We start from the raw sequence: 111,724 nt of genomic DNA, 5'->3' as shown, positions 1-111,724 counted from the left end.
GTCCAGCGGGCCTCGACCGAAGCACAGGACCGCTTCACGCTCGGCGCGACGCCCGTGACCGACACGTACGAGGCAGGCGCACGCCTGGCCGGCATCCAGGCGCAGGTACTGGCGGCCGAGACCGAGGTGCGGCTCAAGCGCGAGCTGCTCGCCGACAGCACCGGCATGCCGCCCGCGGCGCTGTCGGCCCGCCTGCCGGCCGGCCGCTCGACCGACGCCCGGCCGCGGCCGCTGGATGCGTGGCTGCTCGAGGCACAGGCCGGCAATCCGGACATCCGGGCGCGGCAGATCGCCACCGAGGCCGCCAGGCAGGAGGCCTCGAAATTCAGCCTGCAGTCTTCCGTCACGGTCGACCTCGTCGCCCAGGCCTCGCGCGACCGGCTCAGCGGCAGCGGCGATTTCGGGTCGGCCGCCAACCGCGGCACCGACCGCATGATCGGCGTCCAGATCTCGGTGCCCCTGTACACGGGCGGCATGCGCAGCGCCAGGCAGGAGGAGGCCCTGCGCCTGGCCGACAAGGCCGCCGCGGAAGCGGATCGCAGCCGCCAGCAGACCGCGCAGCAGGTTCGCTCCGCCTGGCTCGGGCTGAGCGTCGGTGCCGAGCGCGTGCAGTCCCTGGCGCAAGGCGTGAAGGCGAGCGAGGCACGGCGCGATGCGACGCACCTGGGGCACGAGGTGGGCGAGCGCACCACCCTGGACGTGCTGAACGCCGAGAACGACGCCGCCGCCGCCCGCCTGGCGCTGGTGCAGGCCCGTGCCGGGCTGCTGATGGACAGGCTTCGCCTCGCGGCGCTCGCCGGGCAGCTGGACGACACCATGCTGCGCGCCGTCGACGAGGACCTCGAGCCGGCAACCCCGAACTGAATTCCTGCATCACGTCATCGAGGAGACATCCATGGCCCACATCGTCATTCTTGGCGCCGGCACCGGCGGCATGCCCGCCGCCTACGAGCTGCGCGCGGCACTGGACACGTCGCACCGCATCACGGTGGTGAACGCCGTCGACTACTTCCAGTTCGTGCCTTCCAACCCGTGGCTCGCGGTGGGCTGGAGAAAGCGCAATGCGATCACCTTCCCGATCCGCCCGCACCTGGAGAAGAAGGGCATCGAGTTCGTCGCCCAGCGCGTGACGCGCATCGACGCGGCGGGCAATGCGCTGGAGCTGCTGGACGGCAGCGCCCTCCCCTACGACTACCTCGTCATCACCACCGGTCCCAAGCTGGCCTTCGACGAGGTGCCGGGCGCCGGCCCGGACGGCCACACGCAGTCGATCTGCGTCGTCGACCACGCCGAGAAGACCTGGGCGCAGTACCAGGAGTTCCTGAAAGACCCCGGTCCGGCCGTCATCGGCGCGATGCCCGGTGCGTCGTGCTTCGGCCCGGCCTACGAGTTCGCGTTCATCTTCAACACGGATCTCAAGCGCCGCAAGCTGCGCCACAAGGTGCCGATCACCTACGTGACCAGCGAGCCCTACATCGGCCACCTGGGACTGGGCGGCGTGGGCGACTCGAAGTCGATGCTGGAGAGCGAGTTCCGCAACAACGACATCAAGTGGATCACCAACGCCAAGGTGACGCGGGTCGAGCCCGGCAGGATGCTCGTCACCGAGATGGACGAACACGGCCAGCCGAAGAAGGAGCACGAGCTGCCCTTCAAGTTCAGCATGATGCTGCCGGCGTTCAAGGGCGTCGATGCGGTCGCGGCGGTCGAGGGCCTGTGCAACCCGCGCGGCTTCGTGCTGATCGACGAATATCAGCGCAGCAGGAAGTACCGCAACATCTTCTCGGCCGGCGTCTGCGTGGCCATCCCGCCCGTCGAGGCGACGCCGGTGCCCACCGGCGCGCCGAAGACCGGCTACATGATCGAGACCATGATCACGGCCATCGTGCACAACATCGCGGCCGAACTCGCCGGCCGTCCGGCCGATGCCAAGGGCACGTGGAACGCCATCTGCCTGGCCGACATGGGCGACACCGGCGCCGCCTTCGTGGCGCTGCCGCAGATTCCGCCGCGCAACGTGAACTGGTTCAAGAAGGGCAAGTGGGTCCATCTGGCCAAGATCGCCTTCGAGAAGTATTTCATGCACAAGATGAAGAACGGCACGTCGGAACCGATCTACGAGAAGTACGTGCTCAAGGCGCTCGGCATCGAGCGGCTCGAACGCTGACGTCGGTCGATCGAGTGGCCTGCTCGGTGTCTCGCCGGAAGCGGCGCGGCCATCTGGGCGTCGGGCTTGCTGTCAGCCGGACATGCGCCAGCTGCCGCCGTCCTGGCGGCAGGCGCTGCCGAGCGCGGTGTCGGCACGGCCGCCGACCACGGCTTACACGGTGAACTCACGGCAGAGGGTGCCGAGCTGCTCGAAAGTGCGCGTGGGCGTGAGCACGAAGCTGTCGCCCGTCTCGCGGTTGCGCCAGTTCGCGGATTGGCCCAATGGCAGCGATTCGAGCGCGCGCGCTGCCTGGCGGCGATCGGTCTCGTCCATGGCGCGGGCGGCCACGCTGCCGAGGCCCGCGCCCGCAAACGCGCCGACGAGCGTGGCGTCCCGATCGCGCGCATGCATGCCGGCGCAGCCACCCAGCAAGAAAGCCAGCAAGGGAACGGCAAGGGTCGCTGCGCGCTTCATTCGCATCTCCAGGTGGCGCCTCGATCGGCCGCGAAGGACGGGCCTCATGGCCGGCCTGGCCGGGCAAGCCGCGTCGGTCCCGCGGCGGATGGCGCTGGCACCGGGAACTCCAGCGCACCCGTCGTGCTCCTCGGCGCGAAGCCGTAGAAGCGCTCATTGAGATGGCGGGCGACCTCCAGGACATCCTCATCGCTCCATCCGAGCGAGGCGGCCTGCTGCCAGTGCCGCACCTGCGCTTCGAGGCTGGCCCAGTCGTTGACCAGCTTCCCGCTGCGCCAGTGCATCTTCTCGCTGTGGCAGGCGATGCAGTTCGTGTCGTAGAGCAGCTCGCCGCGGGATTGGGCCCGGGCCGGGCTGCCGTGCAGGAACACGAGGGCCATGGCAATCGCTGCCAATGTCCGCAAGCGCTGCGCAAGGCAGCCATCCGCGGGAACGAGCATGGGGCGCATCGGGGACTCCTCTGTCTATCTGTTCGACCGTCAGCAGCGAGACGCCATCCTCCGCGCCGCCGAGGATCGCCGCTTGATCCAGCGCAACCGAAGCCCGCGATCGGGTGCCTAGAGTGGAAATTCCTCGAACCCGCTTCTGGAGCACTCCCCATGAACGCCGCACCGGCCCGCCTGGATCGCATCACTTCACCGAGAATCCCATGACCCACCACACCCTACCCCTCTTTCCCACGGATCGCGTCGTTCGCGCCCTGATCGCACCGGTCGCGATCGCCATGGGGGCCGCGGCGTTCGCCCCCGCCGCGCTTGCCCAGGACTACACCGCCCCAGCCCAGCTGAGCCCGCCGGAAGGCGGCGCCCAAAAGGCTCGCGATGCCGCCGCCCGGACCGCGCACGATGCGGAGAAGGCGGCCCGCAAGGCGGCCGATGCCGCCGAGGCCGCAGCGCAAAGGAGCAAGGTCGCTGCGGGCAAGGTGTCGAAGGCGCTGGCCGAAGGCATCCGCCGCGCCGCGCAGAAGGCGGCCGAAGCGGCCAGGCGGCTGGAAGAAAAGACCGCGGCATCCAGCGGCAAGGCGCTCGAGGAAACCAGGGATGCCGCGCGCGCCGCCCAGGAGGAAAGCGCCAAGGCGGCGGCGGCCACCAGGGAGGCAGTCGCCAGGGCCGAGGAATCGGTCCAGCGCGCCGCGCAGTCGGGCAAGGAAGAGGCCGAGAAGGCCGCACAGGCGACGCGCGAAGCACTCGACAAGGCGGAAGAAGCAACCCGCAACGCAGCTCGCGCCGCAGCGGACCTGTCCCGGCGCACTGCCGAAGCCATGAAGCGCGCCACCCGCCCCGCAGACACCGGAAAGAAGTGATCCCGCCCTCCGTGGGGCCTTCGAAGGAGGCCGCCATCGAGCGGCCTGCGTCCAAGGCACACGGGCGGCCGGTCTTCTACCGATGCCAGCCAACGTGGCTGGCGCGGACCGCCTCCGCAAACAGCGGCACCGCCGACACGACCCTCAGCTTCTCCCTGGACGGTCCCTGCTCCGGCAGCCGGAACGGCGTCATGCTGTCGCTGACGACCAGCCTCGAAATCGCATCGTCCGCCAGCGTCTGCGGCGCGTTTCCCACGAAAAGCCCATGGGCGGCAAAGGCCGTGACGCTCTTGGCGCCCGAGAGGCGCAGCGCCCGGGCGCCGCGCAGCAGGGTCTCGCCGCTGGCGACCAGGTCGTCCAGCAGCAGCACGTTCGTGCCCGCCACTTCGCCTGCGACCAGCTCCCCTCCACTCAGGATTCCAGCGCTGCGGCGCTTGTCGATCATCGCGAAACGCACCGGCTCGCGCAGGTGCTCCTCGAGCGCCTCGCGCCACAGCAGGGCACGCTTGACGCCGCCCGGATCGGGAGACGCGACCGCGATCGGGCTGCCGCCGCCGGCGATTTCCTCCGCCAGGTGTCGGAACGCATGGTGCACCGACAGGTGGATGAAGGGACAGCGGAACGCGTTCTGGAAGGCGGCGACGTTGTGCACCTCCAGCACGATGAGCTGCGCCATGCCCGCCGACTCCAGCCACTGCGCCAGGCAACGCAGGCCCAGCGGATCGAACGGCTTGGTCTGCCGGTCCTTGCGCGCATAGGCCAGGTAGGGAACGACCGCGGTCACGCGCGCGGCGCCATGGTCCTTGAGCGTCGCAATGAACATGAGAAGCCGGCAGATCTTGTCGTGCGGGCTTTCCACCGGGCCACCGTGCAGGCTCTGCACCACATAGGCATCGGCGCCGCGCGGGTCGACCAGCGGGCGCAGCTTGCGCTCGCCATCGGGAAACGCTCTTTCCTCCAGTGGCGACAGCGGGACGTCGAGCGCATCCGCGAGCGCCCGCCCGAGCGGCTCGTCGGGTTCGAGCGAGAACACCAGCATCGATCGCGCCTCGGCGACGTCGCGCCGCAGGGCGGCCTCGGCCTTCGTGCTGCAGGTCACGCGTCGCTCCCCGGCGTCCGATCGATCGCCTGGCGGAACACGTCGGCGCCCGTGTGGACCGTGGTCCACAGGCCGGCAGCCTCGTCGGCATCCGGGAGGTCCACGATCAGGTGCCACAGGGTTTTCAGCTCCGGAACGCCATCGTTGTCGACCACCTGCCCGACCCAGGACGTGATCGATCGCATGTGCGCGGGCCAGAGCACCGCGAATGCGACAATGTCTGCGCGCACGAAGCCGCTGATGGGTCCGCTCAAGACGCCGGCGTCGTCGCCCACCGCCGACGTGTAGGTGCCCAGGACGCGGTCGCCGTCGACCGCGATGTCGGCCACCGACCCGTACTCGTTGGTCCAGCGCCCGGTCACCAGGCCCTGCGGGGATTGGGGGTTGTCCGCCATCGCTCCCCCGGCCCATTGGGCCAGCACTCGTTCCAGTCTCATGGCTGCCATCCTTCCATTCGTGCCGCCCGCCAGCCGCGAGCAGACGGTCAGGAACCACTTCCAACCGTGCCGCGACTCTAGGCCGGCCCGGGGTCGCAGTCCTTGCGCCAGCGCAAGCGCATGCGGCCATGCCGCTTGCCTTTCAGGGCGTTGCAGGACCCGCCACCGGCGGTCTCCGAGGGGCCCTGCCCGACCTCTTCCGAGGAGAGGCCTGATGCGGCTTCGTTGTCGATCGCCGTCTCTTGCGCCATGTCAAGGTGCAGCGCCGCATCTTCCCGATACTGGCCATCTCTTGGCCTGCATCCGAAGGGCACCGCGCCGAAAGCGCAGGCACGGCAACACAATGCAAGGAGATGCCCATGGCCTCGCAAGCGAGCTATATCCGCTGGTTCCGCGAACTCGGTGCAGACGACGTGCCAACCGTCGGCGGCAAGAACGCATCGCTCGGCGAGATGTACCGCGCGCTCAGTCCACTTGGCGTGCGCGTGCCCAACGGGTTCGCGATCACCGCCGAGGCGTATCGGCGAACGCTGGAACGCGCCGACGCGCTGCCGCGCCTGAGGGAAGCGCTGGCTGGGCTGGACGTCCAGGACGTCGATGACCTGGCCCGGCGCGCACAGCGCGCTCGCGAGATCGTCTACGCCGCCGCGCTCCCCGACCAACTGACGAGCCAGATCCGCACGGCCTATGCGCAGCTGCAGGCGGAATACGGCACCGAGATGACCGTGGCGGTGCGAAGCTCCGCCACCGCGGAAGACCTGCCGACCGCGAGTTTCGCCGGCCAGCACGAAACCTTCCTGAACATCTCCGGCGAGGCACGGCTGATGGACGCCGTACGGCTGTGTTTTGCGAGCCTCTTCAAGGACCGCGCGATCGCCTACCGCGTCGACAACGGCTTCGACCACTTCCAGATCATGCAGTCGGTGTGCGTGATGCAGATGGTGCGCTCCGACCGTGCCGCCAGCGGCGTCATGTTCACGCTCGATACCGACAGCGGCTTCCGCGACGTCGTCTTCATCACCGGCGCCTACGGCCTGGGCGAGAACGTCGTCCAGGGAACGGTGGATCCCGACGAGTTCTACGTCTTCAAGCCCACCCTGAAGCTGGGCCACCGCACCGTGCTGCGGCGCAAGCTCGGCGGCAAGGATGTCCGGCTGGTGTATTCGAAGGGCGCCGGACGCGAATCCACCTGCAACCTGCCGACCTCGCCGGAGGACCGGGCACGCTACTGCATCGGCGACGCCGACGTGCTGGCGCTCGCCGATGCGGCGGTGGCGATCGAAGACCACTACAGCCGCCGCGCGGGATGCCCGACGCCCATGGACATCGAGTGGGCCAAGGACGGGCTGGACGGCCACGTCTACATCGTGCAGGCGAGACCGGAGACCGTGGCGTCCCGCAAGCCGCTCCACCGGATCGACGAATACCGCCTGCACGCGCCGGCCCCGCCCCTGCTCACCGGCCGCGCCGTGGGCTCGTCGGTCGCGTCGGGCAAGGCACGCGTCGTCACGGACGTGCTGGCGCTCGGCGAGTTCCGGCCGGGGGAGGTGCTGGTCGCGGAGACCACGATGCCCGACTGGGGCACCGTGATGAAGAGCGCGGCGGCTGTGGTCACCAACCGCGGCGGGCGTACCTGCCATGCGGCCATCGTGGCGCGCGAACTCGGCATTCCCGCGGTCGTCGGCTGTGACGACGCGACCGCCAGGATCCGCACCGGCGACGAGATCACCGTGTCCTGTGCCGAGGGCGCCGAGGGGCGCGTCTATGCGGGCGCGGTGCCGTTCGAGAAGACCAGCGTGGAGCTCTCGGCGCTCGCCCGGCCGCGGACGCACCTGATGGTCAACCTGGGCAACCCCGACAGCGCGTTCCAGACGGCCCTGCTGCCCAACGACGGCGTGGGTCTCGCGCGGATGGAGTTCATCGTTGCCGAACACATCAAGGTGCATCCGATGGCGCTGGTCCATCCCGAAAAGGTCGCCGACCCTGCGGTGCGTGCCGAGATCGCGCGCCTGACGCGTTCCTACGAACGGCCGGCCGACTACTTCGTGCGCGAACTGGCCGAAGGCGTCGGCACGATCGCGGCAGCCTTCTACCCGAAACCGGTGATCGTGCGCATGTCCGACTTCAAGACCAACGAGTACGCCAGCCTGCTCGGCGGCAGCGGGTTCGAGGCGAAGGAAGAAAACCCGATGATCGGCTTCCGGGGTGCGTCGCGCTACACGCATCCGGCCTATGCGGAGGGCTTCGCGCTCGAATGCGCGGCCATGAAGCGGGTGCGCGAGGACATGGGCCTCGCGAACGTCAAGCTCATGATCCCGTTCTGCCGCCGCATCCAGGAAGCCGAGCGCGTGCTCGAAGCGATGGCTGCGCACGGCCTGCGGCGCGGCGTCGACGGACTCGAGATCTACGTCATGTGCGAGATCCCGAACAACGTGATCCAGATCGACGCCTTCGCCAGGCTCTTCGATGGATTCTCGATCGGCTCGAACGACCTGACGCAACTCGTGCTGGGCGTGGACCGCGACTCGCGCATCGTGGCCTTCGATTTTGACGAGCGCGACGATGGCGTGAAGGCGATGATCCGCCAGACCATCGAAGGCGGCCGGCGCAACGGCCGCCACGTGGGAATCTGCGGCCAGGCGCCTTCGGACTATCCGGAGATGGCCGCCTACCTGGTCGAACTCGGCATCGATTCGATGAGCGTGACGCCGGACACGCTGCTCAAGATCACGCGCGACGTTCTCGCCGTCGAGCAGCGCCTCGCGCAGACGCCGCGCCAGCCAACAGAAGGAGCCATGCCATGAATCCAACCATCTCCACCCTGATGCGACGCCCGGTGCACAGCGCCGGCATGGACGACAGCGTGGCCGACGTGGAAGCCCTGCTCGCGGACAAGCACCTGACGTGGGTGCCGGTGGTGGAGCCGGGCCGGGGCGAGGTCGTGGGCGTCGTCAGCGCCTCGGACCTTGTCGCCTTCCACGCCCAGGGGCGCGATGCGGCGGCCACCCGCGCCTGGCAGATGTGCTCCTACAAGCCGATCGTCGTCGACGCGGCAATGCCGGTGAGCATGGTGGCCGCGCTCATGGTCGAGCGCGGGATCCACCATGTCGTCGTCACCGACAGGAACGGCATCGCCGGCGTGGTGTCGTCGCTGGATTTCGTGCGCACCTTCATGCCCTCTCACTAAGCCCTGGGTGGGCAGCGCAGGAACTATCCAAGGCGTTCCTCGTCCTTGGCGATGCCGCGGTCCGCGCAGGCGCTTCTCATGCGGGCCCGTTCGTGCTTCAGGATGAGACCGGCGTAGCGATCGCGCTCCTCGTCCGACATGTCGAGCGCGTCGCCGTCGGAACAGCCGACGACGAATCGCGACTCCTCGACAGTCAATCCATGAAGAACCTCCTGGCCCTTCGCGTTGATGGCCATGGCGTTCTGGCTCGCAAGGCGACGGCGCAGTGCCGTCGACATCCTCAGCATCTTCATACGCTACTCCTTCTTGCCTTGACTGAAATGTCCGGGGCGGCCGCGTGACCAGGCGAGTGCCATTGCGCTCAGCCGGCATCGGCAGGTGCGGGCATCCGATCCGTGACCGGACGCCGATCGGCGGCGGGACGGCCGGTCGACGCCTCGGCCGTGGCAGCCAACGCCAGCAGCTGCGACTCGTCCAGGGTCTCCTTGGCCATCAGCGCCTGCACGCACCGGTCGAGCGCCGCGCGCCGGGCGCGCAGCAGCCCGGTCGCGCGCTGCAGTGCCTGCTCGAGCAGGTCGCGCACCGCATCGTCGACGCGCTGCGCAGTCTGCTCGCCGGCCATGCCGGAGATCGCCGCCGATCTCGCGTCGGCCGAGGGCTCGGCGAACGGCGATGGCCGCTCGCCGTAGACCGCCAGCCCCAGGCCCGTGTCCATCCCATAGCGCAGCACCATGTCGCGCGCGAGGTTCGTGGCCTTCACCAGGTCGTCGGCCGCCCCGGTGGAGGGCTCGGCAAACACCAGCATCTCGGCGGCCCGGCCGCCGAGCAGCACCGTCAGCTTGTCGAGCAGTTCCGGGCGACGGAGCAAATGGCGGTCCTCGGTGGGCCGCTGCAACGTGTAGCCGAGCGCGCCGATGCCGTGCGGCACGATGGACACCTTGTGCACGCGATCCGCGCCGGGCAGCGCCAGTGCCGTCAATGCATGGCCGAGTTCGTGCGTGGCCACCAGTTCGCGCTCGCGCGGTCCGAGGATGCGGTTCTTCTTCTCGATGCCGGCAACGATACGCTCGATGGCCTGCGTGAAGTCGGACATCGTCACGGCTTCGCCGTTGCGCCGTGTCGCGACCAGTGCCGCTTCATTGACCACATTCGCGAGGTCCGCGCCCGCGAACCCGACCGTGATGGCTGCGACCTGGTCGAGGTCCACGCCGGCGGCGAGTCTGATCTTCTTCGCATGGACCTCGAGGATCGCGACACGCCCGACGCGATCCGGCCGATCGACCAGCACCTGGCGGTCGAAACGCCCGGCCCGCAGAAGCGCAGGGTCCAGTGTTTCCGGCCGATTGGTGGCCGCCAGCAGCACCACCCCGACGCTCGGGTCGAAGCCGTCGAGCTCCACCAGGAGCTGGTTGAGCGTTTGCTCGCGCTCGTCCTGCCCGCCTGCGACCGACAGCGCGACGCGGGCCTTGCCCAGCGCATCGAGTTCGTCGATGAAGATGATGGCAGGCGCGTTCGCGCGCGCCTGGTCGAAGAGGTCGCGCACACGCGCCGCGCCCACGCCGACGAACATCTCGATGAACTCGGAGCCGCTGATCGAGAAGAAGGGGACGCCGGCCTCGCCCGCCACCGCGCGTGCGAGCAAGGTCTTGCCGGTGCCCGTCGGTCCCATCAGCAGAATGCCCTTGGGCATGCGCGCGCCCAGGCGCCCGTGCTCCTTCGGGTTCTTGAGGAAGTCGATGATCTCCTGCAGCTCGGCCTTGGCTTCGTCGACGCCGGCGACATCGTCGAAGCGCACGCCCGTGCTCTTCTCCATGTAGATCTTGGCCCTGCTCTTGCCGATGCCCAGCAGACCGCCGCCAAGTCCGCCGCCTGCCCGGCCTGCCATCATGCGCCACACCCCGAAAAGCAGCAGGGCCGGGACGATCCACGAGAACAGGCTCTGCACCCAGGTCGGGCTTCGCACGCGCTGGTAGGGCACGCCGAACGATGCGAGACGCTCGGCAACCTGCGGCTCGACCATCGTCGAGACCACGGTCTGCCGGCCACCGGGCTCGGGCGCCTTGAGCCGGCCGGTGATCACCGCGTCCCCTACCGTGACTTCGGCGATCTTGCCCTCCCGCAGCTGCTGCTCGAAGGCACTGTAGGGGAGTACCTCGACCTCCCGGCGCTGTTCCCAGTAGTCCCATGCGAGCATGCCCAGCGCCAGCGCGAGCAGCACCGGCCCCAGGTTCAGATGATCCGTCCACTTCTTCATATCGGCCTCTGCCTCTGTGAGATTCGAAGCATTGAGGCACGAATGTCGCCCGGCAGGCTTGATCCACGGCAAGTCCTGCGTCGCGCGCGCCCCGCGCTCCTTGATCCGGCTCAGTGCAGGAAATCCCCCCGGCCGCATGATGTATCAAGGCCATCTTGGCGACCCCGGCCACCGGGCCGCATTCTCGAGACGTCGGAGGCGATCATGCACAACAGCGAAACCAAGCCGCTCCGGCGCCCGGTCGTGATCGCGATGCCCGGAAACGAGCAGCTCGCCAACGAGCTGGCCACCCTGCTTTCGCTGGAGCGCGGCGCCGCCACGGTGCGGCGCTTTCCCGACGCAGAATCCTATGTCCGCATCGAGTCGCCGGTCGACGCGCGCGCGGCACTCATCGTCTGCACGCTCGACCGGCCCGACGACAAGCTCGTGCCGCTGCTCCTGCTGGCCGCGGCGCTCCGGGAGGCCGGCGCGCGTTCGGTTGGCCTGGTCGCGCCGTACCTGCCCTACATGCGGCAGGACCAGCGCTTTCGGCCCGGCGAAACGATCAGCGCCCACCATGTGGGGGCATGGATCTCGCAATGCGTCGACTGGCTCGTGACGGTCGATCCCCATCTGCACCGGATAACCGACCTGTCCCAGGTCTACAGCGTTCCGTCGCGCGTCGTCCATGCGGCGGGGAGCGTGGCGCAGTGGATTCAGGCGCATGTGCGCGACGCCCTGCTGGTCGGCCCGGACGAGGAAAGCGCCCAATGGGTCGGCGCGGTGGCGCAGGACGCCCATGCACCCTTCGTCGTGCTGCGCAAGACGCGCCGCGGCGATCGCGATGTCGAGGTCTCGCTGCCGGGCATCGAGCGCTGGCGCTCGCACACGCCGGTGCTGGTGGACGACATCGTCTCGACCGCCCGCACCATGATCGAAACGGTCGGCCATCTGCGCCGGGCCGGGCTCGCCGCGCCTGTCTGCGTGGCGATCCATCCTGTGTTCGCGCAGACGGCCTTCGAGGACCTGCGCGCTGCCGGCGCAGGCGAAATCGTCAGCTGCGACACCATCCGCCACCCGTCCAACCGGATCCCGCTCGCTGCGGCCATTGCCGCGAGCCTGCGCACGCTGCTGCCCGACCGCACCGCTCGCATCGGCCGGCGCGCCCGGATTCCTTGATCTGCCGCAACACCCGCCGGACTTGCACCGCACAAGATGCTCTCCAACCCTGCTAGGAGAAACGCATGTCCTACCTGTCGAAAAACATCGGCCCCCTCGACCGCACGCTGCGTGTCAGCGGCGGCGTGCTGCTCGTCGTGCTCGCCGCCACGGAAATCATCGGCCGCTGGGGCTACATCGGCGTGGTGCCGCTGCTGACCGGGGTGATCGGCACCTGCCCGCTCTATTCGCTCTTCGGCTTCAGCACCTGCCCTCGCGCCAGGCGCTGAACGCACGGCAAGGCCGCCATGTCCGCGCTTCAGTGGCTCGCCATCGTGCTGGTCGCGGTGCTGCTTGCTGCGGGGGCCTGGCTCGCGCTGAACATGTTCGTCTTCTGGATCACGCTCGACTGAGGCCGCGAGGCCCTGATACAGGCGATTGACACAGTGTTTCCGTCTGATGCGCAGCATTGATGATGTGGTGAAGTGCGAGTTCTAAATTGACATGGCGCGATTCGTCTTCCGAGTGCAATGACAAACGGAAACGCAGGCGCACAAGGAGATCAAGATGGACACACCCAACGCATCCAGTGGCTACGAACTGCGGTTTCATCCCTTGTTCGCCAATCACCGCGCCTTCGCCTTTCCGTGTGACGCGGTCGGCCACGTCGACATGGACTCGCTCAGCGAACCCATGTTCAACAACTACCTGTATGCACGTGCGGTGATGGGGCTGGAGCTTTCCTGGCCCGAAGTTCGCCTGAGCCGGCCGCACTGACGGGTTGAAACCGACGGCGGCGGCCGATGTCCGCGCCGGACACGGCCTGGGCCCTCGGCGCTGCGCCGCTCAGAGCGTCTCGATGGCCAGTGCGATTCCCTGGCCGCCGCCGATGCACAGCGTGACAAGCCCGCGCTTGAGACCGTCGCGCCGCATGGAATGGATCAGGCGAGTGGCCAGAACCGCACCCGTGGCGCCAATGGGATGCCCGTGCGCAATGGCACCGCCTTCGACATTGACAATATCTTCCGCAAACGCGAGTTCCCGCAGGCAGGCCAGGGTGATGGCCGCAAACGCCTCGTTGATCTCCACCCGCTCGACCTGGCTGGCCGACCAGCCCGCCCGCGCCAGCGCCTGATTCACCGCGGGAATGGGGCCAAGCCCGAAGAGGGCGGGCTCCACGGCCCCCACGCCATAGGACACGAGCCGTGCCATCGGCTTCAAGAGGTTCCTCTCGGCCCAGCGGGCGTCGGCCACCAGCATGGCGGCCGCGCCCGAATTCAGGCCAGGGGAATTGCCGGCGGTGATGGAGCCGTCCTTGCGGAAGACCGGCTTGAGCAGCGCCAGCGATGCTGCCGAGGTCTCGGGCCGGTTGTGCTCATCCTTTGTGAACTGCGTCGAGCCCTTGCGGCCGGACAGTTCGACGGCGGCGATCTCCGCCTCGAAATGGCCTGCGGCCTGGGCTGCCGCGAATCGTTGCTGCGAGCGCAGGGCCCATCGGTCCTGGTCCGCACGCGAGACGGCATTTCTCGTGGCCAGGTCTTCGGTATGCCAGCCGGAATGATGCCCGCTGAAGGCATCGTTCAATCCGTCATGGAGCATGCTGTCGAACAGCGTCACATCGCCCATGCGGGCGCCCCATCGTCCCTGCGGATGAAGATACGGTGCCTGGTCCATGTTCTCCATGCCGCCGGCGATGGCGCAGTCGATCATGCCGGACCAGATTTCCAGCGCGGCACTCACGATGCCCTGCGCACCGGAGCCGCATACGCGGTTGACCGTGAGCGCGGGGAGTTCGACGGGCAGGCCCGCGTTGATTCCAGCCTGGCGCGCAGGGTTCATTTTCGCGCCCGCCTGGATGACGTTGCCCATCACAAGGGCCTGCACCTTGTCCGCCGGCAGCCCCGAGCGCCTCAGCGTCTCGCGCACGGCCACCGCGCCAAGTTCGGGCGCAGACACATCCTTGAGGCTGCCGCCATAAGTCCCTATGGCGGTACGGACCGGATGGCACAGAACGATGTTCCTCGAATTCATGGGGTACTCCTGGTGTGTTGAATCGCCGGACAGACTAGGCCTGCCGCCATGCGGCAGCCTTGACATCGATCAGCTGAGCGGCCCCTGGGCTTCCCCGTTGCCTGCACGGCAGGTCCGGTCAGCCGCGGCATCTGCGCCGGACCTTGAGCCAGCGCAAGTGCTGCGCGGGGGATTGTTCCTAGTCTTGTTCGGTCTCGACAACCCATGGAGTAATCATGAAGCCAGGCTCTCTCGGATTCCGCTGGATCGCTGCCGCGATCGTCCTTGCCGCGCTCACCGCTTGCGGAGGCACACCGACACGCGAAAGTACCGGTGAGTACATTGACGACACCGCGATCACGGCGCGCGTGAAGGCGAAGCTGGCGACCGACGCCAAGGCCCGGGCAAGGGAAGTGAATGTCGAGACGTTCAAGGGCCGGGTTCAGCTGAGCGGGTTCGCCTCGACCGTGGAAGAGCGGCGCGAAGCCGCCGCCATCGCCCGCTCTGTCAAGGGGGTGACGGAAGTCGTCAACGACATCCGCATCAAGTAGCGTTCCATCCCGCCAGCACGATGGTCGGCAGCACGCGCTCCGGCCGTTGTGCTCTTTGAGCTCACCGGGGATCAGAGGCCGGCTTCGCGAAGCCGCTGCACCAGATCGAACTCTTCGTCGTGCCGGGGTGCGGGCACCCGCCGACCGAGGATGCGCAGGCAAAGCGAAATTAGTTTCTTCATGGTGATTTCTCGCAGTGGAACGGGGTGGACGGATGGGCGGCTGCATTTCATCCGCACGCACGCAGGATGCCGCGCTCGCAAGCCGCAGGCCTTGATCGCCATCAAGGCCGCTGCTGTTGCCGTGCCGTGCACGCGCTCTTGACGCAGCGCAAGCCACGGCCTCCGATTCTTCCTAGCATTCGCAGAATGGCCCGGAAGCCGCCGGCATCCGTTCCGGAAAGCCTTCATCCGAGGAGCGACATGAGACATTCGCAGAAGCACAGAGGCAGGACGATCGTCGTTCAGGCACGGCATCGCGAGCACCATCATGGCTACACTTGGACCTATTCGGTCGAAGAACTGCCTGCCGTTGCAGGCTGCGGAATCACGGGGGACGACCCTGGCGCACGGGAGATCGCGCTGCGCCAGGCGATGTGCGCCGCTCGGCGGGCCATCGATCAGTTGGACGAAGCCCGGATCCCGCCCGGCGCCGGCACGCCGGGTCCTGCCACGGGATGAACCCCACCTTTCTCATATGGACGCAATTTGGCCTGTGTGTCTCGGCCATCGGCTTGGCTGGCTTTCGCCTGGTCCGCTACGGAGACGCCATCGCGGCGCTGACCGGCGTGTCGCGCAACTGGATCGGCATGATCCTCATTGCCACGGTCACTTCGCTGCCGGAACTCGTCACGGGCTTCAGCGCGGTCATGCTCGTGGGCGCCCCGGACATTGCGGTCGGGGATGTCCTCGGGAGCTGCGTGTTTAACCTGGCGATCCTCGCCCTGGTCGACCTGCTGCACCGCGACGGCTCCGTCTATTCGCGAGCCGGATCGGCGCACGTTCTGTCCGCGGCCTTCGGTGTGGTCCTGCTCTGCGCGGTCGGCCTGGCCGTGCTGCTGTCGCGCCAGGGCACCATGCCTGCCATCGGACACGTGAGCGCTTCCAGCCTCGTCCTGCTGGTGCTCTACCTGGTGGCCATGCGCACGATCTATCGCCTGGAGCAACGCGAGACGACCGTACCGGTGCAGGGGCACCCGGCGATGACGTTCAGGCATGCGCTGACAGGCTACGCCGTCGCCGCGGCGGTGATCATCGCTGCGGGCATCTGGCTGCCCTTTGTCGGTGTCGACCTGGCCCGGACCATGGGATGGTCGAACTCCTTCGTCGGCACGCTCTTCATCGCGTTCGCCACATCCGTGCCGGAACTCGCCACCACGCTCGGCGCGCTGCGCATCGGCGCCATCGACATGGCCCTGGGCAACCTGCTGGGCAGCAACCTGTTCGACGTGCTCATCCTGGTGCTGGACGACCTGGCCTACCTGCCCGGATCCATCTATCGCAACGTGGCGCAGGTGCATGCGGCAACGGCGATCACCGCTGCCATGATGAGCGGCGCCGTCATCGTGGCGCTGGTCTACCGCCCGACCGCGCGTGTGCTTCGGTCGATGAGCTGGGCGAGCATCTCGCTCGTGGTGCTGTACATGATCAACGCGGCGGTGCAGTTCCGCCACGTCCAGTAGGCCGCGCTCGCGAACAAGGGCGACGTCCTGCAGTTCGGCCCCGTCAGCGGCGCACGACGAGCACCGGCACCCTGCACTGCGCCAGCACCTGCGAGGTGACCGAGCCCAGCAGCAGCGCCCCGAGCGCCGAGTGGCCGTGCGATCCCATGACGATGAGATCGAAGCCCTCTTCCACGGCCATGTCCGCGATCACCCTGCCGGGCTGCCCGACCCGGTGAACGATGGTCGGCTGCCACGAGTGCCGTGCCGCGAATTCAACGACCCGCTGCAACGCCCCTGCAGCTTCGTTGCGGTAGAAGGCCTGCGCCTCGGCTTCGTCCATGAACCCGCGCGCACGGGGCGGCAGAGGCGGCACCACGGCCAAGAAAGTGACCTCGTGCGGCGTGTTGCCGAGCCAGCCGCCCTGCGCGGCCGCGTAGTCGAGCATGTAGCGCGTGTATTCGCTGCCGTCCACCGGCATCAGTATCTTCACGGTCGTCCTCCTTCGAATGAAACGTGCGGCCGGCCGCAGTCAGACGACAACCGCCAGGCGGAGCGGGCCGCGGGCCGAGTGGCGGCGAATCCATTTCTCGGCCTCCACCGCGAAAAAGACCCCCACCGCGCATGCCAGGCACAGCGCCAGTTCGCCGGCCGTCAGCGCCTCGGTGCGGAACACCGACTGCAAGGCCGGAACGTAGATCACCGCGAGCTGGAGCGCAAAGGTCGACAGGACCGCGCCGGCCAGCGGCAGGTTGCTTCGCAGCCCCTGGGTGAACAACGAATCGGTCTCTGAGCGGATGGCCAGCACGTGCCCCATCTGGGACAGCGTGAGCACCGTGAACACCATGGTCTGCCAGTGCATGTCCATCTTCAGGGCCCAGGCCTGGATGCCAAGGCACAGCGCCGCGATCAGCAGGCCGACCCACAACGTGTGCTGCCAGAGACCGCCCGCGAACACGCTTTCGCCCGGCGCTCGCGGCGGGCGCTGCATGACGCCCCGTTCCGCAGGCTCGGCGGCAAGGGCAAGGCCGGGCAACCCGTCGGTCACCAGGTTCACCCAGAGGATGTGCAGCGGCAGCAGCGGAATCGGCATGCCCATCAGGGGCGCGAGGAACAGGGTCCAGATCTCGCCGGAATTCCCGGTCATCGCGTAGCGGATGAACTTGCGGATGTTGTCGAAGATGCGCCGGCCTTCGCGGACGGCCGCCACGATGCTCGCGAAGTTGTCGTCGAGCAGCACGAGGCTCGCCGCCTCGCGTGCGACATCGGTGCCGCCCAGCCCCATCGCGATGCCGATGTCCGCCTGCTTGAGCGCGGGCGCATCGTTGACGCCGTCGCCGGTCATTGCCACGAACTGGCCCTGGGCCTGCAGCGCCTGCACGATCCGGATCTTCTGGGCCGGATCGACCCGCGCATACACGCGCACGTCGCGGGCCGCACGCTGCAGCGCGGCATCGTCCATCGCACCGAGGTCCGCGCCGGTGAGCACCGGCCCGCTGCCTTCGGCAATGCCGAGTTCGCGCGCGATGGCCAATGCCGTTGCCGGATGATCGCCCGTGATCATCACCGGCGTGATGCCCGCGCTGCGGCAGTCGGCCACGGCGGCCTTGGCTTGCGGCCGCGGCGGATCGGCCAGGCCGACAAGGCCGAGCAGGACCATGCCGGATTCGACGGCCTCGGCGGACCGGCCCACGGGGTTCTGCGCGAAGGAGCGCCGTGCCACCGCCAGCACGCGCAGGCCCTGGGCTGCCATGGTCTGCGCGGCGGACAAGGCCTCGGTGCCGTCCAGCACGAGATCTCCCTGCCCCGATGCCACGTGCGTGCAGCACGGCAACACGGTTTCGGGTGCGCCCTTGGTGACGACGACCCAGCCTTCCTGCTCACGGTGCAGCGTGCTCATGCGTTTGCGTCCGGCGTCGAAGGGCCACTCCTCCAAACGTGCATGGGCCGCACGCACGGCGCCGGGTTCGAACCCGGCCGCCTGGGCGGCCTCGACCAGCGCAGTCTCGGTGGGGTCGCCCACCCACTCTCCGCGGGCACCGAGGCTGGCGTCGGTGCACAGCAGCACCGCACGCCACAAGGGATCCCGGGAACCGCCGGCGAGGAGATCCACCACCTGCACCCGCATGCGGTTCTGCGTCAGGGTGCCGGTCTTGTCGGAACAAATCACGCTGACGGAACCGAGCGTCTCCACGGAGGGCAAGCGGCGCACGAGCGCGTTCACCTTCACCATGCGGCGCGCGCCCAGCGCGAGCAGCACGGTGACCACGGCCGGCAGCGCCTCCGGAATGGCCGCCACCGCCAGGCTGATGGCGGTCAGCGCCATGAGCAGCACCGGCTCGCCCCGCATCACGCCGATGCCGAAGATCAGCGTGCAGAGGCACAGCACCACCAGCGACAGCCGCCTGCCGAACGAGGCCAGGCGCAGCTGCAACGGCGTGCTTCGCGCTTGCGTGTCGCGCAGCAGGCCGGCCACCCGGCCCAGTTCCGTCCGGGAGCCGGTGGCGACCACCAGCCCTTCGGCACGGCCATGCGTGACCAGCGTGCCCTTGAAGGCCATGTTGAGCCGATCCCCCACCCCGTGGACGCCGTCGGGCAGATGCGCCGTGTGCTTCTCCACCGTGACGGATTCCCCGGTCAACGTCGATTCGTCCACCCGCAACTGCGCCGCCTGGTGCAGGCGAAGATCGGCCGGCACGAGATTGCCCGCCTCGAGCAGCACCACGTCACCCGGCACCAGCTCGCTCGTCTCCAGGACCTGGGAACTGCCCTCGCGCCGCACGGTCGCGTGCGGGCTGGCCAGCCGCTTGAGCGCGTCGAGCGCGCGCTCCGCGCGCCACTCCTGGGCCAGGCCGATGGCGGCGTTGAGCACCACGATCACGGCGATGGCCACGGTGTCCGCCACATCGCCGATGAATCCGGACAGCAGCGCCGCCGCAATCAGCACCAGCACCATGAAGTCGCGGAATTGGTCGAGCACCCGCTGCATCAGGCTGCGGGGCGGCGACTGCGGCAGGCTGTTGGGTCCATGGAACTCCTGCCGCTTCAGCGCCTCTTCGGCGCTCAGGCCTTCGCCGGGGTCCACGCCCAGGCGAACGGCGAGAGCGGCGGCGGGATGCAGGTGCGCATCGCGGGCCAGCGTGCTGGCATCTTGCGGGTCGTTCATCCGCCCATCGTGCACGCCGTGCGCGACCGGACCTTGAGCAAGCGCAAGGAAGCAGCCGCATGCGGTCACTACATTCGGGCCAACCGGAGGCGCCATGCGCAATGTTCGAAATGATTGTTTTCTCTTGTCCGGGCGGGCACTGCCGTGAATGAAGAGCCCGACGAACTGGACAGAACCCTGCACGCCTTCTGGGGACAGCTGGGCGGAGGCATGTCGCCCGCCGCCCAGATGCTGGCGTGGTCCGATTGGGCCATTCACCTCGCGACCCAACCCGGGCGCGCGGCGCGGGTGGCCATCGACGCAGCCGCCGTCGACGCACCCGGCCAGGTGCATGAGCCGCGCCTGTCGGGAAAGGAATGGGATGCATGGCCCTTCAGCCTGTACCGGCAGGCCCACGAGGCCGCCGCCCACCGCCTGCGCACCTTCATCCGCGGTGTGCCCGGCGTGGACCGGCATCATGAACATCTGGTCGCCTTCATGGCGCGGCAATGGCTGGAGTTGCTGTCGCCCGCCAATTGCGCGGTCACCAATCCGCAGGTGCTGCAGAAGATCGCGGCCACCGGCGGCAGCAGCCTGGCGAGCGGCGCCATGCACTGGATCGAGGACGCGGGCCGCGCGGCCTTGGGCCGGTCGTCCGCTGAGGCCGGATCGTTCCGGCCCGGGCGCGAAGTCGCCCTCACGCCGGGAAAGGTCATCCTGCGCAACGAACTGATCGAACTCATCCAGTACGCCCCGGCCACGCCGACGGTGCATGCCGAACCGGTCCTCGTCGTCAGCGCCTGGATCATGAAGTACTACGTGCTCGACCTCTCGCCCCACAACTCGCTGATCCGCCATCTCGTGGCCAAGGGGCACACGGTCTTCGCCATTTCCTGGAAAAACCCCGAGGCGGCGGATGCGAAGCTCGGCATGGCCGCGTACCTGCGCCTGGGCGTCATGGCCAGCCTCGACGCGGTCGAGGCCGTGGCGCCCCAGCGCCGCATCCATGCCGTGGGCTACTGTCTCGGCGGGACCCTGATGGCCATCGCCGCGGCCGCCATGGCGCGGGACAGGGACGACCGCCTGGCCACGCTCACCCTGCTGGCCGCGCAAACGGACTTCACCGAGCCCGGCGAACTGGGCCTCTTCATCGACGAAAGCCAACTGGCGTTCCTGGAAGACATCATGTCGCGCCAGGGCTATCTGGGTGCGGAACAGATGGCGGCGGCTTTCCAGGCGCTGCGCCCCGGCGACCTGGTCTGGGCACCGATGGTGCGCAACTACCTGCTGGGCGAGCGCGTGCCGATGACCGACCTGATGGCCTGGAACGCGGACGGCACGCGCATGCCCTGCCGCATGCATTCGGACTACCTGCGCGGCCTGTTCCTCGAGAACACGCTGGCCGAGGGTCACTACCTGGTCGACGGAAGGCCGGTATCGCTGAACGACATCGACGTGCCCGTGTTCGCGCTCGGCACCCGCACCGACCACGTGGCGCCATGGCGATCGGTGTACAAGATCCATCTGCTGTGCGACGCCGAACTCACCTTCGTGCTGACGGAGGGCGGCCACAACGCGGGCATCCTGAGCGAACCGGGCCATCCGCACCGCAGCCACCGGTTGCTCAAGCGAAAGAGGAACGCACCCTACGTGGCGCCGGACGAATTTCTCGAGCGTTCGCAGGAGATGGCGGGTTCCTGGTGGCCCTGTTTCGAACAGTGGCTGGCCGGGCATTCGGGGCCGAAGCGGCGGCCGCCGGGCATGGGTTCGCCGCAGCGCGGCTATCCAACGCTCGGCGACGCGCCGGGCACCTACGTTCTTGCGCGCTGAGTTCGCCGGTCGGTGCGCCGCCCTCAATGCGCCGTCAGGACGGGCACGGTCATTTGCGCGAGGATCTGCCGCGTGACACCGCCAAGGACCAATTCGCGCAGCCGCGAATGGCCGTAGCCGCCCATCACGAGCAGGTCGGCGCCCAGGTCCGCGACGCGCGACAGCAGCGCGTCGGCGACGTCGATGTCGGTGACATTCCGCTCGAACGTCGCCTGGATGCCGTGCCGCGACAGGAATCGGAGCATGTCCGCGGCGGAGGGTTGCCGGTCGTCGTCTTCTTCATCCTTCGGGTGGCGGAACGAAACGAGCGTCACGCGGGATGCGCGCCGCAGCGCCGGCAGCGCGGCATGAAGGGCGACGGCGGCCTCGCGCGAACCGTTCCAGGCAACCACCGCGTTCCTAGCGACGCTCTCGAACTGCCCGGTGGAAGGCACGATCAGCACGGGCTGCCCCACTTCCATCAGCACATGCGCCGCGAGGCCATGCACCGAGATGTCCATCGCGTTCGACCCGTCGTCCTGCCCCAGCACGACCAGATCGCTCGCGCGGCCATGCTGCACCACGGCATCGATGGTCGCACCCTCCACCAGGCGAACCTCGTACGGAAGGGTGCCCGTCGCCACGATGCTCTCCCTGAACTCCCGGCTGATGGCTTCGGCACGCCGGCGCAGGTAGTCGGCCGATTCCGCGATGAAGTCGGTCATGCCCGTGGCAATGGCATCGGCGGGAATCACGCCGTCGCGCAGCCCGGTCGGCACGAGGCCGACAAGATGGCCTTCGTGCGCCCTGGCCCACCGGGCCGCCAGCGCCGCACGCGCCGGACTGCGCTGCGAATGGTCGAGATGGACAAGGATGGTCTTGAAATTCATGGGACGGTCCCCCGGTCGGATTGGACGGCGCCTCGGGCGCGGAAGTGTTGAGCGACAGCCGGATCTTCGGCGCCTGGCGACCGGAACCTTTGATCACGATCAATTCAGCGCCGCAGCACGCACTTGTCGTACAGATGCGGCGCGCGGCGCCCGGCGTCGTAGCGGCGCTTCAGTGCCTCATAGGCGGCCATGCCGTAGGCGCCATCGAACTCCTCTCGGGTGAAGAAGCTGTCCGAATAGAGCGACTTGATGCCGCCCAGGCGCAGCACCTCCCTTTCCACCAGGCGATTGAAGTGTCCCGCCTCATGGGGAAGGCGGCTCTCGACCACATCCCAGAAACCGAAGTTGATGTAGAGCGTGCCCGCGTCGAGCGGGTACAGCGTGAATCGGGCCGTCTCGACGGGCGCGTGCACCGGGCAGATCCAGACCGGAAGAATCCCTGTTTCGCGCTGGAGGAATTCAAGGAAGGCAGGCGCAGCCGAGAGCGGAATGTCCACGTCCTGGATCACCGACTCGGTGTGCACGCCGCGCCATCGCGCCAGGCGCTCCGTCAGGCCCCAGCGGGCGTTCAACCGCATGAGCCGCGTGTAGGTGCGCGAGTTCAGGTGCGAGCGGCCGAACAGCCGGCGCACGAGCGGATTCTGCGCGCCGAAATTCCGGGAACACCAGAACCAGTCGGTGTCCCAGCGCCACAGGTAGTCATGCACGCTCAGGTGATCGACCGGCGTGTCCAGCAGCGAACGGTAGTAGATGCGCTCGTACCCGTAGTTGCTGAGCGAAGGCGCGCCGTCTTCGAAGCGCGCCACATTCAGTACCAGGGAATGCGGGCCGAACACCACGCCGTCCAGGAAATCGGCATCGCCTGTGCATGCCTCGGCAAGCGCGGCGAAGAAGTCTTCGGCGCGCTCGAATGCAACGTGTTCCACCCGAACGCAGGGTTTCACCGGCAGCGTTCGCAGCACCAGGCGCAGCGCATAGCCGAGCGTGCCATACGAGTTGGGAAAACCGAAGAACAGGTCGCTGTGCGCATTGTGCGGAGCGCAGGTCACGATGCTGCCATCGGGCAGCAGGACGTCGATCTCCAGCACCGTGTGATGCACGAGGCCCTGCCGAAACGAGGTGGCCTCGATGCCCACCCCGGCCACCGCGCCGCCGACGGTGATCGTCCTGAGCTGCGGCACGACCGCCGGCATCACGCGGTGCGGCAGGGTTGCAGCCACCAACTGCTCGTAGCTCACCATGCCCTCGGCCTGCAGCGTGCCGGCCGCGGCGTCGATGTCGATCACGTGGTCGAAGCCGCCCAGGTCGATCCGGTGCCGCGGCCCCGTGCCGGGGTCCCTGAAGAGGTTCGAAGTGCGCTTGGCCAGCGCCAGCGGAGCGTCCCCCTGAAAGCGGCCGGTGCGCGCCGCCGCAAGAAGCTCGCGCTTGCGCATCTCGTAGCTGGCGGATTCAGGGGGCATACAGATGTGCCCGGGTCATCGGGTAGCTCGCCGCGGTCGCGTTGCCCTTGCTGAACACGATCTGGAACAAGTGCGTGTAGCCGGCGGGCGAACGGAACATCTCCGCACAACCGACCAGGTAGGTGCGCCAGATGCGCCGAAAGCGCTCGTCGAAGCGCTTCGGATCGATGGCCTGTATGTCGCTCCACCGGCGATCGAAGCGCTCGGCCCAGGCGTCCAGCGTGGGGGCATAGTGCCGGCGCAGGTTCTCGATGTCGAGCACCTCGAGGCCATTGCGCTCCATCTCGACGAGCACGTCGGCCAGGCTCGGAATCCAGCCGCCCGGGAATACATGCTTGCGGATGAAGAGCTCGGTGTCGAAGCGGCCCACATGGGCGATGAAGTGGAGAATGCCAAGTCCTCCGGGCTTGAGGAATTCCGCATGCGCACGGACCACCTGCGGCAGCTGGTCCCGCCCCGCATGCTCGAGCGTGCCGATCGAGACGACCTTGTCGTACTGGGCATCCACCTCGCGGAAATCGGCTTCCCGCACCTGCAGCGAGGCTTCCAGGCCGCGCCGCTCGATCTCGCCGCGCAGCCACTCGACCTGTTCGGTGGTGGTGTTGAGGCCGACGCCCGTGGCGCCGATCTTTTCCTGCGCCCTGAACATGAAGCCGCCGAAACCGCACCCGATGTCGATGAAGCTGTCGCCGGCGCTCAGCCGGATCTTGCGGCACACGTGGTCGATCTTGCGCCGCTGCGCTTCCTCCAGGGTCTTCGTGCCCTCGGGCCAGTAGCCGCAGGTGTACATCATCAGCGGATCGTCGAGCCAGAGCCGGTAGAAATGGGTGTCGAGCCCGTAGTGCGCACGGGCATTGGCCTTTGCCTGCAGGAAGTCGCGATTGGAATGGCGCAGCTCGTGCAGGCTGTTCTCGATGCCGTTGAGCGTGCCACCGTGCTGGTCGAAGCCAGCCGCCATGCCGGCCGCGAGCGCGGCGCCGAAGTCGCCTTCGACATCCACCTCCTGGTCGAAATAGGCTTCCATCAACCCGATGTGAGCGCGCGTTGCGGTCGCGAGCAGCGCCGCATCGGTGTGGAAGACGATGGTGAATACCGGCGCCTCGCTGCCGATGGACAGGCGTCCGCCGTCGGGCATGACGACGGCGAAGGACGTCGCGGCACGCCGGCCGATGCCTTCGAGCACGTCGCGCAGGGAGAGCGGAAGCTTCATGGAGAGGAGGAGGAATCGCGGGCCAAGGTGATCTCCAAACGGGAGATCATGCGGGTGCCGACGCATGCGAAGCTTGACGAAGATCAAGCTCGGGCGCCGCACCGAGGGAGACCGGCCGCGCGCACTTGATCAAGCGCAATCTCCGATCTGTCTAGCCGACCTAAGCTTGGCCGTCACTTTCTACGAGACTGCCATGAAATCCCAATGGATCGTTGTCACCAATGCGGCGCTGGCACGCATCTTCAGCCGGAAATCCGCCATCGAGCCGCTGGTGCCGGTCGCGACCCTGACCCACTCGGAAAGCCGTCTGCGCACCGGCGCGCTCGCGGCCGACCGCGCCGGTCGCCAGGCCGCCGACAACAGCCATGGCGTCAACCAGTTCGAGCCGCGCAGCGACGCGCACCGGAAAGAGCATCGGCGCTTCGCCAGGGAGATCGCGCAGCGGCTGGACGAAGCGCTGGCCGCGGGCAAGTTCGGCTCGCTCATGATCTTTTCATCCAATCCCTTCATCGGCGAGCTCAGGGCCCAACTGAGCAATGCAGTGAGCGAGCGAGTCCAGACCTTGCTCGACTGCGACCTGTCCCATGTGGGAATCACCGAGCTCGAACGGCGCATCGCCGTACCCTCGGACGGAAAGCCGTGAACGCCATGCTCCGCGCCGCCACCGCCCCATGCGAAGACGCGACAGCGGACTTCGCGCAGTCGGAGCTGTTCCAGTCGAACGGCTGGCGCTGCGAGCTGGGCGTGCGTCCTGCCGGTGCCTTGTTCCAGCCCGTTGCGATCTGCCGGCGCGGGGCTGCAGAGGCGGTGCACCTGCCCGAGGACGCGGCACCGTACGCCACGGCCGCCGAGGCACTGCGCCATGCACGGGCGCAAGCCATGCGGTACGCGAGCCATCACTGAAGGGCGAGCACCCGGGGATGCCCCCTTCGTTCATTGCGCTGGCGCAAGGCGCCTTGCCCAGGGCCGGCGCAGCATGGCAGCCATGAACACGCTCGATTCGATCCTTGTCCACCTGGACGGCACCACCCGCGCCGAGACACGGCTGCGGTTCGCCCACCGGCTCGCGCAGGCCCACGAGTCCGCGCTGACCGCGCTCTTCGCGGTCGCGCCCCCCGTGCTGCCGGCGCTGGCCCTGCCCGGCGGACTGCCGGCGATGCCCATGCGGGGGCCGGTCGACCCGGATCACCGGGCACGCGCCCTCGCGATGTTCGAACGCGCCTTGCAAGGCAGTGCGGTTCGCAGCGACTGGCAGGAGCTTCGCGGCGAGCCGGTCACCGATACCTTTGTGCGCCGCGCCCTGACTGCAGACCTCATGGTGCTCGGGCAGCGCGATCCGTTCGATGCCACCGGCTTCGACGTGCCCGGCGACTTCGTCGAGGCGGCGCTGCTCGGCAGCGGCAAGCCGGCACTGATCGTGCCCTTCGCCGGCGAGCCGTCGGCAGAGTTGGAGACGGTCCTGGTCGCGTGGCGCTTCACCCGCGAGGCAGCGAATGCACTGGCCACGGCCGCGCCTGTCCTGCGCAAGGCGAAACAGGTTCACCTCGTCTGCGCCACCGAAGAAGGCGCGGGCGACCCGGCACCCGCAATGGCGGCGGTTCGGAACTGCCTCCTGACGCATGGCGTCGGGCGCGTGCAGGAACACCGCAGCCTCGAGGCCCGGTATCCAGGCCAGGCCCTGCTGTCGCTCGCCGGGGACGTCGGTGCCGATCTGATCGTCATGGGCTGCTATGGGCACAGCCGGGCCAGGGAACTGGTGCTCGGCGGTGTCACGCGCACCGTGCTGGAATCGGCCACCCTGCCGGTCTGGATGGCCCACTGAGCCCCTTCCCGATGGAAACCCGTGCCACTCCCGCCCCTTTGCATTCGGCTGCTGCCGAGGCGCGCACCGCCCGCATGCCGGACATGGAAGCAAAGCTCCACTGCCTCGAGTCCTTTCTCGCGGCGAGCGATGCGGGCGCGCTTCCCCAGCGCATCGAAACCCACATGTCATGGGTGCTGCTGGGCAAGACGCAGGTGCTGAAGCTGAAGAAGCCCGTGGTCTATCCCCCGGTCGACTATTCGAGCCTGGAGGCGCGCGAATGCAATGCCCGCAGGGAGCTGCGGCTGAACCGGCGCCTGGCGCCGGATGTCTATCTGGGCCTGCTTGCGCTGCAATGGCACGGCGGCACGCTCAGCGCGGTTGCGGAGGCCTACATCCAGCCAGGCCGGCAAACGGTGGACTGGGCCGTCGTCATGCGGCGGCTTCCGCAGGCGCGCATGCTCGACGGGGTCATCCGGCGGGGCGAACTCGAACCGGGGGACATCGACGCGCTCGGCGCCACGCTGTCGGCCTTCTATCGCAGCGCGGTACGCGCTGCGGTCGACGAGGGTGAATATGTCGCGCGGCTTCGCCATGGCATCGCGCTCAGCGCGCGCATGCTCGAGCGGGCCGCCTTCGCCCTGCCGCTCGTTCGTGAAGTCTGCCAGGGAACGAACGAGGCACTGACGCTGCACGAAGGGCTGCTGCGCGCGCGCGTCGCCGAGGGCCGTATCGTCGAAGGCCATGGCGATCTGCGCGCCGAGCACGTGTGCCTCGTCGAGCCACCGACAGTGTTCGACGCGCTCGAGTTCGATGCCCGCCTGGGCGAGGTCGACCCGTTCGACGAACTGTGTTTCCTCGGCCTGGAATGCGACATGGCGGGCGACGCATCGATCGGCCCGCTGCTGTGCACCCGCATCGCTGCAGCCCTCGACGACGCGCCAGCGCCGGCGCTGCTGCGCCTGTACACCGCGAAGAATGCCCTGATGCGGGCACGGCTGAGCGTCGCGCACCTGATGGAGCCCGATCCTCGCCATCCGGAGAAATGGCTGCCGCAGGCTTCCCGTTATCTGAAGCGGGCGCACATGGCCCTTTCCGGCCCATGACCGGGCCGGTACCGCGGGCCGCTGCCAATGACGGCGCCCGCTTCGCGGCCTACGGCCCGGCCGCCCACGGCTGCGCGGCCATCAGGGCGACCACCTGCTCGTCGGTGGTCTGATTGAAGTGGTGGTAGTACGCACCCACGGCGACGAAAGGCTCCGGGGTCAGAAGGCATACGACGGCATCCACCTCTGTGCGCAGCCGCTCCAGCTGCGCCGCTGGAGCGACCGGCACGGCGAGGACGATGCGTTCGGGCCTGCGGTCGCGCAGGCTTCGCAGCGCCGCCCGCACGGTGGTGCCGGTTGCGATTCCATCATCGACCAGCACCGCCGTGCGCCCCGCCACCGGCGGCGATGAACGCCCCTGGAGGTAAAGCCTGCGCCTGCGCTCGATTTCCTCGAGATGAAGCGGCAGTTCGCCCTGCACGTAGTCGGTCGACGCACCGGCCAGCCGCAGGGTTTCATTGCAGACTTCGACGACCGGCCGCGCGCCTGCGGCAACCGCCGCCACGGCGACCTCCGGCTGGCCGGGCGCGCCGATCTTGTGCACCAGCAGCAGGTCGAGCGGTGCGCGCAGCGCGCGCGCGACTTCTGCTGCCACGGGGACTCCGCCGCGAGGCAGCGCGAAGATGACCGGATCCCGCAGCTTCATCTTGCGCAGTTCCCTGGCCAGGCGACGCCCGGCATCCGCGCGGTCTTCGAAAAGCTGGCTCATCGTGGCGCTCCTGGGCGGCCGTCAAGGGATTTCCCATCGAGACCTGCGAATGTTGACGGGTCCATGCGCGCCGGACTTGCGCTGGATCAAGCCGCCCGGGCCGAAGGGCCCGGGCGGGGACTTCGCCTGCGGGACCGTCATCGCAGCGAGGAGACCACGCGCTTGGCCTTGCCGCTTCGCCCGCAGCAGCCGCTCTCGCCGACACGGCACTGAACGCGCACGCCGCCCGCGCCCTGCGCCGCCAGGAAGTCCCGGAGTATCCGGCTCGCCTTCTCCAGCGCCGCTTGCGTGTCCGCGCCGCTTCGGCCGGTTTGCAGCAGCAGCTCGCCGGGGCCCTGCTGCACCAGCTGGAAATCGAACAGGCCGGCCTCCTCCTCGAGCACGGTGCTCACCGCCAGCGGAACGATCTTCACCGGCAGCGCGCCGCGGGCGCCTCGAAAGACGAGCGTGTCGTCGTCGCGCCCCTCGACCTCGATCGCCGGAAGCCGCGAACCGCATGCACAGCGCGGCGCCAGCAGCGTGACGCGGTCGCCGAGGTCGTAGCGGATCAGTGGCTGCACGTGATTGGCCAGATTGGTCAACAGGGTCGTCGTGCCGGGGCGGCCCGGTGGCATGGCCACGCCTTGCGCATCGACCGGCTCGAGAATCGCCCAGTCGCTGTTCAGATGCAGCACGCCGAGGCTGCATTCGAAAGCCAGCGACAGGAACTCCGAGGCGCCGTAGCTGTTGGCGACCGGACACTCGAACGCCTTCCGGACGAAGGCGCGCCTGGTGCGGGAAAAGCCTTCGCCGCCGGTCCAGATCTCCTGCAGCGACACCGTCAATCGCCCGGAGCGGCGCTCCTGCGCCAGCAGCACGGCCGCGCTCGGATAGGTGGCAAGCACCGTCGGCCGGAACGCATTCAGCTGCGCGACCAGTGCGTCGATGGGCTGCAGGAAGGAGAAGCTGCGCAGCCGGTCCGCCAGACCGGGCTGGAGCCGGCGCAGACGCTCCACCGACACCGTGCTGGCGAAATGGCCGCCCGTCGCGCCGACGAAGGCGACGCGTTCGGTCAGCCCCCACGGGTCCAGCCACCGCTGGAGCGGCCGAAGTACCGGCCGGCGCATGGCCTCGAGGGCATCGTACACCGCCATGGCCGCCGCGTCCTGAACGAAGATGCCCGGCTCGCCGGTGCTGCCCGAACTCTCCCAGACCATGTAGCGACCGAGCCAGGGCTCGGCGATGTTCGCGCGGTCTGCAACGAAGCCGCGCAGGCTGCCCAGGTCGAGTGCCGGATCGGCCACCCAGGACTTGAAGTCGCGCATCAGCGCCTTCTTGTGGGCGATGGGTAGCTCTTCCAGCCTGGCGCCCGTCGGATCGCGGCCGGCGAACACGCGCCGGTACAGGGCCGATCCCGCGGCGGCTGCCGAGAAGAGAGACGCCAGGCGGCTCTCGCGGCGGCGCCGAAGCGCTTCGTCGGAAGCGCGCGCGGCCAGGGACACGTCCGCTGCGGCCGCGCACGCCTGCCACGGATCAAGGACGGGCAGCATGAGGGGCGTTTCCGGGGTGGGCGAGGCGCATGGGGCGGTTCCTTGGAGCAGCGAGCTTGCGCGCATGACGCGCTCGTGTGTTGACGTGCATCAATCTCCCTGGCGCCGCGCGCCGTGAACCGTGCGCATCGGGCCCGCAGCGCACGCGATTGATCCAGCGCAAGAACCACGGCGTTCGACTGCCTAGAGTGAATGCTCGCGCTGCTGCCCGGCTCGAGGGCAGGTCCGGTGCGAAATCCAACCAACCCTGTGGAGCAAACGATGAACGCACTCACTCGCCTTGACCGGCTCGAAAACCTGTTTCCCGACATGCTGCGCCGCTGGGCGCGGCCCCTGCAGCTGATGGACGACGTCGACCTGCCGGCCGACATTCGTGTCGACGTGACCGAAAACGACAAGGAATACCTTGTCACGGCCGAGATTCCCGGCGCGAAGAAGGAAGACGTCCGCGTCTCGATCGACGGCAACTACGTGTCGATCTCCGCCGAGATCAAGAAGGACCAGGAAAAGAAGCATGGCCGCGCCCTGGTCACTGAAACCTACCGGGGCAGCGTGTCGCGCGGCTTCTCGCTGGCCACCGAGGTCGACGAGAAGACCGCGGTGGCCAAGCTCGAGGACGGCGTGCTGCGCCTGACGCTTCCCAAGCGGGAAGGCGCCGGCCGCAGCACCCTCGAGATCCAGTAAGCGGCCAAGTGCGTGCGGCGAAGCCTCAGCGCACCGCACGCACCTTGACGCGCATGCCGTCGCGCAGCGTCGCCGCCGGATAGACGATCACCTCGGCCCCCTCGGCAATTCCCCCGCGCACCCAGGCCTCGCTGCCGTTGCGTCCACCGAACTCGACCGGCGCAAGCTGCGCTCTTCCCGTCTTCGCCACGAACACGGCCATGCCGCCGCCGGGCTGCGGAAAGACCGCGCTCACCGGCACCCGCAGGACCGAGGAACGCGACAGCGTCACGATGCGCACCCCCACCCGGTAGCCGTCGCCCAGCGCCCGCCACAGATCGGGCGGCCCGACGAGGTCGATCAGGACGTTCACGCGCTGCTCCTCGATGCCCAGCGCCGACACCTTGGTGAACGCGGCGGGCTCGACGCGGCGCACACGTCCCTCCAGCACGCCCTCGCCGCCCCAGCGCTCGATACGCACCGGCGCGCCGGGCAGCGCCTGCAGCGCGTCGGTGGTCAGCAGCTCGGCCACGATCTCCAGCCGCGCGGTGTCGCCGATGTCGATCAGCGGCGCGCCGAGCATCACCGTCGCCTCGCTGGTCTGTGCCACGCGCAGGACGCGACCGCTCACCGGGGAACGCAGCGCAAAGCTTCCCTCGCCGGAGCCGGGTGTGCGGATGGCGATCAAGGCGGCACGCGCGGTGTCGCGCTCGTGCCCCGCCACCTGGCGCGACTGCACGGCCGCTTCGAGTTCCATCCGGGCGGCCTCGAGCGCCAGCCGGTCGGTGTCGACCTTGGCCGGCGAGATGAAGTGCTGCTGCGCCAGCTGCTCGTTGCGCCGAAGCTCGGTGCGCGCCTGCTCCACGGCAACCCGCGCGCGCTGCACGCCGGCGTCGGCCCTGCGCACCGCCGCCTCGGCGGCTTCGGCGCGGGCGGACTGCTCGCGCCGCGTGCGTTCGTCGAGCATGGGCGAGAGTGCCGGCGTGATGGTGGCGACCACGGCACCGGCTTCCACCGCGTCTCCCTCGCGCAGCGCGATGCGGGCCAGCCGGCCCGTCAGCGGTGCGCTCAGCGCATAGCGGTCGCGCAGGCGCGTCCGGCCGTCTTCGAGCACGGCCTGTTCGTACGGACCCACGCTGGCGCGCGCCACCTCCACGGCCAGCGGCCTTGGCGCGAAGGCCCAGAGCAGCGCGGCCGAGACGGCCACACCCGCCGAGATCGATATCCACAAGGTTTTTTTCGAGGTCACGGGGTTCACTCTCTCGTTTTCAGGGCCGAAACCATGTCGATGCGATCGATGCGGCGGCGCACGATCAGCGCGCTGGCCACGGCGGCCAGCACCACGGCCAACCCGGCCAGGGCGTAGGTCCGCGCACGGATCACCACGGGAAACAGAAACTGGTCGGACTTCAGCAGCATGGCAATCAGGTGGACCAGGGCATCGCCCGTCAGCATGCCGAGCGGCAGGGCGATGGCGATGCCGATCGCCATCTCGCCCAGCAGCAGGCCCGATACTTCCGCGCGCGTGAAGCCGAGCACGCGCAGGCTGGCCAGCTCCCAGGCGCGCTCGGCCAGCGCGATGCGCGCGTTGTTGTAGACCACGCCCACGGCGATCACCGCGGCAAACAGCGTGAGCACCGTGCTCATGATGAGGATGTTGCGCGCCGTCACCTCCTGCATGTTGCGCAGCATCGCCGCCTTGCTGAACGCCCCGGCCGCGCGCGGCAGCGCCTGGACCGCCTGCAGCAGCCGCGCCTCGCTGCCCTGCTCCAGCGCGAGCAGGAAGCCGGTGGCGATGTCGCCCTCGCCCAGCGCGCGGTTCAGCGCCTCGCGGTTCATGTAGGCGTTCAATCCCATCATCTCGCGCACCGTGCCATCCACCCGCACCTCGAAGGCGCGCCGGCGGCCCTCGTGCACCTCGACGCGCACCACGTCGCCCACGCGCAGGCCCAGCTTCTCGGCCAGCCGGTCGGTCAGCAGCAGGCCGTCGCCGTGCGGAATCGACTGCCGTCCGTTCACATCCACGATGCGCAGCAGCTCGCTGCGCACCGGGCCGCCCCGGATCTGCAGGCGCTTGCGCAAATGGCCGTTGACCAGCGTCACCTGCACATCGCGCAGCGACTCGTGCGCGAGTACGCCGGGCAGGCGCGCGAGCTGCAGCGCCACGGCGTTGTCCGCCGGCTCCACCAGCCAGACGGAAACGTTGCTGCGCATCGACAAGGTGAAGGTGCTGTCGACGATCACGTCAATGGCGTCGCGGAAGAAGTTGCCCATCACCACGATCGCCACCGCCGCCGCGACGCCGCCGATCGACAGGCCCGTGCGCACCGGACGGCGCTCCATGTTGCGAAGAATCATGCGCACGGCCGGACTGAGGCGCGTGATGCCCAAGCGCTCGGCCAGCGTGCGGCGGTAGCGGCCCGGCGCCGGCGGCCGCATGGCCTCGGCCGGCGTCAGCCGAACGGTTGCCGCAATGGCCGAGAGCGTTCCCAGCAGCGCTGTTGCCAGCGTCACCCCGGCCGCCAGCAGCACCAGCCGCGGATCCATGCGGTGTTCGAAATCCGCAAAGTGAAAGACCTCCGCATAGAGGCCGACCAGGCGAGCGCCCAGCCAGTCGCCCAGCGCGACGCCCAGGGCCAGGCCCAGCGCGACGATCACGAGCACCAGGCTCAGGAAGTGGGCGGCGACGGTGCGGTTCGAATAGCCCAGAGCCTTCAGCGCGGCGATCTGCTCGCGCTGGGTGGCGATCAGCCGCGCCAGCACCACGTTCAGCAGGAACGCCGCCACGCCGAGAAAGATGGACGGCAGCACGATGCCGAGCACCCGCTGCTCCTTGATCTCGTTGTCGAGCATGGCGTGGGATACCTGCTCCTCGCGCGTGCGCGGCGCGGCGCCGCCAAAGCGCGCCAGCGGCTGGGCCAGCGCATCGGCCACCTCGGCGTCGGAGACGCGCCGCACCGCGGCCGGGGCGAGCCGCACCGCGAGCGTGTTGAACGCGCCTTCCATGTCGTAGGCGCCGGCCAGCACCTCCTGGTCGACCCAGAAGATCCCGAACCCGCGCTGGTCCGGCATGCCCCACAGGCCCGCGAACACGAACTCCGGCGACACGGCTGTTCCGACCATGCGCAGCTGCCGCTGCCGGCCGTTGAGCAGCGCGCCGAACGTGTCGCCGAGCTTCAGGCCGCGCGCCTGCGCAAAGCCCAGCGACACCAGCGCATCGATGGCATCGAGCCCGCCACCCCGGGTGGCAGCTCCATCGAACAGCCCGCGCCCGGACACGATGCTCACCTGGTTCAGGCGCGGCGGCACGGTGCGGTCGATGCCGATCAGCTGGCCGAGCACCGGGTCATTGCTCGCGGGCAGCTGGATGCGCACGATCTGCTCGATGGTCGGCTGGACCTCGGCCACGCCCGCCACTTCACGCAGTTGGCCGACGAGCGCAAGCGGCGCGCGCTTGACCGTGACGAAGATGTCCGCAAAGCGCCCTTGCGCATAGAAGACGTCGCGGGAGGCGGCCAGGGAGTCGATCGCCGACAGGCTCGTGAGAAAGCCGCCGGCGCCGCTGGCCACCACCAGCGCGATCGTGAGCACCTGGCTCCACATCGTGCGCAGGTCGCGCAGCAGCTTGCGGTCGAGTGCTCTCACGGCCGTGCTACCAGGACAGTTCCGCCGGCGCGAGTCGATGCGCATTGCGCTCGATCTTCTGCACCCGGCCATCGCCGAGCGAGATCACGCGGTCGGCCATGCCTGCGATCGAGGCGTTGTGCGTGATCACCAGCGTGGTGGTGCCGAGCTCGCGGTTGACGCGGGCAATCACGTCGAGCACCAGCTTGCCCGTCGCATAGTCCAGCGCGCCGGTGGGTTCGTCGCACAGAAGCACCCGGGGCCGCTTGACGATGGCCCTGGCGATCGCCACGCGCTGCTGCTCGCCGCCCGAGAGCTGGGAAGGAAAATGGTCGCGCCGCGCCGACAGGCCCACGCGCTCCAGCGCGTCGTCGATCGGCATCGGATCGGTCGCGATGTCCGTCACCAGTGCCACGTTCTCATGGGCCGTGAGGCTGGGAATGAGGTTGTAGAACTGGAACACGAACCCCACGTGCTCGCGCCGGTAGCGCGTGAGTGCCCTGTCGCCGGCAGCGATCAAGTCCTGCTCGAAATAGTGCAGGCTGCCGGTGCTGGCCACCTCGAGGCCGCCCAGGATATTGAGCAGCGTCGACTTGCCGCTGCCGGAAGGTCCGAGCAGAACCACGAACTCGCCAGCCATGACGTCCAGATCGACATCGCGCAGCGCAACGACGTCGACGTCGCCCGCGCGATAGGTCTTTCCGAGGCCGCGGGCCCGGAAGACGGGAAGCAGTGGATCGACAGGCATGCGTCGATCCTGCGGCACGATGCCCTCGCGCGCCCTGATCTTCGTCAACTCCAGGCCAGCCAGTGCGGCCGCGGCGAGGGCCCGGAGCCGCGGGGCTCGGCGCCACGGTGAACGGCGGGTGAATGCACTGTGACATTCATTCCCGTCGTGGCGCGGAGTTGACGGCCATCAAGGAATGCGGTTTCGCCGCCGATAGGCTGCGGTGATGATGCACTCGACCCTGCTTTCCTCGAACAGTCCCGGCTTGCGCCGCGACGAGTTCCTGGCCGGCGACCTTTCGGCCGTCCACGAGCTTGCATGCCGGCTGAAGGCTGCATCGCTCGCGGGCCGCGCCGGCGACAGGCCGCTGGCCGGAAAGAACATCGCCTTGCTGCGCATGCAGCCGGGCGATGCGGAAATGTCGGTGCTTCATCGCGCGGCACTGGATCTGGGGGCGCGGGTGGCGCACGTGCGGCTCGGCCCACCGATCGATCCGGGCGGCACGCAGTTCCGCCACCTTTCGCAGATGTTGGGCCGGCTGTACGACGCGATTGATTGTTCCTCCCTGACGCCTGCCGAAGTGCGGCAGATCGAACAGCATGCGGGCGTGCCGGTCTACGACGATCTCGAAGGCATCGATCATCCCGCCTGGGTGCTGGCGGACCTGATGACACTGCACGAACACGGCTGCACGGCCGGTCCGGATGCGCAGATCGCCGTCCTCGGCGACCATGCCGCCGAGCACTCGGAGAACCATCGCTTCGCGTTGCAGGCCATGCTGCTCACCACGATGGGCGGAACCTGAGCCCCGGCACCGCCCGGGGGCGTTCCCTCGTCGATCCTTGCGCCACGTCAAGCCCGCGCACCGGCGCGGGCCCCACACTGGAATCGACATGAAGACCCAGAAGGCCATTGAACCCACCGAGCCGGCGCAGCGTGTGCTGCCCCATCCATGATGGACGAAGCGAACAACGTCACACTGGTACTGCGTGAAGCCTACCGGTTTGCTGTCGATTTCGGGCAGCCCGGCGCCGCCATGCTCCTGACGGACGTGAAGCCGCCGCTGGGAACGAGCGCCGGCCCGGACTCGGAGCAGCTGCTGGTGGCAGCGGTGGCCAACTGCCTGTCGTCCAGCCTCCTGTTCTCGCTGCGCAAGTTCAGGAACGAGGCGGTCCCCATGCGAACCACGGCCGATGCCGCGCTGTCGCGCAATGCCCAGGGCCGGCTGCGCGTGGCCAGCATCGAGGTCGCCATCCAGCTTGGCGTTCCGGCATCCACGCTCAGGCAGCTCGACCGCGCACTGGCCCAGTTCGAGGACTTCTGCGTCGTGACGCAAAGCGTGCGCACCGCCATTCCGGTCGCGGTGCGCGTGCTCGACGACAGCGGCGCGTTGCTGACGGCCTGAAAAGCAGGCTCGGTCCCGGGAGATGCCACATGACCCACAGCAGCCTGATCGTCATCCGCCAGGAGCACCGCTGCCTGTCGGCCATGCTGCGCTCGATCACGCTGCTTCTGCGCGAACACCGGCGACACGGCACCCTGCCCGACTTCGACGCCCTGCAAGCCATGCTGTTCTACGTCGACGAGTTCCCGGAGAAGCTGCACCATCCGAAGGAGAGCCTGCTGCTGTTTCCGAAGCTGCGCGGACGCAGCGTGCGGATCGACGCGGTACTCGATCAGCTCGACCGCGACCACGCGCACGGCGAGTGCGCCATCCGCGAACTCGAGCACGCGCTGCTGGGGTTCCGCACGATGAGCGGGACCGTCCAGTGCGAGATGCGGCGCGACAATTTCGAGCAGCTGATGCGGCACTACGCCGACTTCTACCTGGCGCACATGCGCGTCGAGGAAACGCAGATCCTGCCGCTCGCCGAGTCGGTGCTCAATGCCGACGAATGGGCCGAACTCGACGCCGCCTTCCTCATGAATCGCGATCCGCTCGCGGGCCATGAAGCCGACGAACCGTACAAGCCGCTGTTCCGCACGATCGTCGCCGCGCTTCACGGTTGCGGCAATGTCGGCTCGGTGCTCGAAGCGTTCACGGGCACCGCGCTGCCCACGTTCTCCGACACCCCTCCCCCTCGGCGACCCCGGCCTTGATGCCCGTCAAGGCGCGCGCCGCTGCCCCGCCCCACCCATCCGGCCCCTCATCTACGCAAGACACCGCATGCAGCAAGAACGTGACGCCCTCATCGTCGGTGCCGGCCCGGCCGGGCTGGCGCTGGCCATTGCCCTCACCGACGCCGGCTTCACCGCCACCGTGCTCGACGCGCAGCCGCGCGAAGCCCTGGCCGCCCCGCTCGAGGACGGACGCGACATCGCGCTGACCCACGCCAGCGTGGCCACCTTGCGCGCATTGGGCCTGTGGCAGCGCCTGCTGCCCGAAGAGATCGGATGCATCCGCGAAGCGCGCGTCATCGATGGCGACCGGCAGGACGCGGCATTGAGTTTTTCCCCGCGCGGCCCCGGCACCGAGGTCCTGGGCTGGATCGTGCCGAACCATGCACTGCGCCGCGTCAGCTTCGCGGCCGCGGCGCAGCGCCCGGGGCTGCGCCTGATCGACCGCGCGCACGTGCTGCGCGTCGCCACCGATCCCAGCCACGTGGAGCTGGGCTTCGAAACCTCGCCGGGCCTGCCGCAGCAGCTGCAGGGCCGCCTGTTCGTCGCGGCCGACAACCGCTTCTCCTGGTCGCGCAAGCAGCTGGGCATCGCGGCCGACATGCACGACTTCGGCCGCACCATGATCGTGTGCCGGATGCAGCACGAACGGCCGCATCATGACGTGGCCTACGAATGCTTCGGCTATGAGCGCACGCTCGCAGTGCTGCCCGCCGTGGGCCATGTCTCGTCGGTCGTGGTGACCGCCGACGCCGCGGCCGCCGAGCGGCTGATGCAATTGCCCGAAAGTGAATTCGCGCTGCTCGTCGAGCGCCAGTTCCGCAGCCGGCTGGGCCGGATGCAACTGGCCGGCAAGCGCTTTCCCTATCCGCTCGTTGCCGCGTATGCCCGGCGCTTCGTGGGCCAGCGCAGCGCCCTCGTTGGCGATGCGGCCGTCGGCATGCATCCGGTCACGGCCCACGGCTACAACCTCGGCTTGCAAAGCGTCGCATCCCTGGTCCATGCACTCTGCGCCGCCCGCGCGGCCCACCGGGACATCGGCGACGCCGCGGTGCTGGCGGGCTACGAGCGCGCGCACCACCGGGACTCGGCGCCGGTCTATCACGGCACGAATGCGGTCGCGAGACTCTATGCCAGCACCGGTGCACCGCAACGGCTTGCGCGGCAGCTGATCCTGCGCGGCGCGCAGCATCTTCCGCCGCTGAAGGCGGCGATCACTGCGCGCCTCACGGGGCGCGGCGGGCTGCAATTGCCCGGCACCGCGGTCTAGGCGCGCAGCGCCGCATGCGAGCCCCGCGGCCGCGCAGCGACGCTCCCTCGGCCGGCCCGCCGCTTGCACAGATGGCGTGCCAGCGGCGCATCCATCGTCCCGCCACGCGCCTCATGCCAGACCCTCAACTGGCGCGCCATCTCCCGCAGCTGCGCAAGCCGCCCCTCGGCCGCATGCACCGCACCTTCGCGCATCACCTCCAGCACCACGCGGTGCTGGGCCGCGTGATCCTTGCGCGCAGCAAAGCCGGACGCCCGCATCCAGATGTCCTCGCATGCGAAGAGCTCGGCGGCGTACGCGAGCAGATGGCGCCAGGCCGCCGGCAACGCGGCGTTGCCGGCCTCCTCCACCTGCGCCAGCAGCCTGGCGAAGCGCCCGCGGGCCTGGTCCATGAAAGGCAGGCCGAGCGAAATGGCATCGGATCGGTCCAGGACAGCCATGCGGTCTCCTCTGAGGATGGAACTGGCGGCAAGGTTATCGATGCCCGGCGGGTGGCTTCTTGATGCCGCTCAACGATTGCGCCGCCTGCGCACCGGGCCGGTGGTTCCACAGCAGGACCAGGTTCACCATCACCGCCGAAACGATCGAGTAGCCGACACGGCGCGGCTCCACGAGCGCGAAGGCCGAGGCCACGATCGCGGCATCGCACGCCATCTGCACGGCGCCCGTGCGCCAGCCGTAGCGGCGCTGCAGGAACAGCGCCAGCACGCCGAATCCACCGAGGCTCGCGCCATGGCGGAACAGGATGAGCAGCCCGATGCCGATCAGCAGGCCGCCGGCGACCGCCGCAGCCAGCGGGTGCGCCGAATGCACACTGAGCACTCGCCCTATCCCCTCGACGCTCAGCGACAGCCCGGCAACGACGAGCATGGTCTTCCACGTGAAGCGCAAGCCGAATGCATGCCAGCCGAAGGCAATGAAGGGCAGGTTCACGATGAGCAGGGTCCACCCCAGGGGCCAGCCCGACGCATAGTTCAGCACGAAGGCCAGGCCGGGAAGACCGCCCGTCAGCAGATGGGCGCTGCGAAGCACGGCCAGCCCCAGCCCGACCAGCAGCACGGCCGTCGTGAAGCCCTGTGCGTCGTCCAGCACAGGGTATGGCCGTGCGGGCCGGGCTCGCGGGTTTTGATCCATGGCCCAGTGTGTCTTTGCGTAAGCGCTGCCGCTTGATGTGGATCAAGCCGCCCGGAAAGCCCGCTCCTAAGCTCCGGTAGCCCTTCAGGAGACCCATCGTGCAGCAGCGCGCAACCGCATCCAGACCAGAACTTTCGCCGCCATCGGCCCAACAGGCCGTGCCCGCCAAAGCCTGGCGCGTGCTGGCGGTGAGCACGCTGGCGTTCACCGTCTGCTTCATGGTCTGGATGATGTTCGGCGTGATCGGCATCCCGATCCGCAAGGCCCTCAACCTCAATGCGACCGAGTTCGGCCTGTTGACGGCGATGCCGGTGCTCACGGGCTCGCTGGTGCGCGTGCCGCTCGGCATCTGGACCGACCGCTTCGGTGGGCGCATCGTCATGACGCTGCTCATGGCCTGCACCGTGCCCGCCATCTGGCTGATGTCCTACGCCACGCAGTATTGGCACTTCATCGTGCTGGGCATGTTCGTCGGACTCGCGGGCGGCTCGTTCTCTGTCGGCACGCCGTATGTCGCGCGCTGGTTTCCGCGCAGCCGGCAAGGCCTTGCGATGGGCATCTACGGCGCCGGCAACTCGGGCGCGGCCGTCAACAAGTTCGTGGCGCCGGCCATCGTGGTGGCCTTCGGCTGGGCCGTGGTGCCGCAGGTCTACGCGGCGATCATGCTCGGCGCCACGGTCCTGTTCTGGATGCTGAGCGCCAGCGACCCCGCGCACCTGACGGGCAAGAGCGCCAGCTTTGCCGACCAGCTCAGGACACTGAAGGACCCGCGCGTGCTGCGCTACTGCCAGTACTACAGCATCGTGTTCGGCGGCTACGTCGCCATCTCGCTGTGGATGGTGCAGTACTACGTCGGCGAGTACAGCCTGGACATCCGCGTCGCCGCGCTGCTGGCCGCCTGTTTCTCGCTGCCGGGCGGCGTACTGCGCGCCGCCGGCGGCTGGCTGTCCGACAGGTTCGGCGCGCACAGCGTCACCTGGTGGGTGATGTGGGTGTGCTGGATCTGCCTGTTCCTGCTGAGCTACCCGCAGACCGATCTCACGCTCCTCACGGTGAACGGCCCGCGCACCTTCCACATCGGCCTGAACGTCTACAGCTTCACCGCGCTGATGTTCGTGCTCGGCATTGCCATGGCCTTCGGCAAGGCCAGTGTCTTCAAGTACATCAGCGACGACTATCCCACCAACATCGGCGCGATCAGCGGCGTCGTCGGGCTCGCCGGCGGGCTGGGCGGCTTCGTGCTGCCCGTCATGTTTGGCGCGCTGATGGACCTCACCGGCGTCCGCTCCAGCGCCTTCATGCTGATGTACGGCGTCGTGTGGGTCTCCCTCATCTGGATGTACTGGACCGAAGTGCGCGCCACCCAGGTCATGGGTGGCGCGCGCGCACGGACCTCGAACCTCAACCTGGAACCCGAATCATGAGCACCCGCACCATCGCCGTTCCCCCGGGAACAACCGGCGGCCGCGCCGACATCGCCGACTGGCGCCCCGAGGACGAGCAGTTCTGGGAAAGCACCGGCAGGCACGTCGCATGGCGCAACCTGTGGCTGTCGGTGCCCGCCCTGCTGTGCGCCTTCGCGGTGTGGGGCATGTGGGGAATCATCACCGTGCAGATGAACAACCTGGGCTTTCCCTTCACCCAGGCCGAGCTGTTCACGCTCACCGCCATCGCGGGCCTGGCCGGCGCCACCATGCGCATCCCGGCCGCGTTCCTGATCCGCCTGGCGGGCGGGCGCAACACCATCTTCCTGACCACGGCGATGCTGCTCGCGCCGGCCATCGGCACCGGCATCGCGCTGCAGCACAAGGAGTGGCCGCTGTGGGTGTTCCAGCTCATGGCGCTGTGGTCGGGCGTGGGCGGCGGCAACTTCGCCAGCTCGATGTCCAACATCAGCACCTTCTTTCCCAAGCGCCTGCAAGGCACCGCGCTGGGCCTGAACGCGGGCATCGGCAACTTCGGCGTCACCACCATGCAGATCGTCATCCCGCTGGTGATGACCGTGGGCCTGCTGGGCAGCATCGGCGGCGAGCCCATGACGCTGCTCAAGGACAGCGGCTGGATCATGGGCAAGATCACCGCCGGCACGCCCACCTGGATCCAGAACGCGGGCTTCGCCTGGGTGCTGTCACTGGTGCCGCTGTCGATCCTGTGCTGGTTCGGCATGAACAACCTGAACACCGTCTCGCCCGATACCGGCGGCGCGATCCAGGCCTTCCTGAAGATCATCTGGCTGTACACGCTGTCGTTCGCCCCGGCGATTGCTGGCCTGTACCTGTACCTGCCGGCGCCCACGGGCCTGGGCCTGCTCAACATGTGGGTGGCCATGCCGCTGATCATCGTGGTCACGCTGTTCACCATGAAGCTCGCCGCGTTCGGCACGATGAAGGAGAACATCGCCAAGCAGTTCGAGATCTTCCGCGACAAGCACACGTGGTCGATGACGGCGCTGTACATCGTGACCTTCGGCTCCTTCATCGGCTTCTCGATGGCGCTGCCGCTGTCGATCGCGGTCATCTTCGGCATCAGCCACGTGCCCGACGCGGCCGGCGTGCTGCAGCACACGCTGAAGAACCCGAACGCGCCTTCTGCCTTCACCTACGCGTGGATCGGCCCCTTCGTGGGCGCGCTGATCCGCCCGGTGGGTGGCTGGATCTCTGACAAGGTGGGCGGCTCGATCGTCACGCAGGTGATCTCGGCGGTGATGGTGGTGGCCTCGGCCGCCGTGGGCTACGTGATGCTGCTGGCCTACAGCTCGCCGCAGCCGGAACAGTATTTCCTGCCCTTCATGCTGCTGTTCGTGCTGCTGTTCGCAGCCAGCGGCATCGGCAACGGCTCCACCTTCCGCACCATCGGTGTGATCTTCGACCGCGCCAGGGCCGGCCCGGTGCTGGGCTGGACCTCCGCCATCGCCGCCTACGGCGCATTCATCGCGCCCGTGGTCATCGGCGCCCAGATCAAGGCCGGCACGCCCCAGTACGCGATGTACGGCTTTGCCGTGTTCTATGCCCTGTGCCTCGTTCTCAACTGGTGGTTCTACCTGCGCCGCGGCGCCTACGTGAAGAACCCCTGAGCCAATCGAATCAAGACGAAAGACAAACGATGAGCCACTTTCTCGACCGCCTGACCTACTTCGCCCAGCCGCGCGAATCCTTCGCCGAGGGCCACGGCCAGGTCACGGGCGAAGACCGCACCTGGGAGGACGCCTACCGCACGCGCTGGGCGCACGACAAGATCGTTCGCAGCACGCACGGCGTGAACTGCACGGGCTCCTGCTCGTGGAAGATCTACGTCAAGGGCGGCATCGTCACCTGGGAAACCCAGCAGACCGACTACCCGCGCACCCGCTGGGACATGCCCAACCACGAGCCGCGCGGCTGCGCCCGCGGCGCCAGCTACAGCTGGTACCTGTACAGCGCCAACCGCGTCAAGTACCCGATGATCCGCGGCGCGCTGCTCAAGGCGTGGCGCGAAGCGCGCAAGACGCTCGCGCCCGTCGAGGCCTGGGCCTCCATCGTGCAGGACGAGGCCACGCGCCGCAGCTACCAGAGCGTGCGCGGCCTCGGCGGCTTCGCCCGCTCGGGCTGGGACGAGGTCAACGAGCTCATCGCGGCCAGCAACATCCACACCATCCGCCGCTACGGGCCCGACCGCATCATCGGCTTCTCGCCGATTCCCGCCATGTCGATGGTGAGCTACGCCGCGGGCAGCCGCTACCTGAGCCTGATCGGCGGCGTGTGCATGAGCTTCTACGACTGGTACTGCGACCTGCCGCCGGCCAGCCCCCAGGTGTGGGGCGAGCAGACCGACGTGCCGGAGTCGGCCGACTGGTACAACTCCACCTACATCATCGCCTGGGGTTCCAACGTGCCGCAGACGCGCACGCCGGACGCGCACTTCTTCACCGAGGTTCGCTACAAGGGCGCCAAGACGGTTGCGATCACGCCCGACTACTCCGAGGTCGCCAAGCTGTCGGACCTGTGGGTGCACCCCAAGCAGGGCACCGACGCCGCGGTCGCCATGGCCATGGGCCACGTGATCCTCAAGGAGTTCTACTTCGACAAGCGCACCGCGTACTTCGACGACTACGCGCGCCGCTACACCGACCTGCCGATGCTGGTCATGCTCAAGGCACACACCCTGCCCTCGGGCGAACAGGTCATGGTGCCCGACCGCTACGTGCGGGCCTCGGACTTCGACGACCGGCTCGGGCAGCCGAACAACCCCGAATGGAAGACCGTCGCACTGGCCGAGGACGGCCGGGTGGTGGTGCCGCAGGGCGCCATCGGCTTTCGCTGGGGCGCGGACGGCCGTGCCGATGCCGGGCAGTGGAACCTCGAGGCCAAGGAAGCGGAGCGCGGCGGCGACGTGAAGCTCACGCTGTCGCTGCTCGACCATCCAGGCGCCGCGGTGCAGACGGCTCGCATCGGATTCCCCTACTTCGGCGGTATCGAGAGCGAGCACTTTCCGAACAACACGCAAACCGACGTGCTGGTGCGCACGGTCCCGGTCCAGCGCATCGCGCTCGGCGCGGAAGGCCAGGCCGCGCTGGTCGCCACCGTGTTCGACCTGCAGGCGGCCAACTACGGCGTGGCGCGCGGCCTGCCGGGCGAAATGGCCGCCGCCGGCTACGACGACGACGCGCCCTACACCCCGGCCTGGCAGGAAAAGATCACCGGCGTGCCGCGCGACCAGGTCATCACCGTGGCGCGCGAGTTCGCGGCCAACGCCGAGAAGACGCACGGCAAGTCGATGGTGATCATCGGCGCGGCCATGAACCACTGGTACCACAGCGACATGAACTACCGCGGCGTCATCAACATCCTGATGATGTGCGGCTGCATCGGCCAGAGCGGCGGCGGCTGGGCCCATTACGTGGGCCAGGAAAAGCTGCGCCCGCAGACCGGCTGGACCCCGCTGGCCTTCGCGCTCGACTGGATCCGCCCGCCGAGGCAGATGAACTCGACCAGCTTCTTCTACGCACACACCGACCAGTGGCGCTACGAGAAGCTCGGCATGGAGGAAGTGCTGTCTCCGCTGGCCGACAAGGCCGCGTTCGCCGGCACGATGATCGACTACAACGTGCGCGCCGAGCGCATGGGCTGGCTGCCGTCGGCGCCGCAGCTGCAGACCAATCCGCTGCAGGTGGCGCGCGACGCGCAGGCCGCCGGCATCGATGGTGCAGCCTACACGGCCAAGGCGCTGAAGGACGGCTCGCTGCGCATGAGCTGCGAAGACCCCGACCACCCGTCGAACTGGCCGCGCAACATGTTCGTGTGGCGCTCCAACATCCTGGGCTCCTCGGGCAAGGGGCACGAGTACTTCCTCAAGCACCTGCTGGGCACCACGCACGGCGTGCAGGGCAAGGACCTCGGGCCCGACGACGCCAAGCCCACCGAAGTGGTCTGGCACGACAAGGCGCCCGAGGGCAAGCTCGATCTGCTGGTGACGCTCGACTTCCGCATGAGCACCACCTGCCTCTACTCGGACATCGTGCTGCCGACCGCCACCTGGTACGAGAAGAACGACCTCAACACCAGCGACATGCACCCCTTCATCCATCCGCTGTCGACCGCGGTCGATCCGGCCTGGCAGGCGCGCAGCGACTGGGAGATCTACAAGGGCTTCGCGCGCACCTTCAGCGCCATGTGCCCGGGCTATCTCGGCATCGAGAAGGAAGTGGTGCTCACGCCGCTGATGCACGACTCGCCCGCCGAGCTGGCACAGCCCTTCGGCGTGGCCGACTGGAAGCGCGGCGAGTGCGAACTCATCCCCGGCAAGACCGCGCCGCAAATCGCGGTCGTGGAGCGCGACTATCCGAACCTCTACAAGCGCTTCACCGCCCTGGGCCCGCTGCTCAAGAAGATCGGCAACGGCGGCAAGGGCATCGGCTGGAACACGGAAGTCGAGGTCGACGAACTCGGCAACCTGAACGGCCGCGTCACCGATGCCGGCGCCACGCAGGGCATGCCGAGCATCGACACCGACATCGACGCCTGCGAGGTCGTGCTGCAGCTGGCGCCCGAAACCAACGGCCATGTGGCCGTGAAGGCGTGGAAGGCCCTCGGCAAGCAGACCGGGCGCGACCACACCCACCTGGCGGTCTACCGCGAGGACGAGAAGATCCGCTTTCGCGACATCCAGGCGCAGCCGCGCAAGATCATCTCCTCGCCCACCTGGAGCGGCATCGAGAGCGAGAAGGTCTCCTACAACGCCGGCTACACCAACGTCCACGAGCTGATCCCATGGCGCACCTTGACCGGCCGCCAGCAGTTCTACCTGGACCATCCGTGGATGCGGGCGTTCGGCGAAAGCCTGGCGGTCTACCGCCCCCCGGTCGACCTGAAGACCACGAAGGACATCCACAACATCCGCAGCAACGGCAACAAGGAGATCCAGCTCAACTTCATCACGCCGCACCAGAAGTGGGGCATCCACTCCACGTACACCGACAACCTGCTGATGCTCACGCTCAACCGCGGCGGTCCGGTGGTGTGGCTGTCGGAGGACGACGCGAAGAGCGCCGGCATCGTCGACAACGACTGGGTCGAGCTGTTCAACATCAACGGCGCCATTGCGGCGCGCGCGGTGGTGAGCCAGCGCGTCAACCCGGGCATGGTGATGATGTACCACGCGCAGGAGAAAATCATCAACACGCCGGGCTCCGAGATCACCGGCACGCGCGGCGGCATCCACAACTCGGTGACGCGCATCGTGCTGAAGCCCACGCACATGATCGGCGGCTACGCGCAGCTGAGCTACGGCTTCAACTACTACGGAACCATCGGCACCAACCGCGACGAGTTCGTGGTGGTGCGCAAGATGAACAAGGTCGACTGGCTCGACACGCCTGCGGACGTGGCCGACGCGGCCGCCGCGACGGCGGCCTGAACGAGGTACCCACGATGAAAATACGCGCGCAAATCGGCATGGTCCTGAACCTGGACAAGTGCATCGGCTGCCACACCTGCTCGGTCACCTGCAAGAACGTCTGGACCAGTCGGCCCGGCGTCGAGTACGCCTGGTTCAACAACGTCGAGACCAAGCCCGGCATCGGCTACCCCAAGGAATGGGAGAACCAGGGCAAGTGGCAGGGAGGCTGGGTGCGCAAGCCCGACGGCTCGATCGAGCCGCGCCAGGGCGGCAAGTGGAGCCTGCTCATGCGCATCTTCTCCAACCCCAACCTGCCGCAGATCGACGACTACTACGAGCCCTTCACCTTCGACTACGAGCACCTGCAGTCGGCGCCCACGATGAAGGCGCCGCCGACGGCGCGCCCGCGCAGCCTGATCACCGGCAAGCGCATGGAGAAGATCGAATGGGGCCCGAACTGGGAAGAGATCCTCGGCGGCGAGTTCGCCAAGCGCAGCAAGGACGCCAACCTCGACAGCTTCGACGCGGTGCAGAAGGAGATGGTCGGCCAGTTCGAGAACACCTTCATGATGTACCTGCCCAGGCTGTGCGAGCACTGCCTGAATCCGGCGTGCGTGGCCTCCTGCCCCTCGGGCTCGATCTACAAGCGCGAGGAGGACGGCATCGTGCTGATTGACCAGGACAAGTGCCGCGGCTGGCGCATGTGCGTCTCCGGCTGCCCCTACAAGAAGATCTACTACAACTGGCAAAGCGGCAAGGCCGAGAAGTGCATCTTCTGCTACCCGCGTATCGAGGCCGGGCAGCCCACCGTCTGCTCCGAAACCTGCGTCGGGCGCATCCGCTACCTCGGCGTGGTGCTGTACGACGCCGACCGCATCCAGGAAGCGGCCAGCGTGCCGGACGAGAAGGATCTCTACGAAGCCCAGCTCGGCATCTTCCTCGACCCGCACGATCCGGAAGTGATCGCGCAGGCCCGGCGCGACGGCATCCCCGAGGCCTGGCTCGAAGGCGCGAGGAACAGCCCGGTCTACAAGATGGCGATGGAGTGGAAGGTGGCGCTGCCGCTGCACCCCGAGTACCGCACGCTGCCGATGGTCTGGTACGTGCCGCCGCTGTCGCCGATCACCGCGGCCGCCAACGCCGGGCACGTGGGCGCCAAGGGCGCGATTCCCGACGTCACGCAGATGCGCATCCCGGTGCAGTACCTGGCCAACCTGCTGACCGCGGGCGCCACCGAGCCGGTCATCCGGGCGCTCGAGCGCATGCTGGCCATGCGCACCTACCAGCGCGGCAAGCACGTCGACAACTTCGCGGACCCCGCCGTGCTGGCGCAGGTCGGCTTGAGCGCCGCCCAGGTGGAAGAGATGTACCAGGTGATGGCCATCGCCAACTACGAAGACCGCTTCGTGATCCCCTCGACGCACCGCGAGTACGCCGAGAACACCTTCGACATGAAGGGCGGCTGCGGCTTCTCGTTCGGCAACGGCTGCTCCGACGGCAGCTCCGAAGCCAGCCTGTTCGGCGCCGCCAAGCGCCGCACGATTCCGATCCACGCCAAGGTCTGACGCCGGGAGCGCCATGATGAAAACCCAACGCCACACCCTTCGCGCGCTCGCCCTGCTGCTCGGCTATCCCGATGCACAGGCGCGCGCCCTGATGCCCCAGCTGGCCGATGCGATGGACGCCGAAGCGGCGCTGTCGCCGGCGCGCCGCAAGGAGCTGCGGGCACTGGCCCGCGCGCTGGTCTCGGTCGATCCGATCGAGGCCGAGACGCAGTTCGTGGAGCTGTTCGACCGCGGCCGCAGCACCTCGCTGCACCTCTTCGAGCATGTGCACGGCGACTCGCGCGAGCGCGGCCCGGCCATGATCGACCTAGCCCAGACCTACGAGAAATGCGGGCTGCTGCTCGGCCCGCACGAAGTGCCCGACCACCTGTGCGTGGTGCTCGAGTTCGCGTCGACGCAGCCGCCGGCGGTGGCGCGCGCGTTCCTGGGCGAGATGGCGCACATCCTTGCGTCCATCTTCAGCGCGCTGCGCAAGCGCGAGAGCGCCTACGCGAGCGTGCTGGCGGCCGTCATCGAGCTGGCCGGCCACAAGGCCGAAGCGGTGGCGGTGGCCGACGAGCAGCCGATCGACGAGAGCTGGGCCGAGCCCGTCGTCTTCGACGGCTGCAGCACGAAGGGCCAGGCCCGGCCCGGCGATGCGCAGCCCATCCACATCGTTCGCAAGACGGCAGCGGCCGCCGCCAGTGGAGCCCCCGTATGAATGCCCTCAGCAATTTCCTCTTCGGCATCTATCCGTACATCTGCCTGAGCGTCTTCTTCATCGGCAGCCTGATCCGGTTCGACCGCGACCAGTACACCTGGAAGAGCGACTCCTCGCAGCTGCTGCGCGCCGGCCAGCTGCGCTGGGGCAGCAACCTGTTCCACGTGGGCGTGCTGTTCCTGTTCTTCGGCCACAGCGTCGGCATGCTGACGCCGCACTTCCTCTACGAGCCCTTCATCGGCGCCGGCAGCAAGCAGCTCATGGCGATGATCTCGGGCGGCATTGCCGGCCTGCTCGGCTTCATCGGCATCACGATCCTGCTGCACCGGCGCCTCGGCGACGAGCGCATCCGCGTCAACTCCAAGACCAGCGACATCGTGCTGCTGGTCCTGCTGTGGCTGCAGCTGGCGCTCGGCCTGGCCACCATTCCCCTGTCGGCCCAGCATCTGGACGGCAGCATGATGGTGCTGCTGGCCGAATGGGCGCAGCGCATCGTCACCTTCCGCGGCGGTGCGGTGGAACTGCTGGACGGCGCGAGCTGGGTCTTCAAGGCCCACATGTTCCTCGGCATGTCGATCTTCCTGATCTTCCCGTTCACGCGGCTGGTGCATGTCTGGAGCGGCTTCGCCACGGTGGGCTATGTCTTCCGGCCCTACCAGGTGGTGCGCAGCCGCCGCGCGCTGGCACCGCGCAAGCCGGCATCGGCGGCCGCGCCGAGTGCCGCGCCTCATTCGGCGCCGAAGACGATGCCGGCCGGGTCCGTGGCCAAGTCGACGGGGGTGGCCCGGTGAGCGCCGGCGGATGCGGCGGCGGCGCCTGCCAGTGCCGCGAAACCGCGGCACCCGTGCCGGCCTCAACCCCGGTGACCATCGAGGCGGCCGCGAGCGTGGCCCCGACCGAGTCCGCATGCGCGGCGATCAACGGCGTCGCGCTGCACCTGCCGGGCGAACGTCCGGACGAATACAGCCTGCGCGAGCTGGCCTGGGCCGAGCTGCTGCGGCAGGAGGCCGCCGCACGCCGGCTGCTGCCGCATTCGGATGCGCGCCTGGCCCCTCGGCTGGGCAACGGCGAGCAGGCGGTGATCCAGCAGATGCTCGACGACGAGATCGAGGTGCCCGCAGCCAGTGAAGACGAATGCCGCCGCTACTACACGGCGCGCAGCGCGCACTTCGCCATCGGCCGCCGTGTGCATGCACGCCACATCCTGTTTGCCGTGACGCAGGGAATCAACGTTGCGGCGCTGGCCGCGCGCGCCGAGCAGGCCCTGCTCGAACTGCGCCACAGGGATGCCGCGCCCACCCGCTTCGCCGAACTCGCGCGGACCCTGTCGAACTGCCCGAGCGGCGCCGAAGGCGGCGACCTCGGCTGGATCGGCCCGGACGATTGCGCCGACGAGCTCACGGCCGAGCTGTTCCACAACACCGAACGGCTCGATGCGCTGGGCCTGCATCCGCGCCTGGTCCACAGCCGCTACGGCTTCCACATCGTCGAGGTGCTCGCGCGCGACCCGGGACGCCAGCAATCCTTCGAAGAGGTGAGCCAGCGCATCGCGGTGCAGCTCGCCCAGCAGTCGCGCGCCAAGGCCCTGCACCAGTACATGCAGCTGCTGGCCGGCCGCGCCGAGGTGAACGGCCTGGTCCTCGAAGGGGCGGACTCCCCGCTGGTGCAATGACCGCACAGGAACCGGACGACCTCCTCTTGCGCCTGCGCAGGTTCCGCTCCGACTATTTTCCGCGGCACCAGCAGCGCTTCCAGGACCTGGTCGCCAAAGGCCAGCACCCGAAGACGCTCTTCATCGGCTGCTCGGACTCGCGGCTGATGCCCTACCTGCTGACCGGCACGGGCCCCGGCGAGCTCTTCATCATCCGCAACGTCGGTGCGTTCGTTCCGCCCTGCGACGGATCGCACGGGCTGCATGGCACGGTGGCCGCGATCGAATTCGCGCTGCTCGAGCTGAAGGTCGAACGCATCGTGGTGTGCGGCCACAGCCATTGCGGCGCGATCCGCGCGGCCTACGAAGGCGTGGCGGACGAAGCGGTCGCGCTCAAGTCATGGCTGCGGCTGGCCGACGAGGCGCTGCTGCCGGTGCGTCCCAGCCCCGCCGCGCTGCGCCGCAGCGAACAACGCGCGGTCGTGCTGCAGCTCGAGCGCCTGATGGCCTACCCGATGGTGCGCAGCCGCGTCGAGCGCAACGCACTCACGCTGCATGGCTGGCACTACGTGATCGAGGAAGGCGAAGTCCATGTGTTCGACGCACAGGCGGGCGACTTCCTGCCCGCCTCGCTCGCCTCCAACGCCGGTACCGGCCCCTATCAACCTTATGTGGAACATGATGGATCGATCCTCTGACGAGACAGCAGTCGCCCTGGAAGCGCTTTCGCGCGATTCGGGCCTGCGCAACTGGCGCCTCAAGGGCGCCGAACGCCTCCCCGTGATTCAGGGCGGCATGGGCGTGGGCGTGTCGGCCGGCGGGCTCGCCGGCACGGTCGCCGGGCTGGGCGGCATGGGCACGATCTCGGCCGTCGACCTGCGCCGGCTGCATCCCGACCTGATGGCCCGCACGGCCCACCTGAACGCCGAGCCGGACGCCGGGCAGCGTATCGACGCCGCCAACCTCGAGGCACTGGGCCGCGAGATCGCGCGTGCGCGCGAGCTCTCCGGCGGACGCGGCCTCGTGGCCGTGAACGTGATGAAGGCGCTGACTGCCTACGAGGCCTACCTGCGCCATGCCATGGCCTGCGGCATCGACGCATTGGTGGTGGGCGCGGGCCTGCCGCTGGACCTGCCCGAACTCGCGCGCGACCATCCCGAGGTGGCGCTCATTCCCATCCTCTCGGATGCGCGCGGCGTGCAGTTGGTGGTGCGCAAATGGGAGAAGAAGGGGCGCCTGCCCGACGCCATCGTGATCGAGCATCCCCGGCTCGCGGGCGGCCACCTGGGCGCGGCCAAGGTGGCCGACCTGCAGGATCCGCGCTTCGACTTCGACGTCGCCATTCCGCAGGTGCTCGAGTTCTTCAAGACGGCCGGCATCGAGGGCCGCATCCCTTTGATTGCGGCCGGCGGCATCGGCAGCCTGGAGGACATCCGGCGCCTGCAGGGCCTCGGCGCCGCGGCGGTGCAGCTGGGCACCGCGTTCGCGGTGACCACCGAATGCGATGCGCATCCGGCCTTCAAGCAGGTGCTGGCCGACGCCCAGCCCGCCGACATCGTCGAGTTCGTCAGCACGGCGGGCCTGCCCGCGCGCGCGGTGCGCACGCCGTGGCTGGACAAGTACCTGCGGCTGGAGGAGCGGCTGCAGCACAAGGCGCACAAGAAGGAAAGCTGCACCATGCGCTTCGACTGCCTGGCGCACTGCGGCCTGCGCGACGGCACCCCGAGCTGGGGCCAGTTCTGCATCGACAAGACACTGGGGCACGCACTGGAAGGCCACCTCGACCGCGGCCTGTTCTTCCGCGGCGCGGGGGCGCTGCCCTTCGGCAGCGAGATCCGCCCGGTCCGCGACCTGATGCGATGGCTGCTCGGCGGCATCCGCCCCGCCATCCCGACGGCGGGAGCCACGGCATGAAGCGCGAAGACGCCAGAAAGATGGAACCGCTCCCCGTACAGCCCATCAGCCGCGACGTGCTGCGCGAAAAATACCTGAAGCCGGGCGAAGCCGACGTCGAGGATCTGTTCGCGCGCGTGGCGCGTGCGCTGGCCTCGGTCGAAACCGAGGAAGAACGCGCGCCATGGGAGGCGCGCTTCCTGGCCAACCTGCGCGCCGGCGCAATCGGCGCCGGCCGCATCATGAGCGCCGCGGGCACCGAGCTGGAGGCCACGCTGATCAACTGCTTCGTGCAGCCGGTGGGCGACTGCATCCAGGGCCAGGACGCCGGTGGCTACGCGGGCATCTACGAGGCGCTGCGCGAAGCCGCCGAAACCATGCGCCGCGGCGGCGGCGTCGGCTACGACTTCTCCCGCATCCGGCCGCGCGGCGCACAGGTGCGCACCACTGCGTCCACGGCATCGGGTCCGTGCAGCTACATCGACGTGTTCGACCGCTCCTGCGCCACGGTGGAAAGCGCGGGCGCGCGCCGCGGCGCGCAGATGGGCGTGCTGCGCATCGACCACCCCGACGTGCTGGATTTCATCACGGCCAAGCGCACCCCGGGGCGCTGGAACAACTTCAACGTGTCGGTGGCGGTGACCGACAAGTTCATGCGCGCGCTGGCGGACGACGAGGAATGGCCCCTGGTGCACAGCGCCAAACCGGGCGCCGAACTGATCGCGCGCGGCGCGGCCCAGGCCAGCGATGGCAGCTGGGTCTACCGAAGCCTGCCGGCGCGCGATCTGTGGGACGTGGTGATGCGCTCGACCTACGACTTCGCCGAGCCCGGGATCCTGTTCACCGACACCATCAACAACGACAACAACCTGCGCTACTGCGAGCACATCGAGGCGACGAACCCCTGCGGCGAGCAGCCGCTGCCGCCCTACGGATGCTGCGACCTCGGGCCGATCGTGCTGACGCGCTTCGTGGACCATCCGTTCGGCATCGGCGGTACGGCGCACTTCGATTTCGCGCGCTTCGGCGAAGCCGTGGCGCTGCAGGTGCGCGCGCTCGACAACGTGCTGGACCTCACCTTCTGGCCCCTGCCCCAGCAGCGCGCCGAAGCCATGGCCAAGCGCCGCATCGGCGTGGGCTTCACGGGCCTGGGCGACACGCTCGCCATGCTGTGCCTGCGCTACGACCAGCCCGAGGGCCGGGCCATGGCGGTGCGCATCGCGCGCTGCCTGCGGGATGCGGCCTACGCCGCCTCGGTGGCGCTGGCGCGCGAGAAAGGCGCCTTCCCGCTGTTCGACGCGGAGCGCTACCTGGCGCGCGGCACCTTCGCCAGCCGCCTGGACCTGGCGCTGCAGGAACAGATCCGCATGCACGGCATCCGCAACAGCCACCTGGTGTCGATCGCGCCCACGGGCACCGTGAGCCTGGCCTTCGCCGACAACGCCTCGAACGGCATCGAGCCGGCGTTCTCCTGGACCTACCGGCGCAAGAAGCGCGAGGCCGACGGCAGCCTCTCCGAGTACGACGTGGAGGACCACGCCTGGCGCCTGTACCGCTTCCTGGGCGGCGACACCGAACGGCTGCCGGCGTACTTCGTCTCGGCCCAGTCGATGCCCGCGGCCGGCCATCTGGCCATGATGGAAGCGGTGCAGCCCTTCGTCGACACCGCCATCTCGAAGACGGTGAACGTGCCCGCCGACTATCCCTACGAGGACTTCAAGGGCCTCTACCTGCAGGCCTGGACCGCCCGCCTCAAGGGCCTGGCCACCTACCGGCCCAACAGCATCCTGGGCTCCGTGCTGGAGGTCGCGCCGGCAGCGCAGCCGGAGGCCCGCCCCGCCGCCGACGGCGCGGCGGCCGATCCGATGCGCGCGATGATCGAGAGCCGCCCGAAGGGCGCCTTGAATGCCGTCGCCGAAAAGATCGAGTACTGGACGCAGCAGGGGCGGCAGACGCTCTACCTGGTGGTGTCGTTCCTGCCGCTGGCCGACGGCCGCGAGCGGGCGGTGGAATTCTTCATGCCGGTGGGCCAGAGCGGCGAGTCCCAGCAATGGATCACCGCGAGCATGCGGCTGCTGTCGCTGGCCGCGCGCGGCGGTTTTCTCGAGCGCGCGCTGGCCGACATGCGCAAGGTCGCCTGGGACCGCGGGCCGGTGCGCCTGGGCCACCACGTGAAGGCCGACGGCACCCAGGTGCCCATGTGGCACGACTCCGAAGTGGGCGCCATCGCCTATGCGATCCAGCAGCTGATCGCGCGCCGCAGCGGCCAGGTGCCCGCGGCGCCGGACGCCGCGGCGCCACCGATGGCCGGCCTCACGCCGATGCAGGGTGCCAAGTGCCCCGAATGCGGCGCCCACGCCATGATCCGCAAGGATGGCTGCGACTACTGCACGCAGTGCGGACACCTCGGAAGCTGCGGATGAGCCCGGCCACCGGCGTTCCGGCCGATTCGCCCATGATCGCGCGGCAACTGGCCGCGCTGATGGAGGCGCGCCGCACCGTGCTGCCCAAGCGGCTCGGTGCGCCGGGGCCCGATCGTGCCGAGCTCGAACAGATCCTCGGCGCCGCGGCCTCGGCCCCGGACCACGGCGGCCTGGTGCCCTGGCGCTTCGTCGTCGTTCCTCCGCCGCAGCGCGAGCGGCTCGCCGACGTGTTCGCGCAGGCCCTGCTGCAGCGCGACGCCGCCGCCACGCCCGAGCAGCAGGGCCAGGCGCGCGAGAAGGCCTTTCGCGCGCCGCTGCTGATGCTTGCGGTGGCCAGGATGGGCCCCGGCAACGAGGAGATTCCGGCCACCGAGCGCATCCTGTCGGCCGGATGCGCCATCCAGAACATGCTGCTGGCCGCCACCGCCCTGGGCTACGGCTCGGCGCTGACCACCGGCAAGGCGCTGCAGTCGGACGAACTGCGCGCCCTGTTCGCGCTGGACCGGCACGACGAGCCGCTGTGCTTCATCAGCGTGGGTTCGGTGACGGCCCGGAAGGCCGGTCCGGCGCGGCCCGCGCCCAGCCGCTACGTCAGCGAACTGGGCGGCGCGCCGCAGCTTGTGCCGTGCGACTGATGCCTTCCGTGCGCGGTGCGCTCAACGGGCTGCTGCTCGGCGTGAACACGCTGCTTGCGTTCACGCTGATGGTGCCGCCGGCGCTGGTCAAGCTGCTCGTGCCGGCCGACCGCGTGCGCACCGGCTGCGACCGGGTTCTGAACGGGCTGGCCGGCGGCTGGGTCGGCGTCAACAACGCGTGGATCGCGCTTGCGTGCCCCGCGCCATGGCAGATCCGGGGCGTCGAGGGCCTGAACCCGCGCGGCTGGTACCTGGTGTCGAGCAACCACCAGAGCTGGGTCGACATCCTGGTGCTGCAGCGCACCTTCCACGGGCGCATTCCCTTCCTCAAGTTCTTTCTCAAGCGCGAGCTGATCTGGGTGCCGGTGATCGGGCTGGCGTGGTGGGCGCTCGACTTTCCGTTCATGAAGCGCGGCCGCGGTACGGGTCGCGGGGATCTCGCAACGACCCGGCGTTCCTGCGAGAAGTTCAAGCGCGTTCCGACCGCAGTCATCAACTTCGTCGAGGGCACGCGCTTCACCGCGGCCAAGCATGCCGCGCAGAACAGCAGTTACCGCCATCTGCTCGAGCCCCGGTCGGGCGGCCTCGGCGTGGCGCTGGCCACCATGGGCGAGCAGTTCGAGGCGATGCTCGACGTGACCATCGTCTACCCCGAGGGGACGCCCAGCTTCTGGGCGCTGCTGTGCGGCAACGCGGGAGCCGTCACCGTCGACGTCCGCCAGCGTGCCATTCCGCCCCATCTGCTGGGCGCGGATTCGTCGGGCGACAAGGCGCACCGCCAGCGCATTCGCAAGTGGATCGAGGCCCAGTGGAAAGACAAGGACCGCCTGATCCAGGGACTGCTGGCCGCACGCCGCGGCGCTCGAGAATAGCCCGGACGCCGTCAGCTGAACTGCACCGGCCGGCCTTCGGGGTCGAGCGCGAGATAGCCGCCGAAGGCACCGCTTCGCACGCCCTCGACCATGGCCTCCAGCGCGCTGTCGATGCGTTCCGGCGACGGCGGCTGGCCGTTCGCACCGGACAGGCCGGCCGCGAATATCACCCGCCAGGACAGGCTGGTGCGGCGCGACTCCGCCACCAGCGCGGCAAAGGTGGTGAGTTCCGGCAGGCTCTTCTCCGCGCAGGCCACGGGCGTCAGCGAGCCGCCCTGCCCCGCCTCGAAACGCGCCCGCTGCGCCGCATCCGCGTCGCCGGGCAACTCGGCCTCGGCGAACACGAACAGCAGGCGCTGGGGTTCGGGCTGTGCCGCCGCGGCCTGCAGCAGCTGATCGAAATGGGATGAAGAAGGAGAAAGCATGCCGCGAGCGTCGCCGCTGCCTTCGCTCCTGATGTTGATGCAGATCAACCTGCGCCGCACACGCCTTCCTAGCATAGGTGCATCTGAAATACACCTTTCGAGCCCCGTCGCTCCCAGCAGGAAAAAACCCATGAAATCTGCAGCTTCCTCCTCGTGCGTCATCGATGTCCGCACGCTCGAGCCGCGCTTTCGCCACGCGCACATCTTTTCGGCCTTTGCGGCCCTCGACGTCGGCAGCGCCATCGAACTGGTGAACGACCACGATCCCCAGCCGCTGTACGCGCAGTTCCAGTCGCAATGGCCGGACCGGTTCGCATGGAACTACCTCGAGGAGGGCCCTTCGCTCTGGCGCGTGGCCATCACCAAGGTGCCGGCTTTCGACGCGCATGCGAGCGGCGGCTGCTGCGGTGGATGCGGCGGCGCCGAGCGCCGCTGATCCTGCTTCATTGAATCAAGGACATGTCATGAGAAACAACAACCGGCTGTGGCGCTGGCTCGCCTTCATCTTCGTGCTGTCGTTCGGCGCGCTCGGCTATCTGGGCGTGCAGATCTACCTGACCGCGCCACCGATCCCGAGCGCGGTCTCCAGCGCCGATGGCGAGGTGATCTTCACCGGCGAACAGATCCAGCGCGGCCAGCAGGTCTGGCTTTCCACCGGTGGACAACAGCTGGGCTCGGTGTGGGGCCACGGCAGTTACGTCGCGCCCGACTGGTCCGCCGACTGGCTGCACCGCGAGGCCGTGGCGCTGCGCAACCGCCACGCCCAGGCCTACCGCAGGGACTTCGACTCGCTGAGCCCGGCGGATCGCGGCGCGCTCGCGGCCACGGTGGTCGAGCAGATGCGGCGCAACACCTACGACGCCGCCAGCGGCGTGATCGCCGTCCCGGCCGACCGTGCGCAAGCGATCCGCGAGGTGGCGGCGCACTATGACGCCCTGTTCGGCGACGGCAGCTCGCACGCCACGCTGCGCGGCCAGTACGCAATGACGCCGGGCACCCTGCCCGACCCCGCCGACCGCCAGGCGCTCACCGCGTTCTTCTTCTGGACCTCCTGGGCCGCGGCCACCGACCGGCCCGGAGAAACGGGGCTGAGCTACACCAGCAACTGGCCGCACGAGCCGCTGGTGGGCAACACCATGACCAGCTCGGCCGCGGTCTGGTCGATGGTCAGCATCTGCCTGCTGCTGGCGGCCATTGCGGCCATGCTGTGGCTGCACGGCAGCCAGCGGCACGAAGCCGAAGCGCAGCCGCCCCAGGCGGACCCGCTGCTGGGCGCCGTGGCGACGCCTTCCATGAAGGCCACGCGCAAGTACTTCTTCGCGGTGATCGGCCTCATGCTGCTGCAGATCGCGATGGGCATCGTCACGGCGCACTACGCGGTCGAGGGTGATTCGTTCTTCGGCCTTCCGCTGGCCGAGCTGCTGCCCTATGTGGTGAGCCGCACGGTGCACACGCAGGTCGGCATCTTCTGGATCGCCACCGCGTGGCTGGCCACGGGCCTGTACATCGCGCCGCTGCTGTCCGGCCGCGAGCCCAGGCTGCAGAAGCTCGGGGTCGACGTGCTGTTCTGGGCGCTGATCGCCATCGTGGTCGGCTCCACGCTGACCGGCTGGCTCGGCACGCTGCAGCACCGCGGCGTCGACTTCAGCTTCTGGCTGGGCAACCAGGGCCTCGAATACACCAGCATGGGCCGCATCTGGCAGGTGCTGCTGTTCGTGGGCCTGCTGTTCTGGGTCTTCCTGCTGGGCCGCGCGCTGTGGCCCGCACTGGTCAAGCCTTCGGCATCGCGCGGCCTGATCGCGATGGTGTTTCTGTCGGCCACCTGCATCGGCGGCTTCTATTCGACCTCGCTGGTGTGGGGACAGCACACGCACTACTCGATGATCGAGTACTGGCGCTGGTGGCTGGTGCACCTCTGGGTGGAAGGCTTCTTCGAAGTGTTCGCCACCGCCGTCGTCGCGCTGATCTTCACGCGTCTGGGCCTGGTGCGCACCGAGAGCGCCAACCGCGCCATCATCGCCGAGACCATCGTGTTCCTGTTCGGCGGCATCCTCGGCACGCTGCACCACCTCTACTTCACCGGCACGCCGACCTCGGTGATCGCCGTGGGCGCGGTGTTCTCGGCGCTCGAAGTGGTGCCGCTGACGCTGATCGGCCTCGAGGCCCTGCAGACCTGGCGCCGCTCGCAGGCCATGCCCTGGCTCGCCGCCTACAAGTGGATCGTCATGTGCTTCGTGGCCGTCGGCTTCTGGAACACGATCGGCGCCGGCGTGCTCGGCTTCGCGATCAACCCGCCGGCCTCGCTCTACTACGTGCAGGGGCTCAACATGACGGCCGCCCATGGCCATGCCGCGCTCTTCGGCGTCTACGGCATGCTGGGCATCGGGCTGATGCTGTTCTGCCTGCGCGGCCTCTACGAGCGCCAGCTGCATGCCGACCGGCTGCTCAAGCCGGCGTTCTGGAGCCTCAACATCGGCCTGGCGATGATGGTGTTCCTCTCGCTGCTGCCCGCCGGCATCTACCAGGCCTGGGCCAGCGTGACGCAGGGGCTGTGGTATGCGCGCTCGGCCGAGATCGTGCATTCCCGCGTGATGGAGACGCTGGTCTGGATGCGGGTGCCGGGCGACATCGTCTTTGCCGTGGGCGCGGTGCTGCTCGCGGCCTATGCGCTGCGCCTGCTGCGCCGTCCGGCCACGCAAGCGGCGCCGCAGGCACCGCCGCGCGCCAGGGGCCAAAAGGGTCGGGCCATGCAGGCGGGCCACGTGGCCGAACAGTGACACGGCGCCAGTGCAGCCATGAAGCTCACCGCCTTCACCGACTACAGCCTGCGCGTGCTGATCTACCTGGCCGCGCAGCCCGAGCGCCGCGCCACCATCGGCGAGATCGCCGCCTCCTTTGCGGTGTCCGAGCATCACCTGACCAAGGTGGTGCACTTCCTGGGCAAGGAGGGGTGGCTGGCCAACGTCCGCGGCAAGGGAGGCGGCCTGGCGCTCGCGAAGCCGCCCGAGGCGATCAACGTCGGCGACGTGGTGCGCCAAACCGAGAGCGGCGCCATCGTGGAATGTTTCGGGGAAGGCGGCGGCGCGTGCCGCATCACCGGCCTGTGCCGCCTGCAGGGCGTGCTGGGCGAAGCCGTGGCAGCGTTCCACGCGGTGCTGCAGCGCTACACGCTGGCCGACCTCGTCCACAACCGGGAGGCGCTGGCCACGGTGTTCCTGGCAGGCCGCATCGGCGCGCTGCAAGCCGAACGGGAGGACGCGTGAGCGCGCCGGCGGACACGGCACCGGCCGCGGCCTCCTTTCCGTACGAAGGGCCCGAGCAGCTGCGCGAGCCGCTGACCGCGGCGCTGTCGCGCGTCGTCGATCCGGAGATCTCGATGAACATCGTCGACGTGGGCCTGGTCTATGGTGTCACGGTGGACGCCGCGATGGCGCAGGTGCGCATCACGATGACCTCCGCGGCCTGCCCGGTGATCGAACTCATCATGGACGAGGCGGAAGCCGAACTGGACAAGGTCGTGCCACCCGAGCTCCTGATCCGCGTCGAGCTGGTGTGGGAGCCGCCCTGGAGCCCGGAGCGCATGAGTGCCGGCGCCAAGCGGTTCATGGGATGGTAGGCGCTGCAGGCCCCGCCGCCCGTACGGGACGGCCAACGAAGACATCGCCGGCGCGTGGCCGGGTTTTCGCGCGTGCGCTGTTCGGCGCGCTGGCCGGCGTGTCGCTGGTGGGTGGCATTGCGGGCGGGCTCTGGCGGCTCGGCGTCGCGGTGCCGGACCCGCTCTCGTTCGCCGCAGCCGGCCAGCTGCTGCTGGTGCATGCCGCACTGATGATCTGCGGCTTCCTGGGCACCGCCATCGGCATCGAGCGCGCCGTGGCCGTCAAGCATCGCTGGGCATTGGCTGCACCGCTGGCGTCGGGCACCGGCGCGCTGTGCCTGGCCTTCGGACAGCAGGCCGCCGGCGCGTGGCTCGGCGTGGCGGCGGCGGTGTTCTTCCTGGCGGTCAACGCGCTGGTCGTGTGGCGCCAGCGCGCGGCGCACACGCTGCTGCTGGCGGTCGGCGCGGCCGCGTGGGTGGCGGGCAACCTTCTGTTTGCGCTGGGCCGCGACGGCGGTGCCGTCTTCCCGTGGTGGTTCGCCTTTCTGGTCATGACGATCGCGGCCGAACGGCTCGAGATGACGCGGCTCATGCGCCGGCGTCCTGCGGCCAGCCTGACGCTGCATGCCGTGCTGGCGCTGCTGCTGGCAGGCGCCGCATGCTCGGGCCTGGCCCCGCGCGCCGGCGGACTGGTCTACGGCGCGGCGCTCGCTCTGCTGGCCGTGTGGCTCGCGGTGTTCGACATCGCGCGGCGCACGGTGTTCACGCACGGCATCAGCCGCTACATGGCGGTCTGCCTGCTGGGCGGCTATGCCTGGCTCGGGATCGCCGGCGCGGCCTGGGCCGCGGCCGCGCTCGGAGGGCCCACCCGCGACATCGCACTGCACGCGCTGGGGCTGGGCTTCGTCATCAGCATGGTGATGGGGCATGCGCCCGTCGTGCTGCCGGCCATCGCACGCATCAAGCTGCGCTTCGGCACCTTCTTCTACCTGCCGCTGGCCACGCTGCACCTGTCTCTTTTCGTGCGGCTGGTACTGGGGAGCTTCAGCGATCCACTGCGCGCCGCCGGCGCTTCGCTCAACGCGGCCGCGATTGCTTTCTTTGCCGTCACCGTGGCCGGCGCGGCCGTCGCGTGGCGCATTCAACATGGCGCCGAGGGCGCCCGAAAGGCCAGATGATGGCGTCCTTCATTCCGCTCGAACCTGCGCAGCCCCCTGCCGCCCATGCGCCCGCCTTTGCCCTGTGGCAGCTCGGCTTCCGTCCCTTCTACCTGCTGGCCAGCGCGTTCGCGGCACTGTCCATCGCGCTGTGGGCGATGCAGTTCGCCGGCTGGCTGCCGCGCGCCTACCTGCAGGGGCCGATGTGGCATGCGCACGAGATGCTGTTCGGCTTCGCGCTGGCCGTGATCGTCGGATTCCTCTTCACCGCGGTGCGCAACTGGTCCGGCCGTCCCACGCCCGCGGGTCTGCCGCTGGCCGCGCTGGCGGCGCTCTGGGTGGCGGGCCGCATGCTCGTGCTCACGCCCTTCGCGTGGACGGCCGCGGTGGTCAACGCGGCGTTTCCGCTGGCCTGCGCGGTGGCCCTGGCCGTTCCGCTGGTGGCCGCGCGCAACCGCCGCAACTACTTCTTCATCGGATTGCTGCTGCTGCTCTCGGGCGCCGCATTCGCCTTTCACCTGTCGGCGCTCGGCATGCTCGCGGTGCCGGCGTGGCTGGGCATCCAGCTGGCGCTGGACGCCCTGTTGTTCATCATGGCCGTCATGGGTGGCCGGGTGATTCCGATGTTCACCAACAACGGCATTTCGGGCGCCGGTGCCACGCGGCACGCCCTGGTCGAGAAGGCCGCGCTGGGATTGGTGCTCGCGCTGCTGCTGGCCGATGCCACGGGCCTGCCACCGATCGTCGGGATCGCCATCGCGCTGCCTGCGGCACTCGCGCATCTGGTGCGCTGGCTGCTCTGGCGGCCCTGGAAGGCGCCCGCCAACACGCTGGTGCTGGTGCTGCATGTGGCCTACGCATGGATTCCGGTGCACCTCGCGCTGCGGGCGATGGCGCTGCACGGCCTGGCGCCGGCATCGCTCGCCACCCATGCGCTGACCGTGGGCGCCGCGGGCGGGCTCATCATCGGCATGATGGTGCGCACGTCGCGGGGCCACACCGGCCGGGTGCTGCGCGCCGACCAGGTCGACACCGCCTGCTTCGTGCTGGTCCTGCTCGCCGCGCTGGTCCGGATTCTCGTGCCGCTGGCCGCACCGGCCCACATGATCGCCGCGGTCCTTTGTTCCGCCGCATTCTGGAGCCTGGGCTTCGGCCTGTTTGCCGTGCGCTACTGGCCCGTGCTGACCCGGGCACGGGCGGATGGCAAGCCCGGCTGAACACGCCCTCCACGCGGGCGCTTGATCCATCGCAATGCGGCCCGCCCACCCCGCGTGCAGGATGCCTTCCGTGGCGCTCCAGCAAAGAGAAAACCGGATGTCGAACAACCTTGGAATCCTCGACCGCACCCTGCGCATCGCGTCGGGCATGCTGCTGGTCGCGCTTGCCGCGCCCGGCACCATCGAGTCCTGGGGCTACCTGGGGGTGCTGGGAATGCTGACGGGGGTGGCCGGCGTCTGCCCGGTCTATTCGATGCTCGGCTTCGATACCCGTTGGCACGGCAGTTAGGCGACGCGGCCGACATTGGAGGGTTGCCGCTTCAACGCCTGGAGTTGCCTCAGGATCGTGGGGAGCGAGAGCGTCCGGGTCAGCAGCGTGGCCAGGCCTTTCGCGCACCATTGCGACACCTCGTCGAACGCCGCCCACCGGTAGCCGTCCATTTCCGGACGCAGCTGTCCATGGCCGTCCGCGAACTGGCTGCGGCATACGCAGGCGTGCGTGTCGAAACGCGCCATCAGGACCGCGTGGAGCTGCAGATCCTTTCCCGGACGAGACGCGAAGCATCCCAGCGGCAGAAGGTCTTCGGGCGCCAGTTGCAGGCCGCATTCCTCGAAGGTCTCCCGCACGACCGTCTGTCGCCCCGTTTCCGTCAGCTTTCCGCCGCCCTTCGGGATGTCCCAGTGCGGGCTGCCGCTGGCATGGCAGAGCAGCAGTTCCTCGTTGGCATTGACGATCAACACGCCATGGCTGATCGACTTCATCGCATCGCCTCGGGACTGCGGTCGATCCGACGGCGGCGCCGCGGGCCGCTGCCATCGACGGCAAGCATGATTTTCATGGTGGATCCTTCGACAGTGAATTCCCGATGGCCGCATGGTCGCCGCACGGCCCATGTTCCGCCTTGCGCCACGTCAAGGCGGAAGGCGCGAAGCCCTGCAGACTCCGGCGCACGATGTCTCCCACTCCCCGTGCGTCTTTCATTGCACCCCTTGCCGTCGTCCTTGCAATGCTTTGCGCCGGCGGCACGATCGCCGGACCCGCGGCCCCCTCCGAGCTGGCCGACGTCTTCCGCGCGCAGGTGGACCATCGGCTCGAACCACCGCCCGACGAAGCCAGGCGGTATGGCGAGCTGGCGCTCGGCGCGCTCGCACAGGCCGGCATCGCGCCCGTGCCGCAATACGTCGCGCTCGTCGACCGCAGCCCGAACGTGCAGGCGATCTTCATCTACTGGCTGGGCGACGGCGCCGCGCCGCTGCTCATCGGCGCCGCTGCGGCATCGACCGGGCGCGGCGGCGCGTTCGACCACTTCGAGACCCCGCTCGGTGTGTTCGAGCTCACGACCGACAACCCCGACTTCCGCGCCGAAGGCACCCGCAACGAGCATGGCATCCGCGGGTACGGGGCGAAGGGCATGCGCGTGTTCGACCTGGGATGGCAGCAGGCCCGGCGACTCTGGGGCCAGGGCGGCATCGGCACGATGCGGTTGCAGATGCATGCCACCGACCCGGACCTGCTGGAGCCGCGGCTCGGCAGCGTGCAGTCGAAGGGCTGCATCCGCATCCCGGCCAGCCTGAACCGGCTGCTCGACCGCTTCGGCGTGCTCGATGCCGACTACCTCGCGGCTGCAGCGCAGGGCTCGCCAATGTGGGTGCTGCCGGCGGACCAGACCCCGGTCGAAGGCGCGGGGCGCTACCTGATCGTGGTCGACTCCGCACGCGCCGAGCGGCCCGCCTGGTCGCCGACGCCCGAATCGCGCGGCACGGGCGCCCCGGCCGGCGGCAGGTGAGCGCCGAAGCGGCGGCCTCGCTGCGAGTCAGGCCTGCGTGCGCCAGCGCGCCTCGAGCGACGCGATGTCGACCGCGTCCTCGGTGAAGACCTCGATGGCCAGCGCGCGCTCGTCGGCCTCCAGAGCCTCGTGCGCCGCGAGCTGGCGCGCCAGCACCTCCAGGCTTGCCTCCGACGCGTCCGTGCCCGCGGCACCGCGCTCGGCCACGCGGCGGCGCAGCACGGCTTCGGCGGCACGGCAGTCCAGGATCGCGAAAGGCAGGTCGAGCTCGGCCGCCAGCACCTGGAAGCTGCGCCGCTCGGCGCTGCGCAGGAAGGCCGCATCCACGATCACCGGATACCCCGCCAGCAACGCGTCGCGCGCGCAGGCGCGCAGGCGCTCGAAGGTACGCCGCGTGGCTTCCGCGCCGTAGATGGCCAGGCCCCGCTCGGCGGAGCGGGCGAGCGGATCGAGGCCGAACAGGCGCTTGCGCTCCACGTCGGAACGGATGCGCACCGCGCCCGCGGCGCACAGCAGTTGCGAGGCGATGGTCGACTTGCCGGAACCCGAGAACCCGTGCGTGATCAGCAGGCGCGCACGCCCCCGCGGGCTGTGCGCCAACTGCGCGGCGCAGGCCAGGTAGTCGGGCTTCGATGCGGCCTGCGGCCCCAGGCCCGCGGCCATGGCCCGCACCAGCGCCCGGTACACCTCGTAGAAGCCGAGCACCTGCAGGCCCGCGTGGTCGCCGCTGTGCTGCAGCCACGCATCCAGGAAGCGGAACGCGAGGTCGGCGCGGCCGTGAGCCTTCAGGTCCATGGTGAGGAATGCGACGTCGCTCATCACGTCGATCCGGCGCATCATAGGGTCGAACTCGATGCAGTCGAAGGCGGTGAGTTCGCCGTCCACCAGGACGACATTGGCCATGTGCAGGTCGCCGTGGCATTCGCGCACCGCGCCGCCCTGCTGGCGCGCGATCCAGGCCATGTGCAGCGCCTGCGCGCGTTCGCGGATCCATGCGGACAGGGTCGCGAGACGGCTGTCGCTGCGCTGCACGAGCAGCTGGCTCAGGACATCGACGGCCGCACGAACGATGGCGTCCGGCGCGCCGAATGCGGACGGCGGCACGACGCGCTCGGCCGCGCCCTGCAGCGCCGCCAGCCGCTGCGCAAAGCCGTCGAGCCAGGCCGGCTCCAGCCGGCCGGCCGCGAGCAGGTTGCGCAGCAGCGACGACTCCGGAAAGCGCCGCATGCGGACCACGTGGTCGATCGGCACGCCCTCGCCTCCGAGCCGCGGTGCCTCGCGCGCGCCGCACACCGGCATCACGTCCAGGTACAGCGACGGCGCGAAACGCCGGTTGAGGCGCAGTTCTTCCTCGCAGAAATGCTTGCGCGCCGCGATGCTTGCGAAGTCGACGAAGGGAAAGCGCACGGGCTTCTTGAGCTTGTAGGCGAGCGTGGCCGTCAGCAGCACCCACGAGATGTGCGTCTCGACCAGCTCGACGCGCGCGCCGGTTTCGCGCTGCAGCGCGTCGCGCAGCGCCTTCACCAGTGTCGTGTCCATCTGCCGCCTCGGTCAATGCGCCATCAGAACCGGCACGGTCATCTGCGCGAGGATCTGCCGTGTGACGCCGCCCAGCACGCGCTCGCGAAAGCGCGAGTGGCCGTAGCCGCCCATCACGAGCAGGTCGGCGCCAAGGTCTGCGACGCGCGACAGCAGGGCATCGGCGATGTCGATCTCGGTCACCTCGCGCTGCGCACCCGCGCGCACGCCGTGCCTGAGCAGGAATTGGAGCATCTCCGGAATGAGGAGCCGCTGTTCGTCGTCCGCTTCGCCCGGATGCCTGTGGGAGATCAGCGTCACCTGCGATGCGCGCCGCAGCGCCGGCAGCGCCGCGTGGATGGCGACGGTGGACTCCCGCGAGCCGTTCCAGGTGACCACGACATTCCTTGCGGGTCCGCTGAAGTTCCCGGCGCAAGGCACGACCAGCAGCGCACGCCCGGTTTCCATCAGCACCTGCGGCACCAGGCCGCGCACGGTGGTGTCCGTCGCATCCGATTCGTCGTCCTGGCCGAGCACCACGAGATCGCTCGTGCGGCCGTGCCGGACCACGGCTTCGATCGTCGTTCCGTCGACAAGGCGAACCTCGTAGGACAGCGGCCCCGATTCATGGATGTCTTCCCTGAATTCCCGGCTGATGGCCTCGGCGCGCAGGCGCAGGTGGGTGGCCGCATCGGCGATGTAGTCGGTCATGCCCGTGGCGATGGCATCGGCCGGAATCACGCCGTCGTACAGGCCCGTGGGCACCAGACCGACCAGGTGGCTTTCATGGGCCTTCGCCCACTGGGCCGCCAGCGCGGCGCGCGCCGGGCTGCGGTCGGAGCGGTCCAGGTGAACGAGGATGGTTCTGAAGTTCATGGGGCAGCCTGCTCGGTGATGCGCGGCGCAAGGCGCGGGATGTGGGCGGTGGGCGGTGGGCGGTGGGCGGTGGGCGGTGGGCGAATCTTCGTCCGCGCGCCGCACGGGCAGCTTGATGCCGATCAAGTCAGCGCCGCAGCCCGCATTTGCCGGCACCGGAGCGAACAGGGCCCTACGCCTCGATGATCACCTTGAGTGCATGCGTCTCGGCGGCGCGCCCGAAGGTGTCGTAGGCATCGAGGACCTGGTCCAGCGTGAACCGGTGGGTGATCAGCTGGCCCGGGTCCACCTTCTGCGACTGCACCGTCTTCAGCAGCAGGGGCGTCGAGACCGTGTCGACCAGCCGCGTGGTGATCGCGATGTTCTGCGACCACAGCCGCTCCAGGTGGAGCTCGGCCGGGTGCCCGTGGACGCCGATGTTCGCAATGGTGCCACCGGGCGCCACGATGTCCTGGCACAGCACGAAGGTGGCCGGTATGCCGACCGCCTCGATCGACACGTCGACGCCGCGGCCGCCGGTCAGCGCCAGCACCGCCTCGGCCGCCTTGCCGTCGCTGCTGTTGACGGTGTGCGTCGCGCCGAAGCGGCGCGCGACCTCGAGCCGGCCATCGTCCAGGTCGATCAGGATGATCTGCGCGGGCGAATAGAACCGGGCCGTGAGCAGCGTGGCCAGGCCGATCGGCCCGGCGCCCACGATGGCCACCGTGCTGCCGGGCGCGACCTTGCCGTTGAGCACGCCGCACTCGAAGCCGGTCGGCAGGATGTCGCTGAGCATCACCAGTGCCTCTTCGTCCGCACCCGGGGGAACGGGATAGAGGCTGGTGTCCGCATGCGGGATGCGCACGTATTCGGCCTGCGTGCCGTCGATGGTGTTGCCCAGGATCCAGCCACCGCTCGTGCAGTGCGAATACATGCCGCGGCGGCAGTACTCGCACTTGCCGCACGAGGAGATGCACGAGATCAGCACATGGTCGCCCGGGTGGAAGGCCGTCACGCCGGCGCCGACGGCCTCGATGACGCCCACCCCTTCGTGCCCGAGGATGCGGCCCGGCGTGCAGGTCGGCACGTCGCCCTTGAGGATGTGCAGGTCGGTGCCGCAGATGGTCGTCTTGAGGATCTTCACGACCGCGTCGCCTGGCGCCTGGATCTGCGGCATGGGGCGGTCTTCGAGGGATTTGAGGCCGGGGCCCTGGTACACGAGTGCTTTCATGCCCTCACGGTATGCGCCTTCGCTGCATGCCTTCTTGAGATAGCGCAAGGAATGCCAGTCCGGCGCACCGGGCGGTCGGATCTGCACGGCGACCTCTCCGCCATTGGGCCAGATCAACGAGCACCGTGCCGCACGGCCGCGCCTTCCAGTACCTCAAGTGCTCAAACAATGCCGAAGGAGCATGGCGTGGACCAGCGGATCCTCGTGCCTTGCGATGGCGGCCCGACCTCGCGGCGCAGCCTGCAGGAGGCGATCGGCATTGCAAGGCTGGCCCACGGACGCCTGTGCCTCGTGCATGTGATCGACGAGTTGGCGCGGGCCTATGCCGGGGCCATGCGCTGCGCAGCGAGCGCCAGGTACTCGCGCGCGCGCCGCGGCCATTTCGGGTCGTCGCGGTAACACGCCTCCCGGAGGTGCCGGATGGCAATGTTCGCCCGAACGCAGGCACGGAACGCCTGGTAGAAATCCACGAGCGCCGGGTCCGGCACATCGCCCGTGGACTCCGCGAACGCGTCGAACAGGGCGCGGCCGAGCTGCGGCGCGCCGAGCCGCTCGCACTCGAGCGCGAGGAAGCCCAGTTCGTCCGCGACATCGAGGGTGCGCAGTTCCGCCGAGAATTCCAGGCAGTCGATGATCGCAAGGGGCTCGCCGAGCCATACGTGCTCGGGTCGCAGGTCCCCATGCCCTTCCACGACCCGGCCGGCCCGCACGCGCGCTTCCAGGACCTCCCGGCAATCGGTCAGCGCCGCCCGCAGCCGGCTGCAGACCGCTGTCACGTCGTCGGCGGGCAAGGCCCAGGCCGGCTTGCACAGCGCCCCCTCGAACGTGTCGATGTCGCGGCGCAGCCGGGCCATCAGCCGATGGTGATCGCCCATGGCGGGCGACAGGCCGCGGTAGAACGCGGCCAGGTGTGCGGCAACCCGGCGCATGTGGGCCGGCGTCGCGCTCCCCGCCTCGATCAGCCGGTCGAGCGTCAGCTGCGCGGGCAGCCGGCGCATCCAGACCAGCCAGTCCACCACTTCACCATCGCGCCCGATCCGCAGCCGGCCCTGCCCATCCTGGCGCAAGGCCACGACGTCGAGGTAGACCGATGGCGCGAGCCTTCGGTTGAGCCGCAGCTCCTCGAAGCAGAAGAAGCGCCGCATTTCGACCCGGCGGCAATCCAGCCCGTCGTAGCGCGCGGGCTTCTTCAGCTTGTAGACGAACTGGCCGGTGAGAAAAACCCACGACATGTGGGTTTCGATCACATCGACCGGCTGCGCGGGGCCCGGATAGGCGCCCGGCTCGCGCAGGGCAGCCACTTTGGCCTCGACGGGCACGCGCTCAGGCATGCCCGGTCCGCACGGCGGCACCCGTGCGTGCATCGACCTGGCGGGCCAGCGTCGCCAGTGCCGGCGACACGGCGACGGCGAAAGGCTCGGCCGCTTCCAGCTCGCGCAGCCGCGCCGGCAGGGCCGCCAGCTGCCAGCGGGCATGCTCCCGGCTGCCATCCAGCCCCGGCGAGGCGATCCCGCGCCGGCCGCCCGCCACGACGAATTCGAGCAACGGCTTGCCGGCGCCGCGCTCGTCATGCAGGCCCAGGGTGTCGCCGGCCATGGCACCGTCCGCGCCGAAGTGCCTGAACACCTGCTTGCAGCCCGGCCAGGTGGCCTTGCCCTCGGAGCGCTTGCGCCGGGGCAGGCCCGCATACTCCACCAGCTTGTACGCGCAATCGAGGTACGGGGCGTCAGCGGATGTGTTCATGCGCGTGCCGATGCCGAAACCCTCGATCGGCGCGCCCGACCGCAGCAGGTCGCGCACCTGGTGCTCGTCCAGGCCGCCGCTCGCGAAGATCCCGACGTCCTCCAGACCGCCCGCGTCGAGGATGCCCCGCACCCGCCGCGCATGTTCGCCCAGGTCACCGCTGTCGATGCGAACGGCCTTGATCCGGATGCCGTCCGCGGCAAGCCGGGCGGCCAGCGCGACCACCTTGCGGGCGGCCGCCTCGGTGTCATATGTGTCGATCAGCAACGTGGTGCCGCCCGGCTGGGACCGCGCGAAATGCTCGAACGCCTGCGCTTCGTCGTCGTGGGCCTGCACGTATGAATGCGCCATGGTGCCGTACACGGGAATGCCGTGCTCCATGCCCGCCTGCACGGTGGCAGTGCCCGAGAACCCCGCCAGGTAGCTGGCGCGCGCCGACAGCAGCGCGGCTTCGCTGGCGTGGGCGCGGCGCAACCCGAAATCCACCAGCACCTTGCCGGGCGCGGCGAGCACGCAGCGCGCTGCCTTGCTGGCCACCAGGGTTTCGTAATGCAGCAGGTTGATGATCCGGCTCTCCACCAGCTGCGCTTCGCGTATCGGCGCCGTGACGCGCAGGATGGGCTCGTCGGCGAAGAACACCGTGCCCTCGGGCATCGCCCACACGTCGCCGGTGAAGCGCAGGTCCTCGAGCGAACGCAGAAACGCGGTGCCGAACCGGCCGGTCGCCGCCAGCCAGCGGATCTCCCTCTCCTCGAAACGCAGGCCCTGCAGGTAGGCGAGCACCTCTTCCAGCCCGGCCGCCATCAGGAAGTTGCGCTGCGCCGGCAGCTTGCGCACGAAGAACTCGAAGCTCGCGGGCGCGTTCATGCCGCCGTCGTGATAGGCCTGCAGCATGGTCAGCTGATACAGATCCGTGAGCAACGCGCCGCGCATGTTGCCACTCTAGGCCGGCCAGCCGGCCCCTTCTTGACATGCGTCAACCGGGCGGCGCTGCCGGCGCTACCAAGCCAGGGCGAGCAGCCCCTGGCCGTCTGGCGCCACGCTCGTTCGCAACCCGCGGCCCTCGCGGTTGAGCACGGTGCGCAGCCACTGCGTGCCTTCCGCGGGCGCACGCTCGAGCCGGAAGCGCCGCATCCGCATCGGCGCCATGCGCAGCGCGCGCAAGGCGCCGCTCGCCGTGTCCACTTCCGGGAAGTACATCAGCGACAGGTCGCCGCGGTACTCGCCGTGGCCCGAGATGCCCTCGTAGTCGTTGATGAGGTCGCCGCAGCCGTAGAGGATGAGCTTGCCGCCCCGCACTTCGATGCCCTTGACGTGGTGCGAGGAGTGTCCCCAGACGACGTCCGCGCCGCCCGCATCGATCAGCCGGTGCGCGAACGTGCGTTCCTCGCCCGGGATGCCGAAGCCCCAGTTGCCGCCCCAGTGCAGCGACACCACCACCGCGTCACCTGCCCGCCGATGCAGCGCCGTCTGCGCAGCCACTGCATCCGCCGTGCGAAGGCCGAGCCGGTCGATGAAGTTCACGCCGCCGCGGCTCGCGCCCGCGGCCCAGCCCTCGGGCGTGCCGCTGTCCGGCGTGGCAAAGGCGAACACCAGCACCCGCCGCCCGGCGCCGATCTCCATCACGGCCGGCTGCGCCGCTTCCGTCAGGTCGCGGCCGGCGCCGGCCGTGCGAAGCTGCGCCGCGTGCAGCGTCGCCAGCGTCTCGCCGAGGCCGGCCTGCCCCCAATCGAGCACATGGTTGTTGGCCAGCACGCAGCAATCGATGCCCGCAGCGGTGAGGCAAGCCACATGGGCTGGGTTCATCCGGTAATGGATGCCCTTGCCGAGCTGTGCATCCTCGCTCGTGGTCACCGCTGTCTCGAGGTTCACCATTCGCACCTCGGGGCGCTGATCGCGCAGCACGTCCAGGCCGTCGCCCCAGGGGTAGGCGGCGTCCCGCCGCCGCCCGATCGGGCCCGACTCCCGCTCCGCCAGCTCGACGTACCCGACGGCCGAGCGCATCCAGTGCTCGAAGAGGTGCGGCTCGCACGGCGTCGGCAGCACCTGGTCGATTCCGCGGCCCGTCATCACGTCGCCGCAGAGGAACAGGCGAACGCTCATGGCGGCGGCGGGCGCGCGGCGCCGCGCCCGGGCCTGTATCTCGCCCGCCGGTCCCTGCGCGCGTCGAGCTGCAAACGCTTCTCTTCCTCGTGCGGGATGGCGAGCACCTGCGGGTTGCAGCCGCGCCAGCCCTGCAGGGCCTTGGACAGGCGTGTGGCGGCGTCGAGGCGGTCGGCAAACATCATGGCAGCGTCCTTGCGAGTGGGGCGCAGCCTCATTCTTCGCCGATTGCGCGAGGCCAAGTTGCGTTGGCTCAACCCATGCCCAGATGGTCCGTGCCATTGTTGACCATGCTCGCCTCGTGCGCGCCTCGAATCTGCCTCGAAGGGGTCGACATGAAACCAAACGCAAATTTCAGGACGCCGCTGAACGCCGGCGACATCTGCACCCGCATCGTCACCATCGCCTTTCCCGACATGGGCCTGAACGAGGCGGCCCGCCTCATGCGTGAGCGCCACGTCGGCTGCCTCGTCGTCGTGGAGGAACGCACGCCGGAGGATCGCGTGGTCGTCGGCATGCTGACGGACCGCGACATCGCCATGCGCGTCGTGGCCGCCGACCGCGACCCGCACGGCATGCAAGTGGGCGACGTGATGAGCAAGGGTGTGGTCAACGCGCGCGAGGAAGACTCGCTCGCCGACCTGCTCCTGGCGATGCGCCGCAAGGGTGTTCGCCGCCTGCCGGTCGTTTCGCCGCAGGGCTCGCTGATCGGCCTGGTGGCGCTCGACGACGTGCTGGACGTGCTGGCGCAAGAGATGAAGGCCGTCGCCGAGGCAGTGGCCGCGGCCGGACGCCACGAGCAAACGGCGCGGCCGTAAGAGGCGCCGAGCAGCCCCTCGCCCTGCGATCGCTGGTGGAAGGCACGCCGATGAGGTTCATGCTGCAAGCCTGCCGATCGCCCGTCCTTCGGCCGGCAGGCCCTGCGCCAGCAGGTCGACCACCAGATTGCGGTCGGTCACGACGCCGATGGCGCGGCCGGGTACTTCCGGGTCCGTCACGACGAGCGCGCCTGCGCCGCATCGCTTGTCAAGGGCCGTCGTCAGGCGGCGTGGCGCTTGCCGACGCTGACGCGCTTTGCCTGCCGACCCTCGGCGGCCACCTCGGGAACGAACTGCACATGGTCGCCCGGCGCCAGGTGCTCGAACGGTGCGCCTGCCATGTTTTCGGGACCGAACCAGTACTCGTCCCCTTCGGCGGTGCGAATGAAGCCGCAGTGGCCGTCGTCCGCGAAACGCACGACCTCCCCATGCAGGGTGGACGCGTGCAGCTTTTCCTCCCCTCGCACGCGCCGCACAGAGTCCTGGAGCTGGCGCGTCATGTCGTCGAAGGCCTCGCGCAAAGCGACGTAGACGTCTTCGTCATGCACGCGATCCACCCTTAGTTCGTGGTCCGGCACCGTCACGTCCACACGCACGGCGAAAGGCCGCCCCTGATGCCGGTGCTTCTCCGCCAACTCGATGGTGACCCGGCACGCCATGATGTCGGGACGGAACCGGTCGAGCTTGCCGGCCTTCTCGCGGGCGGCGGATTCGACGGCGTCCGAAGATTCCATCCCGATGAAGCGGATCTCAAGTGGCTGTTTCATGACTGTTCTTTCTCCTTGCGCCTCGCGGCCGCATGTCTCACGATTTGCGTCGCGCGCGATTGCAGCCGCGAATCCTCGAAACGCATTTGAACCTGCCAGTAGGCCGGCAACAGGGTCAACGGGTACAGATCAGCCAACAACGGGTTGCCATCCGCGCTGTTGGATGCTCGGCCAGTGTCGCCGTGTCGGTCGATGAGATGCACGATGTGCCTCCTGCAATGGAGCCACTGTGCGATTGGATGCGGCGCCCGCAGTTGCGCTAGCTCAAGCCGGCTGCCGATGGGATGCCGCATCGTTCAGGTATCTGCCCACCGGGAGATTCCGATGTCGCCCCTGCCCCTCAATCTCGATTCCGACCTGCTCACGCTGCCGACGCCCCGGCTTCAACCTGCGACTGTGGAAGTGGCTTTACAGCGACGCCGCAGCACGCGCACTTTTCTGCCGGATCCTTTGTCGCTGGATGAAGTGTCTGCAGTGCTGTGGGCGGCATTCGGCGTGAACCGGACGGAAACCGGCGGTCGAACCGCCCCATCGGCACACGGATGGCAGGAAATACTGGTGTATGCAGTGATGGCCGAAGGCACCTGGCGCTACGACGCGCAAGCTCATCGGTTGGAACTCGTGAAAGTCGGCGACTTGCGGGCAGCCACCGGATTGCAGGAGTTTGCGGGCTCGGCCCCCCTGAACCTGGTGTACGTGGCCGACTTCGAACGCATGCACGATGTGCGCGAGGAGGACCGCGTCTTCCTCGCGGGCGTTGATTCGGGCTGCATTGTCGAGAACGTCTATCTCTACTGCGCAGGCGCCGGCCTGGCGACGGTCGTGCGCGCCCTGATCGACCGTCGAAGCCTTGCGCAGGCGCTCAATCTGAAGCCGATGCAGCGCATTGCCCTGGCACAGAGCATTGGCCGGACGGGGCTCATCCAATGAGCCTTTGGCCGCAAGCGACTCGTTCGGCCCCGTTGGTCTGCGGGGATGCGTGGGCAAGTGCCCAGGAGAGTCCCGCAAAGTGGCCATTGCAGGTATTCAGTCCCGGTAGCATTTGCGCGTGCATCGCGGTCCGAAGCTGCGGCGCAATTCCACTTTTCCCCTGACGCAGTACGCGCCGACCACGCGGTTCAGCACGTCGTCGCCGCAGGCACTGCGCGGATCGCATCCGCGCACGTCTCGGATTCTGGCGAACTCAGCACATCGGCACAGGTGCCGTCATTGCGATGCCACGGTGCCAAAGAAAGGGTACGTCACGCGCGGCCGCGACGCTCCGGTAAACACGCCACGCTCGGACGTCTCGCGCGAGATGTTGCGGCGCAATGCCTGCGCGAGCTTCGCCAAGTCTTCCGCCATCGCTACGAGCAGGTCATCGGCGGACACGATGCCCACCACGCCGCCGTCATCGTCGACGACGAGCAGTCGCCGCACGCCTGCGCTCTCCATTGCTTCGGCGGCTTCCCGCAAGCCGGCGCTGGACGGCACTGCCAACGGGCGGCCACGCACGAGTTCGCCCACCGGCTGGTCAGGTTGAGGCTGGTCGTGGCCCAGGCCGTCGAGTGCAAGGTCACGGTCCGTCACGATTCCGACCACCTTCGACGGGGTGTCGTTCGTCACGACGACCAGCGAACCCACATGCTGCTCGCACATCAGGGCGGCCGCCTCGCGCAAGCCGGCGTTCGCGGAAATGCCGACGACCTCGCGTCGGCAGAGTGACTTGATGTTCATGGTTGCTCTCCAGAATAGCCACGCCAGAACAGCGTGGCCTGTAGAAAGTCTGGCGCACGAATGCAGGCCCTCTCTTGACTTGCATCAAGCCGAACTCAGCCTCTCACACCAACCCGCACGAAGGCATGGCGATGAATATCAACTCGCTTGAGCATTGCATGTGATCTTCCGATCGCGCGGCGCAACGGATTCGCCGTGGCGTCTGCCCTCGCGATCAGTGGCGAGCGCGGCAACTGTGGGCAAGAACATGCGAATCGTTGTCCCCAGTCCCACGGCGCTGGAAATGCTCATCTGGCCGCCCGACTGGGCCGCAAAGCCCGCGACCGCCGAAAGGCCCATCCCAGAAAAGGGGGAGCACTCCTTGGTCGTGAAGAATGGGCTTGCGGCTTGTTTGGCAACGTCAGGGCTCATGCCGATGCCGCTGTCAATGACATCAAGATTCAGAAACCGGTTGTCGTGCCGATCGAGGGCGCCCCGCAGCATCAGTCGGCCGCCATGAGGCATGGCTGATTGCGCGTTCCCTACGATCTGCACAAGGGCTTCCTCGAGTGCAGCAGCATCAACGAAAAGTGCCGGGCCGTCTCTTTCAACATCCACCGTGACCGTGATGCGACGATCGAGGGTATGCCACAGGACATTGGCGAAAGAGCGGAGGAACGGCAGAATCTCGAGCGAGCGAGGGGAGAGCTTCTGACACTGTGCATAGGCAACCAGGGCCGCAGCCAATGCATCGCCCCTGCGCATGACTTGCGCTTGCAATCTGAATGTCTCCGATCCCGGATCGCCGCAGCCAGCAAAGAGTGTTTGCATGGGCTCGAGCAACTTCTTCAGGGCTGCCGAGGTGCCAACTGCGACGGCAAATGCGGGATCCACAGGCTGCGTTGCCATCAGTTGTCCTCTTTCCGAAATCGGTTCGCAAATGCTATTCGCGATGGCCGAATCGTGATGTAGGCGAGGACTCTTTTCAGTGGCGCCAGATTGAAAGAAAAGTTACCAAAAACATGGCTTTGATGTTCGTCAAAGGCCCACAGCCAGACCTCGCTTCAATCCCGCTCCTCCCCGGGCCCGCGACTTCGCAGACAACACCCCGCCCTCGCGGATCTTTGGAATTGCGCAAACCGTGGTGGGTCGACCCCGAGAAGTGCCAGGCACCTTGAGTGCCCCCCGCGTCACAATAGTTGTCGCCTCCTTAGACCCAAGAACCCGGGGGCGGCGATGAAGGATGAGAGTGGCTCGATACGGACAAGCATTCAAGGACCGGGCGGTAGCAAGGTTGCTGCCGCCGGAGAGTTCGGCGCTGGAGGTAGTGGCGCGCGAGGTTGGCATTGGAGTGCAGACACTGGAGCGTTGGCGCGAGGATGCGCAGTCCATGCCCGCCCGAGGGCGGGCATGGACTGCGCGCGCGCGGCTTGAGGCGGTGATCACGACGGCGGCGATGCCCGAGGCGGCCAAGAGCGCCTGGTGCCGCGAGCACGGGGTATACCCAGCCGATCTGGACAAGTGGCGATCGAGCGCCACTGCCGCGCTGGCACAGCCTGAAGAGGCCCGTGCCAGCCCGCAGGCCACGCGGGCCGACCGCAAACGCATCAAGGAGCTCGAGCGCGACCTGCTGCGCAAGGACCGGGCGCTGGCCGAGACCGCAGCCCTGTTGGTACTCTCAAAAAATCTCGAGGCGATCTTCCACAAGGGAGGGGACGAATGATCGGCCTCGAAGATCGCCGGATCGTGGCCCAGAACATCTCCAAGGCTCACACCGCCGGCGCGCGGCTGCGCCTGGCCTGCGAGAGCGCCGGCATCGACGTGCGCACCCTGCAGCGTTGGCAGGCTCATGAAGGCCTCACCGCGGGCGATGGCAGGCCGCAGGCCGTGCGCCCCATACCCGGCCATGCCCTGAGCCAGGAAGAGCGCGCACAGCTGCTGGCGGTGGCCAATGAGCCGCGGTTCGCTGCCGTGCCGCCGGCGCGCATCGTGCCCATGCTGGCCGATGAGGGTGTGTACTTGGCCAGCGAGTCCAGCTTCAGTCGCGTCCTGCGCGCGCACGGGCAGAGCGCCCATCGCGGTCGTGCCAAGGCGCCCAGGGTCGTGCGCCCTCCCACGACGCACATCGCCGAGACACCGCGACAAGTCTGGTGCTGGGACATGACGTACCTGCCCGCGCAGGTGCTCGGGCGCTGGTTCCATCTCTACCTGATCCTGGACCTGTACAGCCGCAAGATCGTGGGCTGGGAGGTTCACGACACGGACGACTCCGACCATGCCGTGCACCTGGTGCGCCGCACGGCGCTGGCCGAGGGCATCGCCACCCTGGACACCAAGCCGGTGCTGCATGGCGACAACGGCTCCACATTGAAGGCCACGACAGTGCTGGCGATGCTCAACTGGCTGGGCGTGAAGCCGTCGTACTCCAGGCCTCGCGTGAGCGACGACAACGCCTATGCGGAAGCATTGTTCAGAACGGCCAAGTACCGCCCGGAGTTCCCCGCCAGGGGCTTCGCCGACCTGGACCACGCGCGCTCCTGGGCGGCCGGCTTCGTGCGTTGGTACAACCATGACCATCGACACAGCGGCATTCGCTACGTCAGCCCTGCGCAACGCCACAACGGCGACGATCAAGCCATCCTCGCTGCTCGCCACGCGCTGTACACCCGTGCACGCGCGCTCAACCCAGCACGATGGTCAGGGCCTACACGCAACTGGTCGCCCATCGGCGCAGTGACTCTCAACCCCGAACGTGACTGCATCGTTCAGGCACATGCGAGGAACCCCAACATACAGCCGCTGGCTGCATGAAAGAGGCGACAACTACCTTGACGCGCGCCGATTGCAAGCCCGTACGGGCGATTCGCCGGACGATCCTCGAGACTCTGCTTCGGCGAGACGCTTAAAAAGACCACATTGCTGCGACGATCACGACGAGTGCGACAACCGCACAAGAGACGATCCGGGAGCTAACGAGTGATTTCGCGCTGTCGAACAGGCTTTGCATCCGAGGGAACCGACCCCGAGCTGCCGCGCACTGGATCATGTGCGCCCGGAGGCAGGAGAAATCGCTTTCGACGAAACTGCCGATCTCGGGCTTGCTCGGTCGCTGGGGAGCCATCGTCTCAATCCGCCATTTTGCAACGCAAATCCTTCGATCCTTAAAGTCACGGCTTCTGGTGGGCGGCCTTTGACGCGTTCTTCACGGCTTCTTTCAAATCACCGACTGCCTTTTGCGCTGAACCCACCGCCTTGCGAAACTGTTCTTGTAACGGTCGTCCCATGGGAGTCGCTTGATGTGGATCAATATCGCGAACGGCTACCGTGTGATATGCGTCACCAGGAAAGGGGCGCTGGCAAGATGACCTTGCCTCCCGGGCTTCATTGACGATCAATGGTCGGACTCAAGCCTCGAGGCCTCAGCACCACAGGGTTGTTGACGGCGGCGGTCGTCGCTTTCGACGCCCGGTATGTTGGTAGCGGGCAAGATGCGCGCCACTGCGCCACGCCCAACCGAATCAAGCCATGTCGGCCGCAGGTGGCGCAGCGGCAGTTTTGCAGTGCCAAGGAAGATCTTGATCCGCTTTTCGTTGTACGCCGGCTGGGGCGTTCCGAGCGGCCATCTCGTGTTTCTGGCCATGCTTGCGATTCGACCGAGAGGCTTGTTCGCACGGCGTGCATGAACACGTCGTCCATCCATACGTCTCACCGCAAGGGACGGACTGTTTCCAAAGAGAAGCGGTGCCGGCCGTCCGGCGTGTCGTCGCATCGGGCGCCATGCTGGGCACTTGAGCCAGCGCAACCCGGCTTTCGGAGTCGGAGTTCAAACTGGCGTCCAAACAGCAGGAGGCAGCATCTTGTTGCACATCGATTTCGAACGGCTTCGTGCCGCCATGGTGGAAGACCAGATTGAAGGCCGGGGGGTGCACGCTCCCGACGTGCTCGAGGCCATGCGTGCGGTGCCTCGCGAGGTTTTCCTGCCGGAGTCGCTGCAGGAGTTCGCCTACGAGGACACGGCCCTGAAGATCGACGAGGAGCGAACCCTCCCTCAACCCTATCTCGTCGCCCTCATGGCCGAGGCGCTGTCGATCGGGGCGCATGCGAGGGTCCTCGAGGTCGGCACCGGTTCGGGTTACGCGACCGCCGTGCTCTGCCGACTCGCCGCAAAAGTCTACAGCGTCGAATCGAACGCCGCCTTGGCGACGAAGGCGGCAGCCATCCTGCACAGCCTGCGATGCCACCATGTGCAGATCGTGCATGGCGACGCCAATCAGGGTCTGCCGGCGCATGGGCCTTTCGATGCGATCTTCGTGAACCCCGGCGGGGCGGAGTTCATGGGAGCGCTGAAACCCCAACTCGCGACAGGTGGACGCATGGTGGTATCGGCAGGCACCGATCCGGCCGTCCGGGAACTGGTTCGCGTGACGCGCACGGGACCCGACGACTACACGGTCGAGGACATGGCGGATGTCCGGGTCGCGCCCCTGGATGTGGATGCCGAGCGGCTTCGCGCACGCCAGGAAGGACTACCCCGGGCCGGCTCGGCGGACGCGCTGCTGGCACAGGCCATCGCCGGCGCTTGCGAGCGGTTCGAATCCGTCGACTCCGCGGATCTGGCGCCCCTGCTCGACCGCATCGGCGACGCCCGCATCGTGTTGCTTGGCGAGGCAACCCACGGGACCTCGGAGTTCTATCGGATGCGCGAGCGCATTTCGCGCGAACTCATCGAGCGCAAGGGCTTCGACTTCATCGCCATCGAAGCCGACTGGCCCGACGCGTCCCGCATCGACCGCTATGTGCGCCACGCCGGCCACCGTCCTTCGCGATGGTCCGCCTTCGCTCGTTTCCCGGTGTGGATGTGGCGCAACCAGGAGGTCCGCCAATTTGTCGACTGGCTTCGCGCTCACAATGCCGGGATCGCCGACCGTGACAGGGTCGCGTTCCATGGGCTCGACCTCTACAGCCTCTACAACTCGATCCATTCGGTCGTCGGCTATCTGGAGGATGTCGATCCTCCCACGGCGGGAATCGCCCGGCGACGCTATGGATGCCTGACGCCCTGGCAGTCGGACCCCTCCAGCTACGGCTACGCGGCGCTCAATGACCGATATCGCAGTTGCGAGCGGGACGTGGTCTCGATGCTGGGCGACCTGTTGCTCAGCGAGCAGCGCTACGCCGCACAGGACGGCGAACGCTTTCTCGACGCCGTGCAGAACGCCCGCCTCGTTGCCAATGCGGAGCGCTATTACCGAACCATGTACTACGGCTCGCGCGCCTCCTGGAACTTGCGCGACAGCCACATGTTCGAGACTCTGCAGGACCTGCTGGACTTTCACGGACCGCAAAGCAAGGCCATCGTCTGGGCGCACAACTCGCATGTCGGCGATTCGAGGGCCACCGAAATGTCGCGTCGCGGCGAACACAACATCGGGCAGTTGTGCCGGGTGGCGTTCGGCCCCGGCGCCTACCTGATCGGATTTGGCACGCACACCGGCTGCGTCGCGGCGGCATCGGACTGGGACGGACCGATGGAGGTCAAGCCGCTGCGCGCATCGATGGCCGGGAGCTACGAGCGGCTTTGCCACGAGTCGAATGTCGCGAACTTCATCCTGCCGCTGCGAAACCAGGCCTCCGGGCACTTGATGGCGGGCCTGTCGCAGCCGCGACTGGAGCGCGCGGTCGGCGTGATCTACCGGCCGGAAACCGAGTTGCAGAGCCACTACTTCCAGGCCGTGCTCACACGGCAGTTCGACGAGTACATCTGGCTGGACCAGACACGCGCCGTCACACCCCTCGGAACCGAAACGATCGAGGGCCTGCCGGACACCTATCCCTTCGGGTTGTGATCGAGGAGTCTTCATGCCGAACCCGTCGTCCATGTCCATCGGCCCGCAGAGGCTCGAAGGGGAGCTGTGCCTGGTGGATCCGCCGTGCGGCATCGTGGTCTTCGCGCACGGCAGCGGCAGCAGTCGCCGCAGCAGCCGCAACATCCAGGTGGCCGAGGCTTTGCAACGCCGAGGCCTGAGCACGCTGTTGTTCGACCTGCTCACGTACGACGAAGCCGACAACCGCGCCAATGTGTTCGACATTCCCCTGCTTGCGCAGCGGGTGATGGACGCCATCGATGACTTGTCCTCCCGCAGCGACCAGCGCATCGGCCTGTTCGGCGCAAGCACGGGTGCGGCCGCCGCCCTGGTCGCAGCGGCGCGGCGTCCGCAGGCGGTGCGAGCCGTCGTCTCGCGCGGCGGGCGCCCCGATCTCGCCGGCAACGCACTGAACGAGGTTGTCGCGCCGACCCTTCTCATCGTGGGCGGGGCGGACACCGAGGTCCTGGCGATGAACCGTGCAGCCCTCGACCGCTTGCATTGCGACAAGCGCCTGGAGATCGTGCCGCGCGCCACGCACCTCTTCGAGGAGGCGGGCGCCCTGGAGGTCGTGGCCAGCCTGGCCGGCGCATGGTTTCTGGAGCACCTCCGCCCCAACTCAGGAGATTGAGCAATGCTCTTTTCCGATCGTCGCGACGCCGCCGAGCGGCTCTCGCAAGCCTTGCGAACCTGGAGGGGGCATCATCCTCTGGTCCTCGCGATCCCCCGCGGCGCCCTGGAGATCGGCCGCATCATTGCGGACCGCCTGGGCGGCGAACTCGATGTGGTGCTGGTGCGCAAGCTGCGGGCCCCCGCATCGCCAGAATTCGCCATTGGGTCGATCGACGAGAGCGGGTGGGCGTATGTCGCCCCGTACGCCCCTGCGGCCGGGGCGAACGAGGCCTACATCGAGGAAGAGAAACGCTACCAGCTCGGGGTGCTCGAGGATCGACGCAAGCGGTATACGCCCGATCGGGCGCCGATAGACGCGGCCGGGCGGATCGTCATTGTGGTGGACGACGGCCTCGCAACGGGCGCAACCATGGTGGCGGCATTGCACTCGGTCCGCGCGCGCCAGCCGGCCACGCTGATCTGCGCCGTGCCTGTCGCGTCCCCTGAGAGCCTTGCGCTCGTGCGACCGTTCGCCGATGAAGTCGTGTGCCTGCATGCACCCGAGGATTTCGATTCGGTGGGACGGTTCTATCGAACTTTCGAACAGGTGGAAGATGAGCAGGCGATGAGCTTGCTGAACGAATCGGCCCCGAAGACTCCCCCATCGCGCTGAGCGCGGCCCGGTCAAGGCATGGCCGCTTCGCAGCGTCCTTGCGATAGATCAAGCCGTACCACAGCGCGCGGCCTATGCTGATTCCACGGTTCCTGCGATTCCCGCCCATGCGCTGCAGAAGGAGACTGAGATGCAGATGAATGCTCAACAGTTGATGGACGCCTATCAGGGCATGTGCACCATCAGGGAATTCGAGGAACGCGTGCACAAGGAATTCGCCACCGGGCAGATACCCGGGTTCGTGCATCTCTACGCGGGCGAGGAAGCCTCCGCGGTGGGTGTATGCATGGATCTCCGTCCCGAGGACCATATCGCCAGCACGCACCGCGGCCACGGCCACGCGATCGCCAAGGGCTGCGACGTGGGTGCAATGATGAAGGAGATCTTTGGCCGCCAGGGGGGCTTGTGCAAAGGCAAAGGCGGCTCCATGCACATTGCCGACATCGCCAAGGGCATGCTGGGCGCCAACGGCATCGTGGGTGGTGGCCCGCCGCTCGCCTGCGGCGCGGCACTCGCTGCCAAGGTGAAGGGTACGCAAGCCGTGGCCGTCGCCTTCTTCGGCGACGGTGCCTTCAACCAGGGAACAACGCTCGAATCGATGAACTTCGCCGCCGTGTATGCGCTGCCGGTGCTCTTCGTTCTCGAGGACAACGGCTATGCCGAGAGCACTGCGAGTTCGTGGTCGATCGGTGGCCACAATCCTGTTCGACGGGCGGAGGGGTTCGGTCTTCGCGGCAACCGCGTGGACGGACACGACTTCTTCGCCGTCTACCGGGCCGCCAAGGAGGCGCTGGCACGCATGCGCGCCGGCGGCGGCCCCGAATTTCTGCATATCGAGTTCACGCGCTATTTCGGCCACTTCGAAGGCGACCAGATGACCTACAGGCCGCCGGGCGAAGTCAAGGAAGAGCGCAACTACCTCGACTGCCTGAAGTTCATGCGCGCCAGGCTCGTCAGCGCAGGGCTGGTTCAGCCGCAGGTGCTCGACCGGATCGAGGCCGAAGCGGCTGCACTCATCGAAGACGCCGTAGGCGGCGCGCGCGCCGCACCGCCGCCCGACCGGGCAGATCTCCTGACCGATGTGTACAAGACCTACCCGGGAGCACTGGCATGAGCATCAAGTCGTTTCGCATGGCACTCAACGAAGCCATGCGCCAGGAAATGGAGCGCGACCCCACCGTGATCGCACTTGGCGAAGACATCGCGGGCGGCATGGGCGCCCTGGGCCAGCAGGACGCGTGGGGCGACGTGCTCGGCGCCAGCAAGGGGCTGCTCGGGGAGTTCGGTCGCAACCGGATCTTCGACACGCCGATCAGCGAGAGCGCCTTCATCGGCGCTGCGGCGGGCGCTGCCGTGGCCGGATTGCGGCCCATTGCGCAGTTGATGTTCGTCGACTTCTTCGGCGTGTGCGGCGACCAGATCGTCAACCAGATGGCCAAGTTCCGCTACATGTTCGGCGGCAAGGCGACGACGCCGGTCGTGGTGCGAACACTGTTCGGCGCCGGCACCCGCGCCGCCAGCCAGCACAGCCAGTGCCTGTACCCGATCTTCACGCACATTCCGGGCCTGAAGGTGGTCATTCCCTCCTCGCCCTACGAAGCCAAGGGCCTGATGATCCAGGCGATCCGCGACGACGACCCGGTGATCTTCTTCGAACACAAGGCCATGTACGACGATGTGGGCGAGGTTCCCGACGAACCGTACGCGATTCCGTTCGGCCAGGCCAACCTGCTTCGCGCCGGCGGGAGCGCAAGCATCGTCGCCACAGGACGCATGGTCAAGCACGCGATGCAGGCGGCGGCCGCGCTCGAGCAGGCCGGCATGCCTTGCGACGTGATCGATCTTCGCACCACGTCGCCACTCGACACGAACACCATCCTGACCAGCGTTGCGAAGACCGGCCGGCTGGTCATTGTCGACGAGGCCAGCCCGCGCTGCGGCCTGGCCGCCGACATCTCGGCCATGGTGGCCCAGGAGGCCTTCGGATCGCTGAGGGCACCGATCCGGATGGTCACGCCGCCCCACACGCCGGTGCCTTTCGCTCCGGTGCTCGAAGACGCGTACGTGCCGGGCCCGGCGCAGATCGAGGCCGCCGTGCGCGCGCTTCTGGAGCCACGCAAATGAGCGCGGACATCACCGCCGTCACCGTGCCGAAGCTCGGACTCACCATGAAGGAAGGCACCATCGCCGCCTGGCATGTCGAGCCGGGATCGACCGTCAGCGTCGGGCAGCCGCTGTTCGACATCGAGACCGAGAAGGTCACGAACGAATGCACCGCGGAAGGCTCCGGGATCCTGCGGCGCCAGGTTGCTGCCGCAGGCACGACGCTTCCCGTGGGCAGCCTGGTCGCGGTCATCGCGCCATCGCAGGTTTCCGATGCCGCCATCGAAGAGTTCATCACCAGGTTCACGCCCGAGAAACAGGCTTGAGCAGGTTCACGGAGCCGTCGCATGTCCTTGAAAGCCGCATTCATCTTCCTCGCCGCCGGCGCGAAGCCGGACGAGCACCGCTGCGTCGTGCGCACGCCGCAGGTCGACCTCGTGGTCGTGGGCGTTGCCGACTATGCGCAGGCAGAGGCCGCTGCCCGGTCGCTGCTGGACGAAGGCATCGGCGCCATCGAGCTGTGCGGTGGCTTCGGCAACGCCGGCACGGCCCGCGTCTGCCGCGCGGTCGAGGGGCGCGTGCCCGTTGGCGTGGTGCGTTTCGACATCCACCCCGGGCTTGACGGCCGAAGCGGCGACCAGGTCTTCGCCTCCGGGGCGTAACACACAGGAGCATCCGCCATGCACATCGCTCCCCCCAAGGTCCGAGACTACGACTACGCGTTGTTCGGAGATGTCGAGCACGTTCCGCTCACCCGTGTCAGGCAGGTGGTCGGCGAACGCGTCACGGCAAGCTGGATGACGGTACCGCACGTTGCGCAGTTCGACGAGGTGGACCTCGGCGCGGTCGAGGCCGAACGTGAGCGCCTGCGCCCCGAGGCGGCGGCGGCAGGCGTCTCCCTGAGCGTGCTGCCCTTCGTCATGAAGGCCTGTGCGCACGCACTGCACGCCTTTCCCGATTTCAACGCGTCGCTCGATGCTTCGGGCAGCACGCTGATCCGGAAGAAGTACTGCCATATCGCCTTCGCGGCCGACACGCCCATCGGCCTGCTCGCACCAGTGATCCGCAACGTCGATACGCTGAGCCCGATGCAGATCGCCATCGAGATCGACAGCCTGGCCAAGCGGGCGAGGTCGTGCACGCTGTCTCCGGCGGACATGGAAGGCGCGTGCTTCACCGTCTCCAATCTCGGTGCGCTGGGGGGTACCGGGTTCATTCCGATCATCAATGCGCCCGAGGTCGGCATCCTGGGCGTGGCCCGCGCGGCGCGGCGCGTGGTGGAGGAAGACGGGAAGTTCGTATCCCGCACCGTCTTGCCGCTGTCTCTTGTCTACGACCACCGGGTCATCGATGGCGCGGTGGGCGGGCGATTCCTCGCTGCGGTCCGCGAGCACCTTTGCCCTCCTGCGCAGCCGCCGAAGCCCGCCTGACCGCGCGACTCCCCACGCTTGAACTGCAGGTCGGCAAGACCCATCACCCGCATTGCCGGCTCGCCATGCCAAGGAAATCGAAGCCGCGGGAAGTCCCCCGCATGCCGATCGCCAATGCCGACGTGGCGGCGGTGTTCAACGAGATCGCCGATCTGCTCGAACTGCAGGGCGCCAGCATCTTTCGCATTCGTGCCTACCGCAATGCCGCGCGCATGCTCGGTGACCTGGGCCGCAGCATCCAGGCCATGGTGGAGCATGGCGAGGACCTCGACGCCCTGCCCGGCATCGGCGCCGACCTGGCGGCCAAGATCGTCGGAATCGTGAACACGGGCAGTTGTCCGCTCCTGAACCAGTTGCGCGCGCAGGGGCCGCCCGGCGTGGTCGAGCTGCTGCGGATTCCAGGCATCGGACCTCGCCGCGCGCGCACGCTCCAGCTGGCACTCGGCATCCGCACGCTCGAGGATATGCAACGTGCAATTTCCGATGGCCGACTGGGCACGGTTCGCGGCTTCGGTCCGAAGACGCAGCAGCGCATCCGGGAATCCATTGCCGCGCACCAGCAGGCGGATCGGCGGTTCAGGTTGCCCATGGCCATGCAGGTGGCCGAGGCGCGGCTCGCAAGCCTCGCGGCCGAACCGGGCGTGTTGCAGGCGCAAGCCGCAGGCAGCCTGCGGCGGCGGCGCGATACCGTGGGCGATATCGATCTGGTCGTGGCCGCCGGACCCGGCAGTTCCGTGACGCGCCGCTTTGCCGCCGCGGCCGACGTCGCCACCGTCCTCGCCAAGGGCGCGACCCGTGCGGGCGTGGTGCTTGCGAACGGCATGCAGGTTGACCTGCGTGCCGTGCCGCCGGAGAGTTTCGGCGCAGCCCTGCTGTATTTCACCGGCTCCAAGAGCCACAACATCGCCCTGCGGCAACGCGCGCGCAATGCGGGCCTGAAGCTCAACGAGTACGGCGTTTTCCGGGAAGACCGCCGCATCGCGGGGGACACCGAAGCCTCGGTCTACCGGGCGCTCGGCCTGCCCTTCATCGAGCCCGAACTGCGCGAGGACCGCGGCGAGATCGAGGCCGCCCTGGCCAACGGCCTGCCCGCACTGGTGACGCTCGACGATCTGCGCGGCGACCTCCATGCCCACACGCGAGACAGCGACGGCCTGGACACCCTGGCCGCGATGGCGCGGGCTGCCCGCGCACGCGGCTGGCAGTACATGGCCGTCACCGATCATTCCTCGCGGCTTGCGCTCGCGCATGGCCTGGATGCGGGCCGGCTCGCGCAACAGATCGATCGCATCGATGCGCTCAATGCCCGCCACGACGGCTTCGTGGTGCTCAAGGGCGTGGAGGTCGATATCCTCAAGGACGGCAGCCTCGACCTGCCCGAGGACGTGCTGCGGCGCCTCGAACTCGTCGTCGGCGCCGTCCATTCCGCGTTCGACCTGCCGCGCGACCGGCAGACCGATCGCCTCCTGCGCGCCATGGACCACCCTTGCTTCAGCATCCTGGCCCATCCCACCGGCCGCCTGATCGGGGAGCGACCGCCCTGCGAGATCGATCTCCAGCGGGTGATCCGCAAGGCCCGCGAGCGCGGCTGCTTCCTCGAACTCAACGCCCAGCCCATGCGGCTCGACCTGAACGACATCGCCTGCCGGATGGCCAGGGAAGAAGGCGTGCGGATCAGCATCGCTTCCGACGCGCACAGCACGCTCGATTTCGACCACCTGCGTTACGGCATCGGCCAGGCACGCCGCGGCTGGCTGGAACCCGGCGACGTGCTCAACACCCGCAGCCTCGATGCGTTGCGGCCGCTCCTGGCCGCGACCATGGACCGGGTCTCCCACGACACCCCCTCCCCCGCGGTCTGAGCCCATAGATGATGGTGAGCCGCTCCGTCCGCATGCGCCACGGCGCCCCCGTACGTTCGGGTCATCTCACTACTTTGAGATTGTTCTCCACGCTCAAGATGCCGGGCGCCGACCATGCGGCACCCTGAACGGCCCCGCGTTCAGCCCAGGAATGAACGGTCCCGCGCAGGACCGCTTTCGTGCCGCTCACCACGACCTCGATTCGCTTTGATTCGTCCAGGGCATAGCGTTCCAGCGCCCCGCGAATGCGAACACCGATGTCCGAGGGCGTGGCTTGTACTTTCAGGCCGATGGTGTTGTCGACGCCAACCACACCGATCAGCGGCTGGACGGCACGCGCGGCTGCGCGGCGCTGGTACTCCCAATCGACCTCGCCCTTGAGCGTGACCCACCCCTTTTCCACGCGAACCTGGACACGTTCGTTGGGAACCTCCGAATGCCACTTCAGCGCGGCCTCGGCCGCTTCGGCGATCTCGGAGTCACTGCGCTTGTGCCCCGGAGCCAACTTGACGTCGAGTTCCACCGCCAGTGCCTGGACACCCTGCACCCGCTGGACAGCACGTTCGATCGCGAACTTCTCTGCATAGGTTTCAAGGTGTCCCGTCAACGTGACCACCCCGTTCTTGACGGCCACACCGACATTCGTGGCATTGATCGAGGGATCCCAGCTCAACTCCTGGGCCACGTCGCTCTTCAACTGCGCATCCGACTTCATGATCTTTCCTTTCGGCTCTGTTCCAACATGGATGCAGGGCGCTATGCGGTTCCTGCATGGACATCGGGGCCGCGCCGCGCGCCGGCTTCCCGACGCGTCCATCCTGCGGCGTCGCGACAGGTAGAGCTTGCGCAAGCGCAAAGTCGTCGGCACGGGATACAAGTGCAAGCTCCTTTTACGCGACGCGACGGATGCTCAGAGACGGCTCTGAAAAAGGCGGTCGCGGCAGGCCGAACAGGGCCACCGGTTACGACCGCCGATCGCGCACGCAGGAACATTGGGCGTATGCGGTCGAACGTCTGCAGTCGCCGTCTGTCTCGGCCTTTGCGACGACATCGCGCGCACCGCCGAAATCTGGTGCGACTCAACCGACAGATGAAGAGGCGCCGCATCGTCCAAGAAGACAGCAGCCACGTCGTCAGATCCCCAGCCCGTGCTCAGGCAGCAGCCCACTCGACATCCACCGCGAGGCCACCCAGGCGGCCCGACCGCTCGATGCGTACCACCGCCTGCTGCGCAGACGCGACACGCCGAATGATCGACCAGCCCAGGCCGCTGCCGCTTTCGCCGCTGCCGAGCACGCGGAAGAAGCGCGCTCCGCACCGGGCGATGTCCTCTTCCTTCATGCCGGGTCCGCTGTCCTCGACCCTGAGCCGCACATGGCCCTGCCAGCGCACGACTCCGATGTGGATGGCTGCCAGCGCCGGGCTGTAGCGGATCGCGTTGTCGACCAGGTTGCGCACCAGCACCGCGAACAACATCGGATCGCCACGCACCAGGCACTCATCCGCCGCGTCGACTTCGATGTTCTGCTGCTTGCCGATGGCCGCCGGCGCGGCTTCGGCCACCACGCCGCGCACCAGAGCACCCAAATCCACCGGCTTGCTTTCAGCGCCGGCACCCGCCTCGAGGCGCGAGAGCGTCAGCAACTGCTCGACCAGGTGCGTGGCCCGGTCGCAGCCGGAGAGCGTCGCTTCCAACGCATGGCGCCGCCGGCCCTCGTCGGTCTCGGCGAGCGCGACCTGCGCCTGCGCGCGAATGGCGGCGATGGGCGTGCGCAGTTCGTGAGCGGCGTCGGCGGTGAACCGGCGCTCCGACTCCAGCAGTTCGCCGATGCGGCGGAACAGTCCGTTGAGTGCATCGAGCATCGGCGTCATCTCCGACGGCGCGTCGTCGAGCACGACCGGGCTCAAGGCCTGCGGCTCGCGTCTCGCGAGCGTCCGTCCGAGCCGTCTGAGCGGCAGCGTGCCGCGGCGCACCGCCCACCACACCGCGAGCGCAAGCAGGGGCAACGCGACGAACACCGGCCAGAGCGTGCTTCGCAGCACGGCCCAGAGGATCGAAGATCTCGAATCCATTCGCTCGCCCACATACACCTGCACGTCGCGCTCGCTGCCGTGGGCTGCGAACACGCGCCACGTCGCGCCGTCGATGTGGGCCGTGCTGAAGCCCGACGCGAAGTGCCGCCCGCTGTCGATCATCGGCTGGGACGGGGCGTTGGCAGACCGCATCGCCAGGCGGCCCTCATGGAAGACCTGGAAGGCAACCCGGGGCGCGTAGCGATGCAGCACCGGGGCTTCGATGCTTCGTTCTTCTTCGGAAGGGGGCTGCATCTGCTGCGCGACCAGCAGCGCGGCGCCCTGCGCCAGGTGGCTGTCGAGGAGTTCGTCCAGTTCGTGGCGCGCGTCGAGCCACGTCATGACGGCGGTGACCAACCACACGCCCGCCACCAGGCCGAGCACCAGCGACAGGAGGCGCCCCTGGAGCGAGCGGGGGAGCGTCATCAATGGCCCGGCCTTTCGCGCAGGAGCACATAGCCCACGCCGCGCACGGTCTGGATCAGCGAGGCGCCGAGCTTGCGGCGCAGATGATGCACGTGCACCTCGACCGCATTGCTTTCCACTTCCTGCCCCCAGCTGTACAGGTTCTGCTCGAGCTGTTCGCGCGAGAGAACGCGTCCGGCATTGAGCATCAGCGCGTGCAGCAGCGCGAATTCGCGCGACGGCAGCGCGACCAGCCTACCCGCACGATGCACCGTGTGCGCGGCGGGATCGAGTTCGACATCCTGGGCGCGAAGGCGTTCCTGGGGTTGACCATGGGCGCGGCGGATCAGGGCGCGCAGGCGCGCTGCGAGTTCATGCAGGTCGACGGGCTTGACGACGTAGTCATCGGCGCCGACATCGAGCCCGCGAACGCGATCGGGTACGCCCTCGCGCGCCGTCAGTACCAGGATGGGGATCTTGATACCCGCCCTCCGGACGTCGGCAAGCACGCGCAGGCCGTCCCTCAGGGGCAGGCCCAGGTCGAGCACCGCCGCCGCATACGGCTCGGCGCGCAGTTCGCGTTCGGCGGCTTCGCCGTCCCGCACCCAGTCGACCTGGAAACCGAGCTGACGCAGGCCCGCGCGGAGACCATCGCCGAGCAAGGGATCGTCTTCGGCCAGGAGGATGCGCATGGGAAGGTTGTGCGGGGCAAGGGCCGTTGTCAGTCGTCGTCCCGATCCTGCGTGACCGCTTTGCCGGACACGGTGGCCGGGCCGTTGGCAACGCCCCCCGGTGCGCTGTTCCACTGCGTCCACCAGAAGCCGAGCACCGCCACCATCATGAGGATGCCGACGCTGCGCCAGGCGCTGCGCACCCCGTTCTCGGGCCGACCCGTCTTGCGGCCGGTGATCATGGCGCCGATCAGGTTGTCGCGGTGCAGCCAGCTCCCGAGCAGCACGCCGGCGATATGAATGCCGACCACGCCGAGCATGATGTTGGCCGCAGCTTCATGGAATTCTTCCAGCCACTTGCCTCCGATGTCTTCGTACGTGGCCCAGCCCGACGCCGCGACCGCGAGCGCCAACGCGAGCAGCGCGACGATGGCCACGGCGCCCGCGGGGTTGTGCCCCGTATGGTGTTCCGTGCGTCCGCCAAGCATGCCGCGGAGGTAGGCCGTGACGGCGCGCGGCCCGCGCACGAAGTTCGAGAAGCGCGCATAGCGCGTGCCCACGATGCCCCACAGGAGGCGGAAGACGACAAGGCCCGCCATGGTGTACCCGAGCGTCACGTGCACCAGGCGCCACGATTCGCGTTCCGCAGTGAGGTAGGCGCCGGCAAAGCACAGCACGATGAGCCAGTGGAAGACGCGCACCGGCGCATCCCAGACGAGGATCCTGCCGGGCCCCGACCCGGCCGTGTCGCGTTCAGCGGGGGATGCGGACGTTGTGTTCATTGAAATCTCCTTGATCGGCCCGGGTATGACAGGCGGTGCAATTGGCGGCGCTCTTGACGCCGGGCAGGGTCCAGGTGGCGGGCGCCACCTCGCGGTGTTTCCGGACGAACCAGGCCGAGCGCGTGATGCGGTCTTCCGGCGGCGGTTCGCTCCGGCGCCCGCCGGTGGCAGCATTCGCCGCCAGCCAGCCCGCGAGTGCGCTCACCGTGCCGGGATCCAGCGAGGCATCGGTGCCGTAGTGGCGGGGCAGGTTCGCCATCACGCGCTGCCAGGAGGCCGCCGGCAGCATGCCGGGCGGGTAGGCGATATGGCAGGCCGCGCATTCCTCGCGGTACTTCGGCAGCAGGGACGTGCGCGACACGCGGTCGCCGTCGTCGGCCCAGGCCTGCGCAGCGAAGAGCCCCGCGAACGCACAGGCCCATGCACCTGCTTGGCGGCGGAGGCGGGGACGGTCGGCCATGGCGGGGATTCCTGAGTGAAGTGTCGACATCGTCACGACGTCAGGGCTTGAGTTTGATCAACCAACTCAACACATCGGCCTTCTCTGCGGCGGTGCATTCGCGGCCCACCACGTCATTGCAGTTGCGGCGGAACCACTTGTCGGCCTTGGCGGCATCGGTGAACCGCTCGGGGTTGAAGGCCGGGGCAAGGGCTGCGATCGGCTTGCCGGTGGCCGCGTGCCGGCCCGGCCCCGTGGGCGCCGCACCGTGGCACGAGGCGCAACTCCAATCGCGGCCGTGGCGGCTGTTGAACAGCGACTGGCCTCGTTCGGGGCTCGGGGCGGCCCCTGCCTCCCCGGCGTAGCCGGCGAGCAGCCCGGCGGGGGTGGAGGCGCCGGCCGTGGGCGCAATGACGATGGCGGCGATCCAGGCCGCGGCGGAGCGGCGGCATGTGGATCGGTGCGGTTTCAACAAGCTCATGGCGACTCCTTGGATGGCCACCATCGTGTCTTCGTCGTCTTAGCGTTTCCTTAACGCGGCGCCCCGGGTGACGAAGCGCCGCGTGCCGCTGGCACCGCAAGGCTGAGCCACTGCCCTACACTTTGCGGATCAATAACAACTGGAGGCTCGTGCCATGAAGATCCTTGTTGCCACCGATGGGTCCAAGAACGCGCTGCGTGCGGTCAAGTACGCGGCCAGGCTTGCCCATCTGCTGCGCTCCGCGTCGAACAAGATCACGCTGATCAGCGTCCACGACGACGCCGGCCTGCGCCATGCCAAGGCCTTCGTCGGCAAGGCGGAAGTCGCGGACTATCTGCGCGAACTCAGCGAGAAGGAACTCAAGCCGGCCAGGAAGCTCTTGCAGGCCGATGGCATCGGCTACGACATGGAAATCCGTACGGGCCACGTGTCTCAGGAGATCGTCGACTGCGCGAACGAAGGCAAGTTCGACATGATCGTGTTGGGCTCGAAGGGCCGCAGCGCGATGGCCGACCTGTTGCTCGGCTCCGTGGCGCAACGCGTGCTCGCGACCGCGAAGCAGCCCGTCGTGGTGGTGAAGTGACCGGTCGCAGCGACGCGCCGTGAATCTGATCAGCGTCGAGCAAGGCCACGACAAGGCCAGCCCGCGTCGGCGCTACCGTCGACTGGAGCAGGAATTTGCCGGTAGGTGAACTGCTCCGCCGGGGCTTGCATTGCCGCGAACCTTGCGGCGCAGGCCCCATTTGATGCATTCGAACCAGAGCATGCTCAAGACCGCCATCCCCAGACCGGCCGCCAGCAGCAGCGGCGATGGCATCACAAACGAGAACAGACGACCAACGGCAGGCACGGTAAGCACCGCGCACAGAACCGCAACAGCTCCCGCGGCGATCCAGCCGAACTGGCGGTTGGACGCAGTGTTGCCGTGCCAGGCGGTTCGCTCCCAGGAGCGGTTGCTTTGGATCAGGCCGAGGTTCGACAGCACCAGCACCACGAAAGTCAGTGTCCTTGCCATGTCGTCCCTTCCGGCCTCCAGCGACGCCATCCAACGCGCGCCCGCATAGGTCACCAGAAGCATCCCCAGCAACACGCCGCCCTGCCACAGGCCGCGGACCAGCACCGCCGAGTCGAACAGCCGCTGGTCGGGGCGGCGGGGAGGGACCTTCATCGCGCTCTCTTCGAGAGGCTCGGCCTCGAACACCACCGAACAGGCAGGGTCGATGATCAATTGCAGGAACAGGATGTGGACGGGCATCAACAGCAGGGGCCAGCCAAAGACCACCGGCAGGATCGACAGCCCGACGATGGGCACATGGACCGCCACCACGAACACAATCGCCTTGCGAAGATTCGCGAACACGCGGCGCCCATGGCGAATCGCCGTGACCAGCGAGGCGAAGTCGTCGTTCAGCAGGACCAGCGCGGCCGCCTCGCGGGCCACCTCGGTCCCTCGCGCACCCATCGCCACGCCGATGTCGGCGGCTTTCAGGGCCGGCGCATCGTTCACGCCGTCGCCGGTCATCGCGACCACATCGCCCTGCGCACGGAAAGCTCGCACCAGACGAAGCTTCTGATCAGGCTGGACCCGACAGAAGATGGTTGTTGCGGCCAACCGTGCGGCGAGCGCCTCGTCGGCCAGAGAAGCCATCTCGACGCCGGTCATGACAGGCGCCTCGGCACTCAGCCCGGCTTGCCGCGCCACCGCGATTGCGGTGGCGGGATGATCCCCCGTCATCATCACGACCCGGATGCCGGCGGCACGGCACTCGGCAATGGCCTGCGGCACGTCGGCCCGTACCGGATCCTCCAGCCCGACCAAGCCAAGGAACCGGAAATCGAAGTCGTGCTGCAGCCCGGGCAGGACATCGGCATCGAAGGTGCCACACGCGACGCCAAGTACACGCAGGCCGTCGGTCGCCATCTCCAACACCTGTTCGGCGATGCGGCCGGCGCGGCCTGCATCCATGTGGCACAGGTCGACAATGGCTTCGGGAGCTCCCTTGGCGGCAATGAGGAACGCCCGCTGATCGGGTGAACGCCACACGCGCGACATCGCCAGCAATTCCGGCGACAACGGATAGTCGTCGATCAGGGTCCAGTCGGAATGCAGATGCTCTGTGCCGGCAAGCCATTGCCCGGCAGCTTCGGCGATGGCGGACTCCATCGGGTCGAACGTGCGCCGGTGGCTGGCCAGCACCGCATACTCCAGCAACGGGTGCAGTTCCTCCTGCAGGGCGGCACCCTTCGTCTCCAACGCGTCGTACCTTGCATCGCCGGACCGAAGCTGCCGTACGCTCATGCGATTGGCCGTCAGCGTGCCGGTCTTGTCGACGCACAACACCGTGGTGGCCCCGAGCAGTTCGACCGCGGGGATGCTTCGGGCCAACACCTTCTCACGCACCAGCCGCCAGGCTCCCAGGCCGAGGAACAGCGCAAGCACCATCGGTAACTCTTCGGGGATGATGCCCATCGCGAGCGTCAGCCCGGCCAGCAGGCCCTGGAGCCAGTCGCCGCGGAGCGCGCCGTACGCTGCCGCGAGCGCCGCGGCCAGTGCCAGCCCCCCAATTGCTACCCCCTTGACGACGCCTCGCGTCTCCCGCTGGATCGGCGTGGCCTGCGCGGCGATCCCGGCCAGCGAGGCCCCGATGCGCCCGAGCGCGCTGCGCGCGCCGGTGGCAGTCACGCGTCCCCGTGCGGTTCCTTGCGTCACGAGCGTGCCTGAAAACGCTGTCCAGGCATCCGCCGCCATGGCTTCCTCGCTGGCCAGGGCCCGCTTGGTCACCGGCACCGACTCGCCGGTCAGCAATGACTCGTCGATGGCGAGGTTCGACGCGTCGAGGAGCGACATGTCGGCAGGAACACGGTCCCCCTCCGACAGCAGGACCATATCGCCCACCACCAGTTCCCGCGCCGCGATGCGGCGCATCGCACCCCCGCGACGGACCAGCGCTTGCGGGCTGGAAAGATCGCGCAGTGCTTCCAGGGAGCGCTCGCTGCGCCGTTGCTGGACAAAGCTGAGGCCCATGACGATGAAGACGAAGCCGAGCAGCATGAGCGCTTCCTGCGCATCGCCCAGCGCCAGGTAGATGCTGCCGCAGGCCGCGAGCAGCAGAAACATCGGCTCGGACGCCACCTCGCGCGCCAGCCGCAACACACTGCGCGGGCGTGAGACCGTCACTTCATTCGGGCCGTCCTGCGCCAGGCGCTGCCGCGCCACGGCATCCGTCAGGTCGCAGGGATCCGCCATGGACGGCTCGGAGCCACTCGTCCCCTTCTCTTCGGGTGCGTGGGGAGCGGCTCGCACTACTTGACCAGTACGACCGGCTGCTTGGCCGTCGCCAGCACACGCTGGGCTACCGAGCCCAGCAGAAGATCGACGATGGCGCTTCGCCCTTTCGAGCCCAGGACGATCAGGTCGAACTTCCCCTCCTTGGCGCACCTGACGATCTCCTGCGCCACGTGCCCCGTGCGAATCACCGACCTGTGGTCGATGTCCGCCGTCTTGAGAAATTTCATGGCGGCCTTGAGTTCTGCGGTGCTGCGCTGGTGCAGGAAGGCGATCACGTCCTCGGAGCCGAGGATCGAATTCGCGAAGCGCAGGTTGGTGTTGTCGTGCACGCTGATGAGGGTGATCGAATGCGCTGCCGGACGCAGCCATCCGATCAGCTTGGCCGCGTACTTGACGGCTCGCAGCGCGTACTTCGAACCATCGGTCGCTACGAGGATCTTCATTTGAATCTTCCTTCTTGCGTGCAGAGGCAGAGCTTGAACCCGTACGCATACAGAATATTCCAAACTGGCGCGTTGCGGCCTTGATCAGCGTCAAGCCGGCGGTGGCGCATGCAGCCAACTTCGGGCGTCAGCCGCCCGGACCACCACGTGGAATAGGTCTGAACTGTTCGGCCTCGGCTGGATTCACGCCGGCGGATGGGCCACCTGCTCCTGCTCGAGAAGGCGCTTTCGTTCCTCGACCCGCCACGCGGGGGCATCTTTCCGCAGCAATTCGGTCGTCGACGAGAACGGATGAAAGCCATGCGCAAAACACTCCGTGGTCTGGCCGTCCTTGCATGTCATCTCTGCGGAGGCACCGAGCCAGTCCGGAGGTAGCGGATGCAGAGCAAAAGGATTGTGGATCAGCACCGTGCCTTCGTTCCACTGCTCTCGCTGCGCACCCCGCTGGCCCACTTCGTAGGCGTAGCCTGCCGGCGTGGAAGCATCCCCGTTTTCTGCAAGGCAAGCTCCATGGCGCAGCATCCTTGCTGCGCTGGCTGCGTGCTCTTCCTGTCCAAGTCGATTGAACTTCGTGATCGTGGCATCGTTACAGAAAAAGACGCCCGAGACATGCTCGGCCTCCTGATGGCCGAAGAAGCCGTCCGGGAACAGATCGCCGAGTTCCTGCAACTGGCCGGGACCTCCGAAGAGAAAATGCAGGAGCGCAGATGGCGCGCCGCGAGCCAGTCCGTGATCGAAGTCCTGAATGGCAAGGACGAAGGGATGGCCGTCCGCATGAGGCGCACGCCACCGCTGCTGATGCAGCCTTCGAAAGAGAATTCCGCCCAAGCCGTGCGATTGCGGATCGGGGACGACCAACCGTCGCGACGTGGCCTGGGCTTCGGCCCCGATGACCGGCGTTCCGACAGTGAAGGCGTCAACGGCAGCCGTCGTGCTGGCCTTTGCCAGCAAGAAGGCGGGGGCATCATGCTTGAGATCGACTCGATGGCCTGCGGCCTTGAACAGCGCAAAAAGGAAGAGTTCAAAGAGGGCATCGTCGAAATCCTTCCCCTGCAGATGCGCGAAGTAGTCAGGCCGCATGTCGCGAATCTCGCCCCGGTGCAATTCGCTCACCAGCCCGCGCGCGGGCGCGAACTCGGCCCGATCGCGGAGCAAGCGAAATCGCGGATGCAACCCTGCTTCGGATTGCGCCGTCTGCCTGAACAGGTCGTGGGCGACATCTGCCGTGGCGCAGCCGGTGCCGGGGCGAGTTTTCGAGTCGAGAACCATGGATTTCCTTCGACCATTCCCTTGGCGGGAGGGCACGCTTGCCGTCACTCTAGACGGAAGAGGGGGGCAGTCGGTTGCGGCAGATCAAGGCGCAAGTCGACAGGTCTCGGCGCCGGATTGCATTGCGACACCGGCCATCACCCTTCGCGCACCCGGACTCAGGGTTGTACACGCCAACTGCCGTCGGGTTGGCGGCAAGCGGTGCCGACCACCCGGTCCGGCCGCCCCGCGATCATCGCGTCCACGGTGTAGTCTCGGCAAGGCCCGTCCCGCCGCTCGTAGGTCCGGGTCGGGGTGACCACGTAGCTTGCGCCGGAATCCGGATTGACCCATCGCGACGCCTGTCCCGTCGGCAGGGTTTCCAGCGCGCGTGCGGTTCGGCGGCGGTCGCTCTCGTCCATCGATTTTCCGATCAGCCCGCCGACCGCGGCACCGGCGATCGTGCCGACGATTGTCGCCACGGTGCTGTGACCGCCCAGTTCGGAGCCCGCAACGCCGCCCACGACACCGCCAATGACCATGCCGGCCTGCTCGCGCGTAGGGGGTCCTTCGCAAGCAATCAGCGTCAGGCAGGCGCTGACCAAGATGGAAGTTCTGCGCATCGTCTTCTCCTGTCAATGGGGATGCTTGGCGCTCTCGAACCGAGTCCACGCGAATCGCATCGATGCTCAGCTTCGCGCCGCCGGGTCCGTGGCAGCTTGCGCCACGTCAAGCAATGGTGCAGAGAGGACACCGGCCTCCAGCGTGACCTGGCGATACGACGGCCATCCCGGCCGGTGTTTCTCGACGAAAAATAAAGCCCGATGTGGCCCGGACTTGCGCTGGATCAAACCGCGCCCGGATGGCTGGCGGTACATTGAACGCACCGATGAATCAAGGCCGAAAGCCGGAGATTCAAAGGTGATAGTGGGGAATCCCCTTCGGGGGAGTTCATGGTGTCGTCCCGACACCGTGGGGATGAAGGCAACCTCAGACTGCCTGGGCTTCAAAGGCTCGGGTGGGGACCTTCACCAAGCCCGCCATCCGCAAGGATGGCGGGCTTCTTTTTTTGTGCCGAGGACGGGAGCGACTCTCACTCACCCCTGCGGCCCAGGATGTTCCGCTCCCCTCCGCTCCCCATCGGGGCGGCTCAGCGCGAGGGGCCCGAGGACCGATCGCGATGACGAGCGAAAACGGAGACGCGGTGCATCGTCGAGATGCCCTTGGCCTCCGACCCCCGGCTCAGGATCGACCGCCCCAGCGGCGTGATGTCGAGGACCGTCGCGGGGTCCTGCCGAAGGCAGTTGTCGCAATCGACGTGCGAGGCGGGAATGAAGGCGCGGATGTACCCCGCGGCATCGAGCCTTCTGATTTTCTCGATCTGGCGCGGCCCGGCCACGGTGACGGGAAGCTTCGCTCGGGACAGCCGGTAAAGGATTTCAAACATCGCACACTCCCCATGAACGAAGCGGGTGCACACGAGGGCTCCACGGCTGGCGCCGCAGGCACCCATACTCACGTTTCGATTCTAGGCAGATCCATCGAGAACGACTTGCGCCGGATCAAGGCCTTCGGGGCATCCGCGGAGACGGTGCCGAGCCCCGGGGTCTCCTCAGGCCATGAGGCCGATGGCCTTGCGGAATCGCACCAGCGCGGCTGCGAACATCACGCAGCCGAAGGCCGCCAGCGTCGCGAACTGCGGCCACACCACGCCGATGCCCGCACCGCGGAAAAGTATGGCCTGGCCCGCCGACACGAAGTGCGTCGTCGGAGCCGCCAGCATCACGTTCTGGACGAACAGCGGCATGCTCTCGCGCGGCGTGCTGCCTCCTGAGAGCATATCCAACGGCACCAGGACCAGCACGACCAGCATGCCGAACTGGGGCATCGACCTGGCCACCGTGGCCATGAAGATCCCCATGGAGGTGGTGGCGAACAGATGCAGCGACGTGGCTGCCATGAACAGCGCGATCGAGCCTTCGACCGGTACGCGCAGCGCGCCGCGCACGACCACCGCCAGCGCGATGCCAACCGCCACCATGACCACCAGCCCCATCGACCACACCTTGGCCAGCATGATCTCGGCCGGTGTGACGGGCATGACCAGCAGGTGCTCGATGGTCCCGTGCTCGCGCTCCCGGATCAGGGCGGCGCCGGTGAGGATGATGGAAAGCATGGTCACGTTGTTGATGAGCTCGGAAAGCGAGCCGAACCAGGCCTCTTCGAGGTTCGGGTTGAACCGCATGCGCATGGCGAGCTCCACCGGCAGTGCCGCATCGCCGCGAAAGCGCTGCACGAACTCCCTGACCTCCGCGGCCACCATCTGCTGGATGTAGGCGCTGCCGGTGAACGCCTGGCTCATGCGCGTGGCGTCCACATTCAGCTGCGCCGCCGGCGAGCGGCCGGCCAGCACGTCGGCCTGGAATCCCGGCGGAATGTCCAGCACGAAGGTCTGCCGGCCGCTGTCCATCTCCGCGTCGACCTCGGCCAGCGAGATCAGCGCCGGCGTCTTGAAATGCGGCGGATAGAAGGCCGAGACGATGCGCGCGGAGAGCGGCGATCCGTCCTCGTCGACGATGGCGATGGCCGCATGGTGCAGGCTCTCGGGCATGGCCGTGGCGGCGATGTAGATGGCCGCGGTGAAGGAATAGCCGATCAGCACCAGCATCGTGGGGTCGCGCAGCAGGCTCCACAGCTCCTTCACCCCGAGCCGCAGGACATGCGAAAGCGATGGCAGTCTCATGGCTAGGTCTGCTGCTTCTTCAACAGCACGATCGACAGGCCCAGGATCACCGGCACCGCTGCGAGCATCCAGAGAAACTGAGGCACGAGATCCGGCAGGCCGAGCGTCTTGTTGAAGACGCCGCGGCTCACGGTGAGGAAATGCGCGGCCGGGTAGATGCGGCCGATGAACGCACCGGTGCCCTCCAGCGACGAAACCGGATCGACCAGGCCGGCAAACTTGATGCACGGCACGATGGACCCGATCATGGTCACGAAGATCGCCGCGATCTGGGTCCGCGTGAAGGTCGAGCACAGCAGGCCGAAGCCGGTCGAGAACGTGGTGAACAGGAGCGCGCCGAGCGCCAGCGTGGCGAAGCTGCCCTTGATCGGCACGCCGAACAGCGTCACCGCCAGCGCGGACATCGTCAGGAAGTTGAACATGGCCAGCCCGATGTAGGGCAGCTGCTTGCCCAGCAGGAACTCGGCCCGCGTGACCGGCGTGACGTAGAGATTGACGATCGAGCCCAGCTCCTTCTCGCGCACGACGGACAGCGCCGCGAGCATCGCCGGGATCATCATCAGCAGCAGCGCAATGACGGCCGGCACCATGGCCGGCAGGCTGCGCACATCGGGGTTGTAGCGAAAGCGGACCTCGATCGTGCTGGCCGCGACCGCACGCAGGCCCAGCCGGCTCTCGGCGATGCCGACCAGCCACGCCTGGTGCATGGCCTGCACGTAGCCGCGCACGGTCTCGGCGCGCGCGGGCATCGCGCCGTCCACCCAGGCGCCGATCTGCGCCGGGCTACCGCGCTGCACGTCGCGCGCGAAGCCCGGGGGAATCTCGATGGCCAGCGCCAGCTCGCCGCTGCGCATGCGCCGGTCCAGCTGGGCGTAGTCGGCAATCGGCGGTTTCTCCACGAAATAGCGGGAGCCGGACAGATCGAGCGCGTAGTTCCGGCTCAGCTCGGTCTGGTCGCGGTCCAGCACCGCATAGCTGAGGTTCTCGACGTCCAGGCTGATGCCGTAGCCGATGATGAACATCAGGATCACGGTGCCCAGCAGCGCGAGCGTGGCGCGCACCGGATCGCGCCGCAATTCCAGCGCCTCGCGCCGCGAGAAGCTCCAGGCCCGGACGGCGCTGAACCCACGCGGGCCGTGCGCGCGGGCCGCGGGGCGCTCGCCGCCTTGGTCCTTGGAAGGCGGGGCTGCCTCCATGGCCGCCGGCTCGGCGCCAATGCCCGCGGCCTGCTGCAGCTGCGCGATGAACGCCTGCTCCAGCGTCCCCTTGCCGCTGCGCTCGACAATGGCCGCGGGGGCGTCCGTCACCAGCACCCGGCCGGCGTGCATCAGCGAGATGCGGTCGCAGCGCGCGGCCTCGTTCATGAAATGGGTCGAGATGAAGATGGTGACGCCGTCCTTGCGCGCCAGGTCGATCATGAGGCGCCAGAACATGTCTCGCGCCACCGGATCGACGCCGGACGTCGGCTCGTCCAGGATCAGCACCTCCGGGCCGTGCACCGTCGCGACGGCCAGCGAGAGCCGCTGGCGCATGCCCAGCGGCAGGCTGTCCGGCAGGCGGTCGAGCATGCCCTCCAGTCCGAAGCGCGCGGCCAGTTCGGCCACCCGCGGGAGCACCTTCGCCTGCGGCACCCGGAACAGGCGCGCATGCAGCACGATGTTCTGCCGCACCGTCAGTTCGCCGTAGAGCGAGAACGACTGCGACATGTAGCCCACGCGCCGCCGCGCATCGAGGTCGCCGGTCGATACCGGCCGCCCGAACAGCCGCGCCTCGCCTTCGCTGGCAGGCAGGAGGCCCGTCAGCATCTTCATCGTGGTCGTCTTGCCGCAGCCGTTCGAGCCGAGGAATCCGAAGATCTCGCCGCGGCGAATGCGGAAGTCCACGCGGTCCACCGCCACGAAGTCGCCGAAGCGCATGGTGAGGCCCTTCGCCTCGATCGCGATGTCGTTCTCGCCCGCGACGGGCAGCGCCGGCACCACCAGCTCGCCGACGTCGCCGCGCTTGCCTTCGGGCAGCAGCCCGATGAAGGCCTGTTCGAGAGACGCCGCGCCCGTGCGCGCGCGCAGCTCGGCGGAGGTTCCGGTGGCCAGCACCGCGCCGGCATCCATGGCCACCAGCCAGTCGAAGGCATCGGCCTCTTCCATGTAGGCGGTCGCGACGATCACGCTCAAGGGCCGGCCTGCGGCATTGCGTTGCTGCCGGATGCGGGCGATGAGCGCCCAGAACTGTCCGCGCGACAGGGGATCGACGCCCGTCGTCGGTTCGTCGAGGATCAGCAGATCTGGATCGTGGATCAGCGCGCAGCACAGGCCGAGCTTCTGCTTCATGCCGCCCGACAGCTGGCCCACCGGGCGGGCCAGGAACGGGCTCAGGCTCATGGTCCGGGCCAGCGCGTCGATGCGGCGGCGGCGCTCGGCCGCGCCGTGGCCGAACAGGCGGCCGAAAAATTGCAGGTTTTCTTCGATGGAGAGCGTCGGATAGAGGTTCTTGCCCAGGCCCTGGGGCATGTAGGCGATGCGCGGACAGACGCTGCGGCGGTGGTGCGCCACGGCCATGTCGCCGCCCAGCACCTGCACGCGGCCCTGCTGCACCGCCTGCGCGCCGGCCAGCAGGGCGAGCAGGCTCGACTTGCCGACGCCGTCCGGCCCGATCAGCCCGACCATCCTGTTCGCCGGAATCCCGAGGCTGACGCCGTCGAGCGCCATCGTGCGGCCGCGGCGCAGCGCGACCTGCTCCAGGCGGGCCACTTCGGGCGGCGCCGGTGCGACACCCTCGCTGCCGGCCTGGCTCACGGGACCTTCAATGCCAGCCCGTCGGGCCAATCGGCCGCCGGGTCCAGCTTCACCCAGGCGACGCCCGGCAGGCCGGTCTTCACATGCGCGAGGTGCTTGCGCAGCAGGTCGCGGTCGATCCGCGCCTTGACCCGGAACATGAGCTTCTGCCGCTCGCTCGCCGTCTCGACGGTCTTGGGCGTGAACTGCGCCGCGCTGGCCACGAACGAGACCCGCGCGGGCAGGACGTATTCGGGCGCGGCGTCGAGCACGACGTGGACCTCGGCGCCCTGCGCGAGCCGGCCGGCCACGACCTCGGGCAGGAAGAAGGTCATGTACACATCCGACAGGTCCACCAGGCTGAGCACCTTGCCGCCCGGGCCGACCACCTCGCCCGTCTCGGCGATCCGGTACTGGACCCGGCCGTCGCGCGGCGCGACCAGGGCGCTGTCGTCGATGTCCGCGTCGATGCGCGCAACGGTGGCTTCGGCGGCCGTGACCATCGAGCGTGCGGCGCTGACCTGCGCGCGGGCGGCCAGCACGCCGGCCTTCGCCGCCTGCACCTGCGCGCGCGTCGCAGCCAATGCGGCCTGCGCGCCCAGCACGCGGGCGCGGTCGTCGTCCACCTCCTGTGCCGACGCGGCGCCTTCCTGCACCAGGGTCTCGGAACGCTTGAGCCGGCGGCGCGCGGCGTCGACTTCGCTTTCGCGCTGCGCCACCAGTGCGATCGCCGCATCGCGCTCGTTCTCGCGCACATTGACCTGCGCCTCGGCGCTGCCGATGCCGACGATGGCCTGGGCGTGCCGCGCGCGGGCCTCGTCGCGCTGCGCCTCAAGTGTCTGCACCTGCATGTGGGCGAGCACCTGCCCAGCCGCGACGACGTCGCCTTCCTCGACCTGGATGTCGCGCACCCGCCCTCCCAGCTTGCTCGCGATGTCGAACTCGGTGGCCTCGATCCGGCCGTTGCCGCTGACGAAGCCGCTCCCCGGACCGTTGCGGTTCAGGTCTGTCCAGAGATACCCGCCCGCGCCTGCCACGACGGCAGCCAGCGCCGCCAGCAGCAGCAGTTTGCGTGGTCCGATCCTCATGGTGCCTCCGGTGCCAGGGCCATGGCGAGCGATCCGCCGCCGAACGCGGCATAGACGCCGACACGGCTGGCCAGCGCCAGCCTGCGCGCCTGCACGCGTTGCTGTCCCGCAGCCAGCAGGTCGCGCTGCGCATCCAGGACCTCGAGGTAGGCGGCGGCGCCGTTGTCGTAGCGCAGCTGCGCGAGGCGGGCGCGTTCGGTCTGCACGGCGAGCGCGCTCTGCGCGATGGCCGCCTGCTCGGCGGACCAGCGGCGCGCGGAGAGCGCGTCTGCAACGTCGCGGAAGGCCCCCTGCACGGTCTTCTCGTAGTTGGCCACGGCCTGCTGCCGGCGTGCCTCGGCCATGCCGAGGTTGGCACGCCTGCGGCCCCCGTCGAAGAGCGGCAGCGACACGAGCGGCGAGAAGACCCAGGCGCCGCTGCCGGACGCGAAGAGGCCCTCGAGCTCGGCACTGGCCGTGCCTGCCGATGCGGTGAGGGCGACGCGCGGAAAGAACGCGGCGCGTGCGGCGCCGACATTGGCATTCTCGGCCTGCAGCTGATGTTCCGCGGCGGCGATGTCGGGACGGCCCAGGAGCATGTCGGAAGACAGCCCCGGGTCCGCGTCGCCCACCACGTCGTGTTCCATGAGCAGGTCGGCCGCCGGCGCCAGGTCGACCGGCGCACCGATCAGCAAGGTGAGCGCATGGGCCTGCGCTGCGCGGGACTGCTCCAGCTGCACACCGAGGGCGCGCGCCTGCGTCAGGAGCGTCTCCACCTGCGTGACGTTCAGGCGCGAGGTGGCGCCCTCCTCCATCCTGCGAGTGAAGATGCGCAGGCTCTCGACGCGGCTGGCCGTGAACCGGCGCGCCAGCGCGAGGCGCTCGTCGGTCTCGCGCAACGCGAGATAGCCGTTGGCGACCTGGGTCACCAGGCTGGCCGCGGCCGCGCGCCGGCCGGCCTGCGTGGCGAGGAAGTTCTCCAATGCCGCGTCCTGCAGGTTCTGCAGGCGTCCCCACAGGTCGATTTCCCAGCTGGCCACGCCAAGGCCCACTTCGTACCTGCTGCCGGTGACGGGCGCGCCGGTCAGGTTCAGGTCGCCCGGGACGCGCGACCGATCCACCCCTGCCGACACGCCGATGACGGGGAAGCGTTCGGCGCGCTGTGCCGCGAACATCGCGCGGGCCTGCGCCGAGCGGTGCAGCGCAATGCGCAGGTCCCTGTTGTTGTCGAGCGCCAGCGCGATCAGTTCGCGCAGCCTTGCATCGACGAAATAGTCCTGCCACTTCAGTTGCAGCGCATCCGCGCCCTGCGGCCACGCCTGGCGCGGGAACAGCGTGGCCACGGCCGGCAGCGCGGGATCGTCCCGCGCCGGCGCCGCGCAGCCCGCCAGCGCACACGCCGCCGCGGCGGCGATCCACCGGGCCACCCGGCCACCTCCCGATCCGCGTCGCGTTCGCCATTTGCTTTCCATGCGGCGATGGTCGCGGGCACGGCCGATGCCTGCGTTGATCCAACGCAAGGCCGACGGGAGTGTTGCAGGGTCCGTGGCTGCCGAAGGTGCCGGCGCAGGCGGAGTTGATCGAGCGCAACCCCTCGCCGGGGGCTGTGGCCTAGGCTTCGACATCTCTCCCGTTTCTTCTTGTTGGAGCCGCCATGAACACCCAATGGATCGTCGTCGCCAATGCCGCATCGGCGCGCATTTTTCGCCGTGAATCGGCCAAGGCGCCCCTCGCGCCGGTCGCGGCACTCACCCACGAGGAAAGCCGCCTGCATGCGAGCGCCCTGGGCACCGACCGCCCCGGCAGCCAGGCGGCCGACAACAGCCAGGGGCCCAACCATTTCGAACCGCGCAGCGACCTGCATCGCAAGGAGCATCAGCGCTTCGCGAAGGAGATCGCCCGGCAGCTCGACGAGGGCCTGAAGGCCGGCGCGTTCGGCACGCTCACCGTCTTCGCATCGGACCCCTTCATGGGTGAACTGAAGGCCGAGTTGAGCGAGGCGGTCAGCCAGCGGCTGAAGGCAGCGCACAACACCGACCTCACCCACGTCGGCATCGCGGAGCTGGAGCGCCGCATCTGCGACGCGCAGTCCCCCGCGCTGTGACGCCACGAACCCGAACACGAGCCGGGCGCTTCCGCGCAGGCGCTCGCAGGTGCATGCGTCAACAACGGTGAGGCGAGCGGGCAGCGGGGCCGTCAGGGCTTCGCATGACCGACTGTCTGTGCGAGCGCGATGCGCTGCGTGGCCGGAAGGCCGAGCGCTTGTGCGAGTTGTTTCCGATCGATCATTGCCCGAACGACCGTGGCCAGGCCCGCGGCCGCGCAATGCAGGTACACGTTCTGCGCGATGCAGCCCGCGTCGGCGCCTGCGAAAAACGGCCGGTCCCGTACATCGACTTCGGTCATGCGTCCCAGGTCGGCCACATAGACCAGGTTGAGCGGCGCGGTCGCGACGAAGTCTTGCAGTCCCGCGTGCGCGCGCAGGTCACCCACCCTGATCAGGAACAGCCGATGCGTGCGCGGCTCGTACCGGTAGGTGCCTGCGGCCAGGACCGCGTAGACGTCGATCTCCTTCCAGTTGTGCGCGGAAGGCGCGGTGCGCCCGCCCTGCTGCTCGCGGTTGACGCCGCAGGCCGCCCAGAGCAGCGCCGACAGCGCCGGCAGCGACAGCCCGTCGGGCAGGAAGGCCCGCGTGCTGCTGCGCCGCTTGAGGGCCTGGTCGAGCGACATCGACGTGGGCACCGGTGACGGCAGGGCGATGGATTCGCCGGCGGCGTCAATGAGGAGGGTTGTCATGCCAGGGCTCAGAAGTTGACGACGCGCGCCAGCACGTCGCCGCGACCGAACGAATCTCCGGCAGCCACGCAAATCTGTTCGAGCACGCCGTCATGCGGCGCTTCGATGTCCACGTTCTGTTGCACCAACATCGCCCTGGCGAGCACCTGGCCCGCATGGACACGATCGCCTTCGCACGCCAGCCAGCTTTCGATGAAGGCCGCGTCGCCGGCTTCCATCGACTCCCAGCGTGCGGGGTCCAGAATGACTTCACTCATGGCGGCTCTCTCCTTCAAGGATCGGAAGTTGCGAGCATGGCCCCGGTGCACTGCGGGAGCCTTGAGCTGGCTCAACATTCGCACGACCGGTTCATCGGCGGCTCGTTCGTTCAGGCGCAGGAGCGCAGGCGGCCGAGTTCCACGGCGCAGGTCTTCTTCAGCGAGCGCGTGTCGTTCGACAGCACGTCGGTAGTGATAGCGGATGGCCGCCTGCCAGGGCCCGGCTTCAGCACTCCAGGCGGCCGTCCACGACGCGGATGATCCTGTCGCAGCGCGCCGCCAGCAGCGGGTTGTGCGTGACGAAGAGAACGGCCATGCCGTGTTCGCGATTGGCCTTTCGCAACTGCTCGAACACGGCATCGGCAGACTTGGTGTCGAGGTTGCCGGTCGGCTCGTCGGCCAGCAGCAGGGGCGGCGCCATTGCCAGCGATCGGGCCACCGCCACGCGCTGCTGCTGGCCGCCGCTCAGTTCGGTGACCCGGCTGTCGCGCCATTTCGACAGGCCCACGCTGTCGAGCAGGGCCGCGGCGCGCTGCGCCATGCCGTCGTTGAAGAAAGTGGCGTCGCCGAGCATCGGCATCATCACGTTCTCGAGCGCCGTGAAGCCGGCCAGCAGGTTGTGGTACTGGAAGACGAACCCGATGTTGTGCCCGCGCAGCCGCGTGAGCGCATGGTCGTCGAGCGCACCGGTTTCCTCGCCACCGATGCGCAGCGATCCGCTCGTGGGCCGGTCGAGCAGCCCGACGATATTGAGCAGCGTGCTCTTGCCCGACCCCGAGGGCCCCATCACGGCGCAGAACTCGCCGCGCTCCAGCGTCAGGTCGATGCCGTGCAGCACCTCGGTCTCGTTCGCAAGTCCCAGGTTGAAAGCCTTGTGCACATCGTGCAGGCAGACGACCGGCTCAGCCACGGATGGCCACCACAGGGTCGAGCCGCGCCGCGCGCAGCGCCGGGGCGAAAGCCGCCGCCAGGCCGGTGAGGGTCGCCAGCAGCAGCGAGGCCACGAACAGGCCGGGCTCGATCACCAGCGGGAAGAGCGGCGTGCCGTCGGGGTTGAGCGCATAGCGCTGCCACAGCAGCAGCGCCACCAGGCCGATGCTCGATCCGCCGACCGAACCGGTCAGCCCGAGCACCCCACCCTGCAGCAGGAAAACGCGCAGCACCTGGCCGCGCGAAATGCCCATGGCCCGCAGGATGCCGATCTCGCGCGACTTCTGCACCACCGACACCACCAGCACGCTGGCGATGCCGAAGGCCACCGACAGGGCGACGAAGAAGCGGATGGTCGTGTTCGACGTCTTCTGCGCCTGCACCGCGGTGAAGAACTGCGCATTCGTCGCGATCCAGCTGTCGGCCTGCACGCCGTTGGCGGCCGTGATGCGCCGGGCGATGGCCTCGGCGGCGTAGATGTCCTTCACCGTCACGTCGATCGCCGAAACGCCGCCCACCAGGCCCAGCAGGCTTTGCGCCGTGCGCAGTCCCACGTAGGTGGTGCGCTGGTTGGCGGGCTTGCTGCCCAGGTCGAAAAGCCCGGTCACCGTGAGCGTCTGGCCGCCGCCGCCGGCCGCGGACACGCGCAGCTTGTCGCCGACCGCCACGCCGAGGTCGCTCGCCAGGTCGGTGCCGATGAGGATGTCGCTCGGCGTGAGGCGCGCCGTTCCGCGCACCATCTTCTCGGGCAGCGCCACGATGCGGAAGTACAGGGCCGGATCGACGCCGATCACCGAGATGGCGCGGCTGGCTTCGCCCCGGATCACCAGCGCGGAGCCGCTCGCGACGGGCGACACCACCACCACCTCGGGCATGGCGCGGACCTGGGCCGCGAGCGTCTGCCACTGGTCGATCGACTTGAGCCGCTGCAGCGGCGCCTGGACGATCGCGTCCTCCAGCGGGCCGCCGCCTGCCGCCCGCACCGGCCCCAGGGGCCGCGCCACCTCCTTGGGCGGCAGCAGCTGGATGTGCGCCTGGGCCGTCAGCACGCGGCGGATGAAATTGGACTGCAGGCCGGCGAGCAGCGCCGACATGAACACGATCACGGCAACCCCGATGGCGATGCCCGCGACGATGAACAAGGTCTGCATGCGCCCCTCGCGCAGGAAGCGCAGCGCCACGATCCATTCGAAGGGCATCCATCGGTTCATGGCGACGGCGCACGCGTTTCGGCAGGCACGGCCACCGCGCGCAGGCGCAGGCCGTCCCGGATGCCGCTCGTCTTCGCGGGCAGCACGAGATCGCCCGCATGCAGGCCGTCGAGCACCTCGCTCAGGCCGCCGCCGCGCAACCCGAGGCGCACCGGCTGCCGCCGCGCGTGGTGCCCGTCGACCTTGAAGACCCAGGGATCGGCGCGGTCGGCGTCATGCACCGCATCGGACGGCACCAGCACGGCCTGTGGCCGCCGTGCCACCTGGATGTCGACCGACACGGTCATGTCCTGCCGCAGGTAGGACGGCGGATCGGGCACGTCCAGCTTGACCTCCACCGAACCGCGCTGCACGTCCACGCCGGGGTTGATGTAAGCCAGCTCGGCCGCCAGACGCTGCTCGGGGTAGGCGTCCGCCGATGCGAGCGCCTTCTGCCCGAGCGCGAGCGACTGGAGGTTCCTCTCGTCGATCTGCACCACCAGTTGCGTCTTGCCGGCCGGCGACAGCACCATCAGCGCCTTGCCGGGCTGCACCACGTCGCCGGGCTCCACGGCACGGTCGATCAGCGTGCCGGCCGCCGGCGCGGCGATGGTGGCGTAGACCAGGCGCGAACGCGCCACGGCCGCGCCGGCCAGTGCCTGGTCGAGCGCGGTGGCCGCCACCGCCTCGTCGCTTCCGCCGGCGCGTGCGCTGTCGAGCTGGCTCTGGCTGGCGCGCAGCTGCGATTCGGCCAGGTCGACCGCCTTGCGCACCTCGTCGAGCGCGGCCTGCCCGACGAAACCCTGGTCGAACAGGTCGGTGTTGCGGCGCAGTTGTGCGCGTGCGTTGTCCAGGTTCACCTGGGCCTGCCGCACGGCCTGCGCGGCCACCGGCGCCTGGACCTCGCGCAGCTGGCGCAGCCGCGCCCGCGCCTGCGACACCGCCGCATCCGCCTGCGCGACGGCGGCCGCCAATTCCGCGCTTTCGAGCTCCACGAGCACCTGGCCCGCGTTCACGCCCTGGCCTTCCGCCACGGGCACGCGCTTGACGGTGCCGGTGACCTGGGTGCCGATGTTCACGCGGTGCGGCGCCTCCACATGCCCGCTGGCCACCACCGACTGGACGAAGTCGCGCTGCACGACCGCGCTCGCCTCCACGCGCGGCCCGAGCAGCCAGCCAGGGCCGAGCCATGCGGCCGCGGCCAGCAGCGCGGCCACGGCGAGTCCGGCCGCCACATGCGGCCTGACGGCGGACCAAAGGCGCATGGAACGCTGCGGCAATCCCGCTGGCGGCACCTCAGCCTTCGGCGGAACAGGAATGCGTGAGTACATGGCGGTTGACACGCATCAAGGCAAGGCGCGAGCGAGGCGCCGCAAAGGCCGCATCAGACGCTCGCTTCTGCCAGGACGGCTCAGTGCGACATCAGCACGGGCAGCGTCATCGACTGCAGGATCGACTGCGTGGCGCCGCCCAGCACCCATTCGCGCGCGCGGCTGTGGCCGTAGCAGCCCATGACCAGCAAATCCGCGCTCAGGTCGGCGGAGAAGGACAGCAGCTTGCTGCCGGCATCCTCGTCGTCGCCGCCGCCGGGGTGCAGTTCCAGATTCTGGACGCCCTGCACCCGCAGGTAGTTCTGCAGGCTCTGCAAGGAGACCTGCGCGTCCTCGCCGTAGGCCACGGCATGCACGCGGGACGCCGTGCACAGCCACGGCAGCGCCGCGGTCACCGCGCGCGCGGCCTCGCGCGTTTCCTTCCACGCCACCAGCACGGTGCGCCCGACGGGGCCAATCGGCCCCGCGTAGGGCAGCACCAGCGCCGGCCGGCCGCTCTGCACCAGCAGGCTGGGCAGGAAGTCGCCGGGGAGCTCGCCTTGCATCGGGTCGTGCCTGTCGCGCTGGCCCAGGATCATCAGGTCGGCATAGAGCGCGCGCCGGGCGAATCCCAGGGGGCCGTCGCTCTCCGGCTCGGCCCAGTGCAGGCGCTGCGAGCCCGCGCTGTTCGCCATGAAGGCGGCGTACATCTTGTCGCGCGCCGCCTTGTCGATCTCCTGCATGATCGCGACGGCCTCCGCCGCGGCCTCGATGGCGAACGGGTAGCGCATGAGCGCGGACAGGGTGCACGGCTGGCCGGTGACCTCGGCATCGAAGGCCTCGGCCAGCTCGCGGGCCAGCTTGATGCGCTCCACCGTGCGCTTCGAGCTGTCGAGGTGAAGCAGGATGGATTTCGGGGTCTGCATGAAGGCTCCTGGGGCTTGCGCAATGCGATGGGCCGACCTTAGGCCGCCCCGCCCCGCGCGGCCTTGCGCTGGATCAACCGCCTGCGAACTTCCGTCCCGCGGCGTCGATGCTTGATCGGGCGCAAGGCCGGGGCGCGCGGGAGTGCCTAGCCTTGGGCCTTGTCCAGCTTCGATGAAGGAATGTCCCGCTTCGCCATCCCGACGTTGCGACGGCATCCGGTCGCAGTGACACTCCCTTCGCACGCCAACACCGACGCTAGCGTCCCCGAGCCATGGTGGCGCGGTGCGCAAGCGGGCGCCACCTGGGGACTGTCGCAGCTGCAGGCCGACGAGGCGCATGCACGCTGGGGCCCCAACAGCTTCGAGCCGCAGGCGAAGCG

General features: G+C 68.5%; 110 protein-coding genes (2 of these 110 only partly in view). 56 read left to right on the top strand and 54 right to left on the bottom strand.

Annotation, left to right across the window (positions count from 1 at the left end; genetic code table 11):
- Together VAPA_RS29535 and VAPA_RS29530 are read left to right on the top strand one after the other, a co-directional pair.
- Positions 1-864 carry the 3' portion of a TolC family protein gene (locus VAPA_RS29535; RefSeq protein ID WP_021003885.1) on the top strand. The gene continues 546 nt to the left of window position 1, outside the view, so only the last 864 of its 1,410 coding nucleotides appear in the window; its start codon lies beyond the left edge, outside the window; the stop codon is at positions 862-864.
- A gap of 31 nt (positions 865-895) precedes the next feature.
- Positions 896-2,167, top strand: a complete 1,272-nt coding sequence (locus tag VAPA_RS29530; RefSeq protein ID WP_021003884.1) for an NAD(P)/FAD-dependent oxidoreductase — start codon at positions 896-898, stop codon at positions 2,165-2,167.
- 153 nt (positions 2,168-2,320) lie between these two features.
- On the opposite strand, the gene VAPA_RS29525 is transcribed toward VAPA_RS29530, so the two are convergent.
- Both VAPA_RS29525 and VAPA_RS34640 read right to left on the bottom strand, forming a co-directional pair.
- Positions 2,321-2,623, bottom strand: a complete 303-nt coding sequence (locus VAPA_RS29525) for a hypothetical protein (RefSeq protein WP_021003883.1) — start codon at positions 2,621-2,623, stop codon at positions 2,321-2,323.
- Positions 2,624-2,667: 44 nt separating this feature from the next.
- Complete coding sequence (locus VAPA_RS34640; protein ID WP_021003882.1) at positions 2,668-3,072, bottom strand: hypothetical protein; 405 nt, start codon at positions 3,070-3,072, stop codon at positions 2,668-2,670.
- A 200-nt stretch (positions 3,073-3,272) separates the two neighbouring features.
- Between VAPA_RS34640 and VAPA_RS29515 the strand changes: the two genes are divergently transcribed.
- Positions 3,273-3,926, top strand: a complete 654-nt coding sequence (locus VAPA_RS29515; protein ID WP_021003881.1) for a hypothetical protein — start codon at positions 3,273-3,275, stop codon at positions 3,924-3,926.
- Positions 3,927-4,002: 76 nt separating this feature from the next.
- Here VAPA_RS29515 and VAPA_RS29510 read toward each other — a convergent pair whose 3' ends face one another.
- Together VAPA_RS29510 and VAPA_RS33660 are read right to left on the bottom strand one after the other, a co-directional pair.
- Positions 4,003-5,025 carry a ribose-phosphate diphosphokinase gene (locus tag VAPA_RS29510; protein ID WP_230559097.1) on the bottom strand — a complete coding sequence of 341 codons (1,023 nt, stop codon included), beginning with the start codon at positions 5,023-5,025 and terminating at the stop codon, positions 4,003-4,005.
- Entirely contained in the window at positions 5,022-5,462 is a 441-nt protein-coding gene (locus VAPA_RS33660; protein ID WP_021003879.1) for an avidin family protein, read from the bottom strand. The genes VAPA_RS29510 and VAPA_RS33660 overlap by 4 nt, the downstream gene beginning before the upstream one ends.
- 359 nt (positions 5,463-5,821) lie before the next feature.
- Here VAPA_RS33660 and ppsA point away from each other — a divergent pair, with 359 nt between their 5' ends.
- Together ppsA and VAPA_RS29495 are read left to right on the top strand one after the other, a co-directional pair.
- Complete coding sequence (gene ppsA / locus VAPA_RS29500; RefSeq protein ID WP_021003878.1) at positions 5,822-8,266, top strand: phosphoenolpyruvate synthase; 2,445 nt, start codon at positions 5,822-5,824, stop codon at positions 8,264-8,266.
- Positions 8,263-8,649 (top strand): CBS domain-containing protein, encoded by a 387-nt coding sequence (locus tag VAPA_RS29495; RefSeq protein WP_021003877.1) that lies wholly within the window; start codon positions 8,263-8,265, stop codon positions 8,647-8,649. Before ppsA ends, VAPA_RS29495 begins: the two co-directional genes overlap by 4 nt.
- A 23-nt stretch (positions 8,650-8,672) precedes the next feature.
- Here the strand turns inward: VAPA_RS29495 and VAPA_RS29490 are convergent, their stop codons facing one another.
- Positions 8,673-8,942, bottom strand: coding sequence for a hypothetical protein (locus VAPA_RS29490; RefSeq protein ID WP_021003876.1), 270 nt, complete (start codon positions 8,940-8,942; stop codon positions 8,673-8,675).
- 68 nt (positions 8,943-9,010) lie between these two features.
- Positions 9,011-10,903, bottom strand: a complete 1,893-nt coding sequence (ftsH, locus tag VAPA_RS29485) for an ATP-dependent zinc metalloprotease FtsH (RefSeq protein ID WP_021003875.1) — start codon at positions 10,901-10,903, stop codon at positions 9,011-9,013.
- A 204-nt stretch (positions 10,904-11,107) separates the two neighbouring features.
- Here ftsH and VAPA_RS29480 point away from each other — a divergent pair, with 204 nt between their 5' ends.
- The 3 genes from VAPA_RS29480 (at position 11,108) to VAPA_RS29470 (ending at position 12,817) form a co-directional block, all read left to right on the top strand.
- On the top strand, positions 11,108-12,061 hold the full coding sequence (locus tag VAPA_RS29480; RefSeq protein ID WP_021003874.1) for a ribose-phosphate pyrophosphokinase: 954 nt from the start codon (positions 11,108-11,110) through the stop codon (positions 12,059-12,061).
- A 65-nt stretch (positions 12,062-12,126) separates the two neighbouring features.
- The gene (locus VAPA_RS29475; RefSeq protein ID WP_021003873.1) at positions 12,127-12,330 is read left to right on the top strand and encodes a YgaP family membrane protein; all 204 of its coding nucleotides are present in this window, start codon (positions 12,127-12,129) and stop codon (positions 12,328-12,330) included.
- A gap of 277 nt (positions 12,331-12,607) precedes the next feature.
- A complete protein-coding gene (locus VAPA_RS29470) occupies positions 12,608-12,817 on the top strand; it encodes a hypothetical protein (RefSeq protein ID WP_021003872.1) in 210 nt (69 codons plus the stop codon).
- A gap of 69 nt (positions 12,818-12,886) precedes the next feature.
- Here VAPA_RS29470 and VAPA_RS29465 read toward each other — a convergent pair whose 3' ends face one another.
- Positions 12,887-14,071, bottom strand: a complete 1,185-nt coding sequence (locus tag VAPA_RS29465; RefSeq protein WP_021003871.1) for a thiolase family protein — start codon at positions 14,069-14,071, stop codon at positions 12,887-12,889.
- Positions 14,072-14,286: 215 nt separating this feature from the next.
- Here VAPA_RS29465 and VAPA_RS29460 point away from each other — a divergent pair, with 215 nt between their 5' ends.
- Together VAPA_RS29460 and VAPA_RS29455 are read left to right on the top strand one after the other, a co-directional pair.
- Positions 14,287-14,601, top strand: a complete 315-nt coding sequence (locus VAPA_RS29460; RefSeq protein ID WP_021003870.1) for a BON domain-containing protein — start codon at positions 14,287-14,289, stop codon at positions 14,599-14,601.
- 676 nt (positions 14,602-15,277) lie between these two features.
- A complete protein-coding gene (locus tag VAPA_RS29455) occupies positions 15,278-16,282 on the top strand; it encodes a sodium:calcium antiporter (RefSeq protein ID WP_021003868.1) in 1,005 nt (334 codons plus the stop codon).
- A 43-nt stretch (positions 16,283-16,325) separates the two neighbouring features.
- On the opposite strand, the gene VAPA_RS29450 is transcribed toward VAPA_RS29455, so the two are convergent.
- Positions 16,326-16,754 (bottom strand): universal stress protein, encoded by a 429-nt coding sequence (locus VAPA_RS29450; RefSeq protein ID WP_021003867.1) that lies wholly within the window; start codon positions 16,752-16,754, stop codon positions 16,326-16,328.
- A 39-nt stretch (positions 16,755-16,793) separates the two neighbouring features.
- Positions 16,794-19,427: a cation-translocating P-type ATPase gene (locus VAPA_RS29445; RefSeq protein ID WP_021003866.1), complete on the bottom strand. Its 2,634-nt coding sequence runs from the start codon at positions 19,425-19,427 to the stop codon at positions 16,794-16,796.
- 144 nt (positions 19,428-19,571) lie between these two features.
- Here VAPA_RS29445 and VAPA_RS29440 point away from each other — a divergent pair, with 144 nt between their 5' ends.
- A complete protein-coding gene (locus VAPA_RS29440; RefSeq protein WP_230559096.1) occupies positions 19,572-21,236 on the top strand; it encodes a PHA/PHB synthase family protein in 1,665 nt (554 codons plus the stop codon).
- 23 nt (positions 21,237-21,259) lie between these two features.
- On the opposite strand, the gene VAPA_RS29435 is transcribed toward VAPA_RS29440, so the two are convergent.
- The 3 genes from VAPA_RS29435 to VAPA_RS29425 all read right to left on the bottom strand — a co-directional run bounded on the left by VAPA_RS29435 (position 21,260) and on the right by VAPA_RS29425 (position 24,775).
- Complete coding sequence (locus VAPA_RS29435) at positions 21,260-22,105, bottom strand: universal stress protein (protein ID WP_021003864.1); 846 nt, start codon at positions 22,103-22,105, stop codon at positions 21,260-21,262.
- A gap of 104 nt (positions 22,106-22,209) precedes the next feature.
- Positions 22,210-23,565, bottom strand: coding sequence for an FAD-binding oxidoreductase (locus VAPA_RS29430; protein WP_021003863.1), 1,356 nt, complete (start codon positions 23,563-23,565; stop codon positions 22,210-22,212).
- Complete coding sequence (locus VAPA_RS29425; RefSeq protein ID WP_021003862.1) at positions 23,555-24,775, bottom strand: SAM-dependent methyltransferase; 1,221 nt, start codon at positions 24,773-24,775, stop codon at positions 23,555-23,557. Before VAPA_RS29425 ends, VAPA_RS29430 begins: the two co-directional genes overlap by 11 nt.
- Positions 24,776-24,848: 73 nt before the next feature.
- Between VAPA_RS29425 and VAPA_RS29420 the strand changes: the two genes are divergently transcribed.
- The 4 genes from VAPA_RS29420 to VAPA_RS29405 all read left to right on the top strand — a co-directional run bounded on the left by VAPA_RS29420 (position 24,849) and on the right by VAPA_RS29405 (position 27,682).
- Positions 24,849-25,418 carry a host attachment protein gene (locus VAPA_RS29420; RefSeq protein ID WP_196232600.1) on the top strand — a complete coding sequence of 190 codons (570 nt, stop codon included), beginning with the start codon at positions 24,849-24,851 and terminating at the stop codon, positions 25,416-25,418.
- Positions 25,415-25,678 carry a hypothetical protein gene (locus VAPA_RS29415; RefSeq protein ID WP_021003860.1) on the top strand — a complete coding sequence of 88 codons (264 nt, stop codon included), beginning with the start codon at positions 25,415-25,417 and terminating at the stop codon, positions 25,676-25,678. Before VAPA_RS29420 ends, VAPA_RS29415 begins: the two co-directional genes overlap by 4 nt.
- A gap of 82 nt (positions 25,679-25,760) precedes the next feature.
- Positions 25,761-26,597 carry a universal stress protein gene (locus VAPA_RS29410; RefSeq protein WP_041946819.1) on the top strand — a complete coding sequence of 279 codons (837 nt, stop codon included), beginning with the start codon at positions 25,761-25,763 and terminating at the stop codon, positions 26,595-26,597.
- Positions 26,598-26,608: 11 nt separating this feature from the next.
- On the top strand, positions 26,609-27,682 hold the full coding sequence (locus tag VAPA_RS29405; protein ID WP_021003858.1) for a hypothetical protein: 1,074 nt from the start codon (positions 26,609-26,611) through the stop codon (positions 27,680-27,682).
- Between the two features lie 49 nt (positions 27,683-27,731).
- Here the strand turns inward: VAPA_RS29405 and VAPA_RS29400 are convergent, their stop codons facing one another.
- Entirely contained in the window at positions 27,732-28,391 is a 660-nt protein-coding gene (locus tag VAPA_RS29400) for a phosphoribosyltransferase (protein ID WP_021003857.1), read from the bottom strand.
- 137 nt (positions 28,392-28,528) lie between these two features.
- Positions 28,529-29,920, bottom strand: coding sequence for a phenylacetate--CoA ligase family protein (locus VAPA_RS29395; protein ID WP_041946677.1), 1,392 nt, complete (start codon positions 29,918-29,920; stop codon positions 28,529-28,531).
- 261 nt (positions 29,921-30,181) lie between these two features.
- Between VAPA_RS29395 and VAPA_RS29390 the strand changes: the two genes are divergently transcribed.
- Positions 30,182-30,604, top strand: coding sequence for an Hsp20/alpha crystallin family protein (locus tag VAPA_RS29390; protein ID WP_021003855.1), 423 nt, complete (start codon positions 30,182-30,184; stop codon positions 30,602-30,604).
- Positions 30,605-30,629: 25 nt separating this feature from the next.
- Here the strand turns inward: VAPA_RS29390 and VAPA_RS29385 are convergent, their stop codons facing one another.
- The 3 genes from VAPA_RS29385 to VAPA_RS29375 are packed head-to-tail and all read right to left on the bottom strand — an operon-like array spanning position 30,630 to position 34,955.
- Complete coding sequence (locus VAPA_RS29385; RefSeq protein WP_021003854.1) at positions 30,630-31,832, bottom strand: efflux RND transporter periplasmic adaptor subunit; 1,203 nt, start codon at positions 31,830-31,832, stop codon at positions 30,630-30,632.
- A 5-nt stretch (positions 31,833-31,837) separates the two neighbouring features.
- The gene (locus VAPA_RS29380) at positions 31,838-34,228 is read right to left on the bottom strand and encodes an ABC transporter permease (protein WP_021003853.1); all 2,391 of its coding nucleotides are present in this window, start codon (positions 34,226-34,228) and stop codon (positions 31,838-31,840) included.
- A 7-nt stretch (positions 34,229-34,235) separates the two neighbouring features.
- Positions 34,236-34,955: an ABC transporter ATP-binding protein gene (locus VAPA_RS29375; RefSeq protein ID WP_021003852.1), complete on the bottom strand. Its 720-nt coding sequence runs from the start codon at positions 34,953-34,955 to the stop codon at positions 34,236-34,238.
- A 244-nt stretch (positions 34,956-35,199) separates the two neighbouring features.
- Between VAPA_RS29375 and VAPA_RS33655 the strand changes: the two genes are divergently transcribed.
- The 4 genes from VAPA_RS33655 to ubiM all read left to right on the top strand — a co-directional run bounded on the left by VAPA_RS33655 (position 35,200) and on the right by ubiM (position 38,322).
- Positions 35,200-35,739, top strand: a complete 540-nt coding sequence (locus VAPA_RS33655; RefSeq protein WP_196232599.1) for a Rossmann-fold NAD(P)-binding domain-containing protein — start codon at positions 35,200-35,202, stop codon at positions 35,737-35,739.
- Between the two features lie 147 nt (positions 35,740-35,886).
- On the top strand, positions 35,887-36,339 hold the full coding sequence (locus VAPA_RS29365) for an OsmC family protein (protein WP_021003850.1): 453 nt from the start codon (positions 35,887-35,889) through the stop codon (positions 36,337-36,339).
- Positions 36,340-36,368: 29 nt separating this feature from the next.
- Positions 36,369-37,034 carry a hemerythrin domain-containing protein gene (locus VAPA_RS29360; protein ID WP_021003849.1) on the top strand — a complete coding sequence of 222 codons (666 nt, stop codon included), beginning with the start codon at positions 36,369-36,371 and terminating at the stop codon, positions 37,032-37,034.
- A 67-nt stretch (positions 37,035-37,101) separates the two neighbouring features.
- Complete coding sequence (ubiM, locus tag VAPA_RS29355; protein WP_021003848.1) at positions 37,102-38,322, top strand: 5-demethoxyubiquinol-8 5-hydroxylase UbiM; 1,221 nt, start codon at positions 37,102-37,104, stop codon at positions 38,320-38,322.
- Here the strand turns inward: ubiM and VAPA_RS29350 are convergent.
- A complete protein-coding gene (locus VAPA_RS29350; RefSeq protein WP_021003847.1) occupies positions 38,319-38,762 on the bottom strand; it encodes a bacteriohemerythrin in 444 nt (147 codons plus the stop codon). The two genes, ubiM and VAPA_RS29350, sit on opposite strands and share 4 nt — an antisense overlap.
- A gap of 34 nt (positions 38,763-38,796) precedes the next feature.
- Positions 38,797-39,456 carry a YitT family protein gene (locus VAPA_RS29345; RefSeq protein ID WP_021003846.1) on the bottom strand — a complete coding sequence of 220 codons (660 nt, stop codon included), beginning with the start codon at positions 39,454-39,456 and terminating at the stop codon, positions 38,797-38,799.
- A gap of 158 nt (positions 39,457-39,614) precedes the next feature.
- Here VAPA_RS29345 and VAPA_RS29340 point away from each other — a divergent pair, with 158 nt between their 5' ends.
- The 12 genes from VAPA_RS29340 to VAPA_RS29285 are packed head-to-tail and all read left to right on the top strand — an operon-like array spanning position 39,615 to position 56,068.
- Complete coding sequence (locus tag VAPA_RS29340) at positions 39,615-40,880, top strand: MFS transporter (protein ID WP_155248170.1); 1,266 nt, start codon at positions 39,615-39,617, stop codon at positions 40,878-40,880.
- Positions 40,877-42,529: an MFS transporter gene (locus VAPA_RS29335; protein ID WP_021003844.1), complete on the top strand. Its 1,653-nt coding sequence runs from the start codon at positions 40,877-40,879 to the stop codon at positions 42,527-42,529. The genes VAPA_RS29340 and VAPA_RS29335 overlap by 4 nt, the downstream gene beginning before the upstream one ends.
- Before the next feature lie 29 nt (positions 42,530-42,558).
- Positions 42,559-46,347, top strand: coding sequence for a nitrate reductase subunit alpha (locus VAPA_RS29330; RefSeq protein WP_021003843.1), 3,789 nt, complete (start codon positions 42,559-42,561; stop codon positions 46,345-46,347).
- Positions 46,348-46,361: 14 nt separating this feature from the next.
- Positions 46,362-47,894 carry a nitrate reductase subunit beta gene (gene narH / locus VAPA_RS29325; RefSeq protein WP_021003842.1) on the top strand — a complete coding sequence of 511 codons (1,533 nt, stop codon included), beginning with the start codon at positions 46,362-46,364 and terminating at the stop codon, positions 47,892-47,894.
- Between the two features lie 16 nt (positions 47,895-47,910).
- Entirely contained in the window at positions 47,911-48,594 is a 684-nt protein-coding gene (gene narJ, locus VAPA_RS29320; protein WP_080667026.1) for a nitrate reductase molybdenum cofactor assembly chaperone, read from the top strand.
- A complete protein-coding gene (narI, locus tag VAPA_RS29315) occupies positions 48,591-49,385 on the top strand; it encodes a respiratory nitrate reductase subunit gamma (protein ID WP_021003840.1) in 795 nt (264 codons plus the stop codon). The genes narJ and narI overlap by 4 nt, the downstream gene beginning before the upstream one ends.
- A gap of 53 nt (positions 49,386-49,438) precedes the next feature.
- Entirely contained in the window at positions 49,439-50,266 is an 828-nt protein-coding gene (locus tag VAPA_RS29310; RefSeq protein WP_230559095.1) for a peptidylprolyl isomerase, read from the top strand.
- A complete protein-coding gene (locus tag VAPA_RS29305) occupies positions 50,263-50,943 on the top strand; it encodes a carbonic anhydrase (RefSeq protein WP_021003838.1) in 681 nt (226 codons plus the stop codon). The genes VAPA_RS29310 and VAPA_RS29305 overlap by 4 nt, the downstream gene beginning before the upstream one ends.
- Positions 50,927-52,159 carry an NAD(P)H-dependent flavin oxidoreductase gene (locus VAPA_RS29300; protein ID WP_021003837.1) on the top strand — a complete coding sequence of 411 codons (1,233 nt, stop codon included), beginning with the start codon at positions 50,927-50,929 and terminating at the stop codon, positions 52,157-52,159. Before VAPA_RS29305 ends, VAPA_RS29300 begins: the two co-directional genes overlap by 17 nt.
- Positions 52,156-54,561, top strand: coding sequence for an adenosylcobalamin-dependent ribonucleoside-diphosphate reductase (locus VAPA_RS29295; RefSeq protein WP_021003836.1), 2,406 nt, complete (start codon positions 52,156-52,158; stop codon positions 54,559-54,561). The genes VAPA_RS29300 and VAPA_RS29295 overlap by 4 nt, the downstream gene beginning before the upstream one ends.
- Positions 54,558-55,196 carry a nitroreductase family protein gene (locus tag VAPA_RS29290; RefSeq protein WP_080666891.1) on the top strand — a complete coding sequence of 213 codons (639 nt, stop codon included), beginning with the start codon at positions 54,558-54,560 and terminating at the stop codon, positions 55,194-55,196. The genes VAPA_RS29295 and VAPA_RS29290 overlap by 4 nt, the downstream gene beginning before the upstream one ends.
- Positions 55,196-56,068 carry an acyltransferase gene (locus VAPA_RS29285; RefSeq protein WP_021003834.1) on the top strand — a complete coding sequence of 291 codons (873 nt, stop codon included), beginning with the start codon at positions 55,196-55,198 and terminating at the stop codon, positions 56,066-56,068. Before VAPA_RS29290 ends, VAPA_RS29285 begins: the two co-directional genes overlap by 1 nt.
- Before the next feature lie 11 nt (positions 56,069-56,079).
- Here the strand turns inward: VAPA_RS29285 and VAPA_RS29280 are convergent, their stop codons facing one another.
- The gene (locus tag VAPA_RS29280; protein WP_021003833.1) at positions 56,080-56,493 is read right to left on the bottom strand and encodes a hypothetical protein; all 414 of its coding nucleotides are present in this window, start codon (positions 56,491-56,493) and stop codon (positions 56,080-56,082) included.
- 130 nt (positions 56,494-56,623) lie between these two features.
- Here VAPA_RS29280 and VAPA_RS29275 point away from each other — a divergent pair, with 130 nt between their 5' ends.
- From VAPA_RS29275 to VAPA_RS29245, 7 genes are all read left to right on the top strand, one after another.
- Positions 56,624-56,929: a DUF2249 domain-containing protein gene (locus VAPA_RS29275; RefSeq protein WP_021003832.1), complete on the top strand. Its 306-nt coding sequence runs from the start codon at positions 56,624-56,626 to the stop codon at positions 56,927-56,929.
- A 28-nt stretch (positions 56,930-56,957) separates the two neighbouring features.
- A complete protein-coding gene (locus VAPA_RS29270) occupies positions 56,958-59,270 on the top strand; it encodes a nitric-oxide reductase large subunit (RefSeq protein ID WP_021003831.1) in 2,313 nt (770 codons plus the stop codon).
- A gap of 18 nt (positions 59,271-59,288) precedes the next feature.
- A complete protein-coding gene (locus tag VAPA_RS29265; protein WP_021003830.1) occupies positions 59,289-59,756 on the top strand; it encodes an Rrf2 family transcriptional regulator in 468 nt (155 codons plus the stop codon).
- Complete coding sequence (locus VAPA_RS29260) at positions 59,753-60,109, top strand: metal-sulfur cluster assembly factor (RefSeq protein ID WP_021003829.1); 357 nt, start codon at positions 59,753-59,755, stop codon at positions 60,107-60,109. Before VAPA_RS29265 ends, VAPA_RS29260 begins: the two co-directional genes overlap by 4 nt.
- Positions 60,103-61,266: a hypothetical protein gene (locus VAPA_RS29255; protein ID WP_021003828.1), complete on the top strand. Its 1,164-nt coding sequence runs from the start codon at positions 60,103-60,105 to the stop codon at positions 61,264-61,266. Before VAPA_RS29260 ends, VAPA_RS29255 begins: the two co-directional genes overlap by 7 nt.
- Positions 61,266-62,462 carry an NnrS family protein gene (locus tag VAPA_RS29250; RefSeq protein ID WP_041946809.1) on the top strand — a complete coding sequence of 399 codons (1,197 nt, stop codon included), beginning with the start codon at positions 61,266-61,268 and terminating at the stop codon, positions 62,460-62,462. The genes VAPA_RS29255 and VAPA_RS29250 overlap by 1 nt, the downstream gene beginning before the upstream one ends.
- 97 nt (positions 62,463-62,559) lie before the next feature.
- The gene (locus VAPA_RS29245; RefSeq protein WP_021003826.1) at positions 62,560-62,751 is read left to right on the top strand and encodes a YgaP family membrane protein; all 192 of its coding nucleotides are present in this window, start codon (positions 62,560-62,562) and stop codon (positions 62,749-62,751) included.
- Here the strand turns inward: VAPA_RS29245 and VAPA_RS29240 are convergent.
- Positions 62,748-63,224 carry an NUDIX hydrolase gene (locus VAPA_RS29240; protein WP_021003825.1) on the bottom strand — a complete coding sequence of 159 codons (477 nt, stop codon included), beginning with the start codon at positions 63,222-63,224 and terminating at the stop codon, positions 62,748-62,750. The genes VAPA_RS29245 and VAPA_RS29240 overlap by 4 nt on opposite strands.
- A 191-nt stretch (positions 63,225-63,415) precedes the next feature.
- On the opposite strand from VAPA_RS29240, the gene VAPA_RS29235 reads away from it, so the two are divergent.
- The gene (locus VAPA_RS29235) at positions 63,416-64,249 is read left to right on the top strand and encodes a L,D-transpeptidase (RefSeq protein WP_230559094.1); all 834 of its coding nucleotides are present in this window, start codon (positions 63,416-63,418) and stop codon (positions 64,247-64,249) included.
- A gap of 27 nt (positions 64,250-64,276) precedes the next feature.
- Here the strand turns inward: VAPA_RS29235 and VAPA_RS29230 are convergent, their stop codons facing one another.
- From VAPA_RS29230 to VAPA_RS29220, 3 genes are all read right to left on the bottom strand, one after another.
- Positions 64,277-65,788 (bottom strand): bifunctional aminoglycoside phosphotransferase/ATP-binding protein, encoded by a 1,512-nt coding sequence (locus VAPA_RS29230; protein WP_021003823.1) that lies wholly within the window; start codon positions 65,786-65,788, stop codon positions 64,277-64,279.
- A gap of 12 nt (positions 65,789-65,800) precedes the next feature.
- A complete protein-coding gene (locus VAPA_RS29225) occupies positions 65,801-66,643 on the bottom strand; it encodes a universal stress protein (RefSeq protein ID WP_021003822.1) in 843 nt (280 codons plus the stop codon).
- 172 nt (positions 66,644-66,815) lie between these two features.
- A complete protein-coding gene (locus VAPA_RS29220; protein WP_041946806.1) occupies positions 66,816-67,853 on the bottom strand; it encodes a zinc-dependent alcohol dehydrogenase family protein in 1,038 nt (345 codons plus the stop codon).
- A 51-nt stretch (positions 67,854-67,904) separates the two neighbouring features.
- Here VAPA_RS29220 and VAPA_RS34635 point away from each other — a divergent pair, with 51 nt between their 5' ends.
- Positions 67,905-68,252, top strand: a complete 348-nt coding sequence (locus VAPA_RS34635; RefSeq protein WP_329604105.1) for a universal stress protein — start codon at positions 67,905-67,907, stop codon at positions 68,250-68,252.
- Here the strand turns inward: VAPA_RS34635 and VAPA_RS29215 are convergent.
- The 4 genes from VAPA_RS29215 to VAPA_RS29200 all read right to left on the bottom strand — a co-directional run bounded on the left by VAPA_RS29215 (position 68,174) and on the right by VAPA_RS29200 (position 71,884).
- The gene (locus VAPA_RS29215) at positions 68,174-69,184 is read right to left on the bottom strand and encodes a hypothetical protein (RefSeq protein ID WP_021003820.1); all 1,011 of its coding nucleotides are present in this window, start codon (positions 69,182-69,184) and stop codon (positions 68,174-68,176) included. The two genes, VAPA_RS34635 and VAPA_RS29215, sit on opposite strands and share 79 nt — an antisense overlap.
- The gene (locus tag VAPA_RS29210; protein WP_021003819.1) at positions 69,177-70,529 is read right to left on the bottom strand and encodes a nicotinate phosphoribosyltransferase; all 1,353 of its coding nucleotides are present in this window, start codon (positions 70,527-70,529) and stop codon (positions 69,177-69,179) included. The genes VAPA_RS29215 and VAPA_RS29210 overlap by 8 nt, the downstream gene beginning before the upstream one ends.
- Positions 70,530-70,595: 66 nt before the next feature.
- Complete coding sequence (locus VAPA_RS29205) at positions 70,596-71,699, bottom strand: CapA family protein (RefSeq protein WP_041946675.1); 1,104 nt, start codon at positions 71,697-71,699, stop codon at positions 70,596-70,598.
- Entirely contained in the window at positions 71,696-71,884 is a 189-nt protein-coding gene (locus VAPA_RS29200) for a hypothetical protein (protein ID WP_041946674.1), read from the bottom strand. Before VAPA_RS29200 ends, VAPA_RS29205 begins: the two co-directional genes overlap by 4 nt.
- Positions 71,885-72,034: 150 nt before the next feature.
- Here VAPA_RS29200 and VAPA_RS29195 point away from each other — a divergent pair, with 150 nt between their 5' ends.
- Positions 72,035-72,517: a CBS domain-containing protein gene (locus VAPA_RS29195; RefSeq protein ID WP_021003816.1), complete on the top strand. Its 483-nt coding sequence runs from the start codon at positions 72,035-72,037 to the stop codon at positions 72,515-72,517.
- A 57-nt stretch (positions 72,518-72,574) separates the two neighbouring features.
- Here the strand turns inward: VAPA_RS29195 and VAPA_RS35465 are convergent, their stop codons facing one another.
- From VAPA_RS35465 to VAPA_RS29185, 3 genes are read right to left on the bottom strand one after another with little or no spacing between them, the layout of a single operon-like run.
- A complete protein-coding gene (locus VAPA_RS35465; protein ID WP_268977829.1) occupies positions 72,575-72,697 on the bottom strand; it encodes a hypothetical protein in 123 nt (40 codons plus the stop codon).
- 41 nt (positions 72,698-72,738) lie between these two features.
- Positions 72,739-73,284, bottom strand: a complete 546-nt coding sequence (locus VAPA_RS29190; protein ID WP_021003815.1) for an HPF/RaiA family ribosome-associated protein — start codon at positions 73,282-73,284, stop codon at positions 72,739-72,741.
- Entirely contained in the window at positions 73,281-73,487 is a 207-nt protein-coding gene (locus VAPA_RS29185; protein WP_051255420.1) for a hypothetical protein, read from the bottom strand. Before VAPA_RS29185 ends, VAPA_RS29190 begins: the two co-directional genes overlap by 4 nt.
- 121 nt (positions 73,488-73,608) lie before the next feature.
- Between VAPA_RS29185 and VAPA_RS29180 the strand changes: the two genes are divergently transcribed.
- Entirely contained in the window at positions 73,609-74,214 is a 606-nt protein-coding gene (locus VAPA_RS29180) for a nitroreductase family protein (protein ID WP_041946673.1), read from the top strand.
- A 276-nt stretch (positions 74,215-74,490) separates the two neighbouring features.
- Here the strand turns inward: VAPA_RS29180 and VAPA_RS29175 are convergent, their stop codons facing one another.
- Positions 74,491-75,000 carry a CBS domain-containing protein gene (locus VAPA_RS29175; protein ID WP_021003812.1) on the bottom strand — a complete coding sequence of 170 codons (510 nt, stop codon included), beginning with the start codon at positions 74,998-75,000 and terminating at the stop codon, positions 74,491-74,493.
- Between the two features lie 138 nt (positions 75,001-75,138).
- On the bottom strand, positions 75,139-75,888 hold the full coding sequence (locus VAPA_RS29170; RefSeq protein WP_021003811.1) for an ATP-binding protein: 750 nt from the start codon (positions 75,886-75,888) through the stop codon (positions 75,139-75,141).
- 340 nt (positions 75,889-76,228) lie between these two features.
- Here VAPA_RS29170 and VAPA_RS29160 point away from each other — a divergent pair.
- The 10 genes from VAPA_RS29160 to polX all read left to right on the top strand — a co-directional run bounded on the left by VAPA_RS29160 (position 76,229) and on the right by polX (position 87,523).
- Positions 76,229-77,790, top strand: a protein-coding gene (locus VAPA_RS29160; RefSeq protein WP_155248073.1) for an IS3 family transposase whose coding sequence is annotated in 2 segments (ribosomal slippage) — positions 76,229-76,658 and positions 76,658-77,790 — 1,563 coding nt in all. Because the reading frame shifts where the segments join, the coding sequence is not laid out codon by codon here.
- 1,046 nt (positions 77,791-78,836) lie between these two features.
- Positions 78,837-80,825 carry an erythromycin esterase family protein gene (locus VAPA_RS29150; protein ID WP_021003808.1) on the top strand — a complete coding sequence of 663 codons (1,989 nt, stop codon included), beginning with the start codon at positions 78,837-78,839 and terminating at the stop codon, positions 80,823-80,825.
- 13 nt (positions 80,826-80,838) lie between these two features.
- Complete coding sequence (locus VAPA_RS29145) at positions 80,839-81,474, top strand: dienelactone hydrolase family protein (protein ID WP_021003807.1); 636 nt, start codon at positions 80,839-80,841, stop codon at positions 81,472-81,474.
- A gap of 3 nt (positions 81,475-81,477) precedes the next feature.
- The gene (locus VAPA_RS29140) at positions 81,478-82,128 is read left to right on the top strand and encodes a phosphoribosyltransferase (RefSeq protein ID WP_021003806.1); all 651 of its coding nucleotides are present in this window, start codon (positions 81,478-81,480) and stop codon (positions 82,126-82,128) included.
- Positions 82,129-82,258: 130 nt separating this feature from the next.
- Entirely contained in the window at positions 82,259-83,242 is a 984-nt protein-coding gene (locus VAPA_RS29135) for a thiamine pyrophosphate-dependent dehydrogenase E1 component subunit alpha (RefSeq protein WP_021003805.1), read from the top strand.
- Entirely contained in the window at positions 83,239-84,252 is a 1,014-nt protein-coding gene (locus tag VAPA_RS29130) for an alpha-ketoacid dehydrogenase subunit beta (protein WP_021003804.1), read from the top strand. Before VAPA_RS29135 ends, VAPA_RS29130 begins: the two co-directional genes overlap by 4 nt.
- Positions 84,249-84,557 (top strand): biotin/lipoyl-containing protein, encoded by a 309-nt coding sequence (locus VAPA_RS29125; RefSeq protein WP_021003803.1) that lies wholly within the window; start codon positions 84,249-84,251, stop codon positions 84,555-84,557. The genes VAPA_RS29130 and VAPA_RS29125 overlap by 4 nt, the downstream gene beginning before the upstream one ends.
- 21 nt (positions 84,558-84,578) lie before the next feature.
- Complete coding sequence (locus tag VAPA_RS29120; protein WP_021003802.1) at positions 84,579-84,893, top strand: DUF6506 family protein; 315 nt, start codon at positions 84,579-84,581, stop codon at positions 84,891-84,893.
- A gap of 18 nt (positions 84,894-84,911) precedes the next feature.
- Positions 84,912-85,661, top strand: a complete 750-nt coding sequence (locus VAPA_RS29115) for a 2-oxo acid dehydrogenase subunit E2 (RefSeq protein ID WP_021003801.1) — start codon at positions 84,912-84,914, stop codon at positions 85,659-85,661.
- 101 nt (positions 85,662-85,762) lie between these two features.
- Positions 85,763-87,523, top strand: coding sequence for a DNA polymerase/3'-5' exonuclease PolX (polX, locus tag VAPA_RS29110; RefSeq protein ID WP_021003800.1), 1,761 nt, complete (start codon positions 85,763-85,765; stop codon positions 87,521-87,523).
- Between the two features lie 61 nt (positions 87,524-87,584).
- On the opposite strand, the gene VAPA_RS29105 is transcribed toward polX, so the two are convergent.
- The 6 genes from VAPA_RS29105 to VAPA_RS29080 all read right to left on the bottom strand — a co-directional run bounded on the left by VAPA_RS29105 (position 87,585) and on the right by VAPA_RS29080 (position 92,374).
- Positions 87,585-88,238, bottom strand: coding sequence for a BON domain-containing protein (locus VAPA_RS29105; RefSeq protein WP_021003799.1), 654 nt, complete (start codon positions 88,236-88,238; stop codon positions 87,585-87,587).
- A gap of 437 nt (positions 88,239-88,675) precedes the next feature.
- Complete coding sequence (locus tag VAPA_RS29100) at positions 88,676-90,022, bottom strand: ATP-binding protein (protein ID WP_021003798.1); 1,347 nt, start codon at positions 90,020-90,022, stop codon at positions 88,676-88,678.
- On the bottom strand, positions 90,022-90,693 hold the full coding sequence (locus VAPA_RS29095; RefSeq protein WP_021003797.1) for a winged helix-turn-helix domain-containing protein: 672 nt from the start codon (positions 90,691-90,693) through the stop codon (positions 90,022-90,024). The genes VAPA_RS29100 and VAPA_RS29095 overlap by 1 nt, the downstream gene beginning before the upstream one ends.
- Positions 90,694-90,722: 29 nt before the next feature.
- The gene (locus VAPA_RS29090; RefSeq protein WP_021003796.1) at positions 90,723-91,454 is read right to left on the bottom strand and encodes a cytochrome b/b6 domain-containing protein; all 732 of its coding nucleotides are present in this window, start codon (positions 91,452-91,454) and stop codon (positions 90,723-90,725) included.
- Entirely contained in the window at positions 91,426-91,914 is a 489-nt protein-coding gene (locus VAPA_RS29085) for a diheme cytochrome c (RefSeq protein WP_021003795.1), read from the bottom strand. Before VAPA_RS29085 ends, VAPA_RS29090 begins: the two co-directional genes overlap by 29 nt.
- A gap of 40 nt (positions 91,915-91,954) precedes the next feature.
- Complete coding sequence (locus VAPA_RS29080) at positions 91,955-92,374, bottom strand: DUF1924 domain-containing protein (protein WP_021003794.1); 420 nt, start codon at positions 92,372-92,374, stop codon at positions 91,955-91,957.
- 154 nt (positions 92,375-92,528) lie between these two features.
- On the opposite strand from VAPA_RS29080, the gene VAPA_RS29075 reads away from it, so the two are divergent.
- Positions 92,529-92,957 (top strand): universal stress protein, encoded by a 429-nt coding sequence (locus VAPA_RS29075; RefSeq protein ID WP_021003793.1) that lies wholly within the window; start codon positions 92,529-92,531, stop codon positions 92,955-92,957.
- A gap of 72 nt (positions 92,958-93,029) precedes the next feature.
- Here the strand turns inward: VAPA_RS29075 and VAPA_RS29070 are convergent, their stop codons facing one another.
- The 9 genes from VAPA_RS29070 to VAPA_RS29030 all read right to left on the bottom strand — a co-directional run bounded on the left by VAPA_RS29070 (position 93,030) and on the right by VAPA_RS29030 (position 105,407).
- A complete protein-coding gene (locus VAPA_RS29070) occupies positions 93,030-95,621 on the bottom strand; it encodes a cation-translocating P-type ATPase (RefSeq protein ID WP_021003792.1) in 2,592 nt (863 codons plus the stop codon).
- 56 nt (positions 95,622-95,677) lie between these two features.
- Complete coding sequence (locus VAPA_RS29065; RefSeq protein ID WP_021003791.1) at positions 95,678-96,106, bottom strand: universal stress protein; 429 nt, start codon at positions 96,104-96,106, stop codon at positions 95,678-95,680.
- A 183-nt stretch (positions 96,107-96,289) separates the two neighbouring features.
- On the bottom strand, positions 96,290-97,375 hold the full coding sequence (locus VAPA_RS29060; protein ID WP_041946671.1) for a hypothetical protein: 1,086 nt from the start codon (positions 97,373-97,375) through the stop codon (positions 96,290-96,292).
- A gap of 158 nt (positions 97,376-97,533) precedes the next feature.
- On the bottom strand, positions 97,534-97,977 hold the full coding sequence (locus VAPA_RS29055) for an RT0821/Lpp0805 family surface protein (RefSeq protein WP_021003789.1): 444 nt from the start codon (positions 97,975-97,977) through the stop codon (positions 97,534-97,536).
- Positions 97,978-98,504: 527 nt separating this feature from the next.
- Positions 98,505-98,801, bottom strand: a complete 297-nt coding sequence (locus tag VAPA_RS29050) for a hypothetical protein (RefSeq protein WP_021003788.1) — start codon at positions 98,799-98,801, stop codon at positions 98,505-98,507.
- Between the two features lie 165 nt (positions 98,802-98,966).
- Entirely contained in the window at positions 98,967-100,097 is a 1,131-nt protein-coding gene (locus VAPA_RS29045) for an ABC transporter permease (RefSeq protein ID WP_021003787.1), read from the bottom strand.
- A 2-nt stretch (positions 100,098-100,099) separates the two neighbouring features.
- Positions 100,100-102,889 carry a ribosome-associated ATPase/putative transporter RbbA gene (gene rbbA / locus VAPA_RS29040; protein WP_021003786.1) on the bottom strand — a complete coding sequence of 930 codons (2,790 nt, stop codon included), beginning with the start codon at positions 102,887-102,889 and terminating at the stop codon, positions 100,100-100,102.
- Positions 102,886-103,956, bottom strand: coding sequence for an HlyD family secretion protein (locus tag VAPA_RS29035; RefSeq protein ID WP_021003785.1), 1,071 nt, complete (start codon positions 103,954-103,956; stop codon positions 102,886-102,888). Before VAPA_RS29035 ends, rbbA begins: the two co-directional genes overlap by 4 nt.
- Positions 103,953-105,407, bottom strand: a complete 1,455-nt coding sequence (locus VAPA_RS29030; protein ID WP_021003784.1) for an efflux transporter outer membrane subunit — start codon at positions 105,405-105,407, stop codon at positions 103,953-103,955. Before VAPA_RS29030 ends, VAPA_RS29035 begins: the two co-directional genes overlap by 4 nt.
- A gap of 182 nt (positions 105,408-105,589) precedes the next feature.
- Between VAPA_RS29030 and VAPA_RS29025 the strand changes: the two genes are divergently transcribed.
- Complete coding sequence (locus VAPA_RS29025) at positions 105,590-106,039, top strand: host attachment protein (RefSeq protein WP_021003783.1); 450 nt, start codon at positions 105,590-105,592, stop codon at positions 106,037-106,039.
- 92 nt (positions 106,040-106,131) lie between these two features.
- On the opposite strand, the gene VAPA_RS29020 is transcribed toward VAPA_RS29025, so the two are convergent.
- The 6 genes from VAPA_RS29020 to VAPA_RS28995 all read right to left on the bottom strand — a co-directional run bounded on the left by VAPA_RS29020 (position 106,132) and on the right by VAPA_RS28995 (position 111,344).
- Positions 106,132-106,731, bottom strand: a complete 600-nt coding sequence (locus tag VAPA_RS29020; protein WP_021003782.1) for a SagB/ThcOx family dehydrogenase — start codon at positions 106,729-106,731, stop codon at positions 106,132-106,134.
- Between the two features lie 8 nt (positions 106,732-106,739).
- Complete coding sequence (locus tag VAPA_RS29015) at positions 106,740-106,988, bottom strand: biotin/lipoyl-containing protein (protein ID WP_021003781.1); 249 nt, start codon at positions 106,986-106,988, stop codon at positions 106,740-106,742.
- Between the two features lie 226 nt (positions 106,989-107,214).
- Positions 107,215-107,898, bottom strand: coding sequence for an ABC transporter ATP-binding protein (locus VAPA_RS29010; protein ID WP_021003779.1), 684 nt, complete (start codon positions 107,896-107,898; stop codon positions 107,215-107,217).
- Complete coding sequence (locus tag VAPA_RS29005) at positions 107,891-109,117, bottom strand: ABC transporter permease (protein WP_230559092.1); 1,227 nt, start codon at positions 109,115-109,117, stop codon at positions 107,891-107,893. Before VAPA_RS29005 ends, VAPA_RS29010 begins: the two co-directional genes overlap by 8 nt.
- 8 nt (positions 109,118-109,125) lie before the next feature.
- Positions 109,126-110,373, bottom strand: coding sequence for an efflux RND transporter periplasmic adaptor subunit (locus VAPA_RS29000; RefSeq protein WP_230559091.1), 1,248 nt, complete (start codon positions 110,371-110,373; stop codon positions 109,126-109,128).
- Positions 110,374-110,519: 146 nt separating this feature from the next.
- Positions 110,520-111,344, bottom strand: coding sequence for a universal stress protein (locus VAPA_RS28995; RefSeq protein ID WP_021003776.1), 825 nt, complete (start codon positions 111,342-111,344; stop codon positions 110,520-110,522).
- Positions 111,345-111,569: 225 nt separating this feature from the next.
- Here VAPA_RS28995 and mgtA point away from each other — a divergent pair, with 225 nt between their 5' ends.
- On the top strand, positions 111,570-111,724 hold the 5' portion of the coding sequence (gene mgtA, locus VAPA_RS28990; protein ID WP_021003775.1) for a magnesium-translocating P-type ATPase. 2,434 nt of this gene lie beyond the right edge of the window; the window shows 155 of its 2,589 coding nt (coding positions 1-155); it begins with the start codon at positions 111,570-111,572; its stop codon lies beyond the right edge, outside the window.

This window comes from Variovorax paradoxus B4, from assembly GCF_000463015.1.
Taxonomy (GTDB): Bacteria; Pseudomonadota; Gammaproteobacteria; order Burkholderiales; family Burkholderiaceae_C; genus Variovorax; species Variovorax paradoxus_E.
This window is presented reverse-complemented; position numbering and strand designations above follow the sequence as displayed.

Excerpts from the sequence above, each read along its gene's own strand:
- VAPA_RS29530 (WP_021003884.1), top strand. The coding sequence starts at position 896 with ATGGCCCACATCGTCATTCTTGGCGCCGGCACCGGCGGCATGCCCGCC.
- VAPA_RS29525 (WP_021003883.1), bottom strand. The coding sequence starts at position 2,623 with ATGAAGCGCGCAGCGACCCTTGCCGTTCCCTTGCTGGCTTTCTTGCTG.
- VAPA_RS34640 (WP_021003882.1), bottom strand. The coding sequence starts at position 3,072 with ATGCGCCCCATGCTCGTTCCCGCGGATGGCTGCCTTGCGCAGCGCTTG.
- VAPA_RS29515 (WP_021003881.1), top strand. The coding sequence starts at position 3,273 with ATGACCCACCACACCCTACCCCTCTTTCCCACGGATCGCGTCGTTCGC.
- VAPA_RS33660 (WP_021003879.1), bottom strand. The coding sequence starts at position 5,462 with ATGAGACTGGAACGAGTGCTGGCCCAATGGGCCGGGGGAGCGATGGCG.
- ppsA (WP_021003878.1), top strand. The coding sequence starts at position 5,822 with ATGGCCTCGCAAGCGAGCTATATCCGCTGGTTCCGCGAACTCGGTGCA.
- VAPA_RS29495 (WP_021003877.1), top strand. The coding sequence starts at position 8,263 with ATGAATCCAACCATCTCCACCCTGATGCGACGCCCGGTGCACAGCGCC.
- VAPA_RS29490 (WP_021003876.1), bottom strand. The coding sequence starts at position 8,942 with ATGAAGATGCTGAGGATGTCGACGGCACTGCGCCGTCGCCTTGCGAGC.
- ftsH (WP_021003875.1), bottom strand. The coding sequence starts at position 10,903 with ATGAAGAAGTGGACGGATCATCTGAACCTGGGGCCGGTGCTGCTCGCG.
- VAPA_RS29480 (WP_021003874.1), top strand. The coding sequence starts at position 11,108 with ATGCACAACAGCGAAACCAAGCCGCTCCGGCGCCCGGTCGTGATCGCG.
- VAPA_RS29475 (WP_021003873.1), top strand. The coding sequence starts at position 12,127 with ATGTCCTACCTGTCGAAAAACATCGGCCCCCTCGACCGCACGCTGCGT.
- VAPA_RS29470 (WP_021003872.1), top strand. The coding sequence starts at position 12,608 with ATGGACACACCCAACGCATCCAGTGGCTACGAACTGCGGTTTCATCCC.
- VAPA_RS29465 (WP_021003871.1), bottom strand. The coding sequence starts at position 14,071 with ATGAATTCGAGGAACATCGTTCTGTGCCATCCGGTCCGTACCGCCATA.
- VAPA_RS29460 (WP_021003870.1), top strand. The coding sequence starts at position 14,287 with ATGAAGCCAGGCTCTCTCGGATTCCGCTGGATCGCTGCCGCGATCGTC.
- VAPA_RS29455 (WP_021003868.1), top strand. The coding sequence starts at position 15,278 with ATGAACCCCACCTTTCTCATATGGACGCAATTTGGCCTGTGTGTCTCG.
- VAPA_RS29445 (WP_021003866.1), bottom strand. The coding sequence starts at position 19,427 with ATGAACGACCCGCAAGATGCCAGCACGCTGGCCCGCGATGCGCACCTG.
- VAPA_RS29435 (WP_021003864.1), bottom strand. The coding sequence starts at position 22,105 with ATGAATTTCAAGACCATCCTTGTCCATCTCGACCATTCGCAGCGCAGT.
- VAPA_RS29430 (WP_021003863.1), bottom strand. The coding sequence starts at position 23,565 with ATGCCCCCTGAATCCGCCAGCTACGAGATGCGCAAGCGCGAGCTTCTT.
- VAPA_RS29425 (WP_021003862.1), bottom strand. The coding sequence starts at position 24,775 with ATGAAGCTTCCGCTCTCCCTGCGCGACGTGCTCGAAGGCATCGGCCGG.
- VAPA_RS29410 (WP_041946819.1), top strand. The coding sequence starts at position 25,761 with ATGAACACGCTCGATTCGATCCTTGTCCACCTGGACGGCACCACCCGC.
- VAPA_RS29405 (WP_021003858.1), top strand. The coding sequence starts at position 26,609 with ATGGAAACCCGTGCCACTCCCGCCCCTTTGCATTCGGCTGCTGCCGAG.
- VAPA_RS29400 (WP_021003857.1), bottom strand. The coding sequence starts at position 28,391 with ATGAGCCAGCTTTTCGAAGACCGCGCGGATGCCGGGCGTCGCCTGGCC.
- VAPA_RS29395 (WP_041946677.1), bottom strand. The coding sequence starts at position 29,920 with ATGCTGCCCGTCCTTGATCCGTGGCAGGCGTGCGCGGCCGCAGCGGAC.
- VAPA_RS29390 (WP_021003855.1), top strand. The coding sequence starts at position 30,182 with ATGAACGCACTCACTCGCCTTGACCGGCTCGAAAACCTGTTTCCCGAC.
- VAPA_RS29375 (WP_021003852.1), bottom strand. The coding sequence starts at position 34,955 with ATGCCTGTCGATCCACTGCTTCCCGTCTTCCGGGCCCGCGGCCTCGGA.
- VAPA_RS29365 (WP_021003850.1), top strand. The coding sequence starts at position 35,887 with ATGATGGACGAAGCGAACAACGTCACACTGGTACTGCGTGAAGCCTAC.
- VAPA_RS29360 (WP_021003849.1), top strand. The coding sequence starts at position 36,369 with ATGACCCACAGCAGCCTGATCGTCATCCGCCAGGAGCACCGCTGCCTG.
- ubiM (WP_021003848.1), top strand. The coding sequence starts at position 37,102 with ATGCAGCAAGAACGTGACGCCCTCATCGTCGGTGCCGGCCCGGCCGGG.
- VAPA_RS29350 (WP_021003847.1), bottom strand. The coding sequence starts at position 38,762 with ATGGCTGTCCTGGACCGATCCGATGCCATTTCGCTCGGCCTGCCTTTC.
- VAPA_RS29345 (WP_021003846.1), bottom strand. The coding sequence starts at position 39,456 with ATGGATCAAAACCCGCGAGCCCGGCCCGCACGGCCATACCCTGTGCTG.
- VAPA_RS29335 (WP_021003844.1), top strand. The coding sequence starts at position 40,877 with ATGAGCACCCGCACCATCGCCGTTCCCCCGGGAACAACCGGCGGCCGC.
- VAPA_RS29330 (WP_021003843.1), top strand. The coding sequence starts at position 42,559 with ATGAGCCACTTTCTCGACCGCCTGACCTACTTCGCCCAGCCGCGCGAA.
- narH (WP_021003842.1), top strand. The coding sequence starts at position 46,362 with ATGAAAATACGCGCGCAAATCGGCATGGTCCTGAACCTGGACAAGTGC.
- narJ (WP_080667026.1), top strand. The coding sequence starts at position 47,911 with ATGAAAACCCAACGCCACACCCTTCGCGCGCTCGCCCTGCTGCTCGGC.
- narI (WP_021003840.1), top strand. The coding sequence starts at position 48,591 with ATGAATGCCCTCAGCAATTTCCTCTTCGGCATCTATCCGTACATCTGC.
- VAPA_RS29305 (WP_021003838.1), top strand. The coding sequence starts at position 50,263 with ATGACCGCACAGGAACCGGACGACCTCCTCTTGCGCCTGCGCAGGTTC.
- VAPA_RS29300 (WP_021003837.1), top strand. The coding sequence starts at position 50,927 with ATGGATCGATCCTCTGACGAGACAGCAGTCGCCCTGGAAGCGCTTTCG.
- VAPA_RS29295 (WP_021003836.1), top strand. The coding sequence starts at position 52,156 with ATGAAGCGCGAAGACGCCAGAAAGATGGAACCGCTCCCCGTACAGCCC.
- VAPA_RS29290 (WP_080666891.1), top strand. The coding sequence starts at position 54,558 with ATGAGCCCGGCCACCGGCGTTCCGGCCGATTCGCCCATGATCGCGCGG.
- VAPA_RS29285 (WP_021003834.1), top strand. The coding sequence starts at position 55,196 with ATGCCTTCCGTGCGCGGTGCGCTCAACGGGCTGCTGCTCGGCGTGAAC.
- VAPA_RS29280 (WP_021003833.1), bottom strand. The coding sequence starts at position 56,493 with ATGCTTTCTCCTTCTTCATCCCATTTCGATCAGCTGCTGCAGGCCGCG.
- VAPA_RS29275 (WP_021003832.1), top strand. The coding sequence starts at position 56,624 with ATGAAATCTGCAGCTTCCTCCTCGTGCGTCATCGATGTCCGCACGCTC.
- VAPA_RS29270 (WP_021003831.1), top strand. The coding sequence starts at position 56,958 with ATGAGAAACAACAACCGGCTGTGGCGCTGGCTCGCCTTCATCTTCGTG.
- VAPA_RS29265 (WP_021003830.1), top strand. The coding sequence starts at position 59,289 with ATGAAGCTCACCGCCTTCACCGACTACAGCCTGCGCGTGCTGATCTAC.
- VAPA_RS29255 (WP_021003828.1), top strand. The coding sequence starts at position 60,103 with ATGGTAGGCGCTGCAGGCCCCGCCGCCCGTACGGGACGGCCAACGAAG.
- VAPA_RS29250 (WP_041946809.1), top strand. The coding sequence starts at position 61,266 with ATGGCGTCCTTCATTCCGCTCGAACCTGCGCAGCCCCCTGCCGCCCAT.
- VAPA_RS29245 (WP_021003826.1), top strand. The coding sequence starts at position 62,560 with ATGTCGAACAACCTTGGAATCCTCGACCGCACCCTGCGCATCGCGTCG.
- VAPA_RS29240 (WP_021003825.1), bottom strand. The coding sequence starts at position 63,224 with ATGAAGTCGATCAGCCATGGCGTGTTGATCGTCAATGCCAACGAGGAA.
- VAPA_RS29235 (WP_230559094.1), top strand. The coding sequence starts at position 63,416 with ATGTCTCCCACTCCCCGTGCGTCTTTCATTGCACCCCTTGCCGTCGTC.
- VAPA_RS29230 (WP_021003823.1), bottom strand. The coding sequence starts at position 65,788 with ATGGACACGACACTGGTGAAGGCGCTGCGCGACGCGCTGCAGCGCGAA.
- VAPA_RS29225 (WP_021003822.1), bottom strand. The coding sequence starts at position 66,643 with ATGAACTTCAGAACCATCCTCGTTCACCTGGACCGCTCCGACCGCAGC.
- VAPA_RS29220 (WP_041946806.1), bottom strand. The coding sequence starts at position 67,853 with ATGAAAGCACTCGTGTACCAGGGCCCCGGCCTCAAATCCCTCGAAGAC.
- VAPA_RS34635 (WP_329604105.1), top strand. The coding sequence starts at position 67,905 with ATGCCAGTCCGGCGCACCGGGCGGTCGGATCTGCACGGCGACCTCTCC.
- VAPA_RS29215 (WP_021003820.1), bottom strand. The coding sequence starts at position 69,184 with ATGCCTGAGCGCGTGCCCGTCGAGGCCAAAGTGGCTGCCCTGCGCGAG.
- VAPA_RS29210 (WP_021003819.1), bottom strand. The coding sequence starts at position 70,529 with ATGCGCGGCGCGTTGCTCACGGATCTGTATCAGCTGACCATGCTGCAG.
- VAPA_RS29205 (WP_041946675.1), bottom strand. The coding sequence starts at position 71,699 with ATGAGCGTTCGCCTGTTCCTCTGCGGCGACGTGATGACGGGCCGCGGA.
- VAPA_RS29200 (WP_041946674.1), bottom strand. The coding sequence starts at position 71,884 with ATGATGTTTGCCGACCGCCTCGACGCCGCCACACGCCTGTCCAAGGCC.
- VAPA_RS29195 (WP_021003816.1), top strand. The coding sequence starts at position 72,035 with ATGAAACCAAACGCAAATTTCAGGACGCCGCTGAACGCCGGCGACATC.
- VAPA_RS29190 (WP_021003815.1), bottom strand. The coding sequence starts at position 73,284 with ATGAAACAGCCACTTGAGATCCGCTTCATCGGGATGGAATCTTCGGAC.
- VAPA_RS29180 (WP_041946673.1), top strand. The coding sequence starts at position 73,609 with ATGTCGCCCCTGCCCCTCAATCTCGATTCCGACCTGCTCACGCTGCCG.
- VAPA_RS29175 (WP_021003812.1), bottom strand. The coding sequence starts at position 75,000 with ATGAACATCAAGTCACTCTGCCGACGCGAGGTCGTCGGCATTTCCGCG.
- VAPA_RS29170 (WP_021003811.1), bottom strand. The coding sequence starts at position 75,888 with ATGGCAACGCAGCCTGTGGATCCCGCATTTGCCGTCGCAGTTGGCACC.
- VAPA_RS29145 (WP_021003807.1), top strand. The coding sequence starts at position 80,839 with ATGCCGAACCCGTCGTCCATGTCCATCGGCCCGCAGAGGCTCGAAGGG.
- VAPA_RS29140 (WP_021003806.1), top strand. The coding sequence starts at position 81,478 with ATGCTCTTTTCCGATCGTCGCGACGCCGCCGAGCGGCTCTCGCAAGCC.
- VAPA_RS29135 (WP_021003805.1), top strand. The coding sequence starts at position 82,259 with ATGCAGATGAATGCTCAACAGTTGATGGACGCCTATCAGGGCATGTGC.
- VAPA_RS29130 (WP_021003804.1), top strand. The coding sequence starts at position 83,239 with ATGAGCATCAAGTCGTTTCGCATGGCACTCAACGAAGCCATGCGCCAG.
- VAPA_RS29125 (WP_021003803.1), top strand. The coding sequence starts at position 84,249 with ATGAGCGCGGACATCACCGCCGTCACCGTGCCGAAGCTCGGACTCACC.
- VAPA_RS29120 (WP_021003802.1), top strand. The coding sequence starts at position 84,579 with ATGTCCTTGAAAGCCGCATTCATCTTCCTCGCCGCCGGCGCGAAGCCG.
- VAPA_RS29115 (WP_021003801.1), top strand. The coding sequence starts at position 84,912 with ATGCACATCGCTCCCCCCAAGGTCCGAGACTACGACTACGCGTTGTTC.
- polX (WP_021003800.1), top strand. The coding sequence starts at position 85,763 with ATGCCGATCGCCAATGCCGACGTGGCGGCGGTGTTCAACGAGATCGCC.
- VAPA_RS29105 (WP_021003799.1), bottom strand. The coding sequence starts at position 88,238 with ATGAAGTCGGATGCGCAGTTGAAGAGCGACGTGGCCCAGGAGTTGAGC.
- VAPA_RS29100 (WP_021003798.1), bottom strand. The coding sequence starts at position 90,022 with ATGACGCTCCCCCGCTCGCTCCAGGGGCGCCTCCTGTCGCTGGTGCTC.
- VAPA_RS29095 (WP_021003797.1), bottom strand. The coding sequence starts at position 90,693 with ATGCGCATCCTCCTGGCCGAAGACGATCCCTTGCTCGGCGATGGTCTC.
- VAPA_RS29090 (WP_021003796.1), bottom strand. The coding sequence starts at position 91,454 with ATGAACACAACGTCCGCATCCCCCGCTGAACGCGACACGGCCGGGTCG.
- VAPA_RS29085 (WP_021003795.1), bottom strand. The coding sequence starts at position 91,914 with ATGGCCGACCGTCCCCGCCTCCGCCGCCAAGCAGGTGCATGGGCCTGT.
- VAPA_RS29080 (WP_021003794.1), bottom strand. The coding sequence starts at position 92,374 with ATGAGCTTGTTGAAACCGCACCGATCCACATGCCGCCGCTCCGCCGCG.
- VAPA_RS29075 (WP_021003793.1), top strand. The coding sequence starts at position 92,529 with ATGAAGATCCTTGTTGCCACCGATGGGTCCAAGAACGCGCTGCGTGCG.
- VAPA_RS29070 (WP_021003792.1), bottom strand. The coding sequence starts at position 95,621 with ATGGCGGATCCCTGCGACCTGACGGATGCCGTGGCGCGGCAGCGCCTG.
- VAPA_RS29065 (WP_021003791.1), bottom strand. The coding sequence starts at position 96,106 with ATGAAGATCCTCGTAGCGACCGATGGTTCGAAGTACGCGCTGCGAGCC.
- VAPA_RS29060 (WP_041946671.1), bottom strand. The coding sequence starts at position 97,375 with ATGGTTCTCGACTCGAAAACTCGCCCCGGCACCGGCTGCGCCACGGCA.
- VAPA_RS29055 (WP_021003789.1), bottom strand. The coding sequence starts at position 97,977 with ATGCGCAGAACTTCCATCTTGGTCAGCGCCTGCCTGACGCTGATTGCT.
- VAPA_RS29050 (WP_021003788.1), bottom strand. The coding sequence starts at position 98,801 with ATGTTTGAAATCCTTTACCGGCTGTCCCGAGCGAAGCTTCCCGTCACC.
- VAPA_RS29045 (WP_021003787.1), bottom strand. The coding sequence starts at position 100,097 with ATGAGACTGCCATCGCTTTCGCATGTCCTGCGGCTCGGGGTGAAGGAG.
- VAPA_RS29035 (WP_021003785.1), bottom strand. The coding sequence starts at position 103,956 with ATGAGGATCGGACCACGCAAACTGCTGCTGCTGGCGGCGCTGGCTGCC.
- VAPA_RS29030 (WP_021003784.1), bottom strand. The coding sequence starts at position 105,407 with ATGGAAAGCAAATGGCGAACGCGACGCGGATCGGGAGGTGGCCGGGTG.
- VAPA_RS29025 (WP_021003783.1), top strand. The coding sequence starts at position 105,590 with ATGAACACCCAATGGATCGTCGTCGCCAATGCCGCATCGGCGCGCATT.
- VAPA_RS29020 (WP_021003782.1), bottom strand. The coding sequence starts at position 106,731 with ATGACAACCCTCCTCATTGACGCCGCCGGCGAATCCATCGCCCTGCCG.
- VAPA_RS29015 (WP_021003781.1), bottom strand. The coding sequence starts at position 106,988 with ATGAGTGAAGTCATTCTGGACCCCGCACGCTGGGAGTCGATGGAAGCC.
- VAPA_RS29005 (WP_230559092.1), bottom strand. The coding sequence starts at position 109,117 with ATGCCCTTCGAATGGATCGTGGCGCTGCGCTTCCTGCGCGAGGGGCGC.
- VAPA_RS29000 (WP_230559091.1), bottom strand. The coding sequence starts at position 110,373 with ATGCGCCTTTGGTCCGCCGTCAGGCCGCATGTGGCGGCCGGACTCGCC.
- VAPA_RS28995 (WP_021003776.1), bottom strand. The coding sequence starts at position 111,344 with ATGCAGACCCCGAAATCCATCCTGCTTCACCTCGACAGCTCGAAGCGC.